At 45.3% G+C, this 89,259-nt stretch carries 69 protein-coding genes and 1 rRNA gene (1 of these 70 running past the window's edge); 42 read left to right on the plus strand and 28 right to left on the minus strand.

Going from position 1 to position 89,259, the window contains the following annotated elements:
* The 4 genes from LZG74_RS15865 to LZG74_RS15880 all read left to right on the plus strand — a co-directional run.
* Positions 1 to 938, plus strand: partial view of an ATP-binding protein gene (locus LZG74_RS15865; protein WP_233797522.1) — the end only. The gene continues 1,345 nt to the left of window position 1, outside the view; only the last 938 of its 2,283 coding nucleotides appear in the window; its start codon lies off the left edge, out of view; its stop codon occupies positions 936 to 938.
* A 116-nt stretch (positions 939 to 1,054) separates the two neighbouring features.
* Complete coding sequence (locus LZG74_RS15870; RefSeq protein ID WP_233797523.1) at positions 1,055 to 2,155, plus strand: DNA topoisomerase IB; 1,101 nt, start codon at positions 1,055 to 1,057, stop codon at positions 2,153 to 2,155.
* Between the two features lie 26 nt (positions 2,156 to 2,181).
* Entirely contained in the window at positions 2,182 to 3,150 is a 969-nt protein-coding gene (locus LZG74_RS15875) for a lipid A deacylase LpxR family protein (RefSeq protein ID WP_233797524.1), read from the plus strand.
* Positions 3,151 to 3,303: 153 nt separating this feature from the next.
* Entirely contained in the window at positions 3,304 to 3,771 is a 468-nt protein-coding gene (locus LZG74_RS15880) for a PA2169 family four-helix-bundle protein (RefSeq protein WP_233797525.1), read from the plus strand.
* 85 nt (positions 3,772 to 3,856) lie between these two features.
* Here LZG74_RS15880 and LZG74_RS15885 read toward each other — a convergent pair whose 3' ends face one another.
* From LZG74_RS15885 to LZG74_RS15910, 6 genes are all read right to left on the minus strand, one after another.
* Positions 3,857 to 4,507: an outer membrane lipoprotein carrier protein LolA gene (locus LZG74_RS15885; RefSeq protein WP_310589332.1), complete on the minus strand. Its 651-nt coding sequence runs from the start codon at positions 4,505 to 4,507 to the stop codon at positions 3,857 to 3,859.
* A gap of 95 nt (positions 4,508 to 4,602) precedes the next feature.
* A complete protein-coding gene (locus LZG74_RS15890; RefSeq protein ID WP_233797526.1) occupies positions 4,603 to 7,134 on the minus strand; it encodes a DNA translocase FtsK in 2,532 nt (843 codons plus the stop codon).
* Between the two features lie 34 nt (positions 7,135 to 7,168).
* Positions 7,169 to 8,200, minus strand: a complete 1,032-nt coding sequence (locus tag LZG74_RS15895) for a quinone-dependent dihydroorotate dehydrogenase (protein WP_233797527.1) — start codon at positions 8,198 to 8,200, stop codon at positions 7,169 to 7,171.
* Between the two features lie 61 nt (positions 8,201 to 8,261).
* Complete coding sequence (locus tag LZG74_RS15900) at positions 8,262 to 8,465, minus strand: hypothetical protein (protein ID WP_233797528.1); 204 nt, start codon at positions 8,463 to 8,465, stop codon at positions 8,262 to 8,264.
* A gap of 23 nt (positions 8,466 to 8,488) precedes the next feature.
* Positions 8,489 to 8,833, minus strand: a complete 345-nt coding sequence (locus LZG74_RS15905) for a type II toxin-antitoxin system RelE/ParE family toxin (RefSeq protein ID WP_233797529.1) — start codon at positions 8,831 to 8,833, stop codon at positions 8,489 to 8,491.
* Positions 8,811 to 9,011 (minus strand): hypothetical protein, encoded by a 201-nt coding sequence (locus LZG74_RS15910; RefSeq protein WP_233797530.1) that lies wholly within the window; start codon positions 9,009 to 9,011, stop codon positions 8,811 to 8,813. The genes LZG74_RS15905 and LZG74_RS15910 overlap by 23 nt, the downstream gene beginning before the upstream one ends.
* 264 nt (positions 9,012 to 9,275) lie before the next feature.
* On the opposite strand from LZG74_RS15910, the gene LZG74_RS15915 reads away from it, so the two are divergent.
* The 4 genes from LZG74_RS15915 to LZG74_RS15930 all read left to right on the plus strand — a co-directional run bounded on the left by LZG74_RS15915 (position 9,276) and on the right by LZG74_RS15930 (position 20,143).
* Positions 9,276 to 11,705, plus strand: a complete 2,430-nt coding sequence (locus tag LZG74_RS15915) for a TonB-dependent receptor domain-containing protein (protein ID WP_233797531.1) — start codon at positions 9,276 to 9,278, stop codon at positions 11,703 to 11,705.
* A gap of 283 nt (positions 11,706 to 11,988) precedes the next feature.
* The gene (locus tag LZG74_RS15920; protein ID WP_233797532.1) at positions 11,989 to 12,702 is read left to right on the plus strand and encodes a hypothetical protein; all 714 of its coding nucleotides are present in this window, start codon (positions 11,989 to 11,991) and stop codon (positions 12,700 to 12,702) included.
* Between the two features lie 81 nt (positions 12,703 to 12,783).
* Positions 12,784 to 17,712 (plus strand): translocation/assembly module TamB domain-containing protein, encoded by a 4,929-nt coding sequence (locus LZG74_RS15925; RefSeq protein ID WP_233797533.1) that lies wholly within the window; start codon positions 12,784 to 12,786, stop codon positions 17,710 to 17,712.
* A complete protein-coding gene (locus LZG74_RS15930) occupies positions 17,702 to 20,143 on the plus strand; it encodes a BamA/TamA family outer membrane protein (RefSeq protein WP_233797534.1) in 2,442 nt (813 codons plus the stop codon). Before LZG74_RS15925 ends, LZG74_RS15930 begins: the two co-directional genes overlap by 11 nt.
* A gap of 9 nt (positions 20,144 to 20,152) precedes the next feature.
* On the opposite strand, the gene mce is transcribed toward LZG74_RS15930, so the two are convergent.
* A complete protein-coding gene (gene mce / locus LZG74_RS15935) occupies positions 20,153 to 20,557 on the minus strand; it encodes a methylmalonyl-CoA epimerase (RefSeq protein WP_233797535.1) in 405 nt (134 codons plus the stop codon).
* Position 20,558: 1 nt separating this feature from the next.
* The gene (gene rsgA / locus LZG74_RS15940; RefSeq protein ID WP_026628708.1) at positions 20,559 to 21,494 is read right to left on the minus strand and encodes a ribosome small subunit-dependent GTPase A; all 936 of its coding nucleotides are present in this window, start codon (positions 21,492 to 21,494) and stop codon (positions 20,559 to 20,561) included.
* A gap of 244 nt (positions 21,495 to 21,738) precedes the next feature.
* Here rsgA and LZG74_RS15945 point away from each other — a divergent pair, with 244 nt between their 5' ends.
* Positions 21,739 to 22,962 (plus strand): ROK family transcriptional regulator, encoded by a 1,224-nt coding sequence (locus LZG74_RS15945; RefSeq protein WP_233797536.1) that lies wholly within the window; start codon positions 21,739 to 21,741, stop codon positions 22,960 to 22,962.
* A gap of 41 nt (positions 22,963 to 23,003) precedes the next feature.
* On the opposite strand, the gene LZG74_RS15950 is transcribed toward LZG74_RS15945, so the two are convergent.
* Complete coding sequence (locus tag LZG74_RS15950) at positions 23,004 to 24,260, minus strand: 3-deoxy-D-manno-octulosonic acid transferase (RefSeq protein ID WP_233797537.1); 1,257 nt, start codon at positions 24,258 to 24,260, stop codon at positions 23,004 to 23,006.
* Between the two features lie 220 nt (positions 24,261 to 24,480).
* On the opposite strand from LZG74_RS15950, the gene LZG74_RS15955 reads away from it, so the two are divergent.
* From LZG74_RS15955 to LZG74_RS15970, 4 genes are all read left to right on the plus strand, one after another.
* Entirely contained in the window at positions 24,481 to 25,251 is a 771-nt protein-coding gene (locus LZG74_RS15955) for a hypothetical protein (RefSeq protein WP_026628711.1), read from the plus strand.
* Positions 25,252 to 25,311: 60 nt separating this feature from the next.
* Entirely contained in the window at positions 25,312 to 26,190 is an 879-nt protein-coding gene (gene lipA, locus LZG74_RS15960; protein ID WP_233797538.1) for a lipoyl synthase, read from the plus strand.
* A 204-nt stretch (positions 26,191 to 26,394) separates the two neighbouring features.
* Entirely contained in the window at positions 26,395 to 27,675 is a 1,281-nt protein-coding gene (gene metK / locus LZG74_RS15965) for a methionine adenosyltransferase (RefSeq protein WP_233797539.1), read from the plus strand.
* A 353-nt stretch (positions 27,676 to 28,028) separates the two neighbouring features.
* On the plus strand, positions 28,029 to 28,970 hold the full coding sequence (locus tag LZG74_RS15970) for an acyl-CoA desaturase (RefSeq protein ID WP_233797540.1): 942 nt from the start codon (positions 28,029 to 28,031) through the stop codon (positions 28,968 to 28,970).
* Here the strand turns inward: LZG74_RS15970 and LZG74_RS15975 are convergent, their stop codons facing one another.
* Both LZG74_RS15975 and LZG74_RS15980 read right to left on the minus strand, forming a co-directional pair.
* Positions 28,971 to 32,078, minus strand: coding sequence for an efflux RND transporter permease subunit (locus LZG74_RS15975; RefSeq protein ID WP_233797541.1), 3,108 nt, complete (start codon positions 32,076 to 32,078; stop codon positions 28,971 to 28,973). It abuts the gene before it with no gap.
* A 54-nt stretch (positions 32,079 to 32,132) separates the two neighbouring features.
* Positions 32,133 to 33,203, minus strand: coding sequence for an efflux RND transporter periplasmic adaptor subunit (locus tag LZG74_RS15980; RefSeq protein WP_233797542.1), 1,071 nt, complete (start codon positions 33,201 to 33,203; stop codon positions 32,133 to 32,135).
* Between the two features lie 270 nt (positions 33,204 to 33,473).
* Between LZG74_RS15980 and LZG74_RS15985 the strand changes: the two genes are divergently transcribed.
* A complete protein-coding gene (locus LZG74_RS15985) occupies positions 33,474 to 39,581 on the plus strand; it encodes an alpha-2-macroglobulin (protein WP_233797543.1) in 6,108 nt (2,035 codons plus the stop codon).
* 14 nt (positions 39,582 to 39,595) lie between these two features.
* On the opposite strand, the gene LZG74_RS15990 is transcribed toward LZG74_RS15985, so the two are convergent.
* From LZG74_RS15990 to LZG74_RS16010, 5 genes are all read right to left on the minus strand, one after another.
* Complete coding sequence (locus LZG74_RS15990) at positions 39,596 to 40,807, minus strand: DegT/DnrJ/EryC1/StrS aminotransferase family protein (RefSeq protein ID WP_233797544.1); 1,212 nt, start codon at positions 40,805 to 40,807, stop codon at positions 39,596 to 39,598.
* 28 nt (positions 40,808 to 40,835) lie between these two features.
* The gene (locus tag LZG74_RS15995) at positions 40,836 to 42,614 is read right to left on the minus strand and encodes a metallophosphoesterase family protein (RefSeq protein ID WP_233797545.1); all 1,779 of its coding nucleotides are present in this window, start codon (positions 42,612 to 42,614) and stop codon (positions 40,836 to 40,838) included.
* Positions 42,615 to 42,765: 151 nt separating this feature from the next.
* On the minus strand, positions 42,766 to 44,484 hold the full coding sequence (locus LZG74_RS16000; RefSeq protein ID WP_233797546.1) for a SusD/RagB family nutrient-binding outer membrane lipoprotein: 1,719 nt from the start codon (positions 44,482 to 44,484) through the stop codon (positions 42,766 to 42,768).
* Between the two features lie 38 nt (positions 44,485 to 44,522).
* On the minus strand, positions 44,523 to 47,867 hold the full coding sequence (locus LZG74_RS16005; RefSeq protein WP_233797547.1) for a SusC/RagA family TonB-linked outer membrane protein: 3,345 nt from the start codon (positions 47,865 to 47,867) through the stop codon (positions 44,523 to 44,525).
* A 137-nt stretch (positions 47,868 to 48,004) separates the two neighbouring features.
* The gene (locus tag LZG74_RS16010; protein ID WP_233797548.1) at positions 48,005 to 48,223 is read right to left on the minus strand and encodes a hypothetical protein; all 219 of its coding nucleotides are present in this window, start codon (positions 48,221 to 48,223) and stop codon (positions 48,005 to 48,007) included.
* A 172-nt stretch (positions 48,224 to 48,395) separates the two neighbouring features.
* Between LZG74_RS16010 and LZG74_RS16015 the strand changes: the two genes are divergently transcribed.
* The 4 genes from LZG74_RS16015 (at position 48,396) to LZG74_RS16030 (ending at position 52,150) form a co-directional block, all read left to right on the plus strand.
* Positions 48,396 to 49,820 (plus strand): BamA/TamA family outer membrane protein, encoded by a 1,425-nt coding sequence (locus LZG74_RS16015; protein WP_233797549.1) that lies wholly within the window; start codon positions 48,396 to 48,398, stop codon positions 49,818 to 49,820.
* 97 nt (positions 49,821 to 49,917) lie between these two features.
* Positions 49,918 to 50,529 (plus strand): hypothetical protein, encoded by a 612-nt coding sequence (locus LZG74_RS16020; RefSeq protein WP_233797550.1) that lies wholly within the window; start codon positions 49,918 to 49,920, stop codon positions 50,527 to 50,529.
* A gap of 5 nt (positions 50,530 to 50,534) precedes the next feature.
* Positions 50,535 to 51,242, plus strand: coding sequence for a peptidylprolyl isomerase (locus tag LZG74_RS16025; protein WP_233797551.1), 708 nt, complete (start codon positions 50,535 to 50,537; stop codon positions 51,240 to 51,242).
* Complete coding sequence (locus LZG74_RS16030; protein ID WP_233797552.1) at positions 51,242 to 52,150, plus strand: NAD(P)-dependent oxidoreductase; 909 nt, start codon at positions 51,242 to 51,244, stop codon at positions 52,148 to 52,150. Before LZG74_RS16025 ends, LZG74_RS16030 begins: the two co-directional genes overlap by 1 nt.
* Before the next feature lie 3 nt (positions 52,151 to 52,153).
* On the opposite strand, the gene LZG74_RS16035 is transcribed toward LZG74_RS16030, so the two are convergent.
* The 5 genes from LZG74_RS16035 to LZG74_RS16055 all read right to left on the minus strand — a co-directional run bounded on the left by LZG74_RS16035 (position 52,154) and on the right by LZG74_RS16055 (position 56,870).
* Positions 52,154 to 52,753 carry a Uma2 family endonuclease gene (locus tag LZG74_RS16035; RefSeq protein ID WP_233797553.1) on the minus strand — a complete coding sequence of 200 codons (600 nt, stop codon included), beginning with the start codon at positions 52,751 to 52,753 and terminating at the stop codon, positions 52,154 to 52,156.
* A 77-nt stretch (positions 52,754 to 52,830) separates the two neighbouring features.
* Positions 52,831 to 54,477, minus strand: coding sequence for an alpha-glucan family phosphorylase (gene glgP / locus LZG74_RS16040; protein WP_233797554.1), 1,647 nt, complete (start codon positions 54,475 to 54,477; stop codon positions 52,831 to 52,833).
* A gap of 69 nt (positions 54,478 to 54,546) precedes the next feature.
* A complete protein-coding gene (locus tag LZG74_RS16045) occupies positions 54,547 to 55,293 on the minus strand; it encodes a hypothetical protein (RefSeq protein ID WP_233797555.1) in 747 nt (248 codons plus the stop codon).
* A gap of 93 nt (positions 55,294 to 55,386) precedes the next feature.
* Positions 55,387 to 55,953 carry a hypothetical protein gene (locus tag LZG74_RS16050; protein ID WP_233797556.1) on the minus strand — a complete coding sequence of 189 codons (567 nt, stop codon included), beginning with the start codon at positions 55,951 to 55,953 and terminating at the stop codon, positions 55,387 to 55,389.
* 152 nt (positions 55,954 to 56,105) lie between these two features.
* Complete coding sequence (locus tag LZG74_RS16055; RefSeq protein ID WP_026628728.1) at positions 56,106 to 56,870, minus strand: DUF1080 domain-containing protein; 765 nt, start codon at positions 56,868 to 56,870, stop codon at positions 56,106 to 56,108.
* A gap of 192 nt (positions 56,871 to 57,062) precedes the next feature.
* Between LZG74_RS16055 and LZG74_RS16060 the strand changes: the two genes are divergently transcribed.
* From LZG74_RS16060 to LZG74_RS16070, 3 genes are all read left to right on the plus strand, one after another.
* Complete coding sequence (locus LZG74_RS16060) at positions 57,063 to 58,907, plus strand: family 16 glycoside hydrolase (protein WP_233797557.1); 1,845 nt, start codon at positions 57,063 to 57,065, stop codon at positions 58,905 to 58,907.
* A 29-nt stretch (positions 58,908 to 58,936) separates the two neighbouring features.
* Complete coding sequence (locus tag LZG74_RS16065; RefSeq protein WP_233797558.1) at positions 58,937 to 60,871, plus strand: c-type cytochrome; 1,935 nt, start codon at positions 58,937 to 58,939, stop codon at positions 60,869 to 60,871.
* Positions 60,872 to 61,046: 175 nt separating this feature from the next.
* Positions 61,047 to 63,587, plus strand: coding sequence for a hybrid sensor histidine kinase/response regulator (locus LZG74_RS16070; RefSeq protein WP_233797559.1), 2,541 nt, complete (start codon positions 61,047 to 61,049; stop codon positions 63,585 to 63,587).
* Here LZG74_RS16070 and LZG74_RS16075 read toward each other — a convergent pair.
* Both LZG74_RS16075 and LZG74_RS16080 read right to left on the minus strand, forming a co-directional pair.
* A complete protein-coding gene (locus tag LZG74_RS16075; RefSeq protein ID WP_233797560.1) occupies positions 63,575 to 64,945 on the minus strand; it encodes a sigma-54 dependent transcriptional regulator in 1,371 nt (456 codons plus the stop codon). The two genes, LZG74_RS16070 and LZG74_RS16075, sit on opposite strands and share 13 nt — an antisense overlap.
* Before the next feature lie 129 nt (positions 64,946 to 65,074).
* Entirely contained in the window at positions 65,075 to 65,407 is a 333-nt protein-coding gene (locus tag LZG74_RS16080) for a hypothetical protein (protein WP_233797561.1), read from the minus strand.
* A 536-nt stretch (positions 65,408 to 65,943) separates the two neighbouring features.
* On the opposite strand from LZG74_RS16080, the gene LZG74_RS16085 reads away from it, so the two are divergent.
* From LZG74_RS16085 to cysM, 13 genes are all read left to right on the plus strand, one after another.
* Positions 65,944 to 66,669 (plus strand): ferritin-like domain-containing protein, encoded by a 726-nt coding sequence (locus LZG74_RS16085; RefSeq protein ID WP_233797562.1) that lies wholly within the window; start codon positions 65,944 to 65,946, stop codon positions 66,667 to 66,669.
* Positions 66,670 to 66,696: 27 nt separating this feature from the next.
* On the plus strand, positions 66,697 to 67,488 hold the full coding sequence (locus tag LZG74_RS16090) for a ferritin-like domain-containing protein (RefSeq protein WP_233797563.1): 792 nt from the start codon (positions 66,697 to 66,699) through the stop codon (positions 67,486 to 67,488).
* Between the two features lie 229 nt (positions 67,489 to 67,717).
* Positions 67,718 to 68,950, plus strand: a complete 1,233-nt coding sequence (locus tag LZG74_RS16095; protein WP_233797564.1) for a sulfite oxidase — start codon at positions 67,718 to 67,720, stop codon at positions 68,948 to 68,950.
* Positions 68,951 to 68,971: 21 nt separating this feature from the next.
* Entirely contained in the window at positions 68,972 to 69,394 is a 423-nt protein-coding gene (locus tag LZG74_RS16100; protein ID WP_233797565.1) for a hypothetical protein, read from the plus strand.
* 47 nt (positions 69,395 to 69,441) lie between these two features.
* Complete coding sequence (locus LZG74_RS16105; RefSeq protein WP_233797566.1) at positions 69,442 to 69,990, plus strand: thermonuclease family protein; 549 nt, start codon at positions 69,442 to 69,444, stop codon at positions 69,988 to 69,990.
* A gap of 18 nt (positions 69,991 to 70,008) precedes the next feature.
* Entirely contained in the window at positions 70,009 to 70,665 is a 657-nt protein-coding gene (locus tag LZG74_RS16110) for a hypothetical protein (RefSeq protein ID WP_233797567.1), read from the plus strand.
* Between the two features lie 96 nt (positions 70,666 to 70,761).
* The gene (locus LZG74_RS16115; RefSeq protein WP_233797568.1) at positions 70,762 to 71,883 is read left to right on the plus strand and encodes a hypothetical protein; all 1,122 of its coding nucleotides are present in this window, start codon (positions 70,762 to 70,764) and stop codon (positions 71,881 to 71,883) included.
* Between the two features lie 79 nt (positions 71,884 to 71,962).
* Entirely contained in the window at positions 71,963 to 73,354 is a 1,392-nt protein-coding gene (locus tag LZG74_RS16120) for a hypothetical protein (RefSeq protein ID WP_233797569.1), read from the plus strand.
* A 29-nt stretch (positions 73,355 to 73,383) separates the two neighbouring features.
* Complete coding sequence (locus LZG74_RS16125; RefSeq protein WP_233797570.1) at positions 73,384 to 73,893, plus strand: GNAT family N-acetyltransferase; 510 nt, start codon at positions 73,384 to 73,386, stop codon at positions 73,891 to 73,893.
* Positions 73,894 to 74,035: 142 nt separating this feature from the next.
* Positions 74,036 to 75,751 (plus strand): AMP-binding protein, encoded by a 1,716-nt coding sequence (locus LZG74_RS16130; protein WP_233797571.1) that lies wholly within the window; start codon positions 74,036 to 74,038, stop codon positions 75,749 to 75,751.
* Positions 75,752 to 75,858: 107 nt separating this feature from the next.
* Positions 75,859 to 76,590: an alpha/beta fold hydrolase gene (locus tag LZG74_RS16135; protein WP_233797572.1), complete on the plus strand. Its 732-nt coding sequence runs from the start codon at positions 75,859 to 75,861 to the stop codon at positions 76,588 to 76,590.
* 82 nt (positions 76,591 to 76,672) lie between these two features.
* Positions 76,673 to 77,881 carry a S9 family peptidase gene (locus LZG74_RS16140; protein ID WP_233797573.1) on the plus strand — a complete coding sequence of 403 codons (1,209 nt, stop codon included), beginning with the start codon at positions 76,673 to 76,675 and terminating at the stop codon, positions 77,879 to 77,881.
* Between the two features lie 6 nt (positions 77,882 to 77,887).
* Complete coding sequence (gene cysM / locus LZG74_RS16145; RefSeq protein WP_233797574.1) at positions 77,888 to 78,760, plus strand: cysteine synthase CysM; 873 nt, start codon at positions 77,888 to 77,890, stop codon at positions 78,758 to 78,760.
* Between the two features lie 77 nt (positions 78,761 to 78,837).
* Here cysM and LZG74_RS16150 read toward each other — a convergent pair whose 3' ends face one another.
* Positions 78,838 to 79,257: a cytochrome B gene (locus LZG74_RS16150; RefSeq protein ID WP_233797575.1), complete on the minus strand. Its 420-nt coding sequence runs from the start codon at positions 79,255 to 79,257 to the stop codon at positions 78,838 to 78,840.
* 106 nt (positions 79,258 to 79,363) lie between these two features.
* Between LZG74_RS16150 and LZG74_RS16155 the strand changes: the two genes are divergently transcribed.
* The 3 genes from LZG74_RS16155 to LZG74_RS16165 all read left to right on the plus strand — a co-directional run bounded on the left by LZG74_RS16155 (position 79,364) and on the right by LZG74_RS16165 (position 80,817).
* The gene (locus tag LZG74_RS16155) at positions 79,364 to 79,666 is read left to right on the plus strand and encodes a DUF4286 family protein (protein ID WP_233797576.1); all 303 of its coding nucleotides are present in this window, start codon (positions 79,364 to 79,366) and stop codon (positions 79,664 to 79,666) included.
* A 226-nt stretch (positions 79,667 to 79,892) separates the two neighbouring features.
* The gene (gene hpf, locus LZG74_RS16160; protein WP_026628748.1) at positions 79,893 to 80,270 is read left to right on the plus strand and encodes a ribosome hibernation-promoting factor, HPF/YfiA family; all 378 of its coding nucleotides are present in this window, start codon (positions 79,893 to 79,895) and stop codon (positions 80,268 to 80,270) included.
* 133 nt (positions 80,271 to 80,403) lie between these two features.
* Entirely contained in the window at positions 80,404 to 80,817 is a 414-nt protein-coding gene (locus tag LZG74_RS16165; RefSeq protein ID WP_233797577.1) for a MaoC family dehydratase, read from the plus strand.
* Positions 80,818 to 80,872: 55 nt separating this feature from the next.
* Here LZG74_RS16165 and LZG74_RS16170 read toward each other — a convergent pair whose 3' ends face one another.
* Positions 80,873 to 81,052, minus strand: coding sequence for a hypothetical protein (locus LZG74_RS16170; protein ID WP_026628750.1), 180 nt, complete (start codon positions 81,050 to 81,052; stop codon positions 80,873 to 80,875).
* 253 nt (positions 81,053 to 81,305) lie between these two features.
* Positions 81,306 to 82,577 (minus strand): pyridoxal phosphate-dependent aminotransferase family protein, encoded by a 1,272-nt coding sequence (locus LZG74_RS16175; RefSeq protein WP_233797578.1) that lies wholly within the window; start codon positions 82,575 to 82,577, stop codon positions 81,306 to 81,308.
* Between the two features lie 250 nt (positions 82,578 to 82,827).
* Between LZG74_RS16175 and LZG74_RS16180 the strand changes: the two genes are divergently transcribed.
* From LZG74_RS16180 to LZG74_RS16195, 4 genes are all read left to right on the plus strand, one after another.
* Complete coding sequence (locus LZG74_RS16180) at positions 82,828 to 84,333, plus strand: acetyl/propionyl/methylcrotonyl-CoA carboxylase subunit alpha (RefSeq protein WP_233797579.1); 1,506 nt, start codon at positions 82,828 to 82,830, stop codon at positions 84,331 to 84,333.
* Positions 84,334 to 84,527: 194 nt separating this feature from the next.
* Complete coding sequence (queA, locus tag LZG74_RS16185) at positions 84,528 to 85,577, plus strand: tRNA preQ1(34) S-adenosylmethionine ribosyltransferase-isomerase QueA (RefSeq protein ID WP_026632829.1); 1,050 nt, start codon at positions 84,528 to 84,530, stop codon at positions 85,575 to 85,577.
* 85 nt (positions 85,578 to 85,662) lie between these two features.
* Positions 85,663 to 86,328 (plus strand): 2-C-methyl-D-erythritol 4-phosphate cytidylyltransferase, encoded by a 666-nt coding sequence (locus tag LZG74_RS16190; protein WP_233797585.1) that lies wholly within the window; start codon positions 85,663 to 85,665, stop codon positions 86,326 to 86,328.
* Position 86,329: 1 nt separating this feature from the next.
* Positions 86,330 to 87,406: a winged helix DNA-binding domain-containing protein gene (locus tag LZG74_RS16195; protein WP_233797580.1), complete on the plus strand. Its 1,077-nt coding sequence runs from the start codon at positions 86,330 to 86,332 to the stop codon at positions 87,404 to 87,406.
* On the opposite strand, the gene LZG74_RS16200 is transcribed toward LZG74_RS16195, so the two are convergent.
* Entirely contained in the window at positions 87,403 to 88,545 is a 1,143-nt protein-coding gene (locus tag LZG74_RS16200; RefSeq protein WP_233797581.1) for an acyltransferase family protein, read from the minus strand. The two genes, LZG74_RS16195 and LZG74_RS16200, sit on opposite strands and share 4 nt — an antisense overlap.
* Before the next feature lie 104 nt (positions 88,546 to 88,649).
* On the opposite strand from LZG74_RS16200, the gene LZG74_RS16205 reads away from it, so the two are divergent.
* A complete protein-coding gene (locus LZG74_RS16205) occupies positions 88,650 to 89,003 on the plus strand; it encodes a hypothetical protein (RefSeq protein ID WP_233797582.1) in 354 nt (117 codons plus the stop codon).
* Between the two features lie 136 nt (positions 89,004 to 89,139).
* Here LZG74_RS16205 and rrf read toward each other — a convergent pair.
* Positions 89,140 to 89,251, minus strand: a 5S ribosomal RNA gene (gene rrf / locus LZG74_RS16210).
* Positions 89,252 to 89,259 lie beyond the last annotated feature (8 nt).

Genomic DNA, 89,259 nt, shown 5'->3' on the forward strand with positions numbered 1-89,259 from the left:
ACCCGGATAAGGCGGTGCTGCCTAACGAGGAAGGATTGCGCCTTTCGCCCCGGAAATCTTTTGAACGCTGGATGGAAGTGGTGAAAAATCAGAGTGCGCCATGGCGTAAATCGGAGCTCCATGCGGCGTCGGGATTTGCCTATGCATTACAAAAGCACATTAATTACCGCGTAATCCAAACCCAGGAGGATGCGAACCGTGCGCTGAACGAAGAACTGAAAACGGCTAACCAGGAACTGGCTAACCTCAACTGGATCAGCACGCACGATTTAAAGGAACCACTCAGAAAGATCCAGATATTTGCCTCGAAGGTGCTTGACCGGGAAGATCCGGATCTGTCTGCACAAGTGAAAGATTCGGTTGAGCGCATGCGTATCGCGGCCGAGAAAATGCAGAATCTGATCGAAGATATCCTCGCCTACTCCAAGGCTGGTAATTCGGAGAAGGTTTTTGAAGAAATTGACTTGAATGCTGTCCTCAACAACGTGCTGCGGGAACTGCGCGAAAACATTGAGGAGCGTAATGCATCGATCGAGACACAAGAATTGCCCACATTAAAGGTGATCCCGTTTCAAATCCACCAGCTCTTCCTGAACCTGATCAGTAATGCGATCAAATTTACGGAAAGCGGCAAAAACCCGGAGATCAGCGTTAAACTGAGTGTTGTTAAAGGCAGCGATATTAACGACATCATTTCGCCGCAAAAAGACTTTTACAGCATTGCATTTGAAGATAACGGAATCGGCTTTGAAAAGGAATATGAGCACCGGATCTTCGATGTTTTCCAAAGGCTTCATCCCGCACATAAATATCCGGGAACGGGCATTGGTCTGGCCATTTGCAAGAAGATTGCCGAAAACCACAAAGGATTTATTACCGCGCATTCAGAGCTGGGCAAAGGTTCGGTGTTTACACTTTTCCTGCCTGTAACCCGCTAAGTTTTGAGTGAAGTATTTCAAATGAGTATAATGTTCCTCATTGTAAACTGAAAATCGGCTCCGTTCAGACTGGTATTACTTTAATATAATCGGACACACAGTCTAAAGTACACTATATGTCGGTAGCCGTAGCAGTTGGGACGTTGACGGAAGCTCCCGTCATCACTGCAAAACAAATTAAAAAATTAAGAAAAGATCCTGCCCTTACAGCCGCTGCGGCAGGGTTAAATTATATTCAGTCTGGCAATGCGCCCGGTTTTCTGCGAAAAGGGAAATCCCCGCGTTTTTATTATGTGGATAAAAACGGTAACAGGGCAAAGGACAAAGAACAGATCAAAAGGATCAAATCGCTGGTGTTGCCACCGGCATGGCGTGAAGTGTGGATCAGTGAAGACCCGGAAGCGCATCTTCAGGCGACGGGCATTGATGAAGCTGGCCGCAAGCAATACCGCTATCACCCACACTGGAACCTGATCCGGAATCAAACCAAATACTATCGCCTGCTGACATTCTCGGAAGCACTTCCCTTGCTCAGGGAACAGGTGGAACACGATCTTCGCAAGCATAATTTTGACCTGAACAAGTCCATCGCCCTGGTCATCAAGCTTATGGACAAAACCTGTATGCGGGTGGGTAACCAGCGTTATAAGTTGAAGCACGGTTCTTCGGGCATCACAACACTTGACGCGCGATGCGCAACGGTGAAAGGCAGCACAATCCGGTTTATGTTTACAGGAAAAAAAGGTGTTAAGCAAGACATTACACTGAGGGACACGCAACTGGCAAGACTGGTAAAACAATACAAGGAAATGCCCGGAAAACGGCTTTTTCAATACACCCAGGAAAATGGCGGTCGCTGCTGGCTTAATGCAGGCCAGGTGAATGACTACATTCGAAAATACACGGGTTCTAATTTCTCCGCAAAAGATTTCAGGACCTGGATGGGCACCGTCACTGCATTCGAGTATCTGAGCCATCAGGAAAAATCCGAAACCCAGCGGCAGCTTACCAGGACATTAAACACTTGCCTGGACGTGGTGGCGGCACATTTGGGAAATACCCGGACGGTATGTAAAAAATATTACGTCCATCCGGCGGTTTTCCGGGCTTATGAAAACGGAAAAATCCAAAGGTTCCTTAACAAGCAGGTGGAGGAAATGAAGCTCTTCACCCCAAGTGAGCAACACGTAAAGTCTTTGCTGGCGCATCAGGTCTAAATGCACAGCGATAGCGTATATGAGGCATGATGCGATATTTCAAAATATTTATTCTTGCCTCTTTTTTTATTCCAAAACCCGGCTCAGCCCAGCGCATTGATCAAACGGCCTCGTTCCGGAATGTAGCAGGCGATAAATACGTCCGGCTGCATTATGACAATGATTTCTTTGCCAAAAGCGATTATTATTACACGCAGGGTTACAGCTTTGAAGTTGTCACACCAGGTTTAAGCAAGAATCCACTCAACAAACTTTTACTTCAAAAAGGCCGGTCCACACATTATGGGCTGGCTTTTGAACATTATGGCTTTACGCCAACAAGCATTTCGAGCGATGCAATTTTATACAATGACCGTCCGTTTGCAGGAGCCATAATGCTCAAATCTTTCCGCATCTCAGTAGACACCGCCAGTAAAACGCGTCTGGTGGCTATTATTAGTACGGGGATGATCGGGCCAGCAGCCTTTGCAGGAAAAATGCAGCAGAAAATACATTCATGGACAGGTGACCGCGATCCCAAAGGCTGGCAATATCAGATCAAAAACGATGTGGTGCTTAATTACGAGATTCAGTTTCAAAAGCAGGTGTTTAATCTAAAAAATGCCGTCGCTTTGAATACGGAAACGCAAGTGCAGATCGGGACATTGAATAACAAAGCGCAGGCCGGATTCACTTTGCGGCTCGGAAAATTCGACTCACCATTCAAAGACGCGCCCGTGCAATTGGCCCGGAACTTGCAATTTTACATTTACAATCAGCCATTGATCGGCTTCAATGCATATGACGCAACATTGCAGGGCGGCCTGTTCTCTTCGCACAACCCCTATACATTAAAAGGTTCGCAAATGAACCGCGTGACTTTTCAGGATAATTTTGGCTTAGTAATCCAATGCTGGCGGATTTACCTTGAATACTATCAATCGTTCCTGACCAAGGAATTTCAAACAGGAATGGACCATCGCTGGGGAGGGATCAAGGTGGGCTTTTTACTCTGACTCGTGCAAAAAGGGCTACATATACGTTTTTTGATTCCCTGTCATATACAGGTTAAGCGCATTTATAGTATACAACGGATACATGGCACAGCATTTTTAAGGTTCGTTTCAAATACGGAAAGATACTTATCACAAACTTAAAATAGCTTAGTTATGGAAACCAATGAAAATCTTGTTGAAGTACTGAACGACCTGATAAAAATTAACAACGACCGTATCGACGGTTACGAAAAAGCAGTTGACGAAGTTGAGGACATCGACCTTGACCTGAGAGGGATATTTCAAAAGATGGCGAACGAAAGCCGTCAGAATATAGATGAACTGAGTGCCGAGATCAGATCGCTGGGCGGAGAAGTGGCAACAGGCACTACAAACTCAGGAAAAATATACAGAGTATGGATGGACATCAAAGCAACATTCACAGGCCATGATCGGACTTCGGTTCTTGAAAGCTGCGAGTATGGCGAAGATGCTGCCCAGGAAGCATATGATGACGCATTAGCAACAGACACGGATCTGCCCGTAAATATCAGACAGATCATTGCCAACCAGAAAGCGGAGTTGCTGGAGTCACACAACCTGATCAAAAAATACAGAGATTTGCATCAGGCTGTTAACTGATAATCAGTGCACAATTTGCTTATAAATGAAAAAGGCGGCGGAATCAAATGATTCCGCCGCCTTGCTTTTTGTAGTATTGACAAACTTATCTTAAATCGACAACTTCGACTCCGGGATATTGTTTTGCATTAAATGCGAAATAACTGTCGGCAACTGTCACATCCGGCTTGAAATCATTCAACGTATAAGTGACTTCCTGACCGTTTTTCTGAAAAATCGTCCAGCTGCTGATAGACTTATCTGCCTTATTAACTGCAATCTGCACCTTATTCACCTGGCTTTCTTTTTTGGTAGGGGTTAATTCTACCACTTCCAGCGTTTTGGCACCTGCTTTTTGTTCTTTCAAGAAAGCATATTTAAATCCCTTTTTATATGCCGTGTAAATTTTAGTCGGATCCAGGTCGCCCGTGGCTGTCGGATCAAAATCCTGAAGATTCACTTCATTGGTTTCTTTAATGTAAGTGGCCATCAGCTTTCCATCATTGAAAATCTCCTGACCAGCCATCTTCAACCTGAACTTTGTCCCTTTCACCGTCGCTTCCCCTTTCAGCGGCTTGCCGCCTTCTGGTGTGTAAGTGAACATTGCTTTGAAGGACTTGATCTTCTGATATTTGCTGCTCATTGCTTCCAGAATGGCCGACGATTTTTTGTCTCCCTGTGCATTTGCCGATGTTGCTGACAAGCCCGAGATAACCATTGCTGCAAAGAAATAAGCGCTTATTCTGAAACTTTTCATATTAAAAGGTTTGGTTCTTAGTATGTTAAATAAAATGGTGTAAAACAGTCCTGTTACAAATTTTAGACCAATTGCAATGAGGATGGTTTAACGGGCTAGAGTAAGCCTCTCACACGAAGATGTTCTTCCAGGCCGCTCAGATCGTGAAACATGACGTCGCGCGCCTTGCTTCCGGTGAACGGACCGACCACACCCAGTAATTCGAGCTGGTCCATGATCCTGCCTGCGCGGTTGTAGCCGAGTTTCATTTTGCGCTGGATCAACGACGTGCTCCCCTGCTGGTGTGTGACAATAAGCCTGGCGGCGTCTGGCAGTAATCCGTCAAAATCGTCGGGATTAAGGTCGGCTTTGCCTTCGGCTGCATCTTCGCCTTCATATTCCGGCAGTGCATAAGCATCGTCGTAGCCTCGCTGTGCGCCGATAAATTCGCAGACGTCTTCAATTTCCCTCGTATCGATAAACGGACATTGTAAACGGATCACTTCCGAGTTGATCGCCAGCAGCATATCACCCTGTCCCACGAGCTGTTCGGCGCCACCCATATCAAGAATGGTGCGGGAGTCAATGCTGGACGTTACGCGGAATGATAAACGTGCGGGGAAGTTGGCCTTAATAAGACCGGTAATAACCTTAACAGAAGGACGTTGCGTAGCAACAACCAGGTGAATTCCCACTGCACGGGCAAGCTGCGCAAGTCGGGCAATCGGCGTTTCCACCTCCTTACCAGCTGTCATCATCAAGTCGGCAAGCTCATCGATAACCAGGACAATGTAAGGCAGGAAGCGATGGCCTTTTTCAGGATTTAAACGCCTTTGGGCAAATTTTGCATTGTATTCTTTAAGGTTACGAACAGATGCTTCTTTGAGCAGATCGTAACGCGAATCCATTTCTATACATAATGAATTCAATGTAAAAATAACCTTTTTGGTATCGGTAATGATCGCTTCTTCCGCATTAGGCAGCTTTGCCAGGAAATGTCTTTCCAGCTTGTTGAATAATGTTAATTCAACCTTCTTGGGATCCACAAGCACAAATTTCAACTCGGCAGGATGCTTTTTATAAATCAGCGAAGCAAGGATCACATTCAATCCCACAGACTTTCCTTGTCCGGTTGCTCCGGCCATCAGTAAGTGAGGCATTTTCGCCAGATCGACGATATGGATGTCGTTGGAAATGGTTTTACCCAGCACAATCGGCAAATCGTAATTTGCCTTCATGAATTTGTCGCTGGACAAGACCGAACGGATAAAAACAGTCTCCCTGTTCTTGTTAGGCACTTCTATCCCAATGGTTCCCCGGCCGGGCATAGGAGCAATGATCCTGATCCCGAGCGCCGCAAGGCTCAAAGCAATGTCGCCTTCCAGGTTCTTGATTTTAGAAATCCTGACCCCGGCTTCCGGAATGATTTCGTATAATGTTACAGTAGGCCCGATTGTAGCTTTAATCTTCGAAATGTTGATCCCGTAACTTCCTAGCGTATCAACAATCCTCGTTTTATTACTTTCCAGCTCTTCCTGACTTACTTTTTCATGCTGGTTATCCACCGCATCATTCAGCAATCCTATGCTTGGAAACTGGTAAGTCGGCAGATCGAGCATTGGATCATACTGACCGAATTCGCGCAGAACCGTCGCATTAATGTCCTCATCTTCAAACGACTCCTCTGCCTGTCCGTTGGAATGATCCGTCGTGTCTTCCACTTCAAGTTCGAGTTTCAGCGGAGCAACCGGCGCCGGCGCCACAGGAGCGACAGGCGCAGCCGGAATGATAATGGGGGCCACATCAGGAACAACCTCGACTTTTGAAACCGTTTCCAACTCAACCGTCTCTTTTACAGGCTCTTTTTCCTCAAATTCTTCATCGTCATATGTATCATTGACAACGGACGTAAAAGTTCTTTCCTCAGCCACAACCTTTTCCTCCGATCCGGGTGCTACATTATTTTCTTTCGCCTCAGGCACAACGTCCGGTCTTGCATTTTTCAACTGCCAGGCTTCATAGGCTGATTTCGCATCGTAAAAGAAAACAGCGAAAACGAACATGGCGAAAATGATCGGGATAACGCTTCCCCATTTCAGCCAGTCGAAGAGCACGACGTTAATTGTGTAACCTATGCCGCCCGAAACAAAGCTTAATGTGTTTTCCTTATCGCTCATCAGCACCACATAGCCCATCATGACACTCAGCCATAATGTAAAGAAAATCACTTCCTTAGTAGTTCGGGTCAATGATAAAAGTTCCTTTCCAAAAGCCATTTTCCAGCCTGCAATGAATGGCACAAGCGGAAGCAAAAGTGCGCCTACGCCAAACCATCTGTACACGAAAAAATGAGAGACAACTGCTCCGAGCACGCCAAAAAAGTTGCGCGTCTGGCGCCCTGCGTCGCGGATGGATTCATGGCCCAGGCCATCGATCACGCTCTGGTCCGAAAGGCCGGTGATAATGTATGAAAGGAAAGAAATTTCCATGATCAGCCCCAGCACGATGAAAAAGGTGCCCCAGGCCAAAATATTCTTTGGATTGGAAAAAATATGGTTCCAATCTAACGATATGCGAAAGCCTGGACTGGATGTTTCTTCTGTTGTTTTCGGGCGCTGAGTATTTCCCCTTAGCTTATTTACTGACATTTATCTTCAATTCTTGGGATGCGTGTATCAACTCTTATCTTCTGACCAGCGATTTGCAAATGCTTTTCACCAAACCGGGCCCTTCATAAATAAAGCCTGTGTAAAGCTGCAACAGGCTTGCCCCTGCATTTTTCTTATCGATGGCGTCCTGCGCCGAGCCGATCCCTCCTACCCCAATAACCGGAAATGCGTGATTCGACTTATCACAAATGTAACGAATTACTTCCGTCGCACGGTGTGCAAGCGGCGCTCCGCTTAACCCGCCTGCTCCTGCATTTGCAATTTCCGCCTGACTTGTGCGCAGGTCCGCACGGCTGATCGTGGTGTTGGTAGCGATAACGCCCGCGATGCCGGTTTCTTTTACAATGTCAATAATATCATCGAGCTGGCTAAACGTCAGGTCCGGTGCAATCTTTAAAAATATAGGTTTGGGATTAAATTTTTCGGTGTTCTTTTTTTGGAGCTCGCGGAGCAGCTCTGTAAGCGGCCCTTTTTCCTGCAAGTCGCGGAGCCCAGGCGTATTGGGCGAGCTTACATTGACAACAAAATAGTCTACCACATCAAACAATTGTCTGAAACAGATCAAATAATCGTCCAGCGCCTGCTCGTTCGGGGTATCTTTATTTTTTCCGATATTTCCTCCTACCAGGATCTTTGATTTGCGGTTTGCGAGCTTGGCAGCAGCAACTGCGGCACCTTTGTTATTAAAACCCATCCTGTTAATGAGCGCTTTATCTTTTTTTAGCCTGAATAATCTTGGCTTCTGATTTCCAGGCTGAGGCCGCGGCGTAACCGTTCCGATTTCGATAAAACCAAAGCCTAATGCTTCCAGCTCGTCGACCATTTCCGCATTTTTATCAAAACCGGCCGCTAGTCCCACCGGGTTACGAAATTTCAGTCCGGCCACTTCCTGAACCAGGTCAGGGTGATCGAAAGTATAAAGTGATCTTAAAATTTGGGGTCCAAAAGGGATTTTAAAAGCGAACCGCAGCAGTTCGCAGACAAAATAATGGATGCGTTCAGCATCGAACAGGAAAAGTATAGGGGAAATAAGAATTTTATACATCCTGCAAAAATATGATCTTTCAGAAGAAGCCTCAGTCGGTTGCAGGATTTTTATTTGTTAACTAAATCCATTCTGGTTTTTTTATTGTGAGTGTGCGGGGAGCTCCTTTGGGTTTGACCAATCCTAAAAACTCATCCATTTTTGTTTTATTTTCAAAAAAAGTTACAAACCGCTGTGCCGGACTCTCTTTCATACCATCAAGCATCGCCTGGAAATAAGGTTCGCTTTTATCATTATAGAAAGTGATTACTCTTTTCTTTTCCATCTGTCCTATAGTAAATAGTGATATCATAGCACAAGTAATTCCTTTAACAGCTGTTTCACGTAAGCGTCCGTTACATTTTCTTTTTCGGATTTGTCGAAGATAGTCAGTAAGTAAATACGCTGACGGGTAACTCTAACGTAAGTAATCAGTCTCCCGCCTCCGCTTTTCCCCTTCCCTTTGCTCTTGATGGCGAAACGGAGCTTGTAACAATTTTTGAAAACCTCGTTGCCTGCTGTTGGATTGCTAAGAAGCGTTTCTGATAACGCTACGATGTCAGACTGTATCGAAGGGTACTTTTTTAACAGTTTTTTGAAATCCTTTTGAAAATGTGGGGTTGCAATGATCTCATAGCCCATTGAGGAATTCATCTAATGTTGTAGCTTTCAATTTGCCATTCTCGATTTGCTTTGCCTCTTCAAATCCAGTTTTAATGCTGGAGGCTATTTCAAAAGCTTCAAGCTTTCGCTCAACCTCTTGCCAGTCCTTCAGTGGTAACTGGACAGCGGTGACCTTACCTTTCGAGTTTGATACAAATTGTACGTTCATAGTGCTGATGTTGAATTTGATTAGGTAAAGATCGAAACATTAATTTCTATAACAAACTAGCAATAGCCAACTCTCAAACGCCGAACCTATAGTATTCTTAATTTTTTTATAATTTTATGTAATTAATCAGATAAGGCGCGCGTTACAAATGTTCCTGCCTGGATGGACCGGTTAACTTTTCGTGAACCCGGTTTTATCCAAAACACACGCCTCGCTGACCTTTTAAATAACTTAACTCCTAATAAAAATCTAAAACCTATACCCGTGAAAAGAACTCCGTTTCTTCATTTCCTCGCTCTGTTATTAATAAATCTTCCCCTCTTTACTTCGGCTAATGTCATTGCGAATCCTATTATTGGTTCAAAAAACGTGTACGTAGACGGTGGCAAACTGGTGGGGAAAATTATCGAATCCCCAAGCAATGCGGGCGTCAGCTTTGCGACGGTTGCGCTGCTTATGTCGAAAGACTCGGCGCTGGTCGGCGGGAGCGTTGCGGATGAAAACGGCGTTTTTACAATCGCTAATGTGACACCTGGGAAATATGTTTTGCGGGTGACCAATATGGGTTACCAAACATTATTTGTCCCCAATATCAACGTTTCGGCAGAAGCTAACCTGCTCGACCTGGGTAATGTAACGATTCTGCCGGCCGCACAAAAGCTGAATGAGGTGATTGTGAAAGGGGAAAAGAGCATGATCGTGGATGACATCGACAAGAAGATCGTCAACATTGGCAAGGATATGCTGGCAACCAGCAACAATGTAAGTGACCTGCTCGAAAAAGTGCCTGCGGTTTCACTGGACGAAAACGGAAATCCGCAAGTACGGGGCAAAGGAAATGTGGTGGTGCTGATCGACGGCAAACCTTCGAACCTATATGGCAGCGACCTTCCTACCATTCTGCAATCTTTCCCGGCAAACCTCATCGAGCGCATTGACGTAATGACAACGCCATCCGCAAAATACGAGGGCGAAGGCGCATCTGGTGTTATTGATATTATTACAAAAAAGACAAAAATAAGGGGCACAAATGGCGGCTTGCGCGCAAGCCTTGGCAATAGAAACAACAATAATGCATCCGGTAACCTGAGCTATCGCCTGGGGAAACTTGGCTTAAATGCATCATTAAGCGGACAAACCAGGAATATGACCTGGAAAAGAAACCTGAGCCGCGATAACTTCATCTCCGACAACACTTCGCATCTTGAACAAACAGGAACAGGCCGTAACAAGGGTAAAAATGCATTTGGCCGCATTGGTGTGAATTATGACTTCAATGATAAAAATTCCATGGAGCTGGGCGTGAATTACTCCCGCGACCAGAGCCGTAATAGCAGCAATTTGCTAAACGAAACAACTTTTTCGTCGGGTAATGCAGCGGAAGTTTTCAAACGCCTGAACAACAGCAAAGGAAATGGCGAAAATTTGAATTTCAGTTTCGATTACCGCAAGAAATTCGATGAAAAGGATCATCAGCTGACATTCACAACCAGCTATTCGCTGGGAGAATCGGACGGGGAATCGTATTACAATCAGGAAAGTGAGATCGATAGTTTAATGCGTAATCAGCAGAACCTTCGTGACAACAAACGTCATTCATTGTTCCTGAACTCGGATTACACGTGGCCAATTACCAAAAAGGCAACATTGGAAGTGGGTTTGCGGTCGAGGATGAGCGCGAACGACAACACTAATTCCTTTTACAATATGTCAAAGGAAACGGGAAGCTTCGTTTTTGATCCCAACATCAGCAACGTGTTTGGCTACAAAGACGCGACTTATACAGGTTTTATGACCTTTTCACAAAAAACAGATCTTTGGGGCATGCGCGCCGGACTGCGGGTGACGGATTACAACCAGGATATCAACCAAATCAGCATTAACCGTGCATTCAGCGTCCATTTCCTGACACTTGTACCAAGTCTCGCACTAACAAGAAAGCTTGGCGAATCGGCGCAGTTGAAGCTGAATTACAGCCGTCGCGTACAGCGTCCGGAAGCGGATTGGCTTAATCCTTACACGGACGTTTCGGATCCGAGAAACATTCAATCCGGTAACCCTGCGCTGAAACCTGAGTTTACGCATAAAGCAGAAATGGGTTATTCCAATTACGAAGCAACTGGCGGCTGGGGACCTTCGCTGTTCATGGATTATTCCAACAATGCCATCACCCGCATCAGGACCATTGACGAGACCGGCATTTCCCTCACACAATTTGCCAATGTAGGCCGCGAGCTTTCTTACGGGCTGGAGACTGATTTTTCTCAAACCATTTTTGAAATCCTGAAAATCAATGGCAGCGGCAGGATATACCGAAGCGAAGTTGTTTCCCAGGTCGCGCAAATTGACAACAGAACTTGGAGTTACTCGGGCAACCTGAACGCATTCGTGACGCTTCCGGCAGATTTCCGCGCATCAGCGTACATTAATTATGAAGGACCACGAGCCATTGCGCAAGGAACGCGTGAAGGTGTATTTGTCGCCAACATGGGTATTCGCAAGGAGCTTTTGGAAAAAAAGGCAACAATTTCATTTAATGTACAGGACATATTTTTGTCAAGAGCTTACAAAAGCCAGCTTAACACCGCCACGTATTCACAAAACTCGCTCTGGCAGCAAACCAACCGCCTCGTTAACCTGACTTTCCAATACAGGTTCGGTAAAATTTCTGCAAACGGAGGCGATGACGCCTGATTAACATGATAACCAGATAGCAAAAAGGGAAGAGCGGGCAACTCTTCCCTTTTTGCATTTTATGCCTGAGTTGTTAGATGAAATGGTTATTCTCTCAACAAATGACATCGATCCGTTGTAATTGCTGAGAATGGAATGGTTTTTGCAAATAACCCGGTGCAGTAGTGAAATAAATTCCTTTAATTAAACCCCGGACGCTTTACCTGATCTAACATAACGAAAAGCATATTGTTTTTCCCAAGTCGGACTTGTGACACGTTATTCATACAAAACAACCATTGACATGAAAAAATCATTGAACATGCTATCTGCACTGCTGCTGACCTCCTTCCTATCCTTTGGACAGCAGGTGCCCGCCGATTCCGTTTTTTCCAAGTTTTATAAAGCCACCGGCGGGAAAGCCCTGTGGGACGGTGTGAAGACACTCAATCTGAAAAGAAGCTATACTGCAGCCTCAGCGGCTCCCTATGATGCGAATGTGACAGTTTCTATTCCGGACCAGTCTATCAGCAAATCAAAAACCATCATGAAACGCAGCTTCGTTTATACTGTAAAGGGGAATGAAGGCTGGATCAAGGTGCCGATCGGACAAAGAACGGATGTAAAAGACCTTAGCCAGGCGGAACAGCAAAACATGCGCTGGGAAATGTATGAGGTGCTTGCGCCATTTGTAGATTATAAAAACAGAGGTTTGATCGCCACAACTGTGGGCATCGAAACATTGAACAGTGTTCCGGTTACACAAGTGGAATTGCAGGGTAAAGGTGTGAAATATAATCTCTATTTTGATTCGAAAACAGGGCTTTTGCAACGTGTGCGGAAGAACCTGGCGGGTGTGGAAACAACCACCGATTTATCGAATTATGCCAAATCGGCTTACGGGATCTCCTATCCTACAAAACTGGTCGAAATCAACAGTTTAGAAAAAAAGCCGGTGACTATCGTTTCATCTGCCACCATTAATGGACAGGTTAGCCCGGAATTATTTAGACGATAACCCTGGTGCTGGCTTGAATTTTATAGCACACCGTTACTTAGCTCACCCGGGCCCGATATGGGCCGGGCATAACAGAAGAGAATGAAGAAAGCACTAAAAGTATTTGCAATTGTTATTCTGGCGATATTGATCCTGGTTGGTGTTTTGATTTGGGGTATTCAAACGCCTTTTGGACAAAACTTCCTAACAAATCAGGCCAACTCATATCTTCGGAAGAAGCTCAAAACAAAGGTTAATATTGAAAAAGTGCGTTTCGACGTCCCGGATTGGATCCTGTTAGAGGGCGTTTACTTTGAAGATAAACAAGGCGATACATTGGTTGCCGGTAAAAGACTTTATGTTGATCTCGACATGTACAGCCTCATTAAGGGCAATGTCGGGATCAATAAAGTTGAGCTTGAAGGCATTAATGCCAACATTACCAGGGTTTTACCCGACACCGTTTTCAACTTCCAGTTTATTGTAGATGCATTTGCCAGCGCCGATACAACGGTCGTGGAGGATACAACCTCCAGTCCTCTGGAAATGCGGCTGGACCAGATTTCACTGAAAAATGTGCGCCTCTCCTACCGCGACGCGGTTACCGGAACGGACGCATTGGCCAATATTGATTCAGCGCACGTCCGTTTTGATAAATTCAATCCAACCCTTTCCCAATATCATCCCGCCAAACTTGCATTGCTGGGCAGTGAAGTGAAGCTGAGAATGTATCAGCCTTTAAAAACCGAGACTACACCCGAAACCGTTCCTGATCCGGCTGATTCCCTGGACATTAAGGTCGGGGACATTGATATAAGAGAATTCAAATGGCTTTTTGAGGATGAGGTTGGCGGCCTGAAAAACGGCGTTACGGTCGGCAAGCTGGACGGACATGTGAACAACATTTACATGGGAAGCCAGTATGTGGATGTCCGCAACCTGAATCTGGAAAAAATGTCGTTATATGCTGAATTTTCTAAAAAGGCAAAACCAGAGGCTAAAAAAGATACAACTACAGAAGAACCGGCAACGCCTGGTTGGAATGTTAAAGTAGGCGACATTAAGCTTGTTAATAACGACCTGCGTTACGACGATTTCAACACACCTGCGCAACCCAAAGGACTGGATTTTGCGCATTTGGATGTAAAAAACCTGAATATAGATTTACAAAATTTCATTTTCTCTCCTGAAAACATTGCGGGTTCGCTTAAATCGGGTTCTTTCCAGGAAAAAAGTGGATTTAAGTTGCAGGAATTCAGGACCAATTTCAAATATGGCTCTCAGGAAACTTACCTGCGCAATTTGTATGTAAAAACACCTAACACGCTCCTCAGGGACGAATTAAGCCTTCGATATAAAAACCTTGACGAACTGGCGAAAGACATTGCCAATGTAAAAATCAAACTCCGGCTCACCGACAGCCGCGTTGCTTTCGCGGATATCTTATTGCTGGTGCCCGATCTTGCCAAAACTCCGCCATTCAGCAAAGAACCTAACGGAATGCTGAAAGGGTCTGGTCTGGTAACCGGGTCTGTGGATGATATGCTTATTTCAAAAGCACGTTTCAGTATGCTGGGTGGAACTGTTCTGGCACTTGACGGACGCATTAAGGGCTTGCCCGATGCGAACAAGCTGGCGATGGACATGACAATCAATGAGCTTTCTTCTACAAAAAGTGATTTGATGAAAATGCTGCCGGATAGCGCAGTGCCGGCCAGCATCGAACTTCCCGAAGACATCAAGATCACCGGGAAAGTAAAAGGTTCGATGGAGGACATTACGATGACAACCACCATCAACACTTCTTTCGGAACGGGAACATTCTCCGGTAACCTCAAAAACATTACAGATAGCATCAGGGCGCAGTATAACGGCACGCTGGCGTTCAATGATTTTGATCTGGGCAAAATGATGAAGCAGCCGCCCCAGGAAATGGGCAAGTTGACACTCAGGACAGATCTGGCAGGTGTGGGTTATGCGCCCAAAACCATGAAGGCGCAGCTGGATGGAACTGTGGCCAGCGCAGACATTAAGGGATACGTTTACAACAACCTGACATTAAAAGGTGATGTCGACAACGGCATGGCGAATGTGAAGGCATCGATGAACGATCAGAACATTGATGTGGACCTTACCGCACAAGCTGACCTTTCCAAAGAATATCCTTCCGTTAAGGCGGATGTGTCCATTGACAAGCTTGATTTGACAGCTTTGAACCTTTATGCCGATTCGCTGCAGATCAAGGGAGATATTAAAGTGGATATGCCATCCACAAATCCCGAAAATCCTTTGGGAACCATTGATATCAACGATTTTACGTTCACACATCACCGCAGGCCGATCACTCTGGACTCCGTTAATGTACAATTGACCGATTCATCCGGACAGCGCCAGGCTACCATTCAATCTCCTTTTCTGAAAGCAGAAATGAAGGGTGATTTTGTATACACCGAAATTGCGGATGCATTGCTGACCGAAGTTGGCAAACATTTCAAAGCGCCAAACATTACTTATAATCCGGTTACCAAGCCGGTTAATTTCACGCTTGATGCAACATTGCGGAATCACCCGCTGATCACGACATTTGTTCCGGCGCTGAAAGAAATGAATGACATCCAGTTTAAAGCCAAACTGGATAACCAGCAGGATTCTTCTATCGTGGCGCGGCTGACGATTCCCATGGTGAACTACGACAGCATTCAGACAGAGCGGGTTTCTGTTGATTTTAGTAATACCAATGAAAATGCAGCTTTAAATGCCAATGTTGGGTTGGTTAACACCGGAAGTTTAAGGATCCAGAATGCATCATTAGAAAGCAAAATCGTTGATAATAATGTCAAATTCGATTTTATAGTAAGGGATTCGGTAAATACGGAACGCCATGCGATCCTTGGTGACCTGGCCATTGCGGATAACCGTTACAGACTTAACCTACGTGAAGGTTTGCTTTTGAATTATTTAAAATGGGAAACAGACACTGCCGGATATATTTCTTACGCGCCAGACAGTTTGTATATCAAAAACTTTGTCATCAAAAGCAAAGATCAATCCCTAACCATTAACTCCACATCCGAAGCACCAAACAGTCCGCTGGACATTGCGCTGGCAAACATTTCTATCGGTCCGATGATCGGCATTGCAACGCGCGACTCAACATTAGCGACAGGGATACTGAATGGGAAAATCCTTTTGAGTGATTATATGAAGGCGCCGGTTTACACAGGCGAACTGACCATCGACAGCCTTGCTGTAACGCAAATCCCGGTTGGTAACCTCGCATTAAAATCGACAAACGAGACTGAAAACCTGATCCGGGTGGATATGTCTCTTACTAACGGGCAGAATAACATGACCCTGGACGGAAGCTATAATCTGAAATCGGAAAGCCCGATGGATTTCAAGCTGGACCTGAAACAACTCAGCGCCCAGACGATCGAAGCATTCAGTTTTGGTGAATTGAAAAAAGCAACCGGAAATTTAACCGGGAATATTGCCATCACAGGCGCCACGGACAGCCCTAAGCTGAACGGAGCGATAAACTTCAATGATGTAGCTTTCAATGCAACGCAACTGGGTTCGCGATATTCGCTTGCCAACCAAAAAATCCTGTTTAACGGGCAAAACATCAACTTTAATAACTTCACTATTGCTGATTCAACCAACCAGCAAATGAAGATCAACGGGAATGTGAACATTGCCAACATTCCGGACGTGGGTTACAACCTGAATATTGATGCAAAGAATTTCAATGTTTTGAATTCTACGCAGAAACAGAATGAACTGTTTTTCGGGAAAGCAAATATTGATGCGGACTTAAGCGTAAAGGGAACAGGCACCAAGTCTGTTATAGATGGCAGCATAAAAGTGGATCCGGGCAGCGACATTACGTTTGTCCTTCCTAATGAAGCCACTGAGGCAGGGGATGCGTCAAAAGGCATCATTGAGTTTGTGGATATGAGTGATTCCACTCAGGTTGCAGTTGCAGATTCAGCCGCCGCTAAAATGACGACCGTTGATTTCGCATCCCAAATTTCCCTGGATATCGACGTTGATGACAAGTCGGAATTTACGGTTGTGATTGACGAGTTGAATGGCGATAATATCCGGTTAAAAGGAAATGCCCAGCTCAACACGGGTATTGCGCCAAACGGGCAGCTTTTCATGCTCGGTTCTTATGATGTGACCGAAGGTTCCTATGACCTGACATTGCAGATTCTGAAACGGAAATTTGAGATAATCAAAGGCAGTAACCTGTTGTGGACGGGTGACGTAATGAACGCTCAATTGAACATTACGGCGGGTTACACAGTGGAGGTCGATCCGGGCTCAATCAGTTCGAAATTCCAGGGTGCCAGCAAAGTCCCTATTCAGGTCCAGGTGGTCATTACAGGAAACCTGACCACACCAAACATCACGTTTAACATTGTGCCCGATGAAACGATTGACAAGCAAGTAACAAACGAACTTACCAGTCAGGTTTTTTGGGAAGAAATGAAGAACAATCCGTCTGAAATGAATAAGCAGGCGTTTGCGCTGTTGATCACCAATAAATTTATCACAGACCAATCGTCACCTGGTTTTAATCTTGGGTCGAGTGCCGAAGCGGTGGCCCGCCAGAGCGTAAGTCAGCTTTTGAGCGATCAGCTAAACAACTTAGCCTCCGATCTGGTAAAAGGCGTGGACTTGGATATCGGCGTGAACTCAACGGCTGACCAGACAACCGGCGCACGCACCGACCTAAACCTCGGTTTGAGCAAAGCATTCCTGAATGACCGCCTTAAAATTTCAGTTGGTAAAAACTTTGAAATTGAAAGCCAGAGCAATTCCGCTGCTTCCAATGAGGTTTTCGACAACATTGCGCTCGATTATGCGATCACGAGAGACGGCCGCTACTTATTCCGGGCGTTCCGAAAAAACCAATATCAATCCATTTTGGAAGGTTTCATTATTGAAACAGGGGTGAGTTTTATTGTAACGGCAGATTACGACCTGCTGCGTGAATTTTTCCAAAGGCAAAAAAATGAGAAATAGTGTATTAGGCATATTGGTTCTTCTGGTGACACTGAGCAGCTGTTCAGTGAATAAATACATTCCCGAAGGCCAAAGTCTCTATGTAGGTAGTAAAGTGAAGGTGCAAGCGGATACCATCACTAAACCCAGTGTTATGGGGATAGCATCAGAGCTGGAAGCAATTGTGAAACCGCCGCCTAATAAAACGCTATTGGGTTTCCCTTGGAAAGTGTGGTGGTGGTATTTTATCGGTGAACCGAAAGATGAAGGTGGCTTACGCAGCTGGTTTCGCAATAAACTTGGAGAGCAGCCCAAATTTGCTACGCAGCGCGTTGCCGACATTAATGCAGCCAATATGGTTTCTCACCTGGATAATGAAGCCTACTATCGCTCCAAGGCAACCGGCAAGCTGGTGCCAAGCAAGAAAGAAAAACGCAGGACGGCCATTTACGAGTTTGACGCTTATGTGATGCCTCGTTATGTAATGAATGAGATCAATTATGTGGTCCGGGACAGTTCGCTGTTCAACCGTGATCTTATCATCGCCAAACAAAAAACCCTTTTGAAAAAAGGCGAACCGCCGCGTTTGGAGGTGATCTCCACAGAAAGAAGCCGGATTGACCTGGAATTAAAAGGAAAGGGCTATTATTTCTTCAACCCGGATTATCTGATCATCAAAGTTGATTCCACCATTGGAAAAAGGGATTCAACACTGGCACCGCAGCAGGTTAACATCTTCCTGGAAGTAAAACCGCAAACAGCGCAGACGTCGTTGAAACAATATTTTATAAACAAAATTTATGTTAACACAGGAAGCCAGGAAAGTCTCCTCGCTGACACAACAGCCGCTCCTGAACCTCGTCGCCGCGGGCTAAACATCAAAGACCCGGGGAATTTATACAAAAAACGAATCTTTTATGACGCCATCGGTTTCCGGAGAGGGAATATGTATACCAATACAATGCATAATGTATCCCTGCAACGATTGGTCAACCTGCAAAACTTCAAATTTGTAAAAAACCAATTCGACCTTGTCCCCAGATCCGATTCAGCATTGCTGGATGTGCGTTATGATTTGGAACCATTGAAGAAAAAGGCATTGCAAACGACCATTAGCGCCAGTACGAAGTCGAACAACCTGGGCGGTTCCCAGCTGGATGTGGCCTGGCGGAATAGAAATACATTCAAAGGAGCGGAAATGTTGGCTATAAAGGCATTTTTCGGATTTGACGTGCAACTGGGAGGAAACCGGGAGGCAAATCCTAACCGGATTGGCAATGAATACGTTCGCTACGGTATAGGTGCAGACTTATCGTTCCCACGATTTATTATTCCTTTCGTTAGAATACGGCCGGAGAAAAGCCAAGCGTTACCTAAAACTGTGCTTTCAGTAAATTATGAAAACCGGGTACAACGCGGACTTTATACAACCACCTCTATTCGTGGTGACTGGTCATACATTTGGAGCAAAAATTCAGAGGTTGTACACACATTAACCCCGATTTCGATTAACTATATTCAACCCAGGAAGGTTAATTCTGAAAAGTTGGCAGCCATCGGCTTTAGTCCCAACACAAATCCGATTGATTTCGAAAGGTTAATGAACTTGGTCGAACAAAAGTATTTTATTGCAGGATCTAATTATACCATATCTTATCGCCCGCAACCTAAACCATTCGGAAGAAATCAATTCGCATTTACAGGTGGGATTGATTACGGTGGTAACCTGCTAAGCCTTTTAGCTAAACATTCAAAGGATGATACGGCGAAAATATATGCGAAAGAATTCTTGAAAGTTCCTGTCTTTCAATATGTCAAGCTGGATGGTGACATCAGGTACTATCGCACCATAACACCTGGAATCAAGTGGGCTAACAGGCTTTTGTTAGGAGCAATTAAACCGTATGGCAATTCCAAAGATATGGCTACGCCGCAATTCAAACAGTATTTTGGCGGTGGTAGCACAGGTATAAGGGCTTTCCGTGCACGTGCGCTTGGTCCTGGTGCGTATACACCTGACACGGCAACAATCGCATTGATTGGTTATCAAAACTTTGCTGATATACGGATGGAATTTAATTCAGAACTTCGACTGAAATTCACAAACATCATTAATGGTGCAGTGTTTATGGATGCTGGAAACATCTGGTCATTCGGCAGCCCTGAAAGAGCCAGATATGACTCATCTGCACTCATCAGCAGCGATTTCCTGAAACAAATCGCCGTCGGCGGCGGGATTGGTTTACGTCTTGATTTCTCTTATTTGATATTCAGATTAGACATTGCGACGCCATTCAGAAAGCCTTGGTATACCAAAGAAATTGCCTCTCAAACACCGGAAGGCGAAGTTACCTATAAAAATCCCTGGGTTTTCAACGAAGTTAATTTCCGAAGCAAAGCGTGGAGACGGGAAAACCTGATCCTGAACATTGCCGTCGGGCTGCCGTTCTAATGTAACGGATCAGGGCTTGATTTCCTGGCAAAGCTCGATCAGCATGCCATTTGTGGTTTTAGGATGTAAAAAACAAACGAGCTTATTATCTGCTCCGGGTTTGGGGGTTTCGCTTAACAAGGCGAAACCCTCTTTTTTTAGCCGCTCCATTTCCAAAACAATGTCGTCAACTTCGAACGCGACGTGATGAACGCCTTCGCCTTTTTTTTCGATAAACCGCGCGATCACGCCTTCGGGATCTGTGGATTGCAGGAGTTCTATTTTGGTTTGATTAACCTGGAAAAAAGAAGTCAGAACACCTTCGGAAGCCACAGTTTCGCGCTTGTAGGGCTGGGCATTCAGCAAACTCGAAAACAATTTTTCGGCCGCTTCCAGCTCTTTGACCGCAATGCCAATGTGCTCGACATTTTTCATATTACTTTCGGTTATCCTGCCCACCCACCATGCTTAAATAACTTTCGTATCGGCTGATGGCAATGCGGCCTTCCGAAACCGCGTCTTTCACTGCACATCCGGGCTCGTTGATATGCTGACAATTATTAAACCGGCATTGATTCAGCAGTTCGCGCATTTCCGGAAAGTAATGACTGATTTCCTCTGCTTTCATATCCGAAAGCCCCAGTTCCTTAATTCCGGGTGAATCAATGATGAATGTGCCGGGTTCCAGCTCGAACATTTCGGCGAAAGTTGTCGTATGAACGCCCTTATTCGCAAAGGTCGAAACCTCCTGCGTTTTGATGTCCAGGTCCGGCGCTATTGCATTGACCAATGTGGATTTGCCCACGCCCGAATGACCCGAAAGCAGCGAAACCTTTCCGCCTAATAACGCGGCAAATTCTTCCAGTCCTTCCTCGCTTACCGCTGTGGTGGCCATGCAAGTATATCCGAGGCTTTCGTAAAGTTCCATCAGCTCGGCCTGAAATTCCTTCATATCATCATTCAGCAGATCCTGCTTATTGAAAATCAATACGCCGGGAATCCGGAACGACTCAATAGCAACGAGAAAGCGATCTATAAAACCGAGAGAAGTTCTTGGAAAAACCAATGTGGCTATTAAAATCGCCTGATCAACATTCGCAGCGATCAAATGCGCGTGTGCTGTTTTGTGCACGGAGCGTCGTACCACGTAATTTTCACGGGGCATGATCTCGTGGATGATGCCAAAATTCTGCGTTTCATCTTCCTCCTCAAACCGCACATTATCGCCCACAGCGATCGGATTGGTCACTTTCAATCCAAGCGCTTTAAACTTCCCTTTCAACCTGCATTGCCAGATATGACCGTCGCGACTGTCCCGCACATCATACCACGAACCAGTTGACCGCAAAACCAAACCTTTAACTAATTCCATTCCGTCTTTTTTTGCAAATAGCGAATTTAATCTGAGTTTCACATAATACCGTCAGACACGGCAAAATCGCCAAATAAATTTAAGTAGTTTTTTGGTCGACCCGGTTTTTTATTTGCCGCCTGTCATTATGGATAATAATATTTTTTAATATTTCGCCTCTTTTAGCGGTTTTTGCATACATTAGTAACCGTTAATCATAAAAAATTTAAGAATCCTTATACAAAATACCTTTACACTCCGCATAATGGACTTAGTTGTAGAAGAACCGAATTCGGTTATTGATATTCGTAAAAACCGTATCAGAAGTAACTTGTTGCTTCATTTGTATCAATCCGGTGACACTTCGATCAACAAAATGGCACGTTTGTTCCATGCCAGCATTCCCTCGGCAACGGGCATCGTGAATGAGCTCATCCGTGAAGGTTGGATCATTGAAACCGGAACGGGTCCGGCACGCGCAGGCAGGCCGCCGGTGTTATACGGACTGAATTCGAAAAAATATCTGACGCTTATTATGGACATTAACCGCCATGATACGCAACTCGTTATCTTCGACTTACATAACCAACTTATTTTAAAGCGAAAAGTTGATATCCGCCTCGACGATTCTTCCACTTTCCTCGAACAACTTTTTGAAGCAAGCGACGATTTTCTTAAATCCAACAATATCAATGTCAGCAAGTTATGGGGCATAGGCGTTTCCATGCCAGGCCTTATCAATTCCTCCCAAGGAATCAACCTGACTTACCTTAACCTGACGCCTCCCGGGGTTCCGCTGGTTTCGCATCTGAAGAAACATTTCAAGCTGCCGGTTTGCCTTTTTAATGATACAAAAGCAACCACGATCGGAGAGCACCGCTTTGGTTTTGCAAGAGAAAAATCTCAGGTCCTGACCATCAACATTGACTGGGGTGTAGGATTGGGCATTATCATCAACGGCGAAGTTTTCAACGGCGCATCCGGTTTCGCTGGCGAGCTGGGTCACATTCAGGTAAAACCCGACGGACTTTTATGTCATTGCGGAAAAATCGGCTGCCTGGATACAATCACATCCGCGATTGCATTGATCAGAAGAGCCAAGGACGGCATTAATGGTGGAAAAGCGACTATTCTATCACAGATCGTTAATAACAACCTCGATCTGCTGGACACTTCCCACATCATTGAAGCCGTGCATGCGGGCGACGAATTTTCGATTGACTTGCTAAGCACGGTAGGCACCGAGCTGGGAAAAGGTTTGGCAACAGCCGTTCACCTTTTCAATCCCGAAGTCATTATAGTAGGTGGATTGCTGGCAGAAGCAGGACCGTTTATTTCGAACCCGATTGAGCAGGCGATCAATAAATATTGCCTTTCTGATTTCAAAAACTCGCTTTCGATCCACATTTCTAAATTGGGAGCAAAAGCCAGGCTGCTGGGCACGCAGGCGCATTTGTTTGAGCATCTGATTGCTAAGGAATTTTCCTGAAATAAAATAAAGGGCTGGTTTAATGCTTACTATGCATGGAATCAGCCTTTCATTTTTTTCACTTCATTCAGGATGATATCGGTGGATCCTACGCCTTCCGCAATGTAATTTTTATTGACATTTCCAGCTTGCTTCCGGACTTCCTGCGCCTTAACCCATTGATCGATAATGCCGATCAGTTCCTCTTTATCTGCAACGGCAACAGCACCTTTCCTGCTGATGAGGTCAACCGCCTCCTGAAACTTGTGATAATTTTTGTTTCCAAAAACAATAGGAATGCCGAAAGTGGCCGCTTCCAGGATATTGTGCAACCCTGAACCAAACGCCCCGCCAATGTAGGCCATATCTCCATATTGGTATAATGAAGATAACATTCCGATATTATTAATCACGAGATAATCATATTCTTTGGCATTGACGCTTGCAGAAAGCTCGGAGTATAATATTGTCTTACCGCTCATTTCCTTACGCCACTGCCCGATCTCGTCCGCATGAATTTCGTGCGGTGCTATGATTGCTTTTAAAACTCCTTTAAAGTGATTTAAAACAGGGATAAGCACCTGCATATCAGCCGCCCATGCAGATCCTACAATCAAACAAGGCCTATTATCACGAAAGACAGCAACTTCCGGAAGCTCCTTAACATGAGCTGCAATGGCGGATACCCTATCAAAGCGCGTATCTCCCGCCAGGCTGCATTGTTGCACGCCTATGCCATGCAGCAATGTGAGCGATTGTTTATTTTGTACAAAAATGTGATCAAAATAACCGAGCATCTTTTTGAAAAAGCCGCCTTGTCTTTTGAAGAAAATCTGATCCGGCCGGAAGATTGTTGAGAAGGAAATAATGCGTGCGCCGCTTTTTTTCAGTTCGCGGAGATAGTTATACCAAAATTCATATTTGATAAAAAACGCAAAGCCGGGCTGCACAATTTTCACAAAACGTTTTGCATTCGCCGCCGTATCCCAGGGCAGGTAACATATATAATCTGCCCCGTTATAGTTTTTTCTCACTTCATAACCCGACGGAGAGAAGAATGTCAGCAAAATGAAATGGTCGGGAAACTGTGCTTTAAATGCTTCGATAACGGGTCGGCCTTGTTCAAATTCACCCAGCGAAGCCGCGTGAAACCATGCAACGGAGCGCCCGTTCACCTGCTTTTGAAACGAATTTTCAAGCTCATCCAGCAACCCGTCACGTCCGGCAACACCAAGCTTGATTTTTTGATTAAATAAAGCCGCAACACGCATCAAAGAGGCGACGATGCTGATTGCGCTTTGATAGATAACTTCGGACAAAAGGCTCTGATTAAAAGAAGATTAGCAAAAAATTAATTCCTGCAAATCCCGGAAGCGCGGGAAGGCTGGCAGGCTTTTTTATTTCTTTTCCGGTTTAAAGAACATAAATGTACAAAAAACCGTTAATGTGGAGGCGACATTCCGCGGCTTTACACTATAATTTTGTACTTTCACTGTTCATACAACACTTCAATTGTAACAGCGATCTAGATCTAAATATATGATGCGTGTAAAATTTTTACTATCAGTATCTATTCTGTTTGCACTTTCAACAGATATATATGCGCAACGGAGGGCGAAGGTAGAGGACAGTGAGGAGAGCTATAAATCTTTTACATCTTTTGGGATCACTACCAACACCAACTCCGGCATTTTGGGCGGTGCGGTTTTCAGGCAGTCATCGGCCCTGGGTTCCAAGTTATTCGGCAAAAATCAATACAGATATCTTGCGGTTGAGCTAGTGAATGTAAAGCATCCCAAAGAGCTTTCTCAGCAGGATTTTGTGACCGGCGCAAGACTGGTTTATGGTAAGCAGAACTATTTATTTGTATTAAGACCGGAATACGGACGGGAGCTGACATTGTTCAGCAGGCAAGACGATGAAGGTATTTCAATCAGCGGGATCGTTGCAGCAGGACCATCACTCGGGTTGGAAAAGCCTTATATGGTTCAGTTTCAGAGTTCCGACGGACGTGTTGTTACGGAGCCTTTTGATCCTGTGAAACATGCCGGAAGCACGCAAACGACCGGGATTGTGGGAGCAGGAAGCTTCTTTCAGGGTTTTGGTCAAACTAAAATTGTCCCCGGATTACACGTAAAAACCGCAATGAGCTTTGAATTAAGCGCTTTTCGCGAAAATGTGACCGGTGTTGAAATTGGTTTCATCGCGGAAGCATTTACCAGAAAAGTGCAGATCATGGCATTTGCCGAGAATAGAAGCTTCTTCACTTCGGGTTACCTGACCCTTTATTTCGGAAGCAAAAAACGATAATATATTAACAATTGATGGTTTTGGTTTTACAAACCGGGTTGTCAGAGATTACGATTAAATATGATTGAATTACCTGTTATTCCCTCAGAGCGCAAGAAAAGACCAGATTGGTTGAGGGTGAAGCTGCCAGCCGGACCTGAATTCAGGAAAGTAAGGCAACTGGTTGATAATTATAAACTACATACGATCTGCGAAAGCGGAAGCTGCCCGAATATGGGCGAATGCTGGGGCGCCGGAACGGCCACCTTTATGATCCTGGGTAATGTATGTACGAGAAGTTGCAGCTTTTGCGCCGTAGCAACAGGCCGGCCTAACGAATATGATACGGACGAGCCAAGACGCGTGGCAGAAGCTATTAAGCTGATGCAGGTTAAACACGCGGTGCTTACTTCTGTAAACCGTGACGAATTAAAAGACCGGGGCGCAGAAATCTGGTATCAGACGGTAAGACAGGTGAAAGAAAATACGCCCGAAACGACCATTGAAACATTGATTCCCGACGTAAAAAACAATTGGGATGCGTTGATCCACATGATTGAGGCAGGCCAGGAAGTAGTTTCGCACAATATGGAAACGGTGGAACGTTTATACCGTGCGGTACGCCCGCAGGCTAAGTATGAAAGAAGTCTGGAACAGATCAGACGAACCAAAGCGTTCGGTCAGCGCACAAAATCAGGCATTATGCTTGGGCTTGGCGAAACACAGGACGAAGTACACAAAGCCATGGATGATCTGGCTGCAAACGGCCTGGATATCCTTACTTTGGGACAATATTTGCAACCTACCAAAATGCACCACGAAGTGATCGAATGGATCACTCCTGAAATGTTTGATAATTACAGAGAAGAAGGACTGAGACGTGGACTTAAATACGTAGAGTCCGGCCCGCTGGTAAGATCCAGTTACCACGCGGAACGCCATGTGAATGTTCCGATTTGAGAAATAACACTAAAATGAAAAGCCTGCTTTCTGACGGAAGCGGGCTTTTCATTTTATAAATGCCTTTCCTTACTACGCGAATCCGTGCATTCTGGATGGTTTTTAACTCCCATTTATTTGGTTAATATCCCAAAAAAATTCAATTTTGTTTTCTAATCCATACACTAGCTGCTCATTTTTTTGCTGAATTAACATTTTCAATTTATGCCATACTTATTCACCTCGGAGTCCGTATCTGAAGGACATCCTGACAAGGTCGCCGATCAAATATCAGATGCTTTAATTGACAACTTTTTAGCCTGGGACACCAATAGTAAGGTTGCCTGTGAAACGCTGGTTACAACCGGACAGGTGGTTTTGGCCGGAGAAGTGAAGACTAGTACTTATCTGGATGTTCAGAAAATAACCCGTGAGGTTATCAGAAAGATCGGATACACGAAAAGTGAATACATGTTTGAAGCCAATTCCTGCGGTATTTTATCTGCTATCCACGATCAGAGCGCAGACATTAACCAGGGCGTTGACCGTGCGGTTGCCTCCGAAAGCTTCGAAGAAAAAGCAAATGCACAGGGCGCTGGTGACCAGGGAATGATGTTTGGTTACGCCACACGCGAAACTGAAAACTACATGCCGTTGGCATTGGACCTTGCTCACAAGATCCTGCAAGAAATGTCGGCGATCAGAAATAACGAATCAAGCCTGATCCCATATCTTCGCCCGGATGCAAAATCGCAGGTGACGATCGAATATAGTGATGATAATGTGCCTTTGCGCATCGATACCATTGTTGTTTCCACACAACATGATGATTTTGACGCAGAAGCAGCAATGCTTGCAAAAATCAAAGAAGATGTGATCAACATCGTAATCCCACGCGTAAAAGGTAAGCTTACTCCTGAATTGCAGCAACTGTTCACAGGAGACATTACTTTCCATATCAACCCAACCGGCAAGTTCGTCATTGGTGGACCGCACGGGGACACAGGACTTACAGGACGTAAAATTATCGTGGATACTTACGGCGGAAAAGGGGCACACGGCGGTGGTGCATTTTCTGGAAAAGATCCTTCCAAAGTAGACCGTTCTGCGGCCTATGCAACGCGTCACATTGCAAAGAACATGGTTGCATCAGGATTATGTGACGAAGTGCTTGTACAAGTTTCCTACGCCATCGGTGTGGCTGAACCTTGCGGATTGTATATTAATACTTACGGAACTTCGAAAGTTTCGGTGAACGACGGCGAGATTGCTTTGAAGATCAGCGAGATTTTTGACCTTCGTCCTTACGCAATTGAGCAGAGATTGAAATTGAGAAACCCGATTTATTCCGAAACTGCTGCTTATGGACACATGGGCCGCAAGAATGAGGTTGTTAAAAAGTCATTCAAAGGAGCAAACGGAGAAGAAAAAGAAGTGGAAGTGGAATTGTTCACTTGGGAAAAGCTTGACTTCGTAGACGCAATCAAAGAGAAGTTCGCATTGTAAGCATATAATTTATCAGTTTTTATAAGGTCGGCTTATAACCGGCCTTATTTTTTTGCCTTTCGCATTCATATAATTTTGAAATTTCCGTTATTGCGCAATTTTTGACTGAAAGGGTAATAAACAATTGTGATAAGCTAATAATCACACACTATTTACGTTCCCAAGGAAAGTATAATTAAACTGAACTGATTATCAAATACTGATTACTTTTTATGCAATATCAAAAGATCAAATTTACAAACGCTGCCAAAAGCACTTTTTTTCCTACGTTACGACAGCGGGTTGATCAGTATTTCTCTGCCAATAATATATGCAAGTCCGGAGGTAAGCAGATTATTTATAAGGCCTTTTTCATGCTCAGTCTTTATCTGATTCCTTATACTCTGATCCTGACTGGCGCTTTTTCTAACTTAACCATGTTTGCGCTGGCCATCGTAATGGGATTTGGTGTTGCAGGCGTTGGCATGTCGGTCATGCATGATGCGATCCATGGTTCATTGGCTAATTCCAATGTGCTTAACAAAATTTTCGGGGCGTCCATTTATCTGCTGGGCGGCAACGCTTATAACTGGGAAGTGCAGCATAACAGGCTCCATCACACATTTACCAACATTCACGAAGTAGACGAAGACATTACCGGGAAATTTTTGCTGCGCTTGTCATTTCAGGAAAAGCAAAAGCAAATTCACCGTTTCCAGCACATTTACGCTTTCTTTTTATACAGCCTGATGACCTTGTCGTTCCTTTGGAAAGATTTCAAGGAAATTTCTCTTTTCAATAAAATGTCAGAATCGGGCATGACTAAGCCTTTTCCCCGGAAAGAGCTGATTAAGCTGGTTTTTACAAAAGTGGCCTACATTGTTTTCATCTGCGTCATTCCACTGGCATTTACTTCACTCACTTTCGGGCAATGGTTTATTGGCTTTATGGCCATGCATTGTACGGCAGGAATGATCCTGAGCACAGTTTTTCAAATGGCGCACGTCGTGGAGGGTGTACATCAGCCAGAGCCGGATGATTCGGGTTGCGTAGAGAATGCCTGGGCCGTACATCAGTTGCAGACCACTTCTAATTTTGCAGGAAAAAACCGCTTACTGTCCTGGTATATCGGCGGACTTGATTATCAGATCGAGCATCATTTATTTCCATCCATTTCCCACATACATTACCATGCGCTATCGCCTATTGTACAGGCAACGGCACAAGAATTCGGATTGGATTATAATGCCAAAGCCAACTTCGGCAATGCGCTCGGCTCGCATGTTCGGATGCTCAAAAGCATGGGCAGGGCCTGATCACACCGGATCTAATGCTTCACTTTCCCGCGTAACCTGCTCGATCATTTTCATTTTCTTGAAGTCCTTTGGCCTTGAGAAGAATGTGTAAATGGCCGGGATTACATATAAGGTTAGTACGAGCGAGAACAACAGCCCACCCATAATCACAATTCCCATTGACATCCGGCTTTTGCCTGCTGAACCAAGTGCCATAGCAATCGGCAATGCACCCAGGATCGTGGCCAGACTGGTCATTAGGATCGGCCTGAAACGCAATGTGGCTGCTTCGAGAACGGCTTCCTGGATCCCAAGGCCCTTTTCCCTCAGCTGATTCGCAAACTCTACAATCAGAATCCCGTTCTTGGTAACCAATCCAATTAACATGATCATTCCGATCTGGCTGAAAATGTTTAATGTCTGGTCAAAAAACCATAGTGAGAACACAGCGCCTCCGATGGCGAGCGGCACCGTAAACATGATAATGAGCGGATCTACAAAGCTTTCAAACTGCCCCGCCAGAATGAAATAGATCAATATTAAAGCGAGGAAGAACGAGAACATGGTGTTCGACGAGCTTTCGGCATAATCCCTGGACGATCCGCTCAATGATGTTTGAATGGCCTCATCTTTCAATTTATCCCTGATCCTGTCCATGGCCGCAATGCCGTCACCAATCGTTTTGCCGGGTGCCAAGGCAGCCTGTACGGTTGCACTCATATAACGGTTGTAATGAAAAAGCTGCGGAGGACTGCTTTCCTCTTCTGCCTTTACAATGTTGTCCAGCTGCACCATGCTTCCGTTTGCCGTTTTTACAAACATGCTTTTGAGATCCAATGGCTCATCCCGGTTCTCACGGTCATATTGCCCTATCACCTGATACTGACGACCGTTCATCGTAAAATAGCCAAAGCGCTGACCTGCAAAAGCCAGCTGCATTGTCTGCGCCACGTCCTGAACCGTCACACCCAGCGATTTCGCCTTTTCGCGGTCGATGACAATCTGGATTTCGGGTTTACTGAATTTTAGGTTAACATCTGTAATCGCGAATGTCGGGTCGTTTGAAGCTTCTTCCATGAACTTGGGAAGATACTCTCGCAACTTTTCGAAATCCGGCGCCTGAATTACGTATTGAATCGGCAAGCCGCCCCGCGAATCCACGGAAATAGTCTGCTGCTGCACCACAAACGACTTGGCGTCGGGCATTGATTTCAATTTCTGGTTGATATAATCCGCAATTTCCTGCTGTGATTCTTTGCGCTCTTTTTTATCAACCAATGCAATCCTGCCACTACCCGTATTAGCTGCGCCTAAGCCCGAGTTACCCGGGGACGTGATGAGCATCAAGCCTTTTCTGCCCGGCATGGAGTCCATGAGCATGTTGCTAACTTCCTGTACATAGCGGTCCGTAAATTCAAAGGAAGATCCCTCCGGCGTTGTCATGTTGATCCTGAACCAGTTACGGTCATCCAACGGAGCCAGTTCCGATTGCAGGCCTTTTCCAAAAAACCAGATCATACCCACTGTAACCGCCACAATAGGAATAGCAACCCAGCGCATTTTCAGAAACCGGGCCAGAGCATTGCCGTAACTATTAGTAATGTTCTCAAAAAACGGCTCCGTCTTCTCGTAGAACCAGCTCTTCTTGTGCGTTTTACGAACCAGGTAAGCATTCAGCATGGGTGTGAGCGTCAGCGAAACGAATGCAGAGATCAAAACCGCCGCAGAGATCACGATACCAAACTCCCGGAAAAGCTTCCCTACGAAACCTTCCATGAAAATAACCGGCAGGAACACCGATGCCAGCGTGATAGAAGTGGATAAAACCGCAAAAATGATCTCGTTAGCCCCTTTAATGGCCGCCTCAATCGGACCCATCCCTTGTTCTATCTTCTTGAAAATGTTCTCCGTGACGACAATCCCGTCATCCACTACAAGTCCGGTTGCCAGCACGATAGCCAGCAGCGTTAGGACATTGATGGAAAAACCCATAATGTACATAACAAAAAACGTCCCGATCAGCGAAACCGGAATGTCGATCAGAGGCCGGAATGCAATGAGCCAATCCCTGAAAAAGAGATAGATAATGATCACAACGAGTACAATGGCGATCAGCAGCGTTTCTCCCACTTCTTCGATCGAACGCTCCACGAAAATCGTATTATCGATCAGCGTATCAAGCTGATAGTCTTTTGGAAGCTCCCGCTTGATGTCCGCCATCCGCTTGTTGACTTCCTCCGCAATGTTGAGATAATTAGCTCCCGGCATGGGTGAAATGGCGAGGCCGATCATCGGAACATTGTCCAGTCTTAAAATCGTCTCCTCATTTTCCGGGCCCAGTATTGCATGGCCAATGTCCTTCAAATGGATGGTTTGTGTAGCGGAGTTTTTAACAATCATCTCATTAAAATCCTCCTCAGTTCTGAACCTTCCGATTGTTTTTACAGTCAGCTCCGTATTATTTCCAGCCAGTTTACCACTGGGCAGCTCTACATTTTCCTTATCCAGTGCAATCTTCACATCCTGCGTGGTAATGCCGAGCGAGGCCATCTTAATCGGGTCCATCCAGATCCGCATGGCGTATTTTTTCTGCCCAAAGATCCGGATCTCGCTCACGCCTTCAATAGTCTGCAAACGCTGCGCGATCACATTTTCCGCATAGTCACTCACTTCCAGATGCGACCGCGTATCGCTTTTGAATGTCAGCACGATGATGGGTTCCGAGTTGGCATCTGCCTTGGCAACCACTGGCGGCCCGTCGATATCCAATGGCAATGTCCGGGAAGCAGAGCCTACCTTGTCCCGCACGTCGTTGGCCGCGCGTTCCATGTCCACACCAATGTCAAATTCAACCGTTATCTGGCTGGTTCCCTGGCTGCTTGTGGAGTTAATGGACTTGATGCCTTCAATGCTGTTCAGCTGTTTTTCTAGCGGTTCGGTAATCTGGGATTCAATAATGTCCGCATTGGCACCCGTATAACTGGTCCGGATGGACACCACAGGCGGGTCAATGGAAGGGAATTCCCTCATTCCCAGAAATTTATATCCAAGAAACCCGAACAGTATGATCAGCAGGTTCATGACAATCGCCAGGACCGGTCGCTTGATAGAGAGTGTTGATATACTCATAATTGGGGATTAATGTCGGCTGACATTGGTTTTGACATTTTCACGATTCCTTCCTCAGTTCACCCGCACGGCCGTATTGGGCTTGATAGCGATAATCCCGGAGGTGATCAGCGAGTCGCCTGGCTGCAAACCTTCGATGATCTGTATTTTTTTATCCGTACGCAATCCGGTCACAACCATAACTTCCTGTGCTTTGCCGTTTTTTACAACAAAAACCTTCTTTCCTTTCAAAACCGGCACAATGGCTTCGGTAGGGATCATCATGGCCGATTTATTGGCATCCAGGTCTGCCAGGATCTTCACAAACATCCCCGGAACAAACCGCCCCGCAGGATTTGGCGCTATGGCCCGCACTTTCAGCGTTCGTAAACTTTCCTCCACTTTTGGATCTATTGCGAGGATTTTCGCATTGTAAGTTGAGGCATCACCGTCGAGATTGAACTTCACGACATTACCAACTCTGATGTTAGGCGCGTATTTTTCCGGGACAGTAAAATCCACCTTTACCGGATTGCTCTGAACGATGGTCACGATGGGCGTACCCGGCGCCAGATATGCGCCTTCGCTAATGTATTTCAATCCTACGCGGCCACTGAACGGTGCCCTGATCTCCGTTTTTTCCAGCTGGGCTTCCAGGACTTCCTTTTCAGCTTCCAGGATCCTGATGTTATTCGAAGTCACATCATACTCTTCCAGATTAATCGCTTCCACATTCAGAAGTTTCTTCTGGCGCGCTTCAATTTTCTTAGTAAGATCCTGATTGTAAGCAACTTTCTGCAATTGTGCTTGTAACTCGCGGTCATTGATCTTGCCGATCAGCTGACCTTTTTCAATAAATGCGCCTTCCTTGATATTCAATGAAACCAACCTGCCCGATGCTTCGGCCATGACATTAACCTCTTCATTGGGAATCACCGTTCCGGACGCGAATATCTGATTTTCAATCGTTTCTCTTTTAACAACATACACATTGACCGGCACTGCTGCTCCGCCGGACGAACCGCCTCCTTTGCTTCCCGCTCCTTTCACTTCCGAGGGCTTATCCTTTCCCGGCTTAGAGAAAACGAAAAGTTTTCCCAGCACGAGTACAATGATTATCCCACCAACCAGCATTATCGTACGCATATTTCAATCAAATAAATTTCGTTCAACTTGAATATTAATAAATTATATTTTTCCAAAAGGCTTTATTAAATATACTTCATATTGTACAAAGCGGCAATCAGCTCGTTTTTTACTTCTGCCGAATGTTAAATTCTAATGAAGCCTGGATACTTCATAACCGCCTCCGGATAAATGGTATCCTAAAACATTTCCGTTTTAAACTATATTTAGCGTAACGAGCATTGACGGCACATTACATTCATCATTGCATTTTATTCTCCCTAAAAGAACATGACAGCATTCCGGGCATACTTCCCTTATTTCATCACATTCTTCATTTGCTACTTACCTATGCACACAAACGGACAGGAAAAGCTCAAAAACTACGATGCCCAATGGAAAATCGTTGAAGCACACGAGCAAAAAAAATTACCAAAATCGGCGCTCGAAGAAGTCAGGAAAATTTATGATCTGGCGAAAAAGGAAAAGCAGGAAGCCCAGGTGATTAAGGCCGCAGTGTACATGGTCACGTTGCAAGCCGAAACGCGGGAGGATCATCAAACGACAGCCATTAAGGAGCTGGAAAAGGAGGTTGCGGAGAGCAAGGGCCCGGCAAAATCTATCCTAACAAACCTGCTCGCTTCCACTTATTACGGCTATTATAACAGGATCCGCTGGCAACTTTACCAGCGAACGGCCACATTGAATTTCATAAAAGAGGATATCAGCACCTGGTCTGCCGAGGATTTTCATGCAAAAATTGCTTCGCTTTATCTGGCATCCATTGCGGACGAAGCACTTTTGAAACAAACAAAACTGGAAACCTACGACGCGATCATTACGAAGGGAAACATGCGAAAGCTGCGCCCTAGCCTATATGATTTACTCACAAACAGTGCATTGCAGTATTTTTCAAATGACGAACGGGACATTAAGAAACCAGCTTACGCATTTGAAATCGATAAAGCCTCGGCTTTTGATCCGGCTGCCGACTTCATTCACCGCAAGTTTGAGACAAAGGACAGCACTTCGCTTGAATTCTTTGCCTTGCAGTTGTATCAGAAACTAATCACATTTCACAGCAATGATACGCAGCCTGATGCATTGATCGACATTGATTTGCAGCGGTTACAGTTTGTGCGGCAAAAGTCGGTTCATCCGGATGCAGAATCCCAGTATTATATGGCAATCTATCATGTGGCGGAACAATATGCGCAAACCCCGGCCGCAGCGCAAGCCTGGTATCTGATGGCCGCTTACCATGATACATTTGGAAATACATTCAAAGCAAACGGGGATACGACCCATCGTTTTGCCAAAGTCAAAGCGGCTGAAATATGTGAAAAAGTCATGAAGGAAAACCCTGAAACGGAAGGTGGAATTAATGCTTATAACCTTTTGAACAGCATAAAAAGGCAAGAATTGCAGTTCACCGCGGAACATGTCAACATTCCTGAAAAGCCTTTTCTAACCCTCGTTCACTATAAAAATCTCAGCTCGGTTTTCTTGAAGATCGTAAAAGCGACCGAAGAGATAAAACGGAGCGTTGACAAAAACGATATCAATGAAACCTTCCGGCTGCTTCACAAAGCGCCTGCATTGCGGAGTTGGGAACAAAAACTGCCTGACATGAAAGATTATCAGCAGCATGGCGTGGAAATTAAGGTGGACGGCCTTCCAAGAGGCGAGTATATGCTGATCGCCAGCTCGAAGGCCCACAGTTTGGACAGAAATTTCACCTCCGGTTTCAAGCCTCTTTATGTCAGCAACATCAGCTATGTTCAGCGCGATGAAAATTATTTTATCCTCGACCGCGACAGCGGACAGCCACTTGCCGGTGCAAATGCCTCGATCTGGAACTCCGTATATGACTATAAAACAAGCAGTTATGTCAAAATGAAACAATCCTCTTATATAACCGACAAAAACGGTCATTTCAAACAGAAAGAAAATCCGAAACGCCCCCAATCGCAGGGCGTGTTACTGGAAGTCACGCATGGAAATGATCATTTGTTTATTCAGCAACCTGTTCATACTTACTATAACACAAATATTGATACTGCGCGAAGTGCGCACAGTGCCATTTATCTTTTTACGGACCGAAGTTTGTACAGACCTGGCCAAACCGTTTATTATAAGGGCATTGCTGCAAAAGGAAAGACGGTTTTACAAGATCAGCGCGAACAAATTAAAGTAGTACTTAAAAACGCCAACGGCGAAGTGGTCGAAAAGGCAACCAAAACCGTGAATGACTTCGGGAGTTTTTCAGGGTCATTTGTCCTGCCTTCCGGGACACTTAACGGCCAGTTTTCCATCGTAGCGAACGACCGAGACGTAACTGCTTTTCATGTGGAAGAATACAAGCGACCGCGATTTGCCGTGCAGTTTGATACATTGCGTGCATCCTATCAGCTGGGCGACAGCATTAAGGTGTCCGGAACAGGCACCGCTTATGCCGGCAATCAAATCGATGGCGCGAAAGTTGTTTACCGTGTGGTCCGAAGCGAGCGATATTTATATCCATGGATTTACAAGTCCAGGTATTTCCCAATTGCCGCCCCGATGGAAATCGCTCATGGTGAAACCGTTACTGATGCGTCAGGCAAGTTTCACATTGCTTTTGAAGCCATCCCTAATTTGAGGGCGAAGAAAGACCTGGAACCTGTCTTCAACTTTACAGTTTACGCCGACATTACGGATATAAACGGAGAAACCCGGAGTGCGCAAACAGATGTCAATGTGGGCTATAAATCCATTTTAGTTAAAACAGACATTCCGGAAACCATTGAGATCAACAAATTATCCGATTTCAAAATACGCACGGAAAATATGAACGGGACATTTGTTCCGTCGCCTGTAACCGTAAAGATCACCAGACTTTCCCCGGAAAACAGGCTCATGCGCCCGCGTTACTGGGAGCGCCCGGATGTGTTTGTCATGACCAAACCTGAATTTATCGCAGCTTTCCCAAATGATGAATATGATCAGGAAACGGACAAGGAAAACTGGCCGGAGCAAAGTGTCGTTTTCCAAAAAACAGCACAGACAAACCAAAAAGAACCATTTCAACTCGACAAAACGAAACTAGCAGCCGGTGTTTATAAAATTGAAATAACGGCAAAAGACGAGCGGAATACAGAGGTTAAGGACATTAAATACATGGAAGTGATTGATCCCGCGAACAACACGCTTATTTATCCGCAATACATTCAGGCAAAAGGCAGCACAACAATCGAACCAGGCGAAAAAACGAACATTCAGCTTGCTACGTCTGCCGAAAACGCATTCGTAATCACCAGTTCCGGAAAAAAAAGCAAGCCGGACAACTTTTCATTTTTCAAATTAAATGCGGAAAGAAAGTCCTTCGACATAACTGCAACAGAAGCAGACCGGGGCGGTTTTGGCGTCGATTACCTATTTGTAAAGCACAACCGCGTGCACCAATATCAGGATTTTGTGAGCGTCCCCTGGACTAACAAGGATCTAAAAATTGAATATCAGACATTCCGCGACAAAACCTTGCCCGGCAGCAAGGAAAAATGGACCGTAAAAATTTCGGGTTACAAGCAGGATAAAGTCGCGGCTGAAATGCTTGCTGGCATGTACGACGCCTCTTTGGATCAGTTTTACCAGCATGAATGGCATAAACCCGATCACTGGCCGGTTAGCCCGGGGCTCGCCAGGTGGGAAAACGGACTTAGTTTTATATACAAAGATGCCCAGGTGCTTTATTCGGGCGCTGAACCTTACAAGCATTTCGAGAAGCGCTACGACAACTTGCTAGGCCCTGATTATGGCGACAATGGCATCATATTAAGATTGAGTGGCAGGGCCGGCGGGCTAAGTGGCGGCGGCCGTAACGTGCGAAACAGAAGTATGGTAATGAGCGCTCCGATGTCTGCAAATATGATATCCGAAGAGGAAGTAAAGGAAGCGGTGGTTGCAAAGAAAATACCGTTTGGAGAAGACGCTGCCGCTTTAAATGACGTGGTGCAAGTCGGTTATGGTGTTCAACAGAAAAAAGATAAGCTTAATACTATCCCACCAGCCTCTCCGCGAAAGAACTTCAACGAAACAGCATTCTTCCTTCCTGACCTGAAAACGGATAAGGACGGCAGCATTACATTCTCATTCACGATGCCCGAAGCATTAACGCGCTGGAAATTCCAGGCATTGGCGCATACAAAAGAGCTCGCATTGGGTTACAGCAGCAAAGAAATCATTACGCAGAAAGAACTCATGGTGCAGCCAAATCCGCCCAGGTTTTTGCGTGAAGGGGATCAGATAACGCTTGCAGCAAAAGTGGTCAACTTGTCGGATCGTTCTTTAAAGGGGAAAATTTCACTGCAATTGATTGATACAGAAAGCAACGAGGCTATCGACGCATTGTTTGCGAATGTGGGAAATGCAAAGGACTTCAATGTTGCTGCCGGGCAAAGCACGGTGGCGCAATTTGCGATCAGCATTCCAAAACATTATTCCAAAACAGTTACCTGGCGCATCGTAGCGAGTTCAGGCAACCTCTCGGACGGTGAAGAAAACACATTGCCTGTGTTGTCCAACCGCATGCTGGTAACCGAAACATTGCCTCTGGCCTTGCGCGGAACAGGAAGCAAGCAATTCAAAATGGAAAAGCTGATCAATTCCGGAAGTTCAAAAACGCTTACAAATCAGTCTGTTACCGTAGAATACACCAGTAATCCTGCTTGGTACGCCGTGCAAGCGCTGCCTTATTTAATGGAATATCCGTACGATTGTGCCGAACAAACCTGGAACCGCTATTATGCCAATTCAATGGCAGCAAGCGTTGTCGCAAGCTCTTCTAGAATAGCCAGGGTTTTTGAAACCTGGCGCAAAAGTGACACGACGGCTCTGCTCAGCAATCTCCAAAAAAACCAGGAACTGAAATCATTACTGTTGGAAGAAACGCCGTGGGTGCTGGCAGCAAAAACAGAAAATGAGCAAAAGAAGAACATTGCCCTGCTTTTTGATCTTTTGCGGATGACCAATGAGCTGAGCAGCGCTATTGAAAAGTTACAACAGCTTCAAAATCCGGATGGCAGCTTTTCCTGGTTCAAAGGTGGCCCCGACGACCGTTATATGACGCAATATATCGTTAGCGGAATAGGGCATTTGCGTAAAGTCAATGCTGTTCAAAAAAGTCAGGAGGAGCAAATTACTAACATTATCAAGGGTGCAATCCGATATCTGGATGCGCGGATTATCGACGATTACAATGATCTGATCAAGCATAAGGCTAACTTAAAAGAGTATACGCCATCGACATTGGTGACGCAGTATTTGTATATGCGAAGCTTTTTCCCGGATCAGCCCGTGCCCGCTGCTTCTCAAAAAGCATATCGCTATTTCATGGAACGGGCGAGGGTTACCTGGAACATTCAGACCAAATACATGCAGGGGCTGATTGCCTTAGCATTGCATCGCTCCGGTGATACGGCCACGCCTGCTGCAATCCTGAAATCACTGAAACAAACGGCTATTATAAACGAAGAGCTAGGCATGTATTGGAAAACAACGCAACGCAGCTGGTGGTGGCATGAAGCGCCCATCGAGCGTCAGGCTCTGTTGATAGAGGCGTTTCAAGAGATTGCAAATGATGTTGCGGCAGTGGATGATATGAAAACCTGGCTTTTGAAAAATAAGCAGACCAACAATTGGGAAAGCACAAAAGCCACTGCCGAAGCCTGCTATGCACTGCTTATGACCGGAAATAACTGGCTTACCGACGACCGCACAATATCGGTGCATCTGGGTGACACCAAAGTGGAGGCGGAGAAGACCGAAGCGGGCACTGGCTACTTCAAAACGAGGATCGATGGAAGCAAAGTGAATGCTGGCATGGGGAACATTGAAGTGCGCGTAAACGGAGAAAAAAGCATTGTCAGCGCACCCTCCTGGGGAGCGGTCTATTGGCAGTATTTCGAAGATCTTGACAAAATCACTTATTCAGAAACGCCGCTTAAACTATCAAAAAAGCTATTTATTGAAAAAAACTCGGATAGTGGGCCGGTGCTTACTCCGGTAAACCCCGATGACATCCTGCACGTTGGCGACAAAGTAAAGGTCCGCATTGAACTTCGCGCCGACCGGGACATGGAATATGTGCATATGAAAGATATGCGCGCCTCGGGTTTCGAGCCTGTGAATGTGCTAAGCAGTTATAAATGGCAGGGAGGTTTGGGTTACTACGAAAGCACAAAAGACGCCAGCACCAACTTCTTTTTCAGCACATTACAAAAAGGAACATATGTGTTCGAATATCCGCTATTTATTAATCAGGAAGGGGATTTTAGCAACGGCATCACCACCATCCAATGCATGTACGCGCCCGAATTCACCTCGCATAGCGAAGGGATCAGGGTTAGAGTTGGTAAGTAAATGATGCGGGCGGTTCAGCAAACTGCCCGCTGGATTTTCAAGATCGCCTGTGCGAAAGCTTGCATATCTTCCTTTTCGCCTAGTAGTGCATGTTGGAGGATCCAGATGGCCTCGGAGCACGCTTGTTCGGCGTTAGGGCAATGGACCCGGGTGTAATCTACGTGGTCGGGGATGGCATAGCACATGAAGTTTTTGTTCTGAAAAAGGGGCTGCTTGTATAATAGGTGTGGATAACCTTTGAAACTGGGCACGCCTTCTGCGGCCAGCATTGCTGCAAAATCGTTTCTTGATAAGCCGCCAAATTCACTGGCGTCGTATTTAAAGATATAGATATGATAGCAATGCAACGTGATGGCCTCACTGCGGGTTAGTGGTTTTAAGCCTTTTGTATTCGACAGTAATTCATTCAGAAACAGACCATTGTCATTCCTCTTTTGCGTTTGCATTTCCAGCCTCTTCAACTGCTGTGAGAGCAGCACGGCTTGCATTTGGGTGATCCTGTAATTGCAGCCTGGATGGTAGTGATCATACCATTGACCGCCTTCAATGCGCCCGACATTCCGCAGAGAGCGCATCATGGCATATAACTCATCATCATTTGTGATCACGATCCCGCCTTCGCCGGAGGTCAGGTTTTTGGATGATTGGAAGCTGAAACTTCCCACATCGCCTATTGAGCCTAACTTTTTCCCCTTATATTCGGCACCATGGGCGTGCGCGGCATCTTCAATAACGCGCAGCCCGTGTCTTTTTGCAATGTCCATAATGGCATCCATATCACAGGCGAGCCCACCGAAATGAACGGGAATGATAGCCTTTGTGCGCTCAGTAATAGCAGCTTCTATCGCTGCCGGACTTATGTTATAAGTGTCGGCATCTATATCCACAAACACCGGAACGCAGTTGCATTCGATAACTGATGAAGCTGTTGTGATAAACGTATAAGGCGGAACGATTACTTCGTCGCCCGGTTTTACGCCGCAGGCAATCAATGCGAGACGGAGCGATACGGAGCCATTTACACAGGTAATGGCGTATTTGCTTCCACAATAGGCGGCAAATTCACTTTCGAACCTCGCGACCTCGTCACCGCAATCCGGATTTCCCCATTTTCCGCTCATGACGATCTCCGCGACCGCATTTACGTCACTGCTATCATAGATCGGCCAGGGAAATTCTTTGTCCACGGCTTTTGAGCCGCCATGTATTGCTAGTTTTTCGCTCATTTCCAGCTCGTTTAACTAAAAAGACAATTTACTTTTTGATCACTAATTGGTCCTTTACATTGCCATCTGGATCGTAGCATTTGTACGAAAGTGTGTTTCCCTTGATCGCAATGTGCTGGTAAAGCGGGCCTTCTTTCATTCTTACCGCAGCATATTCTTCCTCTAACCAATATTCCAATTCTCCCGGAATGCCGATAGACACCGTGTATATTGTTCCCTTTGCCGGCGATGCCACGGGCTGTTCGTTGAACATTGGTTTTGTACGCAAATAATAATGCATATGCCCGCTCATGACCATATCCACATGATATTTGTCAAACAGCGAACACCATTCTTTTATAATCTCATCATACGAATTATCGTAGTTGTAAGGCGGGAAATGGAGCATGACAAATTTCCATTTTGCATCAGAATTTTTAAGCTGTTGCTCCATCCATGCAGTTTGCGCATGAATCGGCAGCGTCGCATCCATCATCAGGAACAGCGCATGCTCATAATTGAAGGCATACGTCATTTCGGAAGGTTGCTTTTTGGGACCATTGTCCGGCAGGCTGAACATTTCCTTATACATCCACGCCCCGAGCCCATCCTGGCTGTCATGGTTACCCGGAACAGGCATCAATGGCTTACCCGTAAATACGCTGTCTGAATAATCCCAGAGCTTATCCCATTCGTCGCGGTGCAAGCCGGTGGTGACCAGATCTCCCACAATAGAGAAAAATGCTGTTTCGGGATGTCGTTTCAATGATTTTTTGGCCATATCACCCCAGGCCTCAGAATGGTGCGTGTCACCAAACCAGATAAAAGAAAAATTTTCTTCATTCAAAGGGGCCGTCGTGAATTCGGCAGGTTGCGACCAGCCGCTTTTGGAAGCCAATACATACTGATAAGCTTGTCCGGGGTCCAAGTAATCGAGATTAGCGGTGAACCGGTTCATGAAACGATCATTCCGAAGGAGCCTGTCTTCCATTTTAAAGACGGAAGCATCTACGTAAAATGTATCTATACCGCCTTTTTCCCAATATTTCACCTTCCCTGATTTTACTTCCGGGCTGGTTCTCCATTGAATGTCCATGGTTGTTTTCGCGTCGCCGCTCCAAGTGAGCACGACCTGATCGGGCTTTGTACCGGAAGGCGTGTCGGTTGTTCTGAATGCGTTTACCAGATGTGCTTCTCTTGCCCGGCCGCGAACAGTCGTAAAAAGCACCTGATCTTTCAATTCAACCGAAAGGAATTTCAGCTTTAATTCGTCCCAATCGTGATAGGTAAATTCGTTAAGATCCATGACGCCCAATGCATACCGGGGATTCACATTCGTGATTTTGAGCTTATCCTTCTCATTTTGCGGGGCCACGGTAATAAAATAGACAGGCCTGTGTTTATCAAAACCATTTATTCCAAGTCCAACCTGTCCGGCAGGAAATTCCTTTTGCCAAACCTCGTACTCATACTCATCATTCTTGACCTGAAATTGACTCAGTTTAAACCCGCTCGCCTCTATCCAGAACGGGACCACCTCCTGATCCCTATCCCGCATTAAGGAAACAATTACGGGCACATTGACATCGAATGTCCAGAATTTCTTTGATAAAATCTCTTTGTCTTTATCTGTCAGCAAGCGTAAAATATATTCATTTGAAATCGTATCAAGTTGTGTTGGCGGGAGGGTTCTGTAAAGTTTTGTAACCAAATTGTCTATCACTTCTTTTACAGTTCCCGAAGGAAGTTCGTTACTCTTATTGCAACCTGTGAAAAGCGCTGCGAAGCATGCAGCAAGGAGGATTGTTCTTAAATAGCTCTTTTGCATTGATTCTTTCTTTCTGAATAAGTGTGGATAATAAATGTTGTAAACAAGAAACCGCAGTAGCGAAAAAGGGCACGAAGCTGCGTTCCTTTTACTCTACTGCGGTTCTGCTATGATCGGGCTATTTGCCAAAAGACAAAAGCCTGTTTACTTGTTACCAGGGTTTTCCCGTGCCCTGCACCAACCATGGTTTCGACCACTGGCTGTTTTTCTTACGCGGTCCTGAGAACTTGGTTTCCTCTAATTTTTCAATTGCACTCTTTACGCTTTCTCCGTTGTTGTTCAGCTCGTTATTGCTGTAAATAAAACGCAGCGGCAATGCGCGGGATGTAGGCGCTACGCCCGGAACCAATGCGGGTAAGCCGGTCCGGCGATAATCAAACCAGCCTTCTGTGGCAGCTGTCCAGCTCGACACCCATTTTTGTTCCATAATCTGGGCTAATGTTCCGTTATAGGCAACGCCCTTTTGCTTGACAAATGTGTCGTATTTATCTGCTACACCCCAGGTTTGCAAAGATTGCTTGATTCCATTGTTATAATGCGCAGCAGCAGAACCGGCAGCCCAGCCTTTCTGTGCAGCTTCCGCAAGAATGAATGAAGCTTCGGCCGCAGAAGCCAGTCTGGCTTTCAAAATCCCACCTTTATTTCCCTGATAAGTATAGCTCAGCTGCGACGCATGCTGATTTTGCACTTGCTGGCCCGTCGTAGGGTTTTCATTGTAATAAGTCGGATCAATCATTCCCGGAGGAACGCCCACATATTCGCCTGTATTGATCGGCCCGTTGAATTGTTCGGGACGGCTGGGTTTGTAAGTACTAGGGTTAAAATGGCGCGTATATTTATGTCCTGCGGCAATTTTCACCCTTAATTCCTGCTCAGTAAATGATTTTACACCGGTAAGGATTTTGCCATCTTCCCGAATGAATTCATCCATTCCCCTGGCCAGTGTCGGATCTGCTACCCAACGCACGTGAACGGGCTGGAACCACACTTTCAATCGGGGGTCTTCATTGGTTACCAGATTATTGATCAATGTGGATGCTGGTCTTCTCCTTCTCCAGTTGGATTCGCTGACGTCGTATGCCGTTGCATTGGGCCACGAATTGTTCGAATCCGTCCCTATGAAGTCCATTACTGCGTCATCACTGGCATCTTTGAAGTAAATTCCGGATGCATAAACGGCCTCAATTCCCGGTTTGGCAATGTCAGGAAGCTTGCTGGAAATGCGCATATAGTAACGGAGCAGTAATGTGTTTGCAAATTTTTGCCATTTCTGCGCACTTCCATTGTAATACACATCATAAGCAGGCGCATCCCTTTCATCACCGGAAGAGGCAAAAATGGCTGAGGCCGCCTTCAAATCTTCAATGATCCCTTTGTAAATTACTTCCTGACTGTCAAACACAGGAAGCATTGTTCCCTCGTCCCCTTTCAGCGCCTGCGTGTAAGGTGCGTCGCCCCAGAGATCGGAAATGGTGCCGAAAATGAATGCACGCATCGTTAATGCAACCGCTTCATGAAATTTCACCTTAGTCTCAACAGCTCTCTTATACAGCAAGTTATTGTTTCTCAGAAAGCCATACCACGATTTCCATTCATCGTCTTCTTCGTTCCAGTTATAATCGTTGAAACCATCTTTCCAGGCATCTTCCTGGGTATGCTGAATAACACCGGCTATTCTGCCGTAGCCTAGTTTTACATATTGATTGGCAACGCCCGTCATCACTGTGGGCATTATCAGGTTGGGATTGGCGCGGTTTGGATCGACGCCATTTGGGTTCTCATTGATCTCCGTGAGGCTTTCCTTACAGGAAGTTACCATCAACAGCGAGAGCATGAAAACAAGTCCGGGTATATATTTTAAAATCTTCATTGCTTTATTTTTAAAGTATGATGAGCAAAAGGATCTGATCAGAAATCGAAATTGAGCTTAAATCCAAAAGGGATAGTCCAAGGCATCACGTTCTGTCTTTCAATTCCCTGGCGGAAGCCTCCTTTGTTGGGATCAGCCCAAAATGCACGCTCAGGATCGATGCCGATTTTTGAAGCGGTCCATAGCATAATGTTCCTGGTGTACAGCGAAAGGTTCGCATTTCTCACAACCCCGAAAAGGTTTGGAATCTTGTAAGACAATGTTACTTCGCGCAACTTCACAAATGATGCATCGAATGTAACCTGCTGGTTGAAGCTCCACGGATACACAGCCGTGATAGGCAGATATTTGGTGCCTGCTCCACCCAGCCACTCGTGGTACTCCCCAGCCTCATCCTGCCAGACACCCGGAATAAATGCTCCGTCACCATCTGGTCCGAAACCACCTGTTGCAGCCGTATGCCCTCCTACTCTCGGGAAATTTCCGTTTTGCGGGATAATGTATTTTTCAGGATCTGATTTCAGCAAGGCAACCAGCTCGTCGGGGCTATATTGGCTTCCCGGGATCAGGTTGTCGATCTGGCGTTGTGATTTCCAGTCAGATTCGCCATAGCGATACGTGAATGACATAAACTCACCGCCTTGTCTCCAATCGAAGCTTAATCCCAGGGAGAATCTTTTGTAAGTCAGATTAGCCTGCATACCCACCAGAAAATCAGGATTGTAGTTACCCACTTTCACATTATTTTCACGACCACCCAGGCTCTGCCAGTCCATATCCCCGCCTTCGCCATCATAAGCAATGATCGGCCAGCGATAATAAGGAGAAGCTTTGTCCTGAACAGTAGCAAACCCGCGGCTGTACATGTTGCCGATTTGCTCCCCTACGAATGTGTAAGCACCCGCTCCGTTCTCTCCCCATTGTTCAAAATACGGGAAGTTTGGTGCCAATTCTTTAACAGTAACACGGTTACGGCTGAAATTAGCATTCAAATCCAGGCTCCACCCGCCTCTGTTGCTGATAGGCGTTCCACCCAGCCCGATTTCCCAGCCACGGCTCACCAGCTTGCCAGCATTGATGTTTTTGCTCGCATAACCCGTCGAAGGTGCCATCGGAACGCTGAAAATCTGGTTCGTATTAGCTCTGTCATAATAAGTAATGTCGAATCTCAAACGGTTATTGAACAAGTTCAGGTCAATTCCACCTTCTGTTGACGTCGCGATTTCCGGAAGTAATGCAGGGTTCAGCAAGTTTTCGCCCAGATTTGCCGTTACCAGGTCTCCCCAGTTTCCTGTTCCGAGGTTTGGATACAATTGATAAGGATCTGTATCATTACCCACCTGCGCCCATCCTCCGCGGAGTTTTAGTAACGAAACTGCCGACGGCATATTAAATGTCGTGCTCGCCAACCAGCTCAATGATGCGGATGGATAAAAATAAGAGCGGTTGCTTTCGGGCAATGTACTCGACCAGTCATTCCGCGCAGTCAGATCAAGATAAAGCTGATCTTTAAAACCAATTGAACTCAAAGCATATAAGCTGTAAATGGCTTTCTTAAAACTGCCGTTCCCGACGACCCTGTTACCAACCGGAATGTTGGAAATGTTATACAGTCCAGGAACAGAAAGGTCCCTGCCGCCCAGATTTGAGGTGTTTTGGTGTTGCTGCATAATGTTACCACCACCCGAAATGCTGATATCAAAATCGCTGGCCTTTATGGTTTTGGTGATCAGGAAATCAGCATTGCTTTCATTGCGACCAATGTTTTCAAGATAGTAACCGCCTTTTGCCATGCTTTTGTAGCTCCATGGAATTTTGGTTTCACGGTCTTCATCAAACATGTCATGCGAGTAACGCGCGAAGGCGGTCAAACCCTCGGCAATCGTCCAGTCGAGCTTAACATTTCCGTACAAACGATCGCGTGTATACGCATTGGTTAAATGTTTGGCAAGAAAATAAGGATTGTCCGTTTCGCCTTTTGCTACGGTCATTTGCTCTATTTCTTCCAGGCCCGGTTTCCACACTCCTTTCAGATCCTCAATGTTGTAACTAGGCGAGTAATAAACAGCTTGCAGCGGGTTTCCGTCTCTTTCGGAAGTTTGCGGACGGCTGTTTGAGCTGGAACGAACGAAATTGATATTCGTGCTTAGTTTCAGATTTTTAGCCATATCAAATGTTCCTGCCAGCGACAACCCATTCCGGTAAAGGTCCGAATTAGGGATCAGGCCCCGGTTGATCATATTGTTATAGGAAACCCGGTAAGTCGATTTATCGGTGGAACCCGAAACCGTGAGGTTATTGGTTGAAGTAATTCCTGTCTGCAGGAAGTTCTTCATATTGTCTTTGTGAGATCTCAGCTCAGTCGGGATCGGATTTCCTTTGTCATCCAGCGGGCTGTTCCATTGCACTTCCTTATTACCGGCATCCAGCGGCAAACCGCCCCAGTATGCGGATGATTCGTCCAACTGGAAAGGTCTTTCACCATTTGCGTATTTATAATGCAGATCCAGATATCTGTAAGGTTTTTCAAATACATTGGAAGTGGAAAAAGAAACACCAAGCCCCTTGCCTTTCTTACCAGATTTTGTTGTGATCAAAATAACGCCATTACCAGCCCTGGAACCATAAAGTGCTGCCGCGCTGGGACCTTTCAGCACAGACATGCTTTCAATATCGTCGGGGTTAATGTCCGAAATAGCATTGCCATAATCGACTTTGTTGCCGCTTCCTTTTTCACTTACGTTAGCAAGGCTGTTGGCCAGCGGCACGCCATCCACAACAAATAAAGGCTGGTTATTTTTCAATGAAGCCGCTCCCCTGATCACAATGCTGATCGAAGAACCGATACCGCTCGTCTGATTAATAGAAACCCCTGAAACGCGGCCGGAAAGTGAAGTAAGCACGTTTTCATTGGCCACATTGGCAATATCCTTGGCTTCAACTTTGCCTACATTATAACCCAGTGAACGCTTATCTCTTTTTATACCAAGGGCAGTAACAACCGCTTCCTGCAATGTCGCTACGTTCTCTTCAAGGACCACATCCACCACACTTTTTCCCTGAACGGCTACTTCAATTGAGTTGAATCCAATGTAAGAAAACACAAGGACTGCATTATCACCGTCGGCATCAATGGAGTACGTTCCGGCAGCGTCGGTTGTGGTTCCAACCTGGGTGCCTTTCACGAGCACGTTAACACCGGGAACAACGGCACCGTCCACGGCAGATGTCACGGTTCCGCGAATCCGGGCTACGGATTGGTCCTTCGCGGCGCTGACAGGTTTTTCACCCGCTACGACCGGCGCGTCCTTTCCGGTAAAAAGCAGCACGGTGAGCAAACACCAAAGCACGCACCGCATATTAATGATAGAGATTGAATTCATAATCTTTGAATTTTAGGTGATTGTCATAAGTCATGATAACAGGAGAAAAGTCTTCGTGAAATGGCTTTAAATTCGGGTCATTTTTGGGGATAAATACAGTTTAAATGTGTTTCAGATACATTACTTGGGAGATTTGCTTAAGTACTATCGTTTTTGCCGGGAGCATGCCCGTTCCGGCTGTTGCCGTTCGGCTGATTTTGTTGGAGCAGATAGTCGAAGTAAATTTCCAGCGCGTCGGAATATTTTTGCTGGTCTGTTTCACTGTTAATGCCTTCCAGCAATTCGGACAGTTCTTCCCCTGTGAGTTTGTTACTGATCAGTTTATTAATCAAAGTTTCAGCCCGGGAAAGTGACATAGTAATAGCTGTTAAGTCTTTGTAGGATACTCACTGAGTTTATGAAAAGACTATCCCGATTATATGTTTTTTTAAATGCACCGTTATGTGAATTGAGATAACCTTATTTTTACCGAATATTCACCAAATTCAAGGAAAGTATCGTTTCTATGACGAAACCTGGCAGTGACGAATGAACCTTAAAAGACACTATAAGAAGATATACTTTCCGCTATTCGTATTCCTTTTTATTCAAATCGCTAACGCGCAAACAGTTGCAACCGACACTGCCGGAACAATCGTTGTGGGCGACATGCTTGTGGAAGGAAATCACCGCACAAGGGCCGGCATTATCCTGCGCGAAATGGCCATTAAAACCGGCGATACGCTGAGTACCGCATTGCTGGCAGAAACCCTCGAAATTGACCGCAGGAAAATCGTCAACACCAATTTGTTCATCACCGTAGACCTGATCCCGAAAAGCAATCCGGACTCGATCCGGACAGACATCAGAATTGTGGTGAAAGAGCGATGGTATCTCATTATTGTTCCCGTTTTCCAGCTTGCAGACCGCAATTTCAACGAATGGTGGTATGAACGAAAACGCGATCTGTCGCGCACAACTTATGGCGTATATATGAGCTACGGTAATGTTACCGGCCGTGCGGATAAGCTGCGCTTTCTTGCGGAGTTTGGTTTTATTCCAAAATTCGAGGTTGCCTACACTTTGCCCTACATTGACAAGGCGCAAAAAACGGGCATCACGCTGGGCTCTTCTTACTCGATTAACAAAACGACGGCATTCAGGACATGGCGGGATAAGCTGCAATACTTTAATAGTGAAGACATTAACCGGGAAAGATTCTATTCCTATGTGAGCATTAGCCGCCGGAATAAATATTACACATTCCATACTGCCGATCTGCGGTGGAGTTACAGCAAGATCTCCGACACCATTGCCGCTTTGAATCCGAATTATCTGTTAAAAGGACGAACAATCCAGCGCTACTTTCAGCTTACCTATTCATTCAGCTACGACAAGCGCGATAATGTTCAGTATGCATTGCGGGGGCAAACGCTTGGGTTACAAATTTCGAAGATCGGCCTTTTACCAACCGACGACGTTAATATGACCTATTTTTATGGCTCCTACCGAAAATACATCCCGATTTCTAAAAGGTGGTATTTCAATACAGGCGTCCGGGGAAGGGTTTCCTTGCCAAAGCGACAGCCATATCTGCAAACGATCGGGCTCGGTTACCGGAACGATCTCGTGCGTGGATATGAGCTTTATGTGGTTGACGGACAGGATTATGCATTGCTGAAAAATGAATTGAAATACAAACTCTTCTCATTTCAGAAACACTTTTCCTTTATTCCGATCAAACAGTTCAACACACTTCCTCTGGCCGCCTACCTGAACACTTTCGCAGATGCCGGTTATGTTAAAAACAGTTATCCCGAACTCAGTAACACGCGGCTGGGCAACTCGATGCTCTATGGCGCCGGTGCCGGCCTCGATATTGTTACTTTTTACAATATACTGGCGCGATTCAACCTTACGCTGAACGGAAAAGGCGAGCGGAGATTCTTTTTCAACGTTTCCCGCGAATTTTGAAATCGTTTTCAAAATTGTCAAATATGGCTACATTGCAGCATTATAAGGCCTTTTCGGAAAAGAAGGCACGACTATTGTAACACTTATACTAAACTGAATGAAAAAAACCTCTACACGCATGAAAAGTTTCAAAACCGGGTTTGCAGCTGTCTTTTTTGCATTGGCAATCTCAGGATGTGACACCAAAACAAACGAGCAATCCGAAGCGGCAACCGACTCGGTGAAGGTGGAAGCGCCAGCGGAGAATGATCTCAACAGCGATCAATCTGCATTGCTGCAAACAATCTTGGGCACCGATAAGGCGGAAGGAACCGTGCTTCGGGGCATTTCTTTCGGTGACCCGATCAGTAAGGTCAAAGCTTCAGAAAATTTCGAAATGTTTGAAGAAACGGCGGATCATTTGGGATACACGGCTGAGACTCCGCAGCTGGAAACCATTGACGTACAATATTTTCTAACGCCCGACAAAAAGGTGAACAGGATCACCGTCGACGTTTATCTGAACAGTCCGGAAGCCACAAAGCAGCTCTGGAATGCAGGAAAAAATTACTTCACGAAGGATTATGATGCACCTAAGGAAGAACCTAATAAGGTTACCTGGAACAAGAAATCTGTTCGGGTTAATATGGAAGATGTTTCAAAAGGGAAGGATTACGGGTTAAAATTCCAGTTTGTCCCAACCGATAAAAATGTACTCGCGGCAAAATAAAATTTATGAAAACCAAAAAAGCATTAGTTCTGGCGTTCCTATGCCTGTTTTCTGTGGGTGTTTTTGCCCAAAAGAGCTCTAAAAAAGATGATGTTGTAACGATCAAAACGGATCTGGGGACAATCAGGGTGATCCTGTTTGACGAAACACCAAAGCACAAAGCCAATTTCCTTAAACTGACAAAAGATAAATTTTACGACGGTTTGCTTTTCCACCGCGTCATAGATGACTTTATGATCCAGGGCGGCGATCCAAATTCAAGAAATGCCAAGCCCGAAGATATGCTCGGAAAAGGTGATAATGGCTACAAAATCCCTGCCGAATTCAGCCCCAAGCTGTTTCACCAGAAAGGCGCATTAGCCGCAGCACGTGACAATAATCCAGCCAAAGAATCCAGCGGATGCCAGTTTTACATTGTGCAGGGCCGGAAATGGAGCAAAAATGACCTTAACAAGCAGGCCGCCCGTGCTGCCAGAAAGCTAACTGATTCCCAAAGAAAAGTTTACGAGGAAATCGGCGGAACACCGCATTTGGATGGCTCTTACACGGTTTTTGGGCAGGTTATCGACGGAATGGAAGTGATCGACAAGATTGGCGCCGTGGAAAAAGATGAACGCGACAGACCAGAGAAAAATGTGTCTATGAACATGTCTGTCAAGAAAATGAAGAAGAAAAAGATCACCAAGAAATACGGCTGGCAATACGAAGCTTAATGCAAAAAAAACGAATACTGATCACCGGCTCCAACGGGCTGCTCGGGCAAAAACTGGTGGATTTATTAGCTGGAAACGAGCAATATGAAACATTCGCCACTGCCAAAGGCGAAAATCGGCTGAGCGTCTCGGAAGGTTATCATTTCCGCGAAATGGACGTAACTGATGCTGTGCAGGTGGATGAAGTGCTTACGGAGGTAAAACCTGAGGTTATCATTCACACAGCCGCCATGACCAATGTGGATCAATGTGAAATGGAGAAGGATGCCTGCTGGAAACTGAATATTACGGCAGTTGAAGTCCTGATAGCGGCCTGTAAAAAGCATAACATTTTCCTGGAACACGTTTCCACAGACTTCATTTTTGACGGCACTTCCGGGCCATACAAAGAAGAAGACGAGCCTAACCCGATCAGTTTTTATGGTTGGAGCAAATATGCCGCAGAAAAAGCTGTAATGCATTCCGACATTCAATGGGCCATTGCCCGGACTGTGCTGGTTTACGGCATAGCGCACGATATGAGCCGGAGCAACATTATTCTCTGGGTTAAAAAATCATTGGAAGAAGGTAAGGCAATCAAGGTTGTTACGGATCAATTCCGGACGCCGACCCTGGCCGAAGACCTTGCTATGGGATGTTATTTGATTGCAGATCAGCGCGCAGAAGGTGTTTTTCACATTTCGGGAGCGGATTTTCTAACACCTTATGAAATGGCCATCATGGCAGCCGATTACTTTTCGTTAGACAAATCACTCATTTCCCCCACCGACGCATCATCATTCACCCAACCAGCCCGCCGCCCGCCACGAACCGGTTTTGACCTAAAAAAATCCCGGAATATACTTGGCTACGAACCGCATACATTCCGGGAAGGAATCGCTTTGGTGGCAAAGCAGATTGGGCATTAATGCTTAGGATTGATCGATCAATGAGAGATCGAGCATAAAGCCAGGAAATAATGGATCGCCCGAGAGCGGAGTGTTGAAACTATTAATGTGCTCAATCTCTCTGCCGCTTCTGTAAATCGAAACGCGTTCTTTGAAACGGTCAATAAGCCACGCAAGCTGGCAGCCATTATCTATATATTCCTGCATTTTATCCTGTAAATATCTCAGACTATCTGATTTTGAGCGAACCTCAATAATAAAGTCAGGGCAGATCGGTGCAAACCTTTCCTTGTCTTTCGCTGATAATGCATCCCATTTATTTCGTGGAATCCATGACAAATCAGGAGACCTTACAGCGCCATTAGGAAGCGTAAAACCTGTGGAGGAATCAAATAATCTTCCTTGGATTTTACCTGCCGCTAGCCACGCTCCAACTTCCAAGAGAATATCTGTGTTAAAACTGCCTGTTGAAGTTCCTGTCGGTGACATAAGAATGATATTGCCATGTTTGTCCCGCTCCAAGTTCAGCATATCGTTCATCTGGCAGAACCTGAAGAACTCATCTTCGCTCATGATGTCCCCCACTTTGAAGGTCACGGGCATTGTGATCAGTGATGTATCCATGATGAGTAAGTTTAAAGGCAGCAATTTACAAATACTATAACGTTTATTGAATCCCTTAGATTTCCCGTAACGACCGCTTAATAAAGCTTTTCATAATACTCCCGCGCCATACGATCTGAGTTGAATTCAATGCTGACATCGTTCATGCTGTTGAGCACCATCTGCTGCCATTTTGATTGGTTGGCATAGTAAGTTGGAATGACCGATGTTTCCAGCTTTTGCATGAGATTATCGCAATCCTGCTTGTTGATATCATCCCCTTCTGCCACGGGCAGCAGAAATGAATTCTCACCATCCTTCGAAAATTCGCAAATCCAGCCGTCAAATGTCGACAGGTTCAGGGAAGCGTTCATAGCCGCTGTCATTCCACTGGTCCCCGAAGCCTCACGGGTAACGACAGGTGTGTTAAGCCATACATCCGAGCCGTCTTTCAGCAACTTGGAAAGTGCCAGCTCGTAACCCGTTAGCACCGCCATATTGGAATAATGATGGCTTGTATAAAACAGCTTGTTGAAAGTGTCAATCGCGCCCTCATCCTTCGGGTAAGGCTTTCCGGCCCAGATCACCTGCACGGGCTGTTCCTTATTTTCCATGATTTTCTTAAAGCGTTCCAAGTCCCAGATAAGCATATCCGGCCTTTTATAAGCTGCAAATCTGCGGGCCCAGACAATGGTCAGCACATTGGGGTCGAATATTTTACCGCATTGATCAGCCACTGTTTTGAACAAAACCCTTTTCAGCTCTTTTTTTCGGGCAGAAATCCTTTCTGAACCCTTTGCTATCCGTGCGCTTTCCAATTCGCTATCAACCCAATAAGTGTTGTTCTGCGCATTCGTAATGTGGCCGATCTCTGCAATGTTCTTATGTGATTTCCACATGTTTCGTGACACTTCGCCGTGGAGCTTGGAGACACCATTGGCCTTTCTGCTCATGCTCAATGCCGCCAGCGAGTGGTTGAATGTGTCGCCTTTTATGTTACTGATTTTTCGGACCGTGTCCAGATCCAGACCTGAGAAAAATCCGAGATTTTCAAGAAAGTGAATGTCGTGCTTTTCATTTCCTGCTTCCTCGGGAGTGTGCGTTGTAAAAACAACGCGCTTCTTCACCTCAGCCACTTTTTTGAGTTTCTTGAATAAATGAAAAATCCCCGAAACACCGTGCGCTTCATTAAAATGATACACCTGAGGTTCATAGCTCAGTTCTTCCAGAAGACGCGCTCCGCCGATGCCCAGCACCATGCACTGCGCCACTTTGTAGGTTACATCCGCATCGTATAAGGAATAGCTGATTGCCCGCGTGGTATCGTCGTTGCCGTCGGTGTCCGTGGTTAGCAGAAATAACGGGGCAGATTGAAAAACATCCGGCGGCAGATAATACGCTGCAATCCAGACATCCTTGCCCATGATCGGAACCTGAAAGCGGATTTTTGTATCTACCAGAAATGAATACATTTTCTCATGAAACTCAGGCTGCATACTGCCGTCCTTTGTCCTGCCCTGATCGTAATAACCGTATTTCCAGAGCATTCCTACGCCTATAAGGTTCTGCTTCAACGCATATACGCTACGCATGTGCGAGCCTGCAAGGAAGCCCAGACCACCTGAATAGATTTTCAGCGCCTGATCAACGGCAAACTCCATTGAGAAATAAACAACTGATTTTTTGTATTTGTTATCCGGACTAAATGGATGCTTATAAGGAATTGAAAATGTTTGTTGTGACATTAAAAGGCAGATTATTAGTGAAACCTGCCAGCATAGATCCGACAGGTTTTAAAGCATTTTTTCCCCAAATCACTTCCCGAACAATCTTGCCCAGAAGCCTCTGGCTTTTGTTTTGGTTTCATCATATTTCTCCGAGGCAACTTCCTTTGCTTCCCTGAGTTCACTGGCGGCTTTGGCCCTCAGCTCTTCCGTTCTCTGCTGCGCTTCGGCCAGTTTTTCGGCTGCAATGGCTTTGGTTTCTTCAAATGCTTCGTTAAGATCTTCTCTGAGGTCCTCGTATCTGTCAACAGCCGCATCTTTAATGTCTTCATACTTTTCAGTGGCTGCTTCTTTGAAATCTTCTGCTTTTTCGCTCAGGTCAGAAAAAATCTCTTCTGCTTTTACTCTTCCGGCGGCAATGTTCAGCTCGACTTCGTTTTGTAACTGTTCCGTTTTTTGCGAGAAGCCTGATTTCACTTCCTCAGCATCTGCTTTTACCTCCTCCACTTTATCTTCTGCTGCGGCTTCCAATTCCAGCGCTTCGTCTATGGTTCGGTCGGCTGTCGATTCGCCCGCGGCTTTCAGATCGTCAAGTGTTTCGTAAACCTCCGACTTGATTCCGTCTGCTGCCACACCGGCTTCCTGAATTTCCTCTTCCGCTATTGTTTCCAATTCATCCGCTTTGTCTGTCTCAAACAATTCTGCGTCCTCATTTATTTCCTCCGCCTGATCCACGATCTCCTCCTTTTCCTCAGCAGCTTGCTCTTTCAGCTCTTCAACTTTCTTTTGAAGCGATTCTGTCACCTCTTCGGGTGTGGGTTTTTCGTTTTCGGCCATTGGGAAAAGAATTTTAAGGTGAAAAATATGTAACAGTTGATTTCGAAAGCTACAAAGGAGTTGGCAACGTTGCAAGGAACTATTCAGCTTGTACTACTCTAACCTTCTAACCATCAATTTTTTAATAAGCTCATAAAACGGCTCAGGCTGCATCGTACGCCAGTTATTGAGCTGCAATGTCCCCCCGAAATTGATATAGTAATCGAGCCTGAATTTGTTCCATTGCTCCTCCACATGCTCTCTGAAATTTACCGCAGCGATCCAGCCGTCTTCCACATCGTCAAACCATTCGGCATAGTAATCATCCTCGCTTCCATGAAAGTCCAGAACATTCTCACCCATCAGAATAAACTGGTTAATGCCTTGATCCACAAGCGGGTCGACAACCTGTCTTTTAAAAAACATAATGTCATTATGCAACGCATCATTCCACTCTCCAAACATTTCGATCACTGCGTAACGCTTCGTATAATCGGCAAAAAGGATCTTTACATACAGCGTTTCGGAGCCGATTTCGTCCCATAACGGATGGATGTAATAGCCGTAAATCGCATTTTCGTAATAATCCAGATTGTAGGTCCTGCCATGGAACGGCGATTTTTCGTCATGGCTGGCTATATAATGTTTTTCCCAATTGTAATAAGGCTCTATCTCCTGCATGACATTGAATTCTTAACGCAAATGATAAACTAATATAACGATAACAGAACAAAAAAAATGGCTTAAACAGTCTGTTAAACCATTTAAGCCATTAAAATATTATACCTGAATTCAGCCGTGCCCGAAGCACCTGCCGCCGGATCGCCTGCTGCTTACAGCTCGCGGATCCAGATGTTGCGGAAACTCGTTGTATTGTTATGGTCCTGTAACTTGATCGGGCCTTTTCCGTGTGGCTCGATCGTTGGCTGGCCTACATAAGGAGTTGTTCCCTGGATCATGGTGTGATTTTGAACCAAAACACCATTATGGATCACCGTAATGTATGGAGGAATCGTCATTTGACCATCCTTATTGAAATGCGGCGCTGTGTAAACAACGTCGTAAGTCTGCCATTCACCTGGACCTACGGTTGCATTCACAAGCGGCATGGTTTGCTTATAGATAGATCCGGCTTGTCCGTTGGAGTAAGTTGGGTTGTTATAGCTGTCCAAAACCTGCAATTCATAAATGCCCTGCATAAAAATACCGCTGTTACCACGTCCCTGGCTGTTGCCTTCTACTTTCGCAGGTGTACGCCATTCAATGTGCAGCTGGTAATCTCCGAAAGTCTGCTTGGTTTGTATATCACCTGATTTGGGTGCAACGGTCATTGCTCCATCGCCAACGGTCCAGGGCGCAGCGGCTTTGCCATCTTTGCCTGAAACCCATGCATCCAGATTTTTTCCATCAAATAAAACGATTGCGTCCGAAGGCGCAGTAAAACCGGAAACAGCCGTCGACGGTTTACCAGGCGTTACAACGCGGGGAACCGGGCTCCAAAGTTCACTCGATTCAGGCGTTTGCTTAGCAGGTTGCAGCTGGGCATGTGCAGCAAATGCCGTTGCAAGGCTGAACGCGGTTAGGATTAGTTTTTTCATTTTAAAAAATAACTTTTTGGACTAATTACTATTGAAATAATATCAAAACACAACATTAGGTAAAAAGCATTAACAAACGCGGTTCTCACCTAATTAAATGTAATATTTTGGATTCTTATCACGTAATTTGCACCCGCGTCGACCGATGGCCGGGCAGCATTTTAAATAAACCGATACAAGCTTACTTCACGTATGTTTAGAATTAACCGTTCTCTTTTCCAACTTCTTGCAGGTGGGATTGCTGCATTTGCTATGCAATCCGCTTATGCACAGCAGCCTATCCCTTTAAACGACCTGAGTGCGTTCACTACCAAATCCGACAACTGGAAGATCGTCGGTAATGCAGCAGCTGATATTTCCAAAGAAAATGTACTGATCACGACACCCGGAAAAGGTGTGCTGGCTTGTACACACGAAAAAGGAAAATACGGCAACCAATATGAACTGATCTCCAATTTCAAGCACGGCGATCTGGACATTGAGCTTGATTTTATGCTGACCAAAGGATCTAATTCCGGAATCTACTTGCAAGGCAACTACGAAGTGCAGCTTTTTGACAGCTGGGGTAAAAAAACGGCCAAGTACAATGATAACGGCGGAATTTACGAGCGTTGGAATGATTCAAAACCCGAAGGCGAAAAAGGTTATGAAGGTTATGCGCCGCGTTTCAATGTGGCCAAAGCACCCGGATTATGGCAAAACATTAAGATTTCCTATCAGGCGCCCCGCTTTGATGCAAACGGAAAAAAAACTGCCAATGCAGTATTTCTTTCAATCGTGCTGAATGGCGTTACGATCCATGAAAATGTAGAAGTAAGCGGCCCTACCCGCGGTTCATTAACCGGCGAAGATGTGGCGATGGGCCCGATCCGCATTCAGGGTGACCACGGATCATTGGCTATCAAGAACATTGTGATCAATAATTTTGATAAAAAGCCGGGAACGTTATCGGAGCTGACTTACAAGACTTACTATGGTGCTTTGTCCGAAACAGAGGACCTTTCTAAAATGACAGCCGCTGAGACAGGCAAAGCAGAAGCGCTGAGCTGGGAAATACTGAAAGAGAACAATAATTACTCTTACGTATATACTGGTCGCTACAATGCCGCTACGGATGGCGATTACAACTTCAAGTTACAGGCTTCCGGAAATTCATACTTGAAGATCGACGGAAAATATGTGATCGATGCCCAATGGAAGTCCAACAACGAATTCCGTGAGGGAAAAGTGAATCTGAAAGCGGGTGACCATACCATTGAAATATTCAATAACAAAAAAGATGGCTGGATGCGCCCGGTTCTTGGTCTTTGGGTGAGCGGACCTGGTTTCAGGGAAATTGCTTACCATACCAAAAGCTCTGCCATGGCTGGCGGCGTTAATGACCCGATCCTGATCTCTGCCGGAACAAACAATGTTACCCGGAGCTTTATGGATTTCAAAAAAGGCAAAGAAAAAAGACAGCGTGTGGTGCATGCAGTTTCGGTGGGAAGCCCTACTAATCTGCATTACACTTACGACCTGGACAAAGGTGCCGTTTTGCAGGTTTGGCGCGGTGAATTCCTGGATGCAACGCCGATGTGGCACGACCGCGGCGACGGATCTTCCCGTCCAAGAGGAAGCGTGACGCTATTGGGCAATGATATGGTCCTTGGCAAATCGGCAAAAGGAAAATGGCAGGCCGACACAACCGGCAGCGGTTACCGCCCGAAAGGCTATGTTCTGGACGACCAGGACGTTCCTACTTTCCAATATCAGGCATTTGGATCGGCTGTAACAGATTACATTTCCGTAGTGAATAACCAATATTTCGAGCGGATTATTAAGGTAAACAATCCCTCAAAAGACCTGGTTGCCAGACTGGCTGACGGATCGAACATTGAAAAAGTGGCAGACGGACTTTATGCAGTTGACAACAAGTCGTACTACATCCAACTGGCTGATAAAAGTGTTAAACCTGAGATCAGAAGCGCTGACGGCGCGCAGGAATTATTGGTGCCGGTTACAAATGGTGAAGTGAAATATTCGATCCTGTTCTGATTCAAAATCCTTATAGACATTCATATATAATGAAAAAAATTGCTCAAATAGCGTTTGCTCTTCTGGCAACGATTTCAATGCTGAAAGCACAGGAATCACCCAAAGAAGAAGACTTTTACAAAATCGTCACCCCGCCCATTCCAGAAGGCATTATCCTTGAAGTGGGTGGATTAACGACCATGCCAAACGGCTCACTGGCCATTTCCACACGCCGCGGAGAGGTCTGGATCGTGGATAACCCGACCAGCCGGACGCCTTATTTCAGAAAGTTCGCGACTGGTCTGCATGAAATTCTTGGCCTTGCTTACAAAGAAGGTGCATTATACTGCGCACAACGCGGCGAGCTTACCAAGCTGGTTGATAAAAACGGCGATGGCAAAGCGGATGTTTACGAAACCGTTTACGCATGGCCATTATCCGGACATTATCATGAGTATTCTTTCGGGCCTAAACTGGCACCGGACGGAAGCTTTTTTGTGAGTGGTAACGTGGCTTTTGGTGACGAAGAATGGTGGAGAGGCGAAAGCCGTGTGCCTGGCCGTGGCTGGATCTTTCACATTACCAATGACGGAAAATTCGAACCATATGCAACCGGCGTACGCTCTCCTGCGGGAATCAGCATGCTCGATGGCGAGCTGTTCTATACAGACAACCAGGGCGACTGGATGGGAACGGGCGGAATTTTTCAGGTTAAAAAAGGAGGCTTCATGGGCCACCCGGCTGGTTTGAAATGGGCTGCCGGCACACCCGTGAAACTTACAGAAAAGCAATTCTTCGCTGAGCGCGACAACCGCCAGAATAAAGACGACAAAGGACGGGCGATCAAGCCTGAAAACACAGGCAACGAAACGCCGCAGTTCCTTTATCAGCTGAAAGAAAAATACGATATGGTGCAGCTTCCGGCTGTTTGGCTTCCATATGGTGTGCACGGTGTTTCTACATCAGAACTGATTTTGGATAATACTCAAGGCAATTTCGGACCGTTTACAGGACAGGTTTTCGTGGGCGACCAGGGACAAAGCAACATTATGCGTATTGTTCTGGAAAAAGTAAAAGGTGAATATCAAGGTGCGAGCATTGGCTTCCGCAGCGGTTTCCAGTCGGGCGTTTTGCGTATGGCTTTTGATAAAGACGGTTCTATGTTCGTAGGTGAAACAAACCGCGGATGGGGTTCGGCCGGAGATGCTAACCAGGGTTTGCAGCGCTTGGTATGGAATGGTAAAATGCCATTTGAAATGTACACAGTGAAGGCTCAGCCGGATGGTTTTGAAATAGAATTCACAATGCCGGTTGATCGTAAATCTGCGGAAGATCTTGATTCTTATAATGTGAGCAGCTATTTGTACAAACATTACCCTGTTTACGGAAGCCCTCCGATCGATACGAAGGAAGTGAAAGTAGTGGGTGTAAAGGTTTCTGATGATGCCAAAAAAGTGAGAATCGTATTGGATGGCATGCGTCAGTATTATGTGCACAAAATCCAGCTGGAAGGCGTTCGTGCTGCTACAAACAGCTGGTCGCTCGTTCATACGGATGCTTACTACACATTGAACAACATTCCTGACGGAGAGAAATTGAAAGTTTCTGACCTGAAAACGACCAGATCAGGAAAAGCGGCTGCTTCGGTTGCTGCACCTGAAAAAGAGCACGTTTCTCCGGATGGAAAAGGCAAAGCAACTACCGGCAAAGCCGCAGCCGTGAAAGTGCCTACGTTTGCAGAGGTAAAACCGCTTTTGGAAAAAAATACATGTCTGGCTTGCCACGCTGCCGACAAGAAGGTGGTTGGACCATCTTACCTGGATGTTGCCAAACGCAAATACAGCAATGAAAAGATCGTTGATCTGATCTATCATCCAAAACCTGAAAACTGGCCGGATTATGCAACGCCAATGCCTCCTATGCCGCAGGTTTCAAAGTCTGATGCAATGAAAATTGCTTCATGGATTAATTCCCTTGCAAAATAATAAACCTGCATTTCGCAGCTGCGGGGTGCATTTTGAAATACGCTTGGAAAGGCTGCCCAAATATGCGGGGCAGCCTTTTTTTCGTTATATTCACATTCTAAATCAGACAGATGCAGCTGAATTGCACCTTTTACGATTGTAAATTCGTTAAAGACATTGCATACTACATTCCGATATGTCCGCTCTTCGTGACCTTTTTTTCCTAAAATCAGTTAAAGGCAAAGTCTTGCTGGGATTTCTGCTGGCGTCGCTGGCATTGGGCACGTCGTGGATTATCAGTAAGGAGGCATTTGAAGATATGCTGATCAAGCTGGAAGTAATGTCTACGCCGAATGATAAGCTTCGGCTGGTCAATAAAGTTTTTAAAAACATCATTCAGCTCAACCATTTACAAAACACACGCACATTAAAAGGGGAAGAAAAAAACGAACAGGTTTTAGCGCAATCCAAAGAGCTCATTGCAACGCTGGATTCGCTGAGCAATATGAGCCTGGACGACCACCTTCAGATCATTCGCATTGACTCTATGAAAAGCCTGCTGAATGAGCGGGAAAAAATTTATGGAAAGTATGTGAAAGTCCGCTCCAAGCTGGTCAATAACAAGGATCTGGAAGAAGAAGTAAAATCCATTTCCGGGCTGATCACTACAAAACTGAAACCGGATAGCACGGTTGTAAAAACGGAAAAACGAACGACTACAACGACCGTTTACACGGAGTTACCTGACTCTTTACAGCAAGCGAGCGAGAAAAAAGGGTTTTTTAACCGGGTGTTTGGCGGTTCGAAAAAAGCAAAGAAAAACGCCCCTCCGCCACCAGCGAAAGTGGTCCAGAAACAGGAAGTGAATGTGCAGGTCGATACAATTACCGTTGCCCAGGAGGATAGCACCATTGAAAAAGTGGGCGAAGCGGTGCACGCCATTGAAAAATCACAAAAAATCAGGACAACCAGCTTTGTAGACCGGGAGCAGGAACTTGCCACAGCAGGCAATTCACTCGTGCAGCAATTGTTGGATGTAATGCAGGAAGTGGAAGCAGAAGTGCTGAAAGAATCCAATCTGGAAGGTTCCAGGTCGAAAAACATTGTGACCGGCAGCATTAATACATTGGAGTATATCATGCTGGGATTCTTTTTCCTGACTGCGATGCTTTCCTATCTCATTTTTACGGACATTACCCAAAGCAACGCCTATCGCAGCCAGCTCGAAGAAGCCAAAGAGGAAGCCGAATATCACAGCATGGCCAAACAGCGGTTTTTATCCAATATGAGTCATGAGATCCGCACGCCGCTGCAATCCATTATAGGTTATACCGAAGCATTAAAAAAGGACGAAAAACCGAAACGACAGGATCTGGAAACGTTGCATTCGGCATCAGAGCACCTGCTGCATCTGGTCAACGAAGTCCTGGATTACAGCCGCATTATCTCGGATCGGTTTACTTTTGAGGAACGGACTTTCGCTATTAATCCTTTGCTCAATGAAGTCGTTCAGATGCTGCGGCCAACGGCGGTTTCGAAAGGACTTTTATTGCAATTTGAAAACGGGCTTTCTCCAAAACTCTATCTGAACGGCGATCCGTTCAGGCTGCGCCAGGTCCTTTACAACCTGCTTACAAACGCTATCAAATTCACCGAAAGCGGCGAGGTGGTATTGCGGGTTACAGGTTTTGAGAGTGACAGCGATCTTGAAATTGAATTTCAGATCTCGGATACCGGCATCGGCCTATCGCCGGAACAAGTTCAGCGCGTGTTTAACCAATTTGAACAAGCCGATCCTTCCATATCACGTAAATATGGCGGCACAGGTCTGGGCCTTAGCATTGTAAAAGCGTTGGTTGAAGGCATGTCGGGCAAGATTAAAGTCAAAAGCACACTCGGGAAGGGCACGACTTTTTTTGTAACCACCCGTATGAAAAAAGCTGAAACACTGGAAATAACGCCCGAGGAAGCGGACAACAGAAATTATAATGTGGTCGGAAAAGTATGGCTCGTCGACGATGATGCCTTTATCCTGAAATGGTGTTCGTCCGTTTTGGACAGGAACGGCATTCCGCATACATGTTTTTCTTCAGCAGAGGAGGTTTTGAGCCGTCCGTGGGATCCGCAGGTGAAGTTTGTGCTTACAGACATGCGTATGCCTGGCATGAACGGCGCAGAACTTTGCAAACGCCTCCGCCAATCTGCTTCCGGGAGCACTAAATTCTTCGTACTTACCGCGCAAGCGCTTCCTGAGGAGCGAAAAGGCTTGCTAGGGATGGGATTTGACGGATACTTAATGAAACCTTTCCATTCCAATGAACTGCTGGAACTGCTGGAAGCCTCGTCCACAAAAGCCGAAGTTCCGGAAAAAACCGTGATCGAAAACTCCGAAACGGCGCTTGATTTTACATCATTGAATGAAATGACTTTTGGTGATGAAAGCCTGCTCCGGGAAATTCTGGAACAATTTGTAAAGGATTCGAGAAAGGATGTAAGCGATCTGGACAGTTACATCCAAAACAACGACCTGGACAAAGCGCAGGAACTCATGCATCGCCTGGCCGGCCGCACGGGGCAAATAGGCGCCCGCGAGCTTTCGGCCAAGCTCCGTCAATATGAAGTCGCTTTACGGGAAGACCCTTCTAAAATTTCAATCGCGGAAATGCAGCAGGTTGTGAAAAACGCTGCCATTGTGGTTGAGCAGGTTGAGGAAAGGGCCCTGGCTTACTCAATATGATATTTTTCTATCTTGTAATAAAGCGTTTTCCTGTCGATGTTTAACAGTTTCGCAGCTTTGCTCTTATTGTAGCGCACTTCCTGCAAAACCTTCTCGATCATCTCCTTTTCATGTGTTTCCTGCAAAGCTTTCAGATCTGAGCCCGTTGGCTTTTGCTGATCTTCCAGAGCGGTGATCATTTCTGCGGGCAACGCGCTTAATGTGGCTACTTCTTCTTTCGAGAGCAACACCAGGCGCTTGATGACATTGTTCAGCTCACGCAAATTCCCCGGCCAGTCGTATTTATGGAAAACATCCATTACTTCTTTGGACAGTTCGCGCACATTCCTGCCTAATTCCTCGTTCGCTTTGTCTACAAAATGTTGAATAAATATGCCCAGGTCCTCGCCTCTTTTTCTCAGCGCAGGAACTTCTATCTTAAATTCGTTTAATCTATGATAAAGATCTTCACGGAAATCGCCATTCGCCGCGCTGGTCATCAGGTCCTCATTGGTGGCTGCGATCAACCGCACATCTACCTTAATCTGCTGCGTAGCGCCAATCGGCACAATGATACGCTCCTGCAATGCGCGTAAAAGCTTGATCTGAACGTCATATCCAAGATTACCAATCTCATCCAGGAATAATGTGCCGCCATCGGCTGCCTCAAACTGCCCGATCTTATCTTGCAATGCACCGGTAAATGCGCCTTTTTTGTGACCAAAAAGTTCGCTCGCAGCCAGTTCCTTGGATAATGACCCGCAATCAATCGCTACAAACGGCCCGTTACTACGTTTGCTCATCTTATGGATCGATTTGGCGACATGCTCTTTTCCTGTGCCGCTTTCCCCCTGGATAATCACCGACATATCCGTTGGCGAAACCAATCGAACGTATTCGTAAAGCTGCTTTGAAATCTTGCTTTTCCCTTCAATGAATTCCAGCGATTGCTTGTCGGCTTTCGCATTGACCTTCGTTTTTGGAGTCGCCTTTGTATCTGTTGATTCGGCTTTGTTAAGTGCTTCTCGCAGTACCATAAGCAGTTCCTCCGGGTTAACCGGCTTGGTTATGTAATCAAAAGCACCGATCTGCATGGCTGTAACAGCAGTACGCACATCGTGAAAACTTGTCATGATGAATGCAGCAGTACGGTTTCCTTCACTTCTCAGTGCTTTTAGAAAATCGACCGAATTACCATCCGGAAGACGATAATCCAGCATTAACACTTCAAACGGTTCTTCGCTATCGCTACTTTTCAGTGCTTCTCTTGCTTCTTTGATATTTGAACAGACTTTAACCGAATGGCCATGCTTACCAAGGAAATTACTTAGCAGCTTTGAGAATGTAGTATCGTCTTCTACGAGGAGCAGGTGGGCCATGGGTTTTCTGATTATCAAAAATAAATACTAACTAACGAGCAGGGGAAATGTAAAATTATAAAAACAAACGCCAAAAGCCGGATAAATGTCCGGCTTTTCATTTTGAGCTAATAAATATAACGTGCAGTCCTAATCAACTTTCTTCCCGTATTTGTCTAGATTGATGACAGTTGACTCTTCGCCTTTCCTGGCATTGATCTCAAAATACTGCGAGTTATCTTCCTTTGTAACCAAAAAAGCACTGGTAACCTGCCAGCCTGCATAAGCTTCTCCCGAAAGCGTATTCTTAACTGCTTCGGGCAGGTCATCCGGCCGAACAGCAACTTTATCCTGGCTTACGCTTAATTCGGTTATGACCGGGCTTGTTACATTGGCCTGCACATGGGATACACCCAGCATGGCAATGAATGTAGTGGATAGTATGATGTGCTTCATCTTGTTAATCGTGTTAGGTAAATTCATAAAAGCTCCTGATAATTTAGTGCCACAACCCAGCGCTATACAAATTAAGTTGATACTCAGATATTAACAAATCCCTTGTTCCATACATATGGCCCTACATGTACGATCTTTCAACAAGTTGTAGCATTAAACATCAGAACAGGAACCAGTTAGCAAAAAAGTGCGTATCCGACTTATTCAGGCTGATTTACGAAATGATCCGAATTTTTTCAAGCAAAAAGTGCTTAGAAGAAAAGGATTAAGCTATCTTTGCATAGAAATTATTACTTAGTAACTGATAGTATTTAATCTACAATGCTCCGCAATATAAGGTCGTCCAGGCGATTTGGTATAAACGAATATTTACTCAACGTTACTTTCTAATATCGGTTGATCCGAAAGCATCAAGAGCCTGGCAACAGGCTCTTTTTGTATTTAAGCCCCCCGCCAAAATCGCTTTCATTTTTTCGTTAACTGATCTAAAGTAAATAGGAGGTCGTAGGTCTGTTAAATCTTTTCGATAAACGGAAGGAAAGTCAAGAAACCTTTTTATTGCTATGAACAGACAAACGAAATCAAAAATCGACTCCGGAAAAGAAGAGGGAGCAAGCGCGTCAGTTGTCAACCGACGTCTATTTTTGCGTTCTGCCGGATTGGCCACGTCTTTGGGAACCATTGTAATTGCTGCCGCTTGTAATGATGACGATCCGGATCCGATGATCCCTGGAACGGGCGACAGTGTGGACCTGGGCTCAGGAGACGTTGGTGTATTAAACTATGCATACGCGCTTGAACAATTGGAAGCTGCTTTCTATACACAGGTTATTGCTACACCATTTGCAGGCATTACCGACGCGGAAAAAACAATTCTTACCGATATCCGCGACCACGAAATTATTCACCGTGATTTTTTCAAAAAAGCATTGGGTGACAAAGCCATTAAAGATCTTACTCCAAACTTTGCAACGATCGACTTCACAAAACGCGATTCAGTTTTAGGTGCTGCGAAGCTTTTTGAAGATACTGGTGTTGCTGCATATAATGGTGCAGGCAGATTGCTCAAAGACGGCGGAAATCTGCTTCTTGCCGGAAAAATCGTTTCTGTTGAAGCCCGCCACGCAGCGGTGATCCGTGATTTGTTGAAACCAAAGTCTGCTGATTTTGCCGGCGATGATATCATCAACGAAAACGGGTTCGACAAAGCTGTTGCCCCTGCCGATATCCTTGCTGCCGTAAAAGGTTACGTGAAGGATACGATCACGGGAGCAAATGTGGGTAAATAATTTAATAACTAATTTGATTCAGAAACAATGGATATTTTCAAAATTATAGATGACTTTCAAAAAATTGACGGGGATGCAGCAGGCCGCCTTGAGTTTGCCACACGTCGTCACTTTATGAACAGAATCGGCAGTAAGCTTGCAACAGTTGCAGTTCCTACTGTCTTTGCTTCAATTGTAAACAAAGCGTATGCACAGTCTGCGAAAGCAATCGACGTGCTGAACTTTGCACTGACACTTGAATATCTGGAAGACGAGTTCTACAAAGCAGGAAACGCAGCTGCTAACCTGATCCCGGCTTCGGATAAAACGATCTTCACACAAATCGGCAAGCACGAATCACAGCACGTAGCATTCCTTGTGAAAGCTTTGGGCGATAAAGCGATCAAAAAACCAACATTTGATTTCAAATATGGTGGCGCTTTTAATGATGTGTTTACCAATTACAAAACTTTTGTAACTGTTTCCAGCGCACTGGAAGATACCGGTGTGCGTGCTTATAAAGGACAAGCTGGCGAATTGCTCGCTGATGCGCAAATCCTGGAATACGCATTGCAGGTTCACTCCGTAGAAGCACGTCACGCGGCTATGACGCGCAGACTGGCTGCAACGGTAACAGCAAACCCGGCTATGAAAGGCTGGATCACCGGTAAAGAAGGCGCAGTAGCGGCCATTTACGCAGGTGAAGACAACATGACACAAGGCGGTGTAGACCTGAAAGGCCTTGCGTCGAAATCGGATGCAGCTATAACAGAGGCATTTGACGAACCATTGACGAAAGCCGCAGTGCTTGCAATTGCAGGTCCGTTCATCAAGGCATAACATGAGTTAGTAAGCATTAGTAAATTCTCCCTGTTGGACGTATACATGCACTTTTTTAAGTGAGTAATGTTCGAATGTCAGTACACACTATTATCGTAAGCGAGAGGTTGTCCAGCGGGCAGCCTCTTTTTTTATTAAAAATCGCTTAAATCGGGTTGATTGGGTGCTATACTAATATCGTTTATGTAAATTCGACCGTTGATATTTCGAACTATTTCTGAACCTCATAATGAATTCCGGATCCGACAGACGTGGCTTTTTGAAGCAAAGCAGCATGGCAGCACTTGCTGCAGCAATGGGAACGAACATTATTTTTGCCAACAAAATGCCCAAAGATTATATCCCGCTCCTATTCGATGAAAAGGACGCGCTTAAAGGCAAAAGCCAGGAAATGATCGTGCAGGGAGATAAGCCCTGGAATGTAGAATCGCCCGTTCATTTGCTCGACGACCGCATTACGCCGGTTGACAAAATGTTCATCAGGAATAACGGGCTCATTCCGGAAACCATCGACGTGGCTTCATGGACATTGACAATTGATGGAGAATCGGTGAAAGCGCCGAAAACATATACATTGGCTGAATTAAAAAAGAAATTCAAACCTTACACTTACCAGCTGGTGCTGGAATGCGGCGGTAACGGCCGTTCCGGCTTTCAGCCGCAAGCCTCGGGAAACCAGTGGGGACAGGGCGCGGTGCATTGCGCGGAATGGACGGGCGTTCGCTTGAAAGATGTGCTGGCCGATGTGGGCATTAAAGGTGATGCGGTATACATTGGTTATCATGGTAAGGATCAGCATTTGAGCAAGGACCCAAAAAAGGAAGCTATTTCACGCGGTGTCCCGATGTCCAAAGCCCTGGAAGACGAGACGATCATTGCATGGCAGTTGAATGGTAAGGACATTCCGGAATTTCACGGTTATCCGTTAAGACTGGTTATAGGCGGCTGGCCAGCTTCTGTTTCCGGCAAATGGCTGAGCCGGATCTCGGTCCGGAATAAAGTACATGATGGTGCCAAAATGGAAGGCCATAGTTATAAAATGCCCAAAAGCCCGGTTTCGCCCGGTGAGGATGTGCCACAGACGGACGAGTATTTCAAGATTATTGAATCCATGCCCGTTAAATCGCTCATTACTTTTCCAAAATCGGGCGCAATGATCGCACCTGATGCGGAACTGGCGTTACGCGGACACGCATGGGCGGGTGATCATGCTATTAAAAAAATGGAGGTTTCGATTGACTTTGGTGCAACCTGGAAAGAATGCAAGCTCGAAGCGCCCGCTAACAGACTGGCTTGGCAGCATTGGAATACCAAGGTAAAATTCCCTTCTAAAGGTTATTATGAAGTTTGGGCCAAGGCAACCGATGACAAAGGAAATGCACAGCCCATGGTCATCCCGGCCTGGAATCCGGGCGGTTACATGAATAATGCCTGCGAGCGGATCGCTGTTAAAGTCGGTTAATCACAGAGAAAATTTCCTGCAATGCATTTGATAAAAAATAAAAATGTTGGCCTGCTGCTCACACTATTCCTTTTTTTGGGATTGGTTTCAACGGCTTTTCGTACAGAAACGCGTGTTGAGAATCAGGCAGGGTTTGCCAGTATGCCTTTGGATACAGCGAAAACAGATAAAGAAACCGGCCTGGTAACGGATCAGAACCTGTATATGGTGAAGGCGCAATGTACGAGCTGTCATTCGTCTAAGCTCATCATTGCCAACCGATTCACAAGGGACGGCTGGAAACAGAAGATCCGCTGGATGCAGGCCAATCACAATCTTTGGGACCTGGGCGAAACGGAAAAGCAGGTCCTGGATTATCTGGAAAAACATTACGCTCCTACGGCAACAGCAGCTCGCAGGAAGCCCCTCAACGACATTAAGTGGTACAAGCTTGAAGAACAGTGAAAGTGATTAGCGTGAAATTTTTTAGAGTAAAAGTGAGCAGAGTGAGAGTGAGTAGGGTAAGATTCAATGTTTTGATTGCGCTGACATGCTTGTTGACGCTTTCGTCTTTCAGTGATAACAATGCAATTCGCCTCCAAAATGGCAGCATTCAGCAGCATTATGACTTACCAAACCCTTTAAAAGCAGAGGTTATCGCGATTCAGGACGGCGACACCATTGAGCTCAAATTCCTTTATGCAAGAAAAAAAGCGGGTCAGAGAATGGGGAAACCAATCAGGATAAGGCTTTTGCATGTGAATTGCCCCGAACGCGGGCGGCCTTATTATAAAGTTGCAAAGCAATACACAAGCCAGCAATGTTTCCGGAAAACGGTCCAGATCAGGCATGCTGGTAACTTTGATAAATATGGCAGGTTACTCGGCGAAGTTGTGCTTCCCAACGGCCGGATTTTGAATAAGGAACTGGTTAAAGCAGGATTGGCTGTGCATTTTAAAAAATATTCGAAAAGCCAGGAATACGCTAATCTTGAAATTCAGGCCAAAAAGCAAAAGGTTGGTATATGGAGCCAGTCGTCGTTATTTTTAGGTCAATTATAATTCTGATAAACACTATAAATGTCTTCCGCCTCAGCACTTTACCAGATACTATATCAAAACGAAACATTGTTCCGTTTAGAAGGAAGCATTGTGCCTGAGGCCCTGGAAAAACCAGTTGTAAATGAGCCTGAGCGTGATCCTGCAACTGCACCCGTACAAGCATCTGCACCTGTACAAGCACCAGCAACTGCGCCTGCTGCACCCGAAGTTCCGCAGCCAATAGCAAAATCAACTCCCAAAACTCCTGCTATCTTGCCCAATCCAGGCCTGGCGCCTGCATTACCCAATGCAGATTTCCCGGCATTGCTGCACAGCATACTAATACTGATGGACGCGCCTAAGCAGAAAGAAATGGCTGCGTCGGAAGCATTGTTCCTCGACAACATTCTGAAAGCAGTCGGACATTCCGTGGAGAAAGCGGACATTTTGAATTACAGCTTTCTCAAAGGTCCGGATGCCCGGAAAGTTTTATCGGAGAAGAAAACGAACTTCTTTATCACATTCGGCGTGCCGCTCATTAAGCTGCATTTGGACTTGTTACTCATGCCCTACACGCCTAAGCTGGTCGACGGCGTCTGGTTTCTGCTCACCGATCCGTTGCATGTTATTGAAGCCGACAGGACTCTCAAGAAGAAACTATGGCAGGCTTTACAGAAGATGTTTGAAATGTCCTAATCGTCAGTTGGTTACCTTTTTTAATCCCCGGTCATCACAATAATGTAGCAATTTTCTCTGTTTTCATGGATAATCGCAGGTTAACCATGAAAAACTATGGCAAAATTGACTGAACTAATTGCGAATTGGTTCCGCCCCAACGCATCCGACGCGGACCAATACTATGATGATGAGCCTGTTGAAAACGCAACAGCTACCAACGCTCCCTCCGATTATACACCTTTAACCTACATTCAACCAACACCCGTACAGGCGCCTCAACCTGTTGTTGCCGAAATTCCTGAAATACAAAAAGTGGAAGTGCCCATGCCGTATTGGCTGGAAGACGAAGATACATTGCGTGATGAAGGTGTTTTGTTTGGACTTTCTGAGTCTGACCCGAACGAAAAGACGGACATTATCCAGAAGTATTTTTCAAATCTGGTTGCCGGCCACATTGCCAGCATTGAACAGCATAATGAACGCATTCAGGAACTTAACCTCTTTATCGGGCAGAAAAATAACCGGATTGAGGAATTAAAGGACAAGTTAAAAAACCCGGTTAGTAACACGGAACGCGAGCACCATTTGCCCCGCACATTAATGGGTATAACCCTCTGCGTGGCCATGTGTATCGGCAACTTTTTCCTGATCCGGGAATCGTTGAAACCTGCATTTGCAGATAATTCGTGGATCGCGCTCGGTGTATTCCTGGCGGGAATGTTCAGCTTATTTGGCAAAATTTCCCTTTTCCATGACACTGAATCCCGCGTGACCTGGAAGTCGCTGCTGGAAGAGATCGGGCTTCCGTTTGCGGCTGCATTGTTTGTGTTTGCCAATGTTGTTACACACCAGACCTGGTGGCAGGCATTCGCGCTGTTTATATTCGTTTTCTTCCTTTTTATGTTCGCAGGCAAGCTTTTGCTGAGCAACATTACGGTTTTATGGAACGATACAAAGGCTTGGCTTCATATCCGGAAAGACAGCCAGGATTTCGCTGACAACAATTACAACTGGGAAAACGAATGCCAAACCCTTCAAGAGGAAATTGACGAGCTGCGCGTCAAAAAATGGCAGATCCTGCGTGAACAAAGCACTGCAGAAACGGAACGCGACAAGCTCTATGCAAAGAGGGATATGCTGGTAAAACTGTTTGAAAGTGAATTTTACCTGGCCCGCAGAATGAAGAACGAGCTTACCACCAGACAGCTGAATCTGATCCGCAAAAGCAGGGATTAAGCTTACAGGCACAGCTTTTTCGAAGTAATGTGCTGATAATTAAAAAATTGATTTCGATCATACAAAAATACTAAACGTCATGAACGAGCAGAATCCAAACCAGGGCGGCGATTTCCAGCACGGATATTCCAGCGGGATCGAAGGCATTGACCGCCAGGTATATGAGGCCTATCTGTCCAGCAATGTGAACCACGACTGGGTTATTGATAGAATTAACACTAAAAGAGAAGAACTTTCTTCGGTCAAAAATAAGCAGCAGGAAACTATCAGGCAGCACAAAACTGCCTATGATAAATTGCAGAATGAGGTCATGGGCCTTAATAATGCTGCCAAAAAAGTGCAGGACAGCGAGAAGTCGATTGCTGAAATCGACTCTGTAACCGAGGAATTGAGGGAAAAACGTGCGAGCAAGGCGCCATCCTACTCCTTAGTTGCCGGACTCATATTTCTGGCAGCAGGGATATCCTTTATAGCGGGCGACCTGATCATTTCCCACGAGATCGTGGCCTATGCCTTGAATATCCGTAACTCCAACGAAGCCTGGGCATTTGCAATCGGTTTGGCCATGCTGTCCATCCTGTTGAAGCCAGCTTATGACCGGTTGGTGGAAGAACCTTATCACAAAAATGAAACGCCCAAAGCGAGGTCACGTTATGCCGGATTTAAACTGGTGCTTTCCATTTTTGCGATTGTTACCCTGATCATTTTAGGCTGGTTCCGTTATGAAGCCTACCGGACAGATAAGCTGAAAGAAGCGATCAATAAATCGGTTAAAAACCTGCAATTGAATGCTGTTGACCCGCTTACGGGTGCGCCGGTGAACAGTCCTGAGTTGACGAATAAGATCGAAGAAGCGCTTCGTAATTCGGATCAGCTAAATCTGGATTTGGTTAATAGTCCCTGGGCGTTGCTTTCTTTCGTCATGAGCGGTGTGCTTTTCGCGATTGCCGGTGCCGTTTCGCTTGGTATGGCATTGCCTGTCTTGCAGGGTTTCTGGTATAGATGGCTGCAAATTGACCCAAAACTCTGGCGTTTGAGACGCAGAAGAAAACGCATTCTCAAACAAATGGAGCCATTACAGGAAACGCTAACCGCACATTTGACACAAAAAAGCATCCTGGAAAATGATATTGCGGTGATGCCTGCCCTGGAAGAATTGAAACAGGAAGAAGCCAAGATCAAAGCGGAGATAGAAAGCCTGCAAGCAGAGCGGAAACAAACATTAACCGACACACGTGTACATTCATACGGAGACGGTTATGCGCATGGTCAGGTGAGCAGGGATGTGATGGGCGAAGAAGAATATGATGCTTGGAGAAACAGCCATTTAACCGTTTCCAACCTGGCATTACGCGCCAAATCCAATGCCTCGGCAGACCGCGCAGTTCCCCGCTCACGCGCTACGGGAATGCGCCCGCACCAGGCAATCCGGAAAGCAATAACAGACCGGTTTGACGAAAACAACTCATAATGTTCTAAATTGGGGGTTAAATTATTGATATGATTCTAACCCCCAATTTAAGAATTGTACCCTGCGACGATACGCTTTTTGACGCCATACGCATGGGTAATAACACATTAGCACGCGTAATGGGTGTGAATGTCCCTAAAAAGTGGACCGAGTTCCGGGACACTTTTACGCCGTCTTACCATCGCTGGAAAGCCCACCCTCCTTTACGGGACTGGTGGGTTTATTTGGTTATACACATGCCCGATAACATGCTGATCGGCTCCTGCGGCTACAAAGGCGAACCGGATGCAAGCGGAATGGTTGAAATAGGTTATGAGATCATGCCTTCACACCGTTTGAAAGGTCTGGGACTGGAAATTGCAAAAGGGCTTGCCGAACACGCATTTGCACAACCCGGCGTCCATAAGATACTGGCGCATACATTAAGGGAGGAAAATGCATCTGTGAAAATCCTGGAAAAAATAGGTTTTAAGCAGACTGAGGATATTAACGATCCCGACGAAGGGCCGCTGTGGCGTTGGGAACTGGCACGAAAATAATTCCTGAGAGGCTTTTGCGTTATCATTTAAGAATTATTGTTTTTCAAAAAATTAATTGGACACGATCAATAATTTTCTTTTGTTATTGATTACCTTGATTTTTGGAAACGCACCTATTCCGAACCCTTTTCCTTTTTGAATTATGATCGCTATATCTAAGGAAACCTATCCGTGGCTGAAAAATTATCCCGAAGGAATTCCCTACGAAATAAACCCTGACGCCTACGTTTCCCTTATTGACATGATGGAAACGACATTCCGCGACAATGCGGACAAGCCTGCTTACACCAATATGGACAAGCAGCTAACGTTTGGCGAAGTCGAAGTTTTGTCCAGAAATTTCGCGGCCTATCTGCAAGGACTGGGCCTGGTTCAGGGCGACCGCATTGCTATCCAAATGCCCAATCTGCTGCAATATCCGGTGGCCATGATGGGTGCATTAAGGGCTGGATTGATCATTGTGAATACGAATCCGCTGTATACGCCGCGTGAGATGCAGCATCAGTTTAAGGATTCAGGCGCCAAAGCGGTTGTGATCCTGGCGAATTTTGCCATGAACCTGGAAAAAATTGTTGCTAACACCAACATTCAGCACGTAATCATCACCGAGATCGGGGATCTTTTAGGGTTTCCTAAAAAGCTGATTGTCAATGCTGTTGTGAAATATGTAAAGAAGATGGTGCCGAAATACAACCTTCCGGACGCTGTCTCTTTTACCAAAGCATTATCCATAGGCGCAGGGCGCGAGTATAAAAGGCCAAACATTTCAGGGATTGACATTGCATTTATCCAATATACGGGTGGAACAACAGGCGTTTCAAAAGGCGCAATGCTCACCCATCGCAACCTGATCGCAAATGTTGAGGGAATCAATGAATGGCTGATGTCTAAAATGAGACGTTCGCCAGCCACAGGCCAGCTTACCATTGTAGGAGCATTGCCATTGTATCACGTTTTTGCATTGACCATTAACGGCTTGTGCGGCATTAAATGGGGTGCGCTCAATATCCTGATCACTAATCCAAAAGACCTTCCGGCATTTGTGAAGGAATTGAAAAAATTCCGTTTTCACATTTTTCCGGGCCTTAATACATTGTTTAACGGGCTCCTCAACAACCCCGATTTCAGCTCCGTTAATTTTTCTGAACTTAAAATAACCATTGCCGGCGGCATGGCGCTGCAAAAAGTCGTTGCCGAGCGCTGGGAAAAAGTAACCGGCTGTCCGCTGGTAGAGGGATACGGCTTATCCGAAACGTCTCCGGTGCTTTCTGTAAATCCATTGGATGATCATCATAAGCCAGGCACAATAGGACTTCCCTTTCCTAGCACGGAAATGCGTATCCTGAAAGATGACGAAACCTGGGCAGCCGTTGGCGAGAAAGGCGAGATTTGTGCCAAAGGACCACAGATTATGCTGGGCTATTACAACCGCCCCGACGAAACTGTAAAAGTGATATTTGAAGACGAAAGTGGTAGATGGTTCAAAACGGGCGACATTGGTTATGAAGACGCAGATGGTTTCTTCAAAATCGTGGACCGTAAGAAAGATATGATCCTGGTTTCCGGGTTTAATGTGTATCCTAATGAGATTGAAGATGTGGTTGCGCAATGTCCGGGTGTTATGGAAGTTGCGTGTGTAGGCGTTCCTGATGAGAAGTCGGGTGAGCTTGTAAAAATATATGTGGTGAAGAAAGATCCGGCGCTTACTGAAGAAAAAGTGAAGGCCTTTTGCAAGGAAAATCTAACCGGCTATAAGATCCCGCGCCAGATAGAGTTCCGAAATGAATTGCCAAAAACGAATGTTGGCAAAATCCTGAGAAGGGCACTGCGGGAGGAAGAAATGGCCAAAGCTAAATAGCAGATATCTGGTATTATTTCACAATTCCTTCATTTCAATAAGCCCGGAAAGCGCAAGGTTTATGTATATTTAGCCAAACAAGTTCTCAACCTTGAAAGCAAATCTATATGAATCTACACCGTAAAACTCTGGTATTGCTGCATGGACATGGCATAGATGATACGATTTGGGATAACCTTGATGCCGCGCTTAATAATGATTTTACAATAGTAAGGCCTAACATTTCCCTGTTCACTTTTTGCCAGTCTGTTGAAGATTACGCAGACGAACTGCACCGGCTCCTGACCAATGCCAACATTACAAAATGCGTGCTGATCGGCCATTCGATGGGCGGTTACATTGCCCTCGCATTTGCAGACAAATACCTGGACATGCTCGAAGGTTTCGGCTTATTCCACTCCACTGCCTATGCAGACGACGAGGCAAAAAAACACCAGCGCAACCAGACCATCGATCTTCTTAAAAATCATGGAACAGAAGCATTTGTTAAAAACACGGCTGGAAATCTTTTTGGGGAAAGATATAAAGAACTTTACCCTGAGAGGATTAAGGAACACATCAACCATTTTGGCAAACTTCCCGCGGAAGCGCTTATTGCAGGCATTGCAGCCATGCGTAACCGGCCAGACCGCACGGCGGTGCTCACACGCATGACGTTCCCGGTTTTGCTCATTATTGGTATGCAGGACAAGCTCATTCCTTTTGAAAGCGTGATCACATTGTCGGAATTCCCCAGACAGAGCTATCCATTTATCCTTGCAGAAGCAGGGCATATGGGAATGGTAGAGCGGCCCGATGCCACGGCGCGTATGATCAACTGGTATATGGGAAAAATTTAAGTCAGAAATTTATTCATTTCACGATCTAAAAAAGGTCATCGTTCGTTATCTAAACTTGAACGGTGACCTTTTCTTCAAGAATATGCAAAAATTTACGATCGTAGTGTTTCAGAGGAGGTTATCCTTCCTGCTTGTGTGGAGTTTGTTGCTGCTTTACTCCTGCAAAGACGACAAACCACTGCCTGTGGACCCGCCGGTTGAGAATAAATATCTCACTGAAAGTACGGTTATCACCGAAATGACCAAAGAGCAGGTGATCGAGAAAGCCGGTGACCTTAGACCGCTGGTATCTGCGTATGTCAAAAACGGCATCAAGGTTTTTAAAATCACTTACAAAACAAAGAATACGGACGGAACGGACATTATGGCTTCCGGCGCATTGATTTTACCGTCGACGCCCAATCCCGCTTCTATGATCAGCGTTCAGCACGGCACAATCCGCGACGACGCATCTGCACCTTCCAATTTCAAGGACGGGGCCGAAGCAGCTTCCTTCGGCGCATTATTTGGCTCAATGGGATACATTATTGCTTACCCGGATTACATTGGTTACGGCGCCTCCAAAGATCTTCCCCATCCATACGAACACAGGGCGAGCCTGGCCTCAGCTTCGCTGGATATGCTTCGCGCTGCAAAGGAGTTTTTGAAAGCGCAAAAAGATGTAAAATGGGATGAGAAACTGTATGTCGCGGGTTATAGCGAAGGCGGTTACGCAACCATGTCACTTCATAAAATGATCGAAGAAGAAGCGGCTGGGGAATTTGACCTTCGTGCAGCCAGCTGCGGCGCGGGTGCTTATGATAAGACGGCGTTCATGAAGCACGTTATCAATACAAAAACGCACGGAATTGCTTCCTATAATGCACTTTACACCTGGGTGCTGTTAACCTACGACAGGATTTATAGACTGAACCGCCCTGCTTCCTACTATTTCAAAGAACCGTTTGCGACTAATATTACAGCAAATGGGATTTCTGCACCGATTGGCCAAAGCTTTGATTCCGCTTTGAATGAAAGCTTCAAAACAGATTTGAATGATGGCAAGGATGAGAAGTTTATTGAGGCCATTGCAGATAATGATGTTTACAACTGGAAACCCAAAGCACCTGTCCAGCTATATCACGGCGATAAGGATGAACTTGTTTTTTACTTCAATTCGGTAAAAGCATATGATACAATGAAAGGATTGGGTGCCAATGTGACATTAACACCGGTGCCGGGCGGCACGCATAGCAGTTCCATATCGTCATTCCTGATTGGGACGCTTGCATTTTTTACCTCTACAAAATAACATTACATGTTTTCACTTCTTGATCTGGTTGGTAACACCCCTCTTATTGAATTAAAAAAGATCAATCCCAATCCGGACGTAAAAATTTATGGTAAGCTGGAAGGCAACAATCCGGGCGGGAGCGTCAAGGACCGTGCTGCATTCAGTATGATAAAAGGCGCGATGGATCGCGGTGAAGTAACGTCAGGCACCAAGTTGATTGAGGCTACCAGTGGAAATACAGGCATTGCCCTGGCAATGATAGCGCGGCTGTTTGATCTTGAAATTGAGCTTATTATGCCCAAAAGCTCAACCAAGGAGCGTGTTCTGACCATGGAAGCCTATGGCGCAAAAGTTGTACTTTCGGAGACAATGGAGAGCGCGCGGGACATTGCAGAGGAGAAAGCAGCTGCTGGTGGTTATTTTATGCTGAACCAGTTTGCAAACGAGGACAACTGGAAAGCACATTATAGGACTACGGGGCCAGAAATTTATAAGGATACCAACCAATCCGTGACCCATTTTGTGTCTTCCATGGGCACTACCGGCACTATTATGGGTGTTTCGCGCTATTTGAAGGAACAAAATTCCAACATTCAGATTGTAGGCTGCCAGCCTACCGACGGTTCGAGCATTCCCGGCATCAGGAAATGGCCTGTCGAATATCTTCCCAAAATATTTGAAAGAGAACGTGTTGACCGCGTGATTGAGGTTACGCAGGATGATGCGGTGCTCACCACGCGTAAACTGGCAAGAGAAGAAGCTGTTTTTGCAGGAATGAGCAGCGGAGGCTCAACCTGGGCAGCCATTGAGCTTGCCAAAGAATTAAAGGAAGGCGTGATCGTTTGTATCATTTGCGACCGCGGCGATCGCTATTTGTCAAGCGATTTGTTTGGCTAAAAAGAAAGGCTTTTCAAATTCCTGAGACTATGCTACCGGATTTGAAAAGCCTTATAATTAAAACTCAATGTCGCGGATCAGAACCAGCCGGAGCCAAGGTTTCTGAAAGGCCATGGAATAGCCACAAGAATGATAATGAGGCCCATTGTGTAAAAGTAGAGCACTGTTCTGTGCTTGGCAGCGCCGGTCAGCTTTTTCGATCTGATTCTTCCGACGGTGATCAGCACAATAGCGATTAACATCATGAATATGTGCTCGATTGAATAAAAACGAAACACTTTCTCACTGATGAGGTCAAAATTCACTTTTGCGCTCATGGTATAAAGGATCAGCCCAAGCAGCAGCTGCGTGTGAGTTGCAATGAATGCGAAGAGATAGACTTTGCTATCGCCCTGAGATCCTTTCTGCCAGTTGGAATAGGCCGTGAAAATCGCTGCAATCAAAAGTGCCAACACTACATAACGGAGGCCTGAGTGGGCACGTATAAGCGCGTTCATATCAAATCAGTTTATGGTGAATAAGTAAAAGTATGCAAATGTAACGCTCAACCGAGCATTATGCTTGATATTTGCACAACAAAAAGTCCCGATAATTAAAAATATCATGATCATATTTAACATTACCGTCAACATTAGTTATGCCGCCGAAAAGGATTGGCTTGATTTCATGAAGACAGTCCACATCCCCGAAATCCTGGCGACAAAACTGCCGCTCGAGTGTAAACTTTTCCGCTTGCTCACCGAGATAGAAAACGAAGGTTCGACTTACACCACGCAGTTTTCGTTCCGGACCATGGAAGATTTCCTTGCTTACCAAACCGGCTTTCAAGCCGACTTGCAGGAGCGCCACCATGCGCTTTTTAATGGTCAATATGTATCTTTTCGGACACTTTTGGAGGAAGCATGACGCTTTCCATCCCCACTTTTGAGGTAAAATAAATATATTTAAAAACAACCCGGTTTACTTGACATTACCCTATTATTTCCTTTTATTTAATATACCATTAAGATCAAAAATGGTGTTCGGGAGCGATTTGAAATTGGGTGGAGAGGATCGAAACTTGTATTGGCGGCCCCGGCATACATGTTGATAGGATGGTTTAAAATATGTTTTACCTTAAAACAAAGTGCTTATGAGACTGCAAATGCAAGCAATTCATTTTGACGCCGATCCTAAGTTGTTGAGCTTCATTCAACAAAAGCTAGATAAACTTGATACCTTTTATGACCGGATTACTAGCGGAGAGGTGTTTTTGAAATTGGATAAAAGTGACAATGCCAAATTACAGACCAAACTTCTTGAGGTTAAGCTTTATGTTCCGGGAGGAACCATGTTTGTGAGAGAGCAAGGGACGACGTTCGAAGAAGCAACTGATTTAGCAATAGATACATTGAAAATGCAGGTTAAAAAGTTTAAAGACAAACGTAACAATGCCAGGGCACCGAAGATTATTGAAGGTGTAGCATTAGAAGACGGCGTTACGCTCATAACGGAGGAAACTGAAGAGTAACAACATATATATTATAAGCAAGAGAAGCCGCCCCGGTCCGGGACGGCTTCTCTTGCTTTATGGCAAACGCGTTTGTTTGCAACAATCGGATAATTGAGCGAATTTAGATTTTTGTTAATATAAAAGCGATTTTATGAATATTGAACCTGTTGTGGATAGTAGTTTCGAACACCCATTTCGTCTGACCCAGGAAGAAGTTCAGCGGTTTGCAGATCTTACCGGTGATAATAACCCCATTCACCTGGATGCGGAATATGCTGCAACGACCTCATTCAAAAAGCCTATCATTCATGGCATGCTGGGCGCGACCATTTTCACAAAAGTGCTGGGAACACAATTTCCAGGCTTTGGATCTATTTACCTGAAACAAACATTAGAATTCCTGCGCCCTATGTTCGTTGAGACGGATTACAAAGCCGTTTTCACGATCAAAACTATTAATCCGGAAAAGCACATTGCTGAGATTTCCACTGAGATTGTGGATGCGACAACCAAGAAAGTGGTGACGCGTGGTGTGGCTACAATGATCAATACAGAAAAGTTCTAAAGATAAAAGCCCGGACAGGAATGCCCGGGCTTTCATATCATTTATCCTTCTCAGATTATTCTGCAGTATTCTTCTTATTTTGAACTTCGGCACGGATATCCTGAGCCAACGTTTTAAGGTCTTGCATTCCTTTACGTACACGTGTTCCAGCAGCCTGGTTGCCTTTGTCATAAAACTTATCAAAATCGCCTTCCAGTGAAAGGATCAGATCTTTAACTTCATCAAATCTTGCCATGTTTGTGTTTGTTTTTTAGTTTCAAAATGCCTTTTACACGCTAAAAACGCATGTTATGACCGAAATTTAGTAATTAAAAGCATTTCCGCAACCCAAAAAACAAAAAAAAACACTTCTAAAATGCAATTAATTATTTGTAAACACCTAAATATCTTAAAATCAGACATTTAGTAATTATTAAATTTTCAAAATAAAAATAAAAAAAAGAGGGCTTTTGCGAAAAAAGCCCTCAGAAAGCAAAATATGCCGATTTTTACTCGATTACCTCTTGAACGTCTTCAACCTGGTAAACCCTGTTTTTCAGTTTGTCGGCCAGAGTCGTGAACGCATTCAATGTATATTCCACATCATCCAATGTATGCGCAGCAGTTGGAATAATACGCAGCATGATCTGACCTTTCGGTACAACCGGATACACGACGATAGAGCAGAAAACGCCCATATTCTCGCGAAGATCACGCACCATGCGTGTTACTTCCGGCACGCCGCCTTCACTGTGAAGGAAAACCGGAGTAACCGGCGATTCTGTTTCACCAATGTTAAAACCTCTTCCCCTCAGTCCGTCCTGCATAGCCTTAACATTCTCCCAAAGTTTCGCACGAAGCTCCGGCATTGTCTTGATCATTTGAAGACGCTTGCGGCAACCTTCTACGTATGGCATCGGAAGCGCTTTCGCATAGGTTTGCGAGCGCATGTTATATTTAAGGAACATGATGATTTCGGGATCGTCCGAAGCGATGAAAGCGCCAATTGCGGCCATCGATTTCGCAAATGTTGAGAAGTAAAGATCAACTTCTTTCTGAACGCCCAAAAGCTCTCCTACGCCTGCGCCGGTTTCGCCCATTGTGCCAAATCCGTGAGCATCATCCACAAGCAGACGAAAATCATACTTCTTCTTTAATTCCACAATCGCTTTCAGATCGCCTACTTTACCAGACATGCCGAAAACGCCTTCGGTGATAACAAGCACACCGCCACCTTTCTCATTGGCTAGTTTCGTAGCACGGATCAGGTTCTTTTCAAGGCTAGCCATATCATTATGGTTGAACTTGTAGTATTCACCCAATTTTGCTTTGTGCAAGCGAATTCCGTCGATGAGACAGGCATGTGATTCCGCATCGTAAACAATCACATCGCGGTGGTCACAGATACACTCGATCGCCGACATGACGCCCTGATATCCGTAATTCAGCAGAAATGCGTCTTTCTTACCTACAAACTCTGCAAGTTCTTTTTCAAAAGTCTCGTGAAGCTCTGAATTCCCCGACATCATTCTGGCTCCCATTGGATAGGCAAGCCCCCATTTGGCAGTCGCTTCCGTATCCGCTTGTCTGATTTCCGGATGATTAGCCAGCCCCAAATAATTGTTCAAGCTCCAATTTAACACCTCACGGCCCATAAATCTCATGCGCGGCCCCAAGTCTCCTTCCAACATCGGGAAAGAAAAATAATGGTGGCTGTTCAGCATTTTGGCCGGTGTCCCGATAGGGCCGGAGTTGTTGCGTAATTTCTCAAAAATATCCACTCGCTTTTATTTTATGTGGGTAACCAATTGATATAAATGTTAGATAAATGCAAAATTAACAAAATTTGCGCTTACTTTAATACAATCCAGCCCCAGGCCTTGATTGTAATTTAGTAAAATAACAAAAATCGTGCTCTAACTAACATCATAAAATCGGGTATTCTCCCACCAAATAAAAAATCCTGGCACTTCTATTAAGAATGCTTTTGTTATCTTACAATCATTGATTGCAATAATCCCGTCTATCTGAATGTCATCAATCAAAAAAATACTGGTTGCCAATCGTGGCGAGATTGCATTACGCATCATGCGTACGGCGAGTGAAATGAACATTGCGACGGTTGCCATTTTTAGTGAGGCGGACAGGAAGTCTCCGCACGTGCGTTATGCGGACGAAGCAGTTTGCATTGGACCTCCATCGTCCTCAGAATCTTATTTGAGAGGTGATAAAATAATTCAGGTCTGCCGGGAGCTTCATGTAGACGCCATACATCCCGGCTATGGCTTTTTATCCGAAAATGCCGGCTTTGCTCAAATGGTGAGGGAAGCAGGAATTATTTTCATCGGCCCATCGCCTGAAGCAATCGAGATCATGGGCAGTAAGCTGGCCGCAAAGCAGGCAGCCAGCCGATATAACATCCCTATGGTGCCTGGCACAGAGACAGCCATAACCGATCGCATGGAAGCCAAAACAAGAGCGCGGGAAATTGGTTATCCTATTTTGATCAAAGCTTCTGCAGGTGGCGGCGGAAAAGGCATGCGGGTGGTTGATAACGAAAGTGATTTTGACGAACAAATGGACCGGGCCGTTAGCGAAGCGCAAACTTCTTTTGGCGATGGTTTTGTATTTATCGAAAAATACATTACTTCCCCCAAACACATTGAAATTCAAATTTTAGGCGATCAGCATGGCAACATTATCCATTTGTTTGAGCGCGAATGCTCCATTCAGCGCCGGCATCAGAAAGTGATCGAAGAAGCCCCTTCTATATCAATTACGAATGAAACCAGAGTAGAAATGGGCCGCTGTGCCATTGATGTGGCCAAATCATGCGGATATTATGGAGCCGGGACGGTTGAGTTTATTCTGGACGAGCAGGGAAATTTCTATTTTCTGGAAATGAACACGCGCCTCCAGGTGGAACATCCTGTAACGGAACAGATTACGGGTGTTGATTTGGTAAAACAAATGATCTTCATTGCCGAAGGAAAGCCTTTGACATTGAAACAAAGCGACCTCGCGATCAAAGGCCATGCGATAGAAGTGCGCGTTTATGCGGAAGACGCCACCAATAATTTTCTTCCGGACGTGGGCACATTACATACATACATTAAGCCGGACGGGAACGGCGTCAGGGTTGATGATGGATTCGAACAGGGCATGGACATTCCGATCTATTACGACCCGATGATCGCAAAGCTTATCACTTACGGTGCAGACCGTGAAGAAACCATTCAGAAAATGATCCGGGCCATTAACGAATACCAGATTTCGGGCGTGCAAACCACGCTGCCTTTCTGCAAATTTGTTATGAAACATCCTGTATTCAGATCGGGGAATTTTGATACGAACTTTGTAATAAATCATTTCCAGCCCCAAATGCTGACGGAGGAAATTAGCAGCGACTCTGCCCGGCTAGCAGCCATCATCAGTGCGCATCTGTTGAAGAAAACGCAGTCTGATACTGACTTGAATAATGCTTCTGAAAATAAAAAAGCATCTCTCTGGAAGCTCCGCCGCATGCACAATCTTTAACGGATGCCTTTCTTGCATTTTCCCGGGAAATTGCCTACTTTTGCGGTCTTAATTTTTTGGAATGTTGGATTGCATAAAAATTACAGAATTTGGAATAACTATGCAAGTAATCCAGCCCTCAACATTTCTTTCATAAGAAGTACACTATTGCCTTATTTGGCTCACGACTAAAGAAATTCACAGAATATTCAGCTATGAAGCTATCCGAATTTAAGTTTGATCTTCCCCAGAGTTTAATTGCACTTCATCCTTCAGACCGCGGCGAATCCCGCCTTATGGTTGTTCACCGTAAAACAGGAGAAATAGAACATAAAACCTTTGCAGACCTTATCAATTATTTTGACGACGGGGATGTAATGGCCATTAATGATACAAAAGTTTTTCCGGCCCGTCTTTTTGGTCAAAAGGAAAAAACTGGTGCAAAAATTGAAGTTTTCCTTTTGCGCGAACTGAACCGTGAAATGCGTCTTTGGGATGTTTTGGTAGATCCTGCGCGTAAAATCCGTGTTGGTAACAAGCTTTATTTTGGGGACAGCGACCTGGTTGCTGAGGTGATCGACAATACAACTTCACGTGGCCGTACGATCCGTTTTCTTTATGACGGTGACAACGACGCGTTCATGAAACTTGTTGACGAATTGGGTGAGACGCCGCTTCCTCCGGAAATTATTTCCAGACGTAAAGTTGAAACATCTGACAGAGAACGTTTCCAGACCATTTTTGCTGAACACGTTGGCGCAGTTGCAGCCCCTACGGCTGGAATGCACTTTACGAAGGCGATCATGAAGCGTTTGGAGATCAAAGGTGTCAATTTTGCGCCTGTAACCTTGCATGTTGGGCTTGGCACATTCCGGACTGTGGATGTGGAAGATCTCACGAAACACAAGACAGATTCTGAAAATTATAGAATTACACAAAGCAGCGCCGACATTGTCAACGCAGCTATTGATAACAAAAAACGCATTTGCGCAGTTGGTACGACTTCATTGAAAGCGGTGGAATCTTCTGTTTCTGCGAGCGGACATTTGAAAGCAGTTGAAGGCTGGACAGACAGATTCGTGTTTCCTCCTTACGATTTCAAAATCGCGACTGCATTGCTATCTAACTTTCAGCTTCCTGAGTCCATTTTATTGATGTCGGCTTGTGCATTTGGAGGTTTTGATCTGGTTATGAAGGCTTACGACCTTGCTATCAAGGAAAAATATAAGTTTTTCACCTACGGCGACGCGATGCTGATTATTTAAGGTTTAAATAAAAAATTCAAGATGGTCATTTGTGGTCAAGGATTTGATTTCCTGATACATAAATGACCATTTTTTTATGACTGCTATGCAAGAATATGTCATTATAGTTGCCGGAGGAAGTGGAAGCCGCATGAAAAGCGAGCTTCCCAAACAGTTTTTGAAAATCAATGGTCTACCAATCCTGATGCATACCATTCACGCATTCAGGAAATATTCTGATGCACTGCAAATCGTTTTGGTTCTTCCTGCTGAGCAGATGATATTCTGGAAACAGCTTTGTGAAGAACATTCATTTCAAATTGCATGCACATTAGTTGCTGGCGGTGATTCCCGCTTTGCATCTGTAAAAAACGGGCTAGGCAGCATTCAAGATCATGAAGGATTGGTTGCGGTGCATGATGGCGTAAGGCCTGTAATTAGCAAAGAAATTATCGCCGCAAGTTTTGCGAGAGCTGCCGAGCAAGGCAGCGCGGTTACCAGTGTTCCGCTCAAAGATTCAATTAGGAAAGTTGAAGAAAGCGGGAAAAACCTGGCTGTGGACAGAACCGCATTTCAACTGATCCAGACCCCTCAGACATTTCGCCTGGATTGGATGCAACAAGCATTCGCAGTAGATTACAATGAGCAATTTACAGATTGCGCCAGTGTCTTGGAGGCCGCAGGCTATCCGATTTATCTGATTCCCGGTGCCTATGAAAATATAAAGATTACAACACCGGAAGATTTGCGGTGGGCCGAAATATATCTTTGATATGACCATCAACGACATCATATTACTGCGCCTTCATAATCAACAAATTTCCCATAATCCGTCGAATACACCGGAGGAAGTCGTGTCGTGGATGGGCGCTATACAAGCGCAGGACTATGCAGGCGCGAAATGTTCGCTCGGTTTGAGGCTGCCAAAAAGTACGGAATCAGACATTGATAATGCCATTGCGCGGAAGGCGATCATTCGGACGTGGCCTATGCGGGGAACACTGCATTTCGTTGCTGCTGATGATGTGAGGTGGTTGCTTAAATTACTGACGCCCCGGATAATTGCAGGGTCAGCCGGTCGGCACCGGCAATTGGAATTGGATGAAGCAACATTTAAAAAAAGCGAGGAACTGCTGTTTAGTGCATTGGAAGGCGGAAAGCAACTGATGCGGAGCGAAGTATATGCCATTTTAGAGCATTCGGGTATTGCAACGGCAAATCAGCGCGGCATGCATATTATCAATTATCTTGCTCAAAAGCAGGTTTTATGCCACGGTGTCCACAATGAAAAGCAACCAACATATGTGCTGCTGGACGAATGGGTTCCTGATTCCAAGCATCTGGAACCCGATGAAGCATTGGCAGAACTGGCATTGCGCTATTTCAGAAGTCATGGACCGGCCACGCTCAATGATTTTGTCTGGTGGTCTGGATTGAAGATCTCCGACGCACGAGCAGGTTTAAATTCAGTTTCATCGGCTCTTGAAATGATTGAGTGCGAAGGAAGAACTTATTGGGCCGGAGCTGAGCATCCGGAAATGAGCTCCATCCCTTCAACATTTTTACTACCAGGTTTTGATGAGTATATGCTGGGTTACACGGATAGAACACCGATCTTGGCCACTCAATATGCGGGTAAAATCGTTCCTGGAAACAACGGAATGTTTATGCCCACCGTTGTATCAGATGGGCAAGTGATAGGCCTTTGGAAGCGAATTTTAAAGAAGGACAAGATTTTAATTGAAGTTATGCCTTTTGAAAAAGTCAGTAAGGCCAAAATTAAATCTATCACGACAGAAGCTAAGAAATATGGTAAATATCTTGGCAAAAGCGTCTCACTTGCTGACTAGACTTTCACAAAGATTTTATTTTTGTAAAGAAAATAGAGAAAAAACCAGACGATCACAAACCCTCCTAATGCATTAAATACTTCGTGCCACTTTTCGGGAGAATACTTATAAAACCCTTCAAAGAGGAGTTTTGAGGATGCATTGAAGTCGATAAACCGGACTGCCAGATAAATTACAAGAGAGTTCATTCCTATCACCTGGAAGAAAAAAGCCCACTTCTTATAACCTTTCACGTCTATGATCCAGTAAAAAATAGCTAGTAATGTGAATGCCATTCCGGAGGTAAGCATGATGAATGAGCTGGACCAAAGATGTTTGTTTATTGGAAAAGCTAAATTCCAAATTAAGCCGGAGACAATCCCTACAATTCCGCAGAAGAAAAGCTGCATAAGCTTAGTTCTGGCAACGTGGTTGCGCAGCAGAATGTCACCCGCAACGGTCCCCATCAAAGTCAGACAAATGGATGGAAACTGTGTCAGTAGTGCGAGCTCATCATACGTGCCTTGTTTCAGTTTGCCTGGCATAAAGTTCCGGTCAAACCAGCCAACAAGGTTGCCCTCAAACGAAAGGTCTCCCGCTCCGTAACCGGGCACCGGAATGAATATCAACGCCAAGTAATACAGGATAAGCGTCGAGATTGCAATCCAGATTCTATTGGTAAAGGAGAAATTCAGGTAAAAAATAGCCCCAATGAATGTGGCCAGGCCTATCCTTCCCAAAACACTTCCATAGCGAATCTGCGCAGGATCATATAAATCGATTGGGGCATTTTTATCGAGGATACCAAGCGCGATCAATATCAACATTCGTTTGAATGTCTTTCTTAAAATTTCCGACTGCGAGATTCCTTTTGCTAGTGCCCCCGTTACACTAAACGCCAGCGATGTGCCCGCTAGAAAAAGGAACAAGGGAAAGATAAAATCATAAAATGTAAATCCGTGCCATTCGGGATGTGTGAATTGCGCTGAAATTGCGTCTACGGCATTAATACCCGTTTTCCCACCCAACAGAAAAATAAAAGCACCGCCCCCGGAAATCATAAGCATGTCAAAGCCGCGGAGCGCATCCATTGAAGCAAGTCTTTTGACATTGCCCACTTTTTTCTTTCCTGTCGTAACACTGGCCGAAGCAGTTTCCATAATTCTAATGTTAGCACTGATTAAAAAGCGACAGGCGTTTGCTTTTTACTTAAAACCCTGCTTATCAGATTTTATCAAGCTATTTCAACTCAAATTTTCCTTACATGAAAGACTTAATGGATGACTTTCAGTTGTATGCGGGCGTCTTACGCCGGGTTGGTAGTACGCTCACGGTGGGAATGATAAGATCTGATCGACGAACCGCACTGCTATCTCTTTATCACGTATACCTCGACAAGCAGTCAGTCAACTATACGCCGATAGATCCATACATTATTCCCAAAACCGATGTGTTTGAGTTATTCGGTAATGATTCGGCTGTTTACGAAGGCGTATATGAATGTGGGTTTGGGCATACCACGGAATTCGAACTGAAAGTCATTAGCAATTTGGTCAAGAAAGCCAATAATCTGGCACGACTACACAAACTGGGACGGAGTTCGTGCAGCAATGAATGACTTATATAAAAAAGACGCAAGATTTAAAGACATCAAACACTTAGGAGGGACAAGTATTTTGATTCTTCAATTGAGTTTTAGCTAAAAGCTTAAGCACAAAAAAAGACCATCCTTATGAGATGGTCTTTAAATGGTATTGTGGCGGCTACCTACTTTACCAGGTTTGATCCAAGTATCATCGGCGGTTCTGGGCTTAACTTCTCTGTTCGGGATGGGAAGAGGTGAACACCAGGCCAATAGCCACCAACAAGGTCTT

This window comes from Dyadobacter sp. CY327, from assembly GCF_021390415.1.
Taxonomy (GTDB): domain Bacteria; phylum Bacteroidota; class Bacteroidia; order Cytophagales; family Spirosomataceae; genus Dyadobacter; species Dyadobacter chenhuakuii.

Coding starts and splice junctions, on each gene's coding strand:
- LZG74_RS15870 (WP_233797523.1), top strand. CDS start 1,055: ATGTCGGTAGCCGTAGCAGTTGGGACGTTGACGGAAGCTCCCGTCATC.
- LZG74_RS15875 (WP_233797524.1), top strand. CDS start 2,182: ATGATGCGATATTTCAAAATATTTATTCTTGCCTCTTTTTTTATTCCA.
- LZG74_RS15880 (WP_233797525.1), top strand. CDS start 3,304: ATGGAAACCAATGAAAATCTTGTTGAAGTACTGAACGACCTGATAAAA.
- LZG74_RS15885 (WP_310589332.1), bottom strand. CDS start 4,507: ATGAAAAGTTTCAGAATAAGCGCTTATTTCTTTGCAGCAATGGTTATC.
- LZG74_RS15890 (WP_233797526.1), bottom strand. CDS start 7,134: ATGTCAGTAAATAAGCTAAGGGGAAATACTCAGCGCCCGAAAACAACA.
- LZG74_RS15895 (WP_233797527.1), bottom strand. CDS start 8,200: ATGTATAAAATTCTTATTTCCCCTATACTTTTCCTGTTCGATGCTGAA.
- LZG74_RS15900 (WP_233797528.1), bottom strand. CDS start 8,465: ATGGAAAAGAAAAGAGTAATCACTTTCTATAATGATAAAAGCGAACCT.
- LZG74_RS15905 (WP_233797529.1), bottom strand. CDS start 8,833: ATGAATTCCTCAATGGGCTATGAGATCATTGCAACCCCACATTTTCAA.
- LZG74_RS15910 (WP_233797530.1), bottom strand. CDS start 9,011: ATGAACGTACAATTTGTATCAAACTCGAAAGGTAAGGTCACCGCTGTC.
- LZG74_RS15920 (WP_233797532.1), top strand. CDS start 11,989: ATGAAAAAATCATTGAACATGCTATCTGCACTGCTGCTGACCTCCTTC.
- LZG74_RS15925 (WP_233797533.1), top strand. CDS start 12,784: ATGAAGAAAGCACTAAAAGTATTTGCAATTGTTATTCTGGCGATATTG.
- LZG74_RS15930 (WP_233797534.1), top strand. CDS start 17,702: ATGAGAAATAGTGTATTAGGCATATTGGTTCTTCTGGTGACACTGAGC.
- mce (WP_233797535.1), bottom strand. CDS start 20,557: ATGAAAAATGTCGAGCACATTGGCATTGCGGTCAAAGAGCTGGAAGCG.
- rsgA (WP_026628708.1), bottom strand. CDS start 21,494: ATGGAATTAGTTAAAGGTTTGGTTTTGCGGTCAACTGGTTCGTGGTAT.
- LZG74_RS15945 (WP_233797536.1), top strand. CDS start 21,739: ATGGACTTAGTTGTAGAAGAACCGAATTCGGTTATTGATATTCGTAAA.
- LZG74_RS15955 (WP_026628711.1), top strand. CDS start 24,481: ATGATGCGTGTAAAATTTTTACTATCAGTATCTATTCTGTTTGCACTT.
- lipA (WP_233797538.1), top strand. CDS start 25,312: ATGATTGAATTACCTGTTATTCCCTCAGAGCGCAAGAAAAGACCAGAT.
- metK (WP_233797539.1), top strand. CDS start 26,395: ATGCCATACTTATTCACCTCGGAGTCCGTATCTGAAGGACATCCTGAC.
- LZG74_RS15970 (WP_233797540.1), top strand. CDS start 28,029: ATGCTCAGTCTTTATCTGATTCCTTATACTCTGATCCTGACTGGCGCT.
- LZG74_RS15975 (WP_233797541.1), bottom strand. CDS start 32,078: ATGAGTATATCAACACTCTCTATCAAGCGACCGGTCCTGGCGATTGTC.
- LZG74_RS15980 (WP_233797542.1), bottom strand. CDS start 33,203: ATGCGTACGATAATGCTGGTTGGTGGGATAATCATTGTACTCGTGCTG.
- LZG74_RS15985 (WP_233797543.1), top strand. CDS start 33,474: ATGACAGCATTCCGGGCATACTTCCCTTATTTCATCACATTCTTCATT.
- LZG74_RS15990 (WP_233797544.1), bottom strand. CDS start 40,807: ATGAGCGAAAAACTAGCAATACATGGCGGCTCAAAAGCCGTGGACAAA.
- LZG74_RS15995 (WP_233797545.1), bottom strand. CDS start 42,614: ATGCAAAAGAGCTATTTAAGAACAATCCTCCTTGCTGCATGCTTCGCA.
- LZG74_RS16000 (WP_233797546.1), bottom strand. CDS start 44,484: ATGAAGATTTTAAAATATATACCCGGACTTGTTTTCATGCTCTCGCTG.
- LZG74_RS16005 (WP_233797547.1), bottom strand. CDS start 47,867: ATGAATTCAATCTCTATCATTAATATGCGGTGCGTGCTTTGGTGTTTG.
- LZG74_RS16010 (WP_233797548.1), bottom strand. CDS start 48,223: ATGTCACTTTCCCGGGCTGAAACTTTGATTAATAAACTGATCAGTAAC.
- LZG74_RS16015 (WP_233797549.1), top strand. CDS start 48,396: ATGAACCTTAAAAGACACTATAAGAAGATATACTTTCCGCTATTCGTA.
- LZG74_RS16020 (WP_233797550.1), top strand. CDS start 49,918: ATGAAAAAAACCTCTACACGCATGAAAAGTTTCAAAACCGGGTTTGCA.
- LZG74_RS16025 (WP_233797551.1), top strand. CDS start 50,535: ATGAAAACCAAAAAAGCATTAGTTCTGGCGTTCCTATGCCTGTTTTCT.
- LZG74_RS16030 (WP_233797552.1), top strand. CDS start 51,242: ATGCAAAAAAAACGAATACTGATCACCGGCTCCAACGGGCTGCTCGGG.
- LZG74_RS16035 (WP_233797553.1), bottom strand. CDS start 52,753: ATGGATACATCACTGATCACAATGCCCGTGACCTTCAAAGTGGGGGAC.
- glgP (WP_233797554.1), bottom strand. CDS start 54,477: ATGTCACAACAAACATTTTCAATTCCTTATAAGCATCCATTTAGTCCG.
- LZG74_RS16045 (WP_233797555.1), bottom strand. CDS start 55,293: ATGGCCGAAAACGAAAAACCCACACCCGAAGAGGTGACAGAATCGCTT.
- LZG74_RS16050 (WP_233797556.1), bottom strand. CDS start 55,953: ATGCAGGAGATAGAGCCTTATTACAATTGGGAAAAACATTATATAGCC.
- LZG74_RS16055 (WP_026628728.1), bottom strand. CDS start 56,870: ATGAAAAAACTAATCCTAACCGCGTTCAGCCTTGCAACGGCATTTGCT.
- LZG74_RS16060 (WP_233797557.1), top strand. CDS start 57,063: ATGTTTAGAATTAACCGTTCTCTTTTCCAACTTCTTGCAGGTGGGATT.
- LZG74_RS16065 (WP_233797558.1), top strand. CDS start 58,937: ATGAAAAAAATTGCTCAAATAGCGTTTGCTCTTCTGGCAACGATTTCA.
- LZG74_RS16070 (WP_233797559.1), top strand. CDS start 61,047: ATGTCCGCTCTTCGTGACCTTTTTTTCCTAAAATCAGTTAAAGGCAAA.
- LZG74_RS16075 (WP_233797560.1), bottom strand. CDS start 64,945: ATGGCCCACCTGCTCCTCGTAGAAGACGATACTACATTCTCAAAGCTG.
- LZG74_RS16080 (WP_233797561.1), bottom strand. CDS start 65,407: ATGAATTTACCTAACACGATTAACAAGATGAAGCACATCATACTATCC.
- LZG74_RS16085 (WP_233797562.1), top strand. CDS start 65,944: ATGAACAGACAAACGAAATCAAAAATCGACTCCGGAAAAGAAGAGGGA.
- LZG74_RS16090 (WP_233797563.1), top strand. CDS start 66,697: ATGGATATTTTCAAAATTATAGATGACTTTCAAAAAATTGACGGGGAT.
- LZG74_RS16095 (WP_233797564.1), top strand. CDS start 67,718: ATGAATTCCGGATCCGACAGACGTGGCTTTTTGAAGCAAAGCAGCATG.
- LZG74_RS16100 (WP_233797565.1), top strand. CDS start 68,972: ATGCATTTGATAAAAAATAAAAATGTTGGCCTGCTGCTCACACTATTC.
- LZG74_RS16110 (WP_233797567.1), top strand. CDS start 70,009: ATGTCTTCCGCCTCAGCACTTTACCAGATACTATATCAAAACGAAACA.
- LZG74_RS16115 (WP_233797568.1), top strand. CDS start 70,762: ATGGCAAAATTGACTGAACTAATTGCGAATTGGTTCCGCCCCAACGCA.
- LZG74_RS16120 (WP_233797569.1), top strand. CDS start 71,963: ATGAACGAGCAGAATCCAAACCAGGGCGGCGATTTCCAGCACGGATAT.
- LZG74_RS16125 (WP_233797570.1), top strand. CDS start 73,384: ATGATTCTAACCCCCAATTTAAGAATTGTACCCTGCGACGATACGCTT.
- LZG74_RS16130 (WP_233797571.1), top strand. CDS start 74,036: ATGATCGCTATATCTAAGGAAACCTATCCGTGGCTGAAAAATTATCCC.
- LZG74_RS16135 (WP_233797572.1), top strand. CDS start 75,859: ATGAATCTACACCGTAAAACTCTGGTATTGCTGCATGGACATGGCATA.
- LZG74_RS16140 (WP_233797573.1), top strand. CDS start 76,673: ATGCAAAAATTTACGATCGTAGTGTTTCAGAGGAGGTTATCCTTCCTG.
- cysM (WP_233797574.1), top strand. CDS start 77,888: ATGTTTTCACTTCTTGATCTGGTTGGTAACACCCCTCTTATTGAATTA.
- LZG74_RS16150 (WP_233797575.1), bottom strand. CDS start 79,257: ATGAACGCGCTTATACGTGCCCACTCAGGCCTCCGTTATGTAGTGTTG.
- LZG74_RS16155 (WP_233797576.1), top strand. CDS start 79,364: ATGATCATATTTAACATTACCGTCAACATTAGTTATGCCGCCGAAAAG.
- hpf (WP_026628748.1), top strand. CDS start 79,893: ATGAGACTGCAAATGCAAGCAATTCATTTTGACGCCGATCCTAAGTTG.
- LZG74_RS16165 (WP_233797577.1), top strand. CDS start 80,404: ATGAATATTGAACCTGTTGTGGATAGTAGTTTCGAACACCCATTTCGT.
- LZG74_RS16170 (WP_026628750.1), bottom strand. CDS start 81,052: ATGGCAAGATTTGATGAAGTTAAAGATCTGATCCTTTCACTGGAAGGC.
- LZG74_RS16180 (WP_233797579.1), top strand. CDS start 82,828: ATGTCATCAATCAAAAAAATACTGGTTGCCAATCGTGGCGAGATTGCA.
- queA (WP_026632829.1), top strand. CDS start 84,528: ATGAAGCTATCCGAATTTAAGTTTGATCTTCCCCAGAGTTTAATTGCA.
- LZG74_RS16190 (WP_233797585.1), top strand. CDS start 85,663: ATGCAAGAATATGTCATTATAGTTGCCGGAGGAAGTGGAAGCCGCATG.
- LZG74_RS16195 (WP_233797580.1), top strand. CDS start 86,330: ATGACCATCAACGACATCATATTACTGCGCCTTCATAATCAACAAATT.
- LZG74_RS16200 (WP_233797581.1), bottom strand. CDS start 88,545: ATGGAAACTGCTTCGGCCAGTGTTACGACAGGAAAGAAAAAAGTGGGC.
- LZG74_RS16205 (WP_233797582.1), top strand. CDS start 88,650: ATGAAAGACTTAATGGATGACTTTCAGTTGTATGCGGGCGTCTTACGC.